This is a genomic window from Hydrogenophaga intermedia (assembly GCF_000723405.1).
GTDB lineage: Bacteria > Pseudomonadota > Gammaproteobacteria > Burkholderiales > Burkholderiaceae_C > Hydrogenophaga > Hydrogenophaga intermedia.
In genome coordinates this window covers 1-109,507 of record NZ_CCAE010000010.1, presented here as the reverse complement: position 1 = coordinate 109,507, position 109,507 = coordinate 1, and the positions used below count along the sequence as shown (strand labels likewise).

Annotated in this window: 118 protein-coding genes, 3 tRNA genes, 1 pseudogene and 1 riboswitch (1 of these 123 cut by a window edge); of the genes and pseudogenes, 68 read left to right on the top strand and 54 right to left on the bottom strand. The window is 68.5% G+C overall.

Annotated elements, in window-relative coordinates; genetic code table 11:
• The 8 genes from BN948_RS27480 to BN948_RS08920 all read right to left on the bottom strand — a co-directional run.
• Nucleotides 1-392, bottom strand: the beginning of a protein-coding gene (locus BN948_RS27480) for a RecT family recombinase (protein WP_272945542.1). Its footprint begins 745 nt before the window's first position; 392 of the gene's 1,137 nt are visible here — the first part of the coding sequence; its start codon is at nucleotides 390-392; its stop codon lies off the left edge, out of view.
• Complete coding sequence (locus BN948_RS08945) at nucleotides 389-619, bottom strand: hypothetical protein (RefSeq protein ID WP_035621267.1); 231 nt, start codon at nucleotides 617-619, stop codon at nucleotides 389-391. The genes BN948_RS27480 and BN948_RS08945 overlap by 4 nt, the downstream gene beginning before the upstream one ends.
• On the bottom strand, nucleotides 616-1,869 hold the full coding sequence (locus BN948_RS08940; protein ID WP_035621265.1) for a hypothetical protein: 1,254 nt from the start codon (nucleotides 1,867-1,869) through the stop codon (nucleotides 616-618). Before BN948_RS08940 ends, BN948_RS08945 begins: the two co-directional genes overlap by 4 nt.
• A gap of 51 nt (nucleotides 1,870-1,920) precedes the next feature.
• A complete protein-coding gene (locus tag BN948_RS08935) occupies nucleotides 1,921-2,118 on the bottom strand; it encodes a hypothetical protein (protein WP_035621263.1) in 198 nt (65 codons plus the stop codon).
• A complete protein-coding gene (locus BN948_RS08930; RefSeq protein ID WP_035621261.1) occupies nucleotides 2,115-2,408 on the bottom strand; it encodes a hypothetical protein in 294 nt (97 codons plus the stop codon). Before BN948_RS08930 ends, BN948_RS08935 begins: the two co-directional genes overlap by 4 nt.
• A complete protein-coding gene (locus tag BN948_RS26585) occupies nucleotides 2,405-2,545 on the bottom strand; it encodes a hypothetical protein (RefSeq protein WP_156037832.1) in 141 nt (46 codons plus the stop codon). The genes BN948_RS08930 and BN948_RS26585 overlap by 4 nt, the downstream gene beginning before the upstream one ends.
• An 86-nt stretch (nucleotides 2,546-2,631) precedes the next feature.
• Nucleotides 2,632-2,925 (bottom strand): hypothetical protein, encoded by a 294-nt coding sequence (locus BN948_RS08925; RefSeq protein ID WP_035621259.1) that lies wholly within the window; start codon nucleotides 2,923-2,925, stop codon nucleotides 2,632-2,634.
• On the bottom strand, nucleotides 2,922-3,458 hold the full coding sequence (locus BN948_RS08920) for a hypothetical protein (protein ID WP_035621257.1): 537 nt from the start codon (nucleotides 3,456-3,458) through the stop codon (nucleotides 2,922-2,924). The genes BN948_RS08925 and BN948_RS08920 overlap by 4 nt, the downstream gene beginning before the upstream one ends.
• Nucleotides 3,459-3,483: 25 nt before the next feature.
• Between BN948_RS08920 and BN948_RS08915 the strand changes: the two genes are divergently transcribed.
• The gene (locus BN948_RS08915) at nucleotides 3,484-3,723 is read left to right on the top strand and encodes a hypothetical protein (RefSeq protein ID WP_035621254.1); all 240 of its coding nucleotides are present in this window, start codon (nucleotides 3,484-3,486) and stop codon (nucleotides 3,721-3,723) included.
• On the opposite strand, the gene BN948_RS08910 is transcribed toward BN948_RS08915, so the two are convergent.
• Nucleotides 3,707-4,264 (bottom strand): ASCH domain-containing protein, encoded by a 558-nt coding sequence (locus BN948_RS08910; protein WP_035621252.1) that lies wholly within the window; start codon nucleotides 4,262-4,264, stop codon nucleotides 3,707-3,709. The genes BN948_RS08915 and BN948_RS08910 overlap by 17 nt on opposite strands.
• A 114-nt stretch (nucleotides 4,265-4,378) precedes the next feature.
• Between BN948_RS08910 and BN948_RS27475 the strand changes: the two genes are divergently transcribed.
• Nucleotides 4,379-4,513: a hypothetical protein gene (locus BN948_RS27475; RefSeq protein WP_272945539.1), complete on the top strand. Its 135-nt coding sequence runs from the start codon at nucleotides 4,379-4,381 to the stop codon at nucleotides 4,511-4,513.
• Between the two features lie 4 nt (nucleotides 4,514-4,517).
• On the opposite strand, the gene BN948_RS08900 is transcribed toward BN948_RS27475, so the two are convergent.
• The 11 genes from BN948_RS08900 to BN948_RS08855 all read right to left on the bottom strand — a co-directional run bounded on the left by BN948_RS08900 (nucleotide 4,518) and on the right by BN948_RS08855 (nucleotide 13,114).
• Nucleotides 4,518-5,561: a phage Gp37/Gp68 family protein gene (locus tag BN948_RS08900; protein ID WP_035621247.1), complete on the bottom strand. Its 1,044-nt coding sequence runs from the start codon at nucleotides 5,559-5,561 to the stop codon at nucleotides 4,518-4,520.
• Nucleotides 5,558-5,806: a hypothetical protein gene (locus BN948_RS08895; RefSeq protein WP_035621245.1), complete on the bottom strand. Its 249-nt coding sequence runs from the start codon at nucleotides 5,804-5,806 to the stop codon at nucleotides 5,558-5,560. Before BN948_RS08895 ends, BN948_RS08900 begins: the two co-directional genes overlap by 4 nt.
• A complete protein-coding gene (locus BN948_RS08890) occupies nucleotides 5,803-6,834 on the bottom strand; it encodes a hypothetical protein (protein ID WP_035621243.1) in 1,032 nt (343 codons plus the stop codon). Before BN948_RS08890 ends, BN948_RS08895 begins: the two co-directional genes overlap by 4 nt.
• Complete coding sequence (locus tag BN948_RS08885) at nucleotides 6,831-7,652, bottom strand: DNA adenine methylase (protein ID WP_035621241.1); 822 nt, start codon at nucleotides 7,650-7,652, stop codon at nucleotides 6,831-6,833. Before BN948_RS08885 ends, BN948_RS08890 begins: the two co-directional genes overlap by 4 nt.
• Nucleotides 7,649-9,670 (bottom strand): DNA cytosine methyltransferase, encoded by a 2,022-nt coding sequence (locus BN948_RS08880; protein ID WP_035621239.1) that lies wholly within the window; start codon nucleotides 9,668-9,670, stop codon nucleotides 7,649-7,651. The genes BN948_RS08885 and BN948_RS08880 overlap by 4 nt, the downstream gene beginning before the upstream one ends.
• An 88-nt stretch (nucleotides 9,671-9,758) precedes the next feature.
• A complete protein-coding gene (locus BN948_RS26580; RefSeq protein ID WP_156037831.1) occupies nucleotides 9,759-9,935 on the bottom strand; it encodes a hypothetical protein in 177 nt (58 codons plus the stop codon).
• On the bottom strand, nucleotides 9,932-10,522 hold the full coding sequence (locus BN948_RS08875) for an HD domain-containing protein (RefSeq protein WP_156037830.1): 591 nt from the start codon (nucleotides 10,520-10,522) through the stop codon (nucleotides 9,932-9,934). The genes BN948_RS26580 and BN948_RS08875 overlap by 4 nt, the downstream gene beginning before the upstream one ends.
• Nucleotides 10,523-10,597: 75 nt before the next feature.
• Nucleotides 10,598-11,536 carry a hypothetical protein gene (locus BN948_RS25595; RefSeq protein WP_051756038.1) on the bottom strand — a complete coding sequence of 313 codons (939 nt, stop codon included), beginning with the start codon at nucleotides 11,534-11,536 and terminating at the stop codon, nucleotides 10,598-10,600.
• Nucleotides 11,536-12,123 (bottom strand): LPD29 domain-containing protein, encoded by a 588-nt coding sequence (locus BN948_RS08865; RefSeq protein WP_035621237.1) that lies wholly within the window; start codon nucleotides 12,121-12,123, stop codon nucleotides 11,536-11,538. Before BN948_RS08865 ends, BN948_RS25595 begins: the two co-directional genes overlap by 1 nt.
• A 120-nt stretch (nucleotides 12,124-12,243) precedes the next feature.
• Nucleotides 12,244-12,570: a hypothetical protein gene (locus BN948_RS08860; RefSeq protein WP_081921912.1), complete on the bottom strand. Its 327-nt coding sequence runs from the start codon at nucleotides 12,568-12,570 to the stop codon at nucleotides 12,244-12,246.
• Nucleotides 12,521-13,114 carry a helix-turn-helix domain-containing protein gene (locus BN948_RS08855; RefSeq protein ID WP_162182743.1) on the bottom strand — a complete coding sequence of 198 codons (594 nt, stop codon included), beginning with the start codon at nucleotides 13,112-13,114 and terminating at the stop codon, nucleotides 12,521-12,523. The genes BN948_RS08860 and BN948_RS08855 overlap by 50 nt, the downstream gene beginning before the upstream one ends.
• Between BN948_RS08855 and BN948_RS08850 the strand changes: the two genes are divergently transcribed.
• Nucleotides 13,113-13,385, top strand: coding sequence for a helix-turn-helix domain-containing protein (locus tag BN948_RS08850; protein WP_162182742.1), 273 nt, complete (start codon nucleotides 13,113-13,115; stop codon nucleotides 13,383-13,385). The two genes, BN948_RS08855 and BN948_RS08850, sit on opposite strands and share 2 nt — an antisense overlap.
• Here the strand turns inward: BN948_RS08850 and BN948_RS08845 are convergent.
• Nucleotides 13,329-13,568, bottom strand: a complete 240-nt coding sequence (locus BN948_RS08845) for a hypothetical protein (RefSeq protein ID WP_035621230.1) — start codon at nucleotides 13,566-13,568, stop codon at nucleotides 13,329-13,331. The genes BN948_RS08850 and BN948_RS08845 overlap by 57 nt on opposite strands.
• Nucleotides 13,569-13,583: 15 nt before the next feature.
• On the opposite strand from BN948_RS08845, the gene BN948_RS08840 reads away from it, so the two are divergent.
• From BN948_RS08840 to BN948_RS08600, 47 genes are all read left to right on the top strand, one after another.
• A complete protein-coding gene (locus tag BN948_RS08840; protein WP_035621228.1) occupies nucleotides 13,584-13,847 on the top strand; it encodes a hypothetical protein in 264 nt (87 codons plus the stop codon).
• The gene (locus BN948_RS08835) at nucleotides 13,844-14,188 is read left to right on the top strand and encodes a hypothetical protein (protein WP_035621226.1); all 345 of its coding nucleotides are present in this window, start codon (nucleotides 13,844-13,846) and stop codon (nucleotides 14,186-14,188) included. Before BN948_RS08840 ends, BN948_RS08835 begins: the two co-directional genes overlap by 4 nt.
• Nucleotides 14,188-14,535, top strand: coding sequence for a hypothetical protein (locus tag BN948_RS08830; protein ID WP_035621224.1), 348 nt, complete (start codon nucleotides 14,188-14,190; stop codon nucleotides 14,533-14,535). Before BN948_RS08835 ends, BN948_RS08830 begins: the two co-directional genes overlap by 1 nt.
• The gene (locus BN948_RS25590) at nucleotides 14,535-15,533 is read left to right on the top strand and encodes a hypothetical protein (protein WP_051756035.1); all 999 of its coding nucleotides are present in this window, start codon (nucleotides 14,535-14,537) and stop codon (nucleotides 15,531-15,533) included. The genes BN948_RS08830 and BN948_RS25590 overlap by 1 nt, the downstream gene beginning before the upstream one ends.
• A 346-nt stretch (nucleotides 15,534-15,879) precedes the next feature.
• Nucleotides 15,880-16,329, top strand: coding sequence for a DUF1064 domain-containing protein (locus tag BN948_RS08815; RefSeq protein ID WP_238327228.1), 450 nt, complete (start codon nucleotides 15,880-15,882; stop codon nucleotides 16,327-16,329).
• Nucleotides 16,326-16,766 carry a hypothetical protein gene (locus BN948_RS08810; RefSeq protein ID WP_035621220.1) on the top strand — a complete coding sequence of 147 codons (441 nt, stop codon included), beginning with the start codon at nucleotides 16,326-16,328 and terminating at the stop codon, nucleotides 16,764-16,766. The genes BN948_RS08815 and BN948_RS08810 overlap by 4 nt, the downstream gene beginning before the upstream one ends.
• Nucleotides 16,763-17,716, top strand: coding sequence for a phosphoadenosine phosphosulfate reductase domain-containing protein (locus tag BN948_RS08805; RefSeq protein WP_051756032.1), 954 nt, complete (start codon nucleotides 16,763-16,765; stop codon nucleotides 17,714-17,716). Before BN948_RS08810 ends, BN948_RS08805 begins: the two co-directional genes overlap by 4 nt.
• Before the next feature lie 15 nt (nucleotides 17,717-17,731).
• Nucleotides 17,732-18,295, top strand: coding sequence for a terminase small subunit (locus BN948_RS08800; protein ID WP_035621218.1), 564 nt, complete (start codon nucleotides 17,732-17,734; stop codon nucleotides 18,293-18,295).
• A 3-nt stretch (nucleotides 18,296-18,298) separates the two neighbouring features.
• Entirely contained in the window at nucleotides 18,299-18,511 is a 213-nt protein-coding gene (locus tag BN948_RS08795; protein ID WP_035621216.1) for a hypothetical protein, read from the top strand.
• On the top strand, nucleotides 18,508-18,972 hold the full coding sequence (locus BN948_RS08790) for a hypothetical protein (RefSeq protein WP_035621214.1): 465 nt from the start codon (nucleotides 18,508-18,510) through the stop codon (nucleotides 18,970-18,972). The genes BN948_RS08795 and BN948_RS08790 overlap by 4 nt, the downstream gene beginning before the upstream one ends.
• Entirely contained in the window at nucleotides 18,972-19,181 is a 210-nt protein-coding gene (locus BN948_RS08785; protein ID WP_035621213.1) for a hypothetical protein, read from the top strand. Before BN948_RS08790 ends, BN948_RS08785 begins: the two co-directional genes overlap by 1 nt.
• Nucleotides 19,178-20,764: a hypothetical protein gene (locus BN948_RS08780; protein WP_051756030.1), complete on the top strand. Its 1,587-nt coding sequence runs from the start codon at nucleotides 19,178-19,180 to the stop codon at nucleotides 20,762-20,764. Before BN948_RS08785 ends, BN948_RS08780 begins: the two co-directional genes overlap by 4 nt.
• Before the next feature lie 41 nt (nucleotides 20,765-20,805).
• A tRNA-Asn gene (locus BN948_RS08775) sits at nucleotides 20,806-20,881 on the top strand.
• A gap of 17 nt (nucleotides 20,882-20,898) precedes the next feature.
• Nucleotides 20,899-21,129 carry a hypothetical protein gene (locus BN948_RS08770; protein WP_035621211.1) on the top strand — a complete coding sequence of 77 codons (231 nt, stop codon included), beginning with the start codon at nucleotides 20,899-20,901 and terminating at the stop codon, nucleotides 21,127-21,129.
• Between the two features lie 125 nt (nucleotides 21,130-21,254).
• Nucleotides 21,255-21,331: transfer RNA gene (locus BN948_RS08765), tRNA-Met, on the top strand.
• A 142-nt stretch (nucleotides 21,332-21,473) separates the two neighbouring features.
• The gene (locus BN948_RS08760) at nucleotides 21,474-22,229 is read left to right on the top strand and encodes an SOS response-associated peptidase family protein (RefSeq protein ID WP_035621209.1); all 756 of its coding nucleotides are present in this window, start codon (nucleotides 21,474-21,476) and stop codon (nucleotides 22,227-22,229) included.
• A 33-nt stretch (nucleotides 22,230-22,262) separates the two neighbouring features.
• Nucleotides 22,263-22,661 (top strand): hypothetical protein, encoded by a 399-nt coding sequence (locus tag BN948_RS08755; protein WP_156037829.1) that lies wholly within the window; start codon nucleotides 22,263-22,265, stop codon nucleotides 22,659-22,661.
• A 48-nt stretch (nucleotides 22,662-22,709) separates the two neighbouring features.
• A complete protein-coding gene (locus BN948_RS08750) occupies nucleotides 22,710-23,141 on the top strand; it encodes a hypothetical protein (RefSeq protein ID WP_035621205.1) in 432 nt (143 codons plus the stop codon).
• On the top strand, nucleotides 23,134-25,611 hold the full coding sequence (locus BN948_RS08745) for a portal protein (RefSeq protein ID WP_156037828.1): 2,478 nt from the start codon (nucleotides 23,134-23,136) through the stop codon (nucleotides 25,609-25,611). Before BN948_RS08750 ends, BN948_RS08745 begins: the two co-directional genes overlap by 8 nt.
• The gene (locus tag BN948_RS08740; protein WP_238327227.1) at nucleotides 25,608-25,961 is read left to right on the top strand and encodes a hypothetical protein; all 354 of its coding nucleotides are present in this window, start codon (nucleotides 25,608-25,610) and stop codon (nucleotides 25,959-25,961) included. The genes BN948_RS08745 and BN948_RS08740 overlap by 4 nt, the downstream gene beginning before the upstream one ends.
• Complete coding sequence (locus BN948_RS08735) at nucleotides 25,958-26,611, top strand: glycoside hydrolase family 19 protein (protein WP_035621203.1); 654 nt, start codon at nucleotides 25,958-25,960, stop codon at nucleotides 26,609-26,611. The genes BN948_RS08740 and BN948_RS08735 overlap by 4 nt, the downstream gene beginning before the upstream one ends.
• 10 nt (nucleotides 26,612-26,621) lie before the next feature.
• Entirely contained in the window at nucleotides 26,622-27,176 is a 555-nt protein-coding gene (locus BN948_RS25585; RefSeq protein WP_051756027.1) for a hypothetical protein, read from the top strand.
• Between the two features lie 142 nt (nucleotides 27,177-27,318).
• A complete protein-coding gene (locus BN948_RS08725; protein WP_035621201.1) occupies nucleotides 27,319-27,585 on the top strand; it encodes a spike base protein, RCAP_Rcc01079 family in 267 nt (88 codons plus the stop codon).
• A gap of 33 nt (nucleotides 27,586-27,618) precedes the next feature.
• The gene (locus BN948_RS08720; protein WP_035621199.1) at nucleotides 27,619-28,008 is read left to right on the top strand and encodes a hypothetical protein; all 390 of its coding nucleotides are present in this window, start codon (nucleotides 27,619-27,621) and stop codon (nucleotides 28,006-28,008) included.
• Nucleotides 28,009-28,017: 9 nt separating this feature from the next.
• Entirely contained in the window at nucleotides 28,018-30,027 is a 2,010-nt protein-coding gene (locus BN948_RS08715) for a hypothetical protein (protein ID WP_035621197.1), read from the top strand.
• Nucleotides 30,028-30,036: 9 nt separating this feature from the next.
• A complete protein-coding gene (locus BN948_RS26575; protein ID WP_035621195.1) occupies nucleotides 30,037-32,259 on the top strand; it encodes a hypothetical protein in 2,223 nt (740 codons plus the stop codon).
• A 60-nt stretch (nucleotides 32,260-32,319) separates the two neighbouring features.
• Complete coding sequence (locus BN948_RS08705; protein ID WP_035621193.1) at nucleotides 32,320-32,511, top strand: hypothetical protein; 192 nt, start codon at nucleotides 32,320-32,322, stop codon at nucleotides 32,509-32,511.
• Between the two features lie 34 nt (nucleotides 32,512-32,545).
• Nucleotides 32,546-33,601, top strand: coding sequence for a hypothetical protein (locus BN948_RS08700; protein WP_035621192.1), 1,056 nt, complete (start codon nucleotides 32,546-32,548; stop codon nucleotides 33,599-33,601).
• A 5-nt stretch (nucleotides 33,602-33,606) separates the two neighbouring features.
• Nucleotides 33,607-33,801: a hypothetical protein gene (locus tag BN948_RS08695; RefSeq protein WP_156037827.1), complete on the top strand. Its 195-nt coding sequence runs from the start codon at nucleotides 33,607-33,609 to the stop codon at nucleotides 33,799-33,801.
• A 73-nt stretch (nucleotides 33,802-33,874) separates the two neighbouring features.
• The gene (locus BN948_RS08690; RefSeq protein ID WP_035621188.1) at nucleotides 33,875-34,990 is read left to right on the top strand and encodes a N4-gp56 family major capsid protein; all 1,116 of its coding nucleotides are present in this window, start codon (nucleotides 33,875-33,877) and stop codon (nucleotides 34,988-34,990) included.
• Between the two features lie 38 nt (nucleotides 34,991-35,028).
• Nucleotides 35,029-35,493 carry a hypothetical protein gene (locus BN948_RS08685; protein ID WP_035621186.1) on the top strand — a complete coding sequence of 155 codons (465 nt, stop codon included), beginning with the start codon at nucleotides 35,029-35,031 and terminating at the stop codon, nucleotides 35,491-35,493.
• Nucleotides 35,494-35,570: 77 nt separating this feature from the next.
• Nucleotides 35,571-36,353 carry a hypothetical protein gene (locus BN948_RS08680; protein WP_035621184.1) on the top strand — a complete coding sequence of 261 codons (783 nt, stop codon included), beginning with the start codon at nucleotides 35,571-35,573 and terminating at the stop codon, nucleotides 36,351-36,353.
• An 8-nt stretch (nucleotides 36,354-36,361) separates the two neighbouring features.
• Complete coding sequence (locus BN948_RS08675; RefSeq protein ID WP_156037826.1) at nucleotides 36,362-37,000, top strand: phage adaptor protein; 639 nt, start codon at nucleotides 36,362-36,364, stop codon at nucleotides 36,998-37,000.
• 1 nt (nucleotide 37,001) lies between these two features.
• Nucleotides 37,002-37,598 (top strand): phage adaptor protein, encoded by a 597-nt coding sequence (locus BN948_RS08670; protein WP_035621181.1) that lies wholly within the window; start codon nucleotides 37,002-37,004, stop codon nucleotides 37,596-37,598.
• Complete coding sequence (locus BN948_RS25580) at nucleotides 37,598-38,674, top strand: hypothetical protein (protein WP_051756025.1); 1,077 nt, start codon at nucleotides 37,598-37,600, stop codon at nucleotides 38,672-38,674. The genes BN948_RS08670 and BN948_RS25580 overlap by 1 nt, the downstream gene beginning before the upstream one ends.
• A complete protein-coding gene (locus BN948_RS27470) occupies nucleotides 38,674-39,561 on the top strand; it encodes a hypothetical protein (RefSeq protein WP_051756021.1) in 888 nt (295 codons plus the stop codon). The genes BN948_RS25580 and BN948_RS27470 overlap by 1 nt, the downstream gene beginning before the upstream one ends.
• Complete coding sequence (locus tag BN948_RS08655; RefSeq protein WP_035621180.1) at nucleotides 39,558-39,854, top strand: hotdog family protein; 297 nt, start codon at nucleotides 39,558-39,560, stop codon at nucleotides 39,852-39,854. Before BN948_RS27470 ends, BN948_RS08655 begins: the two co-directional genes overlap by 4 nt.
• Entirely contained in the window at nucleotides 39,851-40,342 is a 492-nt protein-coding gene (locus tag BN948_RS08650; RefSeq protein WP_035621179.1) for a hypothetical protein, read from the top strand. Before BN948_RS08655 ends, BN948_RS08650 begins: the two co-directional genes overlap by 4 nt.
• 2 nt (nucleotides 40,343-40,344) lie before the next feature.
• Complete coding sequence (locus tag BN948_RS08645) at nucleotides 40,345-41,088, top strand: fatty acid desaturase (protein ID WP_035621177.1); 744 nt, start codon at nucleotides 40,345-40,347, stop codon at nucleotides 41,086-41,088.
• Nucleotides 41,089-41,160: 72 nt separating this feature from the next.
• Nucleotides 41,161-41,397, top strand: a complete 237-nt coding sequence (locus tag BN948_RS08640; protein WP_035621175.1) for a hypothetical protein — start codon at nucleotides 41,161-41,163, stop codon at nucleotides 41,395-41,397.
• A 35-nt stretch (nucleotides 41,398-41,432) separates the two neighbouring features.
• Nucleotides 41,433-43,394, top strand: a complete 1,962-nt coding sequence (locus BN948_RS08635; RefSeq protein WP_035621173.1) for a hypothetical protein — start codon at nucleotides 41,433-41,435, stop codon at nucleotides 43,392-43,394.
• A 236-nt stretch (nucleotides 43,395-43,630) separates the two neighbouring features.
• Nucleotides 43,631-44,077 carry a GNAT family N-acetyltransferase gene (locus BN948_RS08625; RefSeq protein WP_051756018.1) on the top strand — a complete coding sequence of 149 codons (447 nt, stop codon included), beginning with the start codon at nucleotides 43,631-43,633 and terminating at the stop codon, nucleotides 44,075-44,077.
• Nucleotides 44,061-45,413, top strand: coding sequence for a tail fiber domain-containing protein (locus tag BN948_RS25570; RefSeq protein ID WP_051756015.1), 1,353 nt, complete (start codon nucleotides 44,061-44,063; stop codon nucleotides 45,411-45,413). The genes BN948_RS08625 and BN948_RS25570 overlap by 17 nt, the downstream gene beginning before the upstream one ends.
• The gene (locus BN948_RS08615; RefSeq protein WP_051755980.1) at nucleotides 45,413-46,171 is read left to right on the top strand and encodes a phosphoadenosine phosphosulfate reductase domain-containing protein; all 759 of its coding nucleotides are present in this window, start codon (nucleotides 45,413-45,415) and stop codon (nucleotides 46,169-46,171) included. Before BN948_RS25570 ends, BN948_RS08615 begins: the two co-directional genes overlap by 1 nt.
• Nucleotide 46,172: 1 nt before the next feature.
• On the top strand, nucleotides 46,173-47,714 hold the full coding sequence (locus BN948_RS08610; RefSeq protein ID WP_035621169.1) for a hypothetical protein: 1,542 nt from the start codon (nucleotides 46,173-46,175) through the stop codon (nucleotides 47,712-47,714).
• Nucleotides 47,715-47,766: 52 nt separating this feature from the next.
• Nucleotides 47,767-55,596, top strand: a complete 7,830-nt coding sequence (locus BN948_RS08605; RefSeq protein WP_035621168.1) for a hypothetical protein — start codon at nucleotides 47,767-47,769, stop codon at nucleotides 55,594-55,596.
• Between the two features lie 90 nt (nucleotides 55,597-55,686).
• Entirely contained in the window at nucleotides 55,687-55,986 is a 300-nt protein-coding gene (locus BN948_RS08600; protein WP_035621166.1) for a hypothetical protein, read from the top strand.
• Between the two features lie 99 nt (nucleotides 55,987-56,085).
• On the opposite strand, the gene BN948_RS08595 is transcribed toward BN948_RS08600, so the two are convergent.
• From BN948_RS08595 to BN948_RS08555, 9 genes are all read right to left on the bottom strand, one after another.
• A tRNA-Asn gene (locus BN948_RS08595) sits at nucleotides 56,086-56,161 on the bottom strand.
• A 55-nt stretch (nucleotides 56,162-56,216) separates the two neighbouring features.
• Entirely contained in the window at nucleotides 56,217-58,394 is a 2,178-nt protein-coding gene (locus BN948_RS08590; protein ID WP_009516321.1) for a TonB-dependent siderophore receptor, read from the bottom strand.
• A 72-nt stretch (nucleotides 58,395-58,466) separates the two neighbouring features.
• Nucleotides 58,467-58,569: riboswitch (TPP riboswitch) on the bottom strand.
• Between the two features lie 24 nt (nucleotides 58,570-58,593).
• Nucleotides 58,594-59,646: an NAD(P)/FAD-dependent oxidoreductase gene (locus tag BN948_RS08585; RefSeq protein ID WP_009519169.1), complete on the bottom strand. Its 1,053-nt coding sequence runs from the start codon at nucleotides 59,644-59,646 to the stop codon at nucleotides 58,594-58,596.
• 4 nt (nucleotides 59,647-59,650) lie between these two features.
• On the bottom strand, nucleotides 59,651-59,980 hold the full coding sequence (gene fdxA, locus BN948_RS08580; RefSeq protein ID WP_009519168.1) for a ferredoxin FdxA: 330 nt from the start codon (nucleotides 59,978-59,980) through the stop codon (nucleotides 59,651-59,653).
• Nucleotides 59,981-60,082: 102 nt separating this feature from the next.
• Nucleotides 60,083-61,375 (bottom strand): sulfate adenylyltransferase subunit 1, encoded by a 1,293-nt coding sequence (locus BN948_RS08575; protein WP_009519167.1) that lies wholly within the window; start codon nucleotides 61,373-61,375, stop codon nucleotides 60,083-60,085.
• Nucleotides 61,375-62,334, bottom strand: coding sequence for a sulfate adenylyltransferase subunit CysD (gene cysD, locus BN948_RS08570; RefSeq protein WP_009519166.1), 960 nt, complete (start codon nucleotides 62,332-62,334; stop codon nucleotides 61,375-61,377). The genes BN948_RS08575 and cysD overlap by 1 nt, the downstream gene beginning before the upstream one ends.
• On the bottom strand, nucleotides 62,331-63,068 hold the full coding sequence (locus BN948_RS08565; RefSeq protein ID WP_009519165.1) for a phosphoadenylyl-sulfate reductase: 738 nt from the start codon (nucleotides 63,066-63,068) through the stop codon (nucleotides 62,331-62,333). Before BN948_RS08565 ends, cysD begins: the two co-directional genes overlap by 4 nt.
• Nucleotides 63,069-63,078: 10 nt before the next feature.
• Nucleotides 63,079-63,462 carry a DUF934 domain-containing protein gene (locus BN948_RS08560; protein WP_009519164.1) on the bottom strand — a complete coding sequence of 128 codons (384 nt, stop codon included), beginning with the start codon at nucleotides 63,460-63,462 and terminating at the stop codon, nucleotides 63,079-63,081.
• 14 nt (nucleotides 63,463-63,476) lie between these two features.
• Nucleotides 63,477-65,273 (bottom strand): nitrite/sulfite reductase, encoded by a 1,797-nt coding sequence (locus BN948_RS08555; RefSeq protein ID WP_009519163.1) that lies wholly within the window; start codon nucleotides 65,271-65,273, stop codon nucleotides 63,477-63,479.
• A 232-nt stretch (nucleotides 65,274-65,505) separates the two neighbouring features.
• Here BN948_RS08555 and BN948_RS25565 point away from each other — a divergent pair, with 232 nt between their 5' ends.
• Nucleotides 65,506-66,252, top strand: coding sequence for a hypothetical protein (locus tag BN948_RS25565; protein WP_050980686.1), 747 nt, complete (start codon nucleotides 65,506-65,508; stop codon nucleotides 66,250-66,252).
• Between the two features lies 1 nt (nucleotide 66,253).
• Here the strand turns inward: BN948_RS25565 and BN948_RS08545 are convergent, their stop codons facing one another.
• The gene (locus BN948_RS08545; RefSeq protein ID WP_009519161.1) at nucleotides 66,254-67,369 is read right to left on the bottom strand and encodes an FAD-dependent oxidoreductase; all 1,116 of its coding nucleotides are present in this window, start codon (nucleotides 67,367-67,369) and stop codon (nucleotides 66,254-66,256) included.
• 55 nt (nucleotides 67,370-67,424) lie between these two features.
• Nucleotides 67,425-67,700, bottom strand: coding sequence for an oxidative damage protection protein (locus BN948_RS08540; RefSeq protein WP_009519160.1), 276 nt, complete (start codon nucleotides 67,698-67,700; stop codon nucleotides 67,425-67,427).
• A gap of 240 nt (nucleotides 67,701-67,940) precedes the next feature.
• On the opposite strand from BN948_RS08540, the gene BN948_RS08535 reads away from it, so the two are divergent.
• Together BN948_RS08535 and BN948_RS08530 are read left to right on the top strand one after the other, a co-directional pair.
• On the top strand, nucleotides 67,941-68,711 hold the full coding sequence (locus tag BN948_RS08535) for a ferredoxin--NADP reductase (RefSeq protein WP_009519159.1): 771 nt from the start codon (nucleotides 67,941-67,943) through the stop codon (nucleotides 68,709-68,711).
• Nucleotides 68,712-68,718: 7 nt separating this feature from the next.
• Complete coding sequence (locus BN948_RS08530; protein WP_009519158.1) at nucleotides 68,719-69,231, top strand: disulfide bond formation protein B; 513 nt, start codon at nucleotides 68,719-68,721, stop codon at nucleotides 69,229-69,231.
• On the opposite strand, the gene argA is transcribed toward BN948_RS08530, so the two are convergent.
• Nucleotides 69,232-70,572 carry an amino-acid N-acetyltransferase gene (argA, locus tag BN948_RS08525; protein WP_009519157.1) on the bottom strand — a complete coding sequence of 447 codons (1,341 nt, stop codon included), beginning with the start codon at nucleotides 70,570-70,572 and terminating at the stop codon, nucleotides 69,232-69,234. It abuts the gene before it with no gap.
• A gap of 76 nt (nucleotides 70,573-70,648) precedes the next feature.
• On the opposite strand from argA, the gene hrpA reads away from it, so the two are divergent.
• Together hrpA and BN948_RS08515 are read left to right on the top strand one after the other, a co-directional pair.
• Nucleotides 70,649-74,536, top strand: a complete 3,888-nt coding sequence (hrpA, locus tag BN948_RS08520; protein WP_009519156.1) for an ATP-dependent RNA helicase HrpA — start codon at nucleotides 70,649-70,651, stop codon at nucleotides 74,534-74,536.
• A 66-nt stretch (nucleotides 74,537-74,602) separates the two neighbouring features.
• Nucleotides 74,603-75,325, top strand: a complete 723-nt coding sequence (locus tag BN948_RS08515) for a twin-arginine translocation signal domain-containing protein (RefSeq protein ID WP_009519155.1) — start codon at nucleotides 74,603-74,605, stop codon at nucleotides 75,323-75,325.
• On the opposite strand, the gene BN948_RS08510 is transcribed toward BN948_RS08515, so the two are convergent.
• From BN948_RS08510 to lptF, 5 genes are all read right to left on the bottom strand, one after another.
• Complete coding sequence (locus BN948_RS08510; protein ID WP_009519154.1) at nucleotides 75,322-76,500, bottom strand: pyridoxal phosphate-dependent aminotransferase; 1,179 nt, start codon at nucleotides 76,498-76,500, stop codon at nucleotides 75,322-75,324. The two genes, BN948_RS08515 and BN948_RS08510, sit on opposite strands and share 4 nt — an antisense overlap.
• A 114-nt stretch (nucleotides 76,501-76,614) precedes the next feature.
• On the bottom strand, nucleotides 76,615-77,559 hold the full coding sequence (locus BN948_RS08505; RefSeq protein ID WP_009519153.1) for a CysB family HTH-type transcriptional regulator: 945 nt from the start codon (nucleotides 77,557-77,559) through the stop codon (nucleotides 76,615-76,617).
• Entirely contained in the window at nucleotides 77,556-77,921 is a 366-nt protein-coding gene (locus tag BN948_RS08500; RefSeq protein WP_009519152.1) for a sirohydrochlorin chelatase, read from the bottom strand. Before BN948_RS08500 ends, BN948_RS08505 begins: the two co-directional genes overlap by 4 nt.
• A gap of 2 nt (nucleotides 77,922-77,923) precedes the next feature.
• Nucleotides 77,924-79,042: an LPS export ABC transporter permease LptG gene (lptG, locus tag BN948_RS08495; protein ID WP_009519151.1), complete on the bottom strand. Its 1,119-nt coding sequence runs from the start codon at nucleotides 79,040-79,042 to the stop codon at nucleotides 77,924-77,926.
• A complete protein-coding gene (lptF, locus tag BN948_RS08490) occupies nucleotides 79,039-80,145 on the bottom strand; it encodes an LPS export ABC transporter permease LptF (RefSeq protein ID WP_009519150.1) in 1,107 nt (368 codons plus the stop codon). Before lptF ends, lptG begins: the two co-directional genes overlap by 4 nt.
• 27 nt (nucleotides 80,146-80,172) lie before the next feature.
• Between lptF and BN948_RS08485 the strand changes: the two genes are divergently transcribed.
• The 3 genes from BN948_RS08485 (at nucleotide 80,173) to BN948_RS08475 (ending at nucleotide 83,487) form a co-directional block, all read left to right on the top strand.
• Nucleotides 80,173-81,672: a leucyl aminopeptidase gene (locus BN948_RS08485; protein WP_009519149.1), complete on the top strand. Its 1,500-nt coding sequence runs from the start codon at nucleotides 80,173-80,175 to the stop codon at nucleotides 81,670-81,672.
• Between the two features lie 17 nt (nucleotides 81,673-81,689).
• Entirely contained in the window at nucleotides 81,690-82,124 is a 435-nt protein-coding gene (locus tag BN948_RS08480; RefSeq protein ID WP_009519148.1) for a DNA polymerase III subunit chi, read from the top strand.
• A gap of 178 nt (nucleotides 82,125-82,302) precedes the next feature.
• Nucleotides 82,303-83,487: a branched-chain amino acid ABC transporter substrate-binding protein gene (locus tag BN948_RS08475; protein ID WP_411914402.1), complete on the top strand. Its 1,185-nt coding sequence runs from the start codon at nucleotides 82,303-82,305 to the stop codon at nucleotides 83,485-83,487.
• A 72-nt stretch (nucleotides 83,488-83,559) separates the two neighbouring features.
• On the opposite strand, the gene BN948_RS08470 is transcribed toward BN948_RS08475, so the two are convergent.
• From BN948_RS08470 to BN948_RS08450, 5 genes are all read right to left on the bottom strand, one after another.
• Nucleotides 83,560-84,123 carry a glutathione peroxidase gene (locus BN948_RS08470; protein WP_009519146.1) on the bottom strand — a complete coding sequence of 188 codons (564 nt, stop codon included), beginning with the start codon at nucleotides 84,121-84,123 and terminating at the stop codon, nucleotides 83,560-83,562.
• A gap of 44 nt (nucleotides 84,124-84,167) precedes the next feature.
• On the bottom strand, nucleotides 84,168-85,082 hold the full coding sequence (locus BN948_RS08465) for an AEC family transporter (RefSeq protein ID WP_035621294.1): 915 nt from the start codon (nucleotides 85,080-85,082) through the stop codon (nucleotides 84,168-84,170).
• A 28-nt stretch (nucleotides 85,083-85,110) separates the two neighbouring features.
• Nucleotides 85,111-85,521 carry a DUF1850 domain-containing protein gene (locus BN948_RS08460; protein WP_009519144.1) on the bottom strand — a complete coding sequence of 137 codons (411 nt, stop codon included), beginning with the start codon at nucleotides 85,519-85,521 and terminating at the stop codon, nucleotides 85,111-85,113.
• A gap of 10 nt (nucleotides 85,522-85,531) precedes the next feature.
• Nucleotides 85,532-87,586, bottom strand: coding sequence for a TRAP transporter permease (locus tag BN948_RS08455; protein ID WP_009519143.1), 2,055 nt, complete (start codon nucleotides 87,584-87,586; stop codon nucleotides 85,532-85,534).
• Nucleotides 87,587-87,660: 74 nt separating this feature from the next.
• Entirely contained in the window at nucleotides 87,661-88,620 is a 960-nt protein-coding gene (locus tag BN948_RS08450; protein WP_009519142.1) for a TAXI family TRAP transporter solute-binding subunit, read from the bottom strand.
• Nucleotides 88,621-88,841: 221 nt separating this feature from the next.
• Between BN948_RS08450 and BN948_RS08445 the strand changes: the two genes are divergently transcribed.
• Both BN948_RS08445 and xerD read left to right on the top strand, forming a co-directional pair.
• Nucleotides 88,842-89,819, top strand: a complete 978-nt coding sequence (locus BN948_RS08445; protein WP_009519141.1) for a tripartite tricarboxylate transporter substrate binding protein BugE — start codon at nucleotides 88,842-88,844, stop codon at nucleotides 89,817-89,819.
• Nucleotides 89,819-90,736 carry a site-specific tyrosine recombinase XerD gene (gene xerD / locus BN948_RS08440; protein ID WP_009519140.1) on the top strand — a complete coding sequence of 306 codons (918 nt, stop codon included), beginning with the start codon at nucleotides 89,819-89,821 and terminating at the stop codon, nucleotides 90,734-90,736. The genes BN948_RS08445 and xerD overlap by 1 nt, the downstream gene beginning before the upstream one ends.
• Nucleotides 90,737-90,742: 6 nt before the next feature.
• Here xerD and BN948_RS08435 read toward each other — a convergent pair whose 3' ends face one another.
• The 5 genes from BN948_RS08435 to BN948_RS08415 form a co-directional block, all read right to left on the bottom strand.
• Entirely contained in the window at nucleotides 90,743-91,318 is a 576-nt protein-coding gene (locus BN948_RS08435) for a hypothetical protein (RefSeq protein WP_009519139.1), read from the bottom strand.
• Nucleotides 91,319-91,389: 71 nt separating this feature from the next.
• Nucleotides 91,390-92,556 carry a sensor histidine kinase gene (locus tag BN948_RS08430; RefSeq protein ID WP_009519138.1) on the bottom strand — a complete coding sequence of 389 codons (1,167 nt, stop codon included), beginning with the start codon at nucleotides 92,554-92,556 and terminating at the stop codon, nucleotides 91,390-91,392.
• Nucleotides 92,553-93,581 (bottom strand): sensor histidine kinase, encoded by a 1,029-nt coding sequence (locus tag BN948_RS08425; RefSeq protein ID WP_069902923.1) that lies wholly within the window; start codon nucleotides 93,579-93,581, stop codon nucleotides 92,553-92,555. Before BN948_RS08425 ends, BN948_RS08430 begins: the two co-directional genes overlap by 4 nt.
• 124 nt (nucleotides 93,582-93,705) lie before the next feature.
• Nucleotides 93,706-95,100 (bottom strand): ATP-dependent RNA helicase DbpA, encoded by a 1,395-nt coding sequence (gene dbpA, locus BN948_RS08420; RefSeq protein WP_009519136.1) that lies wholly within the window; start codon nucleotides 95,098-95,100, stop codon nucleotides 93,706-93,708.
• Nucleotides 95,101-95,154: 54 nt separating this feature from the next.
• Entirely contained in the window at nucleotides 95,155-96,027 is an 873-nt protein-coding gene (locus BN948_RS08415) for a ferritin-like domain-containing protein (protein ID WP_009519135.1), read from the bottom strand.
• Between the two features lie 49 nt (nucleotides 96,028-96,076).
• Here BN948_RS08415 and BN948_RS08410 point away from each other — a divergent pair, with 49 nt between their 5' ends.
• Together BN948_RS08410 and hslO are read left to right on the top strand one after the other, a co-directional pair.
• Entirely contained in the window at nucleotides 96,077-96,601 is a 525-nt protein-coding gene (locus tag BN948_RS08410) for a gamma carbonic anhydrase family protein (protein WP_009519134.1), read from the top strand.
• 34 nt (nucleotides 96,602-96,635) lie between these two features.
• Nucleotides 96,636-97,613 (top strand): Hsp33 family molecular chaperone HslO, encoded by a 978-nt coding sequence (hslO, locus tag BN948_RS08405; protein WP_009519133.1) that lies wholly within the window; start codon nucleotides 96,636-96,638, stop codon nucleotides 97,611-97,613.
• Nucleotides 97,614-97,616: 3 nt separating this feature from the next.
• Here hslO and BN948_RS08400 read toward each other — a convergent pair whose 3' ends face one another.
• The 5 genes from BN948_RS08400 to BN948_RS08380 are packed head-to-tail and all read right to left on the bottom strand — an operon-like array spanning nucleotide 97,617 to nucleotide 102,449.
• A complete protein-coding gene (locus BN948_RS08400) occupies nucleotides 97,617-98,261 on the bottom strand; it encodes an AAA family ATPase (protein ID WP_009519132.1) in 645 nt (214 codons plus the stop codon).
• 34 nt (nucleotides 98,262-98,295) lie between these two features.
• A complete protein-coding gene (locus BN948_RS08395; protein WP_009519131.1) occupies nucleotides 98,296-98,571 on the bottom strand; it encodes a septum formation initiator family protein in 276 nt (91 codons plus the stop codon).
• 7 nt (nucleotides 98,572-98,578) lie between these two features.
• Nucleotides 98,579-99,862: a phosphopyruvate hydratase gene (gene eno / locus BN948_RS08390; protein WP_009519130.1), complete on the bottom strand. Its 1,284-nt coding sequence runs from the start codon at nucleotides 99,860-99,862 to the stop codon at nucleotides 98,579-98,581.
• 47 nt (nucleotides 99,863-99,909) lie between these two features.
• Nucleotides 99,910-100,767, bottom strand: a complete 858-nt coding sequence (kdsA, locus tag BN948_RS08385) for a 3-deoxy-8-phosphooctulonate synthase (protein WP_009519129.1) — start codon at nucleotides 100,765-100,767, stop codon at nucleotides 99,910-99,912.
• An 11-nt stretch (nucleotides 100,768-100,778) separates the two neighbouring features.
• Nucleotides 100,779-102,449, bottom strand: coding sequence for a CTP synthase (locus BN948_RS08380; protein WP_009519128.1), 1,671 nt, complete (start codon nucleotides 102,447-102,449; stop codon nucleotides 100,779-100,781).
• A gap of 114 nt (nucleotides 102,450-102,563) precedes the next feature.
• On the opposite strand from BN948_RS08380, the gene coaBC reads away from it, so the two are divergent.
• Nucleotides 102,564-103,781 (top strand): bifunctional phosphopantothenoylcysteine decarboxylase/phosphopantothenate--cysteine ligase CoaBC, encoded by a 1,218-nt coding sequence (gene coaBC / locus BN948_RS08375; protein WP_009519127.1) that lies wholly within the window; start codon nucleotides 102,564-102,566, stop codon nucleotides 103,779-103,781.
• Nucleotides 103,782-103,838: 57 nt separating this feature from the next.
• On the opposite strand, the gene BN948_RS27245 is transcribed toward coaBC, so the two are convergent.
• Entirely contained in the window at nucleotides 103,839-105,098 is a 1,260-nt protein-coding gene (locus tag BN948_RS27245; RefSeq protein WP_009519126.1) for an NIPSNAP family protein, read from the bottom strand.
• 76 nt (nucleotides 105,099-105,174) lie between these two features.
• On the opposite strand from BN948_RS27245, the gene BN948_RS08360 reads away from it, so the two are divergent.
• The 5 genes and pseudogenes from BN948_RS08360 to BN948_RS08340 form a co-directional block, all read left to right on the top strand.
• A complete protein-coding gene (locus BN948_RS08360; RefSeq protein WP_009519125.1) occupies nucleotides 105,175-106,155 on the top strand; it encodes a helix-turn-helix transcriptional regulator in 981 nt (326 codons plus the stop codon).
• A 92-nt stretch (nucleotides 106,156-106,247) separates the two neighbouring features.
• Nucleotides 106,248-107,033 (top strand): enoyl-CoA hydratase/isomerase family protein, encoded by a 786-nt coding sequence (locus BN948_RS08355; RefSeq protein ID WP_009519124.1) that lies wholly within the window; start codon nucleotides 106,248-106,250, stop codon nucleotides 107,031-107,033.
• On the top strand, nucleotides 107,030-108,193 hold the full coding sequence (locus BN948_RS08350) for a CaiB/BaiF CoA transferase family protein (protein WP_009519123.1): 1,164 nt from the start codon (nucleotides 107,030-107,032) through the stop codon (nucleotides 108,191-108,193). The genes BN948_RS08355 and BN948_RS08350 overlap by 4 nt, the downstream gene beginning before the upstream one ends.
• 46 nt (nucleotides 108,194-108,239) lie before the next feature.
• Nucleotides 108,240-109,208 carry a Bug family tripartite tricarboxylate transporter substrate binding protein gene (locus tag BN948_RS08345; RefSeq protein ID WP_009519122.1) on the top strand — a complete coding sequence of 323 codons (969 nt, stop codon included), beginning with the start codon at nucleotides 108,240-108,242 and terminating at the stop codon, nucleotides 109,206-109,208.
• A gap of 31 nt (nucleotides 109,209-109,239) precedes the next feature.
• Nucleotides 109,240-109,507, top strand: a pseudogene (locus BN948_RS08340) (fumarylacetoacetate hydrolase family protein); the annotation flags it as partial.

Below are 109,507 nucleotides of genomic sequence, written 5' to 3'. Positions count from 1 at the left end.
AAGCGGCCGATCACCTTCGTCCAGTCGCCGAACCACTCGAAGTTGAAGCGGTCGCGCACGAGCGGGCTGTTGTTGATGACTGCGGCCACCAACTGCGCTTCGTAGCCCAGCGTGCCGTTGACCAGATGGGTCTTCTGCGCCACGGCGTAGGGGTTCATGTTCCACTGCACGGCCTGCATGACGACGGCCATGCAGTCGCCCACGTTGCCCTGCAGATGCTTGGGAATCGTGCTGCGCCCGCTGGCCATCACCTCGGCCACGCGCAGCATCTTGTCCATGCTGGCGTTGTCCAACACCAAGGCGCTGCTGCTGATGACCGTGCTGGGCACGGGTGGTGGCGAAAAATGCTCGGCGGTCGCCAGGGCGCCGGCTTCGGTCTGGGTGTGGTTCACGTGCGAGCCTTTCGTTCGGTGAGGTACTGGTCGTGGGTGATCTGCTCGCACTTGGCCAGGCGCGGGTCGCCCTTCGCCTGGTGCGAGTTCATGTTCTCGGCGTCTCGCGCGCGGGCGGCGAAGAACTTGTCGGCGTCCCAGACGAGGTGCGCCTGGACGTAGCTGCCGCCAGCGACGCCGGTGTGGCGCGCGTACACCTCGCGGGTGGTGAGTTCGGGCTGGCTCAAGCGGCCTCCCCGTCGTCGAGGTTGAAGATGTCGTCGGCGCGGATCACCAGCCAGTCGATGGCGGTAGAGCGCGGCACGCCGTAGGCCTCCGCGATGACCTTCACGATGGACTCGGCCGGGGGCGCGTCGGTGGCGGGCTGGTTGCGCTCGGGCAGCGGCGCCGACATGGCGGCGTCGAAGCCAGCGGACACCTCGGCGTCAACCACGTCGTCCTGCGCCGCTGGTGGCTGCGGCGCCGGGGCGGGAGGCGTTTCGGTTGCGAAGGGATCGGGCACGGACTCGCGGGGCGCGCTCCGACGTCCACTGCCGTAGAAGTGGCCGCGAGTCACCTCGCTCTTCGCCTCCACCGTGGGGGTGCTGATGTCCGGGCCCGAGGCGAGATCCACGCCAATTACCTCGGGCTCGCTCAGGTCCACCATGCTTTCCACGGCGGCCGGCTCGGCAGGCGCAGGCGCGTAGTGCTGCTGTGCCTGCTCCAGAAACGCCTTACGCTCGCGCTCGAAGGCCTCGCGCTCGGCCTGCAGCTTCGCGGCAGCGGCCTCCTGCTGGCGCCGCTCCTCGGCCAGGCGCTCGCGCTCCAGGCGCTGGCGTTCGGCCTCGGCCTCCGCGTCGGCTTTCTCCTTGAGCGTGGCCTGCATGTGCTGCAGGGTGATGCGGTAGGCCACGCCCGCGTCGTCGGCGAATTCCTCGAACCGCGCCTTGACGTCGTAGCCGTCCCACAGCGCCGTCAGCTTGTCGATGAGGCTCTGCACCATGGTGCTGGTGCGGCTCTGCTTCGCCAGGTTGCGGAACTCGTTGACTTCGCCGATTCGCGCGGCAATGGCGGCCTTGCGCAGGCCCTCCAGGCGCGCCGCTTCTGCCTTGCGCTCCTGCTCGGCCTTGTCCCAGGCATCGCGCAGCGTCTTGAGGCGCTTTTCCTCGGGCTCAACGATGGCCACCAGGCGCTTCTCTTCGGCCAGCACTGCGGCGTTGAACAGCTTGGCGTCGGCCCGGACCTCGTCAGCTCGGCCGCCGACGCCCGTGCGCAGGCGCATCAACTCCATGGCCGCGCCGTGGCACTGGTCGCGCCCGGCCTTGTCCTTGATCTCGGTGATGCCCTTGTGCTTCTCCACGGCCCCGCGCAGCGCGGCCTCGGTCTTCTCGGTGTTGAGCGCGAGGGCGGCGCGCTTGGGCGGGGGCAGAGTGACCAGGTCCGACCCGGTCGCCTCACTACCCGGCGCCACTTCTGGCTCGATCAGTTCAACCTGCATTGCGTTTCCTTTGAAATATCCGGATGCGGATAGCGTTGGGCGTGCCAGTGCCTACCGGCGCTGAGCGCTCCACAGCCCGGTGTTGCTGGTGATGCCCGCGAGTTCCTGGCGCTCCTGGGCGAGCGAGCGCCGCTCGCGGGCGCTGATGTAGTCGAGGGAGTTGCGCTCGCGCGCGATGGCGATGTCGGCCGCGATGCACGCGGCCTGGTCGTCGAGGGGGGAGGGCGTTGGCGGGGTGACGGTGCTCATGCCTGTCGTCCCAAGCCCACGAGGCGAAAGCGCAGGCCTTCCAGTTCACCACGCAGTGTGAGCAGCCGGGAATCGATGTAGCTCAGCGCTTCGCGCTGGACGCCGGCGAGGCGCGGATTGACACCATCCTTGCGCACCACGTGCATGTGTTGGCCGATGTAAAGGCTGATGCCCTCCGGTCGGGTCCAATCGTGCCGGGCCTTCTCCATGTTGCGGATGGCATCGGCCTTCTCTTGGATCGCCTTGGCGAGGTTGGACACCTGTTCGGCGTAGGTGACAACTTCGCTCATGCCGGCACCGCCTCAACGCGGTAGCGAATGGCGCCGTGCTGCAGGTCGAGCTTGTCGCGGCGGGCCCGCGCGCGACTCGCGCTCTTGTAGGGCTTGCCCACGGGCCGCTCGGTGCGGGTGTCGATGACGCGGTACATGCTGACTCCTTGGATGGGTTGCTGACGACGAATGAATAATATCCGTATCCGGATAAATGTCAACCGTAAACGGATGCACCGATGCGTCAATCGAACAGGCCGCGCGGTTGCTCCGCCGCGCGCTGCGGCGGGTGGTTCTCGTGGATCCAGCGCTGCACCTTGTCGGCGACCTCCAGGTACTGGCGTGAGGGCCGCATGTCCTTCTCCTGGCCGGGCCGGTAGGCGCGCCAGATGTCGTCGCGCAGTTCCTTGGGCAGCTTGAACCAGTGGGCCCTGCAGCCCCACATGGCCGGCGGTACCTGCTTCTCGCAGCCGGGCCAGTGGCAGTGGTGGTCGCGGTCCTGGCGCTGGGATTTGACGTAGGCGGCCTTGGTGTTCATCGCTGCTTCTCCAGCTTCGCCAGCTCGCGCTCGAAGGCTGCGGCCATGTAGTGCGTCACGTGCTCAACCACGCGGCCGCGCGCGGCCCGCTCGAACAGCAGGCGCGAATCGATGGCGTAGCGCAGGTCCATGCGTCCTTCGCCGACGTGCAGCTCGAAGTGGATCTGGCGGGCCCAGTGGTCAGACGTCACCACCGCTTCGAGCACGTCGGCGGTGTGGATGCGCAGGGAGGCCAGTTCCTGATCGGGATCGGAAGGCCCCAGTGGCACGTCCAGCTCCTCGGCGAGCTGCAGGCTGCGCAGTGTGTAGTTGTGCATGCGCCGAGCGATGGGATCCAGCAGGATGGACTCGCGGCCCAGGGCATCGCGCACACCCGAGACAACGGCCTCCAACGCGGCGATCGCGCGTTCCTTCGACCTGATGGTCTGGCGCGCGCTGTCGGCCAGGCGCTTCGCCTGCAGGGCCTCGCTCTGCGCGGTGGCCAGCGCTTCGCGGGCGCGGCGCTTCTGGTTTCGTCCGTAGCGTTGGCTCATACTGGTGCTTTCAACGGAGGCAAAAATGGAGCTGATTCGCGAGTTCGACAGGGCACGCATCACCGGGTTTGGGGTGCAAACGGCTGATGGTCATTGGCAACCCGCCAGCGTGGTGACCATCAACCTGAACGGCGAGACGCAGGAACACCGAATGCCAGTCGTCGGGCCGACGTTCGATGACGAAACCCGTGCTGCTGAGGAGGGCCTGGAGGCGGGCATTCGCTACTTCGAGACGGGGAAGTGGGGCATCACGCCAGGCGCTTGAACGACACCACCCATACCCAGGGGTTGGCGTCCCACGAGCCCGGGCCGTTGATCTGCTCCCACAGCAGTTCGTAGGCCCCGCAATGGGTGGCGATGGCGCCAGGCCTGTTGTGCGTGGCTACGGGCTCGACACCCTCGGCGACTGCGTCCGCCTCGCTGATGTCCTGCAGGCGCTCCACGCGCACGTCGGTGACCTCCAGCAGGATGCGGCTGGCCCAGCGGGGCATGAACATGCCGGGGCGGTACCGACCGAAGCCCGGCTGGTCCAGGCCATCGGCCTCGTACCAGATGCGATGTGCCGGTGTGAGGTCGCGCGGTGGGAGTGCGTCGGCCTCGGCCACGGTGCGCCAGGCCTCGCGAACCCACAGCCGGTCGCCGGGCTGGCCGTAGGGGCAGCAGCGCAGGAGCGACGCCCATTCGGGTTCCGACATGCCGGCGCGCACCTCCAGCTTGCAGATGCGCCGAGTCTGGTTCTTCGGGTCGATGTCGCGCAGCACGGCGCGCACCATCGCCGGCTGGAAAGGGAGTTGGCGTTCCTTCACTGCGACTTCTCCATCGGCATCGTGCGCTTATGCGCGTGTCGTGACGCGAACATGGGCGTGCCGCGGAAATTCCACACGAAGAACTTCGACGGCGGAAAGGACAGCATCCCGCTCATGAAGACACGACGCCCCAACAAATTCGAGGCACACCAACCGCGCGAGCACTGGCTCTCCAGGTTCGAGCGGCTGGGCAAGGCGATCAAGCCCTGGGCAGAGATCCTGCGGATCATCTGGTTGATGTGGCCCTGACACTTCATGTCGGCACCTCGTCCCAGGTGCGGCCGTCGAGCTGGCGGCCGGCGGCCTTCTTGCCCGGACGCAGCATCCCCCGATAGCGCACGCCCGGCTCCGAGTCGTCCATCGAGCTCACGACGTGGCCGGCGTGCGAGATGAAGGCCGCGCATTTCGCTGCTTCGCTGTGGTAGTCCGGGTCTCCTTCTTGGCAGAGCAGAGTGGCGCCCACGCCATCGTCCTGCTCGCAGAACTCGCCCCACTGCTTGAACAGGAAGGGCACGCCGGCGGCCTGACACTGGTCGCGCAGGCCGCGGGCCCAGTCGGGGTGCATGGGGCGCGCCTCGGGGCCGCTCTCGCCGCCGACGATCACCCAGTCCAACATGCGACCGCCCGTGCCGTTGCACTTAGGGCAGGTCACTCCGCCCGCGTTGTGTGGCGCGGGGATGCTGCCGTGGTCGCAGTCGCACAAGCCCAGGTCTACCGCGCTCAGCAGCGGCTCCATGCTGACAAAGTGCACGCGCGCCGGCACGCGCTTGAGCTTGGCGATGTCTCGGTCGGCCTCCTCCTGGTTGCAGATCGTGGCGCCCAGCCAGACGTTGGGCCACGGCCAGGGCCCGCGCACAACGGTCGTCTTCCCCGCTGCCTGGGCGCGATCGATGGCGTCCATCGTCAAGTCGATCATGCGATGGGCGTTCCCTATGCGCTTCGTCAGCAGCAGCCAATCGAGGTTCGGGGTTGCGGCTATCAGGGTGAAGAGGTCCGCGCGCCAAGCGTCCGGCACCTCGTTGTCGAACACGTCGGCCAGGCTGGCGCAGAACACGCGCTGGCGTCGGCCGTGCATGGCCATGAACGTGTCGGCGTGGACGTTCCAGCGCAGCGGCAGCGCCCAGTTGGCGGGCGTGGTGCGGCGCCGCGGCTGGCCAGCGCCCCAGGCCACGCCCAGCGTGCGCGAAGGCGTCGAGCGCTCGGCGTAGCAGTGGTCGCACGCGGGTGACACCTTCGTGCAGCCGATCCACGGGTTGAACGTGTGATCGGTCCACTCGATCTTGCTGTTGGCGCTCACTCGGTGCCCCGCTTGTTGAAGTAGGGGCAGTCGGGCTCGGCGCACCCGTTCTTGAAGACCGTGAGGTCGGCGCCGCAGATGTCGCAGCGGCCGTGCATCGGGTCGCGGCGGCGGTGGTAGAGGTCGACCAGATACGAGATCAGCACTGCCGCCAGCAGAGCGCCCAGCAGGCTGATGACGACGACGAGGAAGGCGGTTTCCCACCAGGGGCGGGCCAGGAACCAGGTGATGATGGTGGTGATCATCCGTTGCCTCCGATGTGTTGTTGGCGAGCGACCAGCGCGTCGTGTGCAGGACCGAGCAGCGCATCCGGGTCGCCGCCGAAGAAGCGAATGACCTGGCGCCAGGTTTCGTCCAGCGTGCGGCGGTGGTCGTTGAGAAACGGTCGTTGCGACACCTCGTCGTTCCAGCGGGACACCGCCCAGGCCAGGCCGTTGGAGTTGTAGGTGTCGAAGCCGTCGGCCTGCACGGGCGGCTGGGTGGCGCGTGCGGCGCGGCTCTCCCGCCAGCCCCACCACATCGCCGAGACGGCCGGATCGACGTAGTCGTCCTTGTCGTCGCGCGCGCACAGCTCGGCCTTGGTCGGGCAGTCCACGCTGATGAAGTCCAGCGCGCCGGTGCCCGGCGGCGGGTTGGGGTTGCGCGTGATGCTCGCGATGAACCGCCGCTTGAAGACGCGCTGCTCGAACTCTTCGCGGTCGAGGTCGGTCGGTGGCTGGGTGGCGCCGGGCCCGCACTCAGCGCAGTACGGCCCGGGCAAGTCCGTTGCCTCGTTCGGAACATCGCGGGTCGCGGGCCCACCGCAGGCCTGGCACGCGGGCTGGTTGGCCAGCAACGCAGCGAACGCCTTGCGCAGGCACATCGCCAGGAACTCGAACTCGCCGGGCTCCACGGGCTCGAAGTCCAGCACGAAGGACTGCGTGCCGATGGAGAACGACATCTTCGCTCCAACCTTGCCGAAGGTCAGGCCGGGCGGCGGCACCAGCAGCTCGCGGAAGTCGTTGGCGACGTTGCGCCAGGCCTCGAACAGCTTGATGAATTCATCATCGGTGAGCAGGCCGTTGACTGCATCGGTGATCAGCAGGCGCTCGGTGTCGTTGGGCGTGTAGTTGCCCGCATCCCCGCAAAGCTCGTAGCCCTGCAGGTACTCATCGACGCGCTTCTCCAGCGCGTTGAGCAGGCCCAGGGCGGCCGTGGCCTCCTCGGGCACGGCGGGCGGCTTGTAGGGCAGGGCGTCGCCCTCGCCGGTTTCCAGGGGGGTGTCGTCGTTCATGCAGCTTCCTCGAAGAGCCCGACTCGCGGGCAGTTGGGTGACAGCCAAAGGCTTTCCACGCGATCTCGCGCGCCGTCGGCGTGGGCTTTCTGGTCGATGCGCTGCCAACCGGCGAAGAGCCGGTCGTACAGGTCGCATCGGTAGCCGCTGAGAACCACGGCGCCCCTGAGCGCGCTCAGCGTGCTGGCCAGCGCCTCGTGGTCTTCGTCGGTGAGCTCGTGCCTGTAGGCCGGTGAGCGGTCGCGCAGCGACCTGGTGCTGTGGACATAGGGCGGGTCCACGTAGTGCAGCGCGTGCTCACTGTCGTGTGCACGAATCACATCGAGGGCATCCCGGTTCTCGATGACGACGCCGCGCAGCCGCTGCACCGTCTGGCGCAGGCAGTCGGGATAGTTCATCCAGTCGTGCGCAGGCGTCGTGCCGCTGCGGTTGCTGTTGGCGCGGAAGCCTGTGGACTGTCCACTGGCGCCGGCCGAGCCGAAGCCCATGTACGCCCGCACAAGCGTGCGCCTGGCCTGCTCCAGTGGATCGCTGGCTGGCTGATATGCCTGGTCGAACTCGGAGCGCGCGAACGGGGTCAGTTCGAGCGCTTGAGCCAGCTCTTCACCGCGGTCGCGCGCGACGCGAAACAGATTGACGATCTCGCCGTCGAGGTCGTTGTAGATCTCGGCATAGCTGCGGCGCTTGCGCAGCAGCACGCTGCCCCCTCCGCCAAAGGGTTCGACGTACACGCGGTGGGGCGGCAGGTGGCGCAGGATCCAGGGCGCGAGCTTCCACTTGCCTCCGTGGTAGCGCGTCAGAGGGCGGGTGAGCTTCATGCGGCGCTCCTGCCATGGATCAGCGCCTCGTGGGCGAAGTTGGCACGGACCAGTGCCTCGGCCTGGGGCGGCGCCACGCTGTTGCCCACCATGCGAACCTGCGCCGTGGCCGTGAGCGGGATCCGCGGCAGCTTCAGCGGGTTGGTGTCCACCTGCAGGCCGTCGACGAACAGGAGGGACGGGTTCGGGATCTCGTGAATCACGTACCCATCGGGGAAGCCCTGGGCCTTGTACAGCTCGCGCGGCTGCAGCATGCGCAGCGTGATGTCCACGAGCACCCACCACTGGCCTTCATGGAAGACCAGCACCAGATCGGCCGGCTCCTTGAAGTGCTCGGGCAGGTGGGTGAGCAGCAGCTCGGCGCACAGGCGCGCGCGCTCGCGCTGCTCTGGCGACAGGTCGGCCGCCGGCACCTGCAGCACCTCGACCAGGCCCATGCGCCCCTTCGTGGGCAGCGTGTGCATGGGCTCGGCGAGGCCTTGCCACTGGCCGCCGCTGCTGTAGTACTTGACGCAGTACGCGCTGATCAGGCGCTGATTGCTGCCGGTGGCGGTGATGGTGGAGATCGGCGCGTCCACAGGGCGACCGTCGCCGTCGTAGAAGCCGCCGTTGGCCTGCTCCAGACAGGCGGCCACCAGGCCGCTCGTGGCGCCGCTGGCAGTCACGGTGTTGAGCGGCACCTCCAGGCTGCGAACGCCATGGCTGAACCGCTTTCCGCCGGCCGGGCCTTCGCCGTGGCCCATGTCGACCAAGTGAGCGGCCACGAGCCCGTGTTTCTTCCCGCCGGCGACGATGGTGCCGAGGGGCGCCTCGATGTCGGGCACGCGCGGCGCCTGGCCGGGCCGCTCGCCATAGCCGATCGTGACCAGGCTGGCGCCGACCAGGGCGTGGTGTCCACCGGTCGTCACCGTCGACAGCGGCGCATCATCTCGCCCACCGGGATGGCCACTGGTGTTCGTGATGACGACTGGCGCCAGCTTCGGCGCCACAACGGAAAAGTGTCCGCGCTTCACCTGCGCTACCTGCGTGCGCAGCGGCTCGTCCGCGGGGAAGGTGCGCTGATTGCTGGCGTTCGCGTGCTCGGTGAGGAAGGGCGTGAGCACCGGCTGCGCCACGCACGAATCGGCCTTGCTGGTGATGGTCTGCAGCGGCTGGTGGACGCTGCGCTCCGGGCTCTGGCCCATGCGTCCGCCCACGCCGACGATGAAGGGCTTGGGGCTGGCCAGGACGTGGCGCCACAGCCCTTTGGCGACCCGCCGCTGGGTGTTTACGGCGAGATCCTTCTTGCGCCCGAATATGCTTTGCGCGGGCAGGTTGAAGTCGATGATCTCCGCCGCGGTGCGGTAGGGCGCCAGCTTGCCGGCGATCACCTCGCGCGAGGTCGGCGCGCCGTGGCTGGCCTCGGGCCACACGATCGGCAGGCCGTCGCGCCGCGCGACCAGGAACAGGCGCTTGCGGATCGTCGGCGTGCCGTTGTCGCACGCGCGCATTTCGCGCCAGTCCACCACGTAGCCGTGGGCGCGGAGCTGTCGCACGAAGCTCTCGAAGGTCTTGCCGCGCCGCGCGGGGTCGGGCCGGGCCAGGCCGTCGGCGCCAACGATGATCGGGCCCCAGGTCTGGAACTCCTCGACGTTCTCCAGCATCAGCACGCGCGGCTTGCACAGCGCGATCCAGCGCATGCCGACCCAGGCCAGGCCACGGATGTGCTTGGACACCGGCGTGCCGCCCTTGGCCTTGCTGAAATGCTTGCAGTCGGGCGACAGCCACACCAGCGCCACGGGCTGGTTGCGCGTGACCTCGATCGGGTTCACGTCCCACACGCTCTGGCAGAGGTGCAGCGTGCGCGGGTGGTTGATCGCGTGCATCGCCAGCGCCTCGGGGTCGTGGTTGATGGCGATGTCTACGGGGCGACCGAACGCGGCTTCTAGGCCGGTGCTGGTGCCACCACCGCCGGCGAAGTTGTCGATGATCAGTTCGTCGGCGAAGCCGAGGGGGAGGGTGAAGTCGTCTCGCTTCATGCGCCGGCCCCTGGCCAGCCGAGGGCGTAGGAGACGGCCAAGCACACCAGGCACCAGACGATGAGGGCTTTGTCCTGCAGGTCCATGGTTAACCCTTCACCACGCTGGCGATCACGCCGAGGCATGCGCCGATGACCGAGCCCACGGCCAGGCCGGCCCACCAGCCATCGAACCAGGTGCGGGCTTCGGCTTCGGTGACAGTGGGAAGAGGGGAGGGGGCGGGCAATCGCTTGCGCCGCGTGCCGAGCAGAAACACCTGGATCACAGGGCGAACCTCCGGCGCTGGCTCATGGGGATGGCGTGGCCGACGCAGTCGGGGGAGTGGAAGGTCGTGGGCACGATCGCCTCGGCGCCGATGAGCTCGCCGAAGTTGCTGTCGAAGCCGCTGTCGCGCCGGTTCTCCCAATGGAACTGGTCGGCCTCCAGCAGGCGGGCCAGGGCCTCGGCGTAGCGCGACGCCCGGCGCCAGTCCTCAACGCTCGGCGCGGGCAGGCGCGCCATGTTGAGGTTGTCGATGAGGTCGGCGATCTTCACGCGCCGTGCAAGGCAGTTGAATGCGACGCGGGCGTAATAGCCGTCGCGGTTCTCGCCGGCGCGGCGCGTGATCGCGTCCAAGCCCTCCAGCACGTCCTCGGGCAGGAAGCGCTGCAGCTCGCCGCTGTCGCGCAGGCCTTGGCAGTCTTCCCAGGCGTCGTGCACCAGGGCGAGCGCGCGGGCCTTGAGGTCGTCGCGCGGCATGGCCGCCTCGACGCGCAGTAGGTGGAAGATGTAGGGCTCGCCGGCGAGATCCTTCTGCTCAGCGTGGGAGCGCAGGGCGACGACGCGGGCGGCGTTGAGAGTCTTCTGGTCCATCATTGGCCTCTGTGGTGGGTGAAAAATATCCGGATACGGATAGTGGCGGGCGCGTCTGTGCCGATGGCCTGGTCGTTACGCGCTGCCGACCATCGCGGCCGCCAGATCCAGGGCGCGCGCATTGCGATAGGCCTGCCAGGCGCCGACGCTGGGCGCCCAGCGAAAGCCGCTCGACTTCAGCTTGCTGCGAACCTCATCGGCCGGCTTGCCGGGGAAGAACAGCCGCACGCGGTTGGCGGGCGGGTCGTCCTCCAGGCGCACGCCGTCGGCGCCTTGCTTCTCGACCACTGGCATCGCGGCCGCGCGCTCGATCTGCTCCAGCCGCTGCTGCATGCGCCGGATGTTGGCCTGGTTGTTGGTGAGGCGGAACGACGGGTAGCCCTGGCCGTAGCAGCTCTGGAACTTCGGGCTGACCAGCTCGCGAGCCTGGTCCTCGGACAGTCCGAGTTCGATCAGGGCCGCGGTCTGCGCCTCCTTGCCGGCCTTGCCCGCCTTGCGCAGTGCGGCGTTGACCGCCTTCATCTGCTCCTGCACGCGCTGGGCCGCGCTGATTTCTGCGGCGAGGCGGTCGGCCGCGTCGGCGTCGCCGGCCATGATGGGACGCAGGTCGGGGCGCAGATTGCGCATCACCGCGCGCCGCGCCATTTCGCGCCACGAGAACAGATCATCGAGCCGGCGGTTGGTGACGGCGTTGCGCTTCTGCGCCCGCGCCACCGGGAAGTTCGAGGGGCCGGCGATGAACGAGGATATGCACCGGCTGCTCGACTGCAGGTAAGCCACGTAGCGGCTGCGCATACCGGCGCGGTAGCGCGCGAACTCGTCATCGAGTTGGGCCAGGGTGCCGCCGCGCTCAGCGGCCGCCTTGAACATCGCGAGGTCTTCCGCGAGCATCACGGCGTAGTCGTCGCGTGCCCGCTCACCCCGGCGCTCGGGGGTGAAGCTCACGCCGGTGAAGGCGCTCGCCGCGAGGCTCACCGGGATGTCGCTGCTGAAGGCTTTGCTGTCTTGGCTCATCACGCGGCCTCCACCTGCAGGGCGCCGACCTGGCTGTAGCCGTCATTGCCCAGGAAGATCACCTTGCCCGCGGTCTTGGACTTCGCCACCGCTAGCCGGTCGCTCGACTTGCTCAAGGCCCGGGCGATGATGGCTTGAAGGTTCCAGTAGCTGTCCCAGCCGTCCGTGATCAGAGCGACCTGGTACAGCTCGCCGCGCCGGTAGGCTTCGACGCTGGGCTTCGCGATCCCGCGAGCCTCGAAGTTGGCGGCGTAGATCCGGGCCACTTGATCAATGGCCCGCTGCACGGCGGCGTCGCTGTTCTCGCGCTCGCACCACACCGAGTCGGCGCCGAAGCTCACGGCCTCGCCGTCGATCATGTTGTTGAGCGAACCCTTGTAGTCCTGCATGCCGTCGAAGTAGGAGCCATTGAAGACCTGGGCGACAGCTTCGACCTGCGCCCGGTTCGGGCCATCGGTCCAACGCACGTTGATCGAGGCGCCCATGCTGTAGGTGCTGGAGCGCACCGAGAACTTGATGCCGGGGAAGGACTCCTTGAGGGCCTTGCGCACCATCACGGCGGTTTCGGCACAGGAGAGATATTTCATGCTGCTGACCCCTTCGATTGATTGCTGACGACGGGGTCAGTGTATCCGGTTACGGATAATGACGTATCCGCATCCGGATAGTCACCCGACGAACGGCGATCACTTGTGGCGAATGCGCGATCAGCGATTCGCGGGCAGGGCTATCACCTTGGCGCTATGGGGGCCTGGGCCTGGTGCCTTGTAGGCGAAAGCGGCCAGTTGATCACGCACGGCGTCGATCTCGGCCAGCAAGGCCAGCGCGTGCTCGGGCTCGATGCCGATGCCGCGCGAGACGAGGCGGCCGTCTGCGGTGATCGCGATATTGAGCAGGCACACGTGCTGCTCGGCGGCGGTGCCTTGCTCGACGTACCACCGATTGATGGTGGCCACGCGCTCGGCGTTGGGTGTCAGATCGAACTCAACGACTTGCCCCGCTTTTTCGCTTCGGGGCTTTTGCTTTTGTGCCATGGGGCGTTGCCTCCTTACCTGCGTCCGTCGAATTGGGTCGCAGTAAAAGGCTCCGGCGGGAAGCCCGGGACACGGCGGGCTGCAGTTCGCGCGGGACGCTCTGCTGATCCCTCGCGAAATCTAGGATCTGTGTTACACCTTTTGTAACACTCTGGCCTTTGAAAGCCATGTAACCGAGAACTGCCTCACGATCACTGGCACCCAGCGCGTGCCATTGCTGCAACAGGCGCAGCTCTGCCTCGTCGAGAAGGAAGTAGGCGGCGTTTTTCACGCCGCACGCATGGGCGATGGCCTCGACCATGTCCAGCGTCGCCGACTGCTTGCCGTGGAGGATGCGAGCCACGGAGGCCTGGCCGATGTCGGCGGCTTCGGCGACCTTGGTCTGCGTGTCGAGGGCCATGGTTGTGTTCATGATCTCGCGCAGGCGGCGTGCGAACTTTTTGCTGAGGCTTTCCATGGCGGAATGATCCTTGAGGCATCCGTAAACGGATAACCGGATACGGTTGTTAAAATATCCGCATCCGGATAACATGGGCAGCGTCATGAGCACCGAATCCATCCACGACTACCTGCTGCGCCGGTTGAACGACCTCAAGGGGCACCACAACCGCATGGCCGAAGAGACGGGCGTCGGACAGGCGACCGTGAGCCGCATCTTTGCGGGGCAGGCGATGCCGCGCCTGGACACGGCGCAGCTCCTGCTCAACTGGATCGCGGCCCACGACCGCGCTGCGGCGCGGGCCCAGCGCGGGCCTCGCTCAGCACGGCGCGTCGCCCATGCAGGCGGCGCCCGCGTCAACGGAGCCCGCGCGTAACGACTGACAGCCGCGACCTTCCGTGACCAGCCCGAACACGACCACCACCACGATGGCCGCCTGGGCGATCTCGGACCAGGCGCGCCGCGTCATGGCGATTCCCTTGGTGGCAGCGCCGACGCGAAAGAAGCACACCGCGATCCAGAAGAGGAGCGCGGCCTGCCACCAGAACAGTTCCGTCACAGGGAGTCCCCCCGCATGAGCGACACGAGGTTGAGCCGGTCCGGGCGCACGAACCCCGACGGCAAGCTGACGCAGCGCCTGGACATCCCGCTCAGCGAGGAGCTGTACGAGCACGTGATCGCCATGGCCGTCGCCGAAGGGGTGTCGAAGGCGGAATGGGTGCGCGGCGTGCTCGAAGAGGCGCTGTACGGGCGATTGGGCATGGTCCGAAGGATCGCACCTCGCGGGCGCCTTCGTCCATCCGATGAATATCCGGATGCGGATCGAGGCACCTCATGAGCCTGGAGTGGGTAGCCGCCCAACTCGTGATCCCTCCCCCTGAAAAGCCGGGGCTGCGCTTCAACCCCCACCCGCCGGGCGTGATCCGCGAGGGCTCCGCCACCGAGGCGGTGCTGCAGTTCCTGGCCGCCCGCGTGGGCGCCTTCTTCAACAAGGAACAGATCGTCGAGCGCATCCAGCGCAGCGGCAAGGCCGTGGACTGGGCGCTCATCTTCCTGCGCGACCAGGAGCTGATCGAGGCCGTGCCCGACAGCGTGCGCAACCCACGATTCCGGCGCTACCGCGTCACGCCCGCCGGCGTGGCGCTGGCCGCCGAGTACCAACGTCAAGGAGCGACGTGATGGAGCAGATTTCCCTCGACCTGCAGGCCGCCGCCGAGCGCGGCCGCCGCATGGCCCAGTGCGCTGGCGCGCGCGCCGAGCGCAAGGTCGATTCGCTGTGGGTCGACACGGCTCTGACCTTCCTGGCCTCGTTCGCCCGCGACCAGCGCGGCCACGAGTTCACGATGGAGCAGGCCCGCGCCGCGCTGGATGGCAAGGTGGCCACGCCGCCGGACCTGCGCGCCTGGGGCCAGGTGACGCGCCGGGCCATCGCCCGCCACATCCTGGTGCCCGTGGGGCTCGCGCGCGCCGCGAGTTCGCACGGTAGCCTCAAGCCCACCTACAAGGCAGGCGAGGGGGCGCGTTGATGTCGGAGACGTTGCCGCCGCCGCCATACCCTGCCGACACGAAGTCGAAGGGCTGGCGCTTCGAGCTGGACCTGGAGCAGTTGACCCAGTCGGACACCTGGGCGCTGGCCGGCCCGCTCGCCCGGCCCTGGCTGCTGATGCTGTGGACCACCGCCTGGCAGCAGCAGCCTTGTGGCGCGCTCACCGACGACGACGAGATCATCGCGGCGCGCGTGGGCATGCCGCTCGAGCTGTTCCAGGAACACCGCAAGGTGCTCATGCGCGGCTGGGCCAAGGCCTCCGACGGCCGCCTGTACCACCCGATCATCACGCAGCGCGTGCTGGCCATGATGGGCAAGCGCGACGCCGAGAAGATCCGCAAGGCGAACTACCGGGCACGGCAGGCCGCGTCGCATCCACCGGCCGAGTCGAGGGAAGAGGGTGGAAGTCCACCGATGTCCCACGGGACAACCGAGGGACGGACGCAGGATTCCGGCGGGAGTGACGCTACCAGAACCAGTACCAGTACCAGAGGTATTGGTATTCCACCTCTTGAGGCTAAAGATCAACAGAACAGCGCGCGGACAGAAGCGCGCGCGTCCGTCACGGAGGTGTCCCACGGGACAGAAGCCGGGCGGGCCTGCTTTGCCATGCGCAAGGCCGGGCTCATGGACGCCAACCCCGCACACCCCACGCTGCTGGCCCTGCTGACGCAGGGCATGAGCACCGACGAGCTGGTCGCGGCTGCGCAGACCGCGGTGGGCAAGGGCAAGGGCTTCGCCTACGCGCTCAGCGTGGCCGAGGGCCGTCGACGCGACGCCGCAACCGTGGGCTCGCTGCCCGCGGTGCAGATCCCTGCTGACCTCGCCAGGACCACCGTGCCCGGGCGCCAGGGCAAGGATCCCACGCTCGCCGCTCTCGACCGCGACGACGCGCTGGCGACGCGGCCGTCCGCCGAGGTGCGCGCGAAGATGGCCGAGCTGCTGGGTAAGCGGCCCGCCGAGCAGGGGGCATCGTGAGTGGCCACGACACCCTGCATCGAGTGCAGCCACGCGCGGGAATCCGCTGGCTGGTTCAGGTTCGACCCGACGTGCTTGTACTGCGGCGCGCGCCTGATCCAGCGCATCCAGAGCCTGCGCACGCAGAGGCCGCAGGACGAGATCCGACAGCGCTGCCGCAAGGTGCTGGACGACTGGGTGGCCTTTGGGCACGAGGAGCAGGCGCTGCGAGCGCTGGCGGCGGATACCCGGTTGCCGCTCGACCCCGCTGGTGGCCGGGCCGAGAAGTCGGAATCCGAGCCCCAGGCCTCGACGAAACCCCGCTCTCGCTCGCCGAAGTCCCCTACGCCTGGCGCGAGGTGATCCGGTGACACGCGCGCTGCGCCTGAGCGTCGAGGAGGCGATGAACCTGCAGGCCCGAATGGCAGGCGCGCGCTCCTACGCCGACATGATGGCCAACCCCAAGACGCGCGAGGCGCGCCGGCAGAAATACGGCAACGAGCGCGTGAGCGACCGCGGCATCGAGTTCGACTCGAAAGCCGAACACCGCCGCTGGGTCTACCTGGCCACGCTGGAGAAGGCCGGCGAGATCCGTGAGCTGCGCCTGCAGGTGCCCTTCGAGCTGATCCCCGCCCAGGTCGCGCCCAGCGGCAAGAAGCACCGCGCCATGGTCTACGTGGCCGATTTCACCTACATCGACGAGAAAGGCCGCCACGTGGTCGAAGACGTGAAGGGGGCGGTCACGCCCGAATTCCGCATCAAGCGCAAGCTCATGCTGCAAGTGCATGGGATCGAGGTGCAGGAGGTGCGTTCGTGAAGCTGCTCGACCGCATCGACGCCGCCGTGCTCGGCTGGCACCAGGACGTTGTCGACTTCCTGCAGCGCCGGCCGGTGGTGCTGGGGCGCTTCTGCCTCACCGCGACGGCGCTGCTGCACTTCGCCTGCTGGTTCCTCAAAACGCCGCCCTTGTGGCTGGTGGCGCTCAGCTTGCTGGGCCTGCTGGTGATGTCGGGATTGGTCGCCACAGAGGGCATGTATGCGGTGTTTGGCCGAATTGCTGCCGCCCGCTATGTGCAACTCGTTGCTGGAATGCTTCACCTCGTGGCGTCGCCATTCGGTGAGCCGGAGCTGGTCCGTGGGCTTGTGGTGCTCGATTGGATGGCATCGACGGCGTATTTCTACTTCATGGCCTGCCGCCCGCCACGCCCACGGCCGCCGCGGCGCGCTGCGTCACTGGCTAGAGGTGCAGCGTGACCATCCTGCACGTGGTATCCGTGAGCGGGGGCAAGGACAGCGCCGCGACCTCCATCCTTGCGCTGGAGACCCAACCGCGCGCGAGCCTGCGGTTCGTCGCCTGCGACACCGGCAACGAGCACGACAACTGGCACGGCTATCTGGCCTACATGGAGTCGACGCTGGGGATCACCATCACCGTGCTGCCCAAGCGCGACTTCTCCGAGCAGATCGCTCGCAAGCGCGAATACGTGGTGAAGCACTGGCCCCGCAAGGGCTGCAGCCAGGCCGACATCGACCGGTCGGTGCGCGCGCTGCAACCGACCGGCAATCCATTCCTCGATCTCTGCATCTGGAAGGGCCGCTTCCCCTCGCGCAAAGCCCAGTTCTGCACCCAGGAGTTGAAGACCATCCCCATGGTCGAGCACCAGATGGGCCTGATCGATAGCGGCCAATGCGATGCGGTGTGGTCATGGCAGGGCGTGCGCATCGACGAAAGCGAGGCGCGCCGCGCGCGGCTGCAGGGCACCGGCGCCTGCGTGAAGGCGTTCGAAGAGCAGGGTGGCGGCATCTACACCTACCGCCCCATCCTGCGCTGGACTGCTGCCGACGCCTTCGAGGCGCACCGCATCGCCGGCCTTGAGCCCAACCCCCTATACCTGCAGGGTATGAGCCGCGTGGGCTGTATGCCTTGCATCAACGCCGGCAAGGACGAGCTGCTGGAGATCAGCAAGCGGTTCCCGCACCACATCGACCGCATCGCGTATTGGGAGATGTGCGTGGGCATGGCCAGCCGGCGGATGCAGGCCAGTTTCTTTCCCGACCCCGACCGCGATGCCCACCTGAACAAGCGCGGCATTCGCAACATGGTCGAGTGGTCGAAGACCAAGCGCGGGGGCCAGCTTGTGGACTGGATCCGCCTCACCGAGGAGCCGAAGGCGTGCGAGAGCGCCTACGGCTTGTGCGAATGAGCGCGGGGGACGGCCATGGCCAAGACTGAGCACGGCCTCACGCCGCAGCAGGAGCTGTTCGCGCTCGCGCTCGCCAAGGGCGTGAGCCAGGCCGAGGCCTATCGCCAAGCCTACCCGCGATCGCAACGCTGGAAGGCCGACGCGGTGCATCAGCAGGCCTCACGAACGGCCGCCGATCCCAAGGTTTCCGCAAGGGTCACCGAGTTGCGCCGGCAGGTGGCAGAAAAAACCGTGCTGGAGAGCGTCGAAATCATCCAAGAGGTCTATCGCTTGGCGGTGTCGGACATCGCCGATTTGATGGATGCAGACGGCAAGTTGCTGCCGCCCAACAAGATCCCGCTCAACACGCGACGCGCGCTGGCCTCGATCAAGGTCGATGAGTTCGGCCGCATCGAATACAAGTTTTGGGACAAGAACAGCGCGTTGGAGCGCGCGGCCAAGATCCTGGGCCTGTTCGAGAAGGACAACCAGCAGAAGGGCGCGAGCCTGGCTGAGCTGTTCAACGCGCTCGACGGCAAGGTCATTGGCCCGGTCCCGGATGCCGAAGCCGGCGGTACCGGCGACACCACCGAGGAGTGACCCATGGACAGTGACCAGAATGGCGCCGACCAGGAGCCGAAGCACCCTGTTCGCGAACTCGTTGACGACGCGATCGAGCAAGAGTTGAGGCTCATCGAGGAGGTTGTCGAGCGGCGAGCGACCATCGAGAAGCAGCTCGCGGCGCATGACGAGCGGCTGCGTCGGCATCGTGAGCGCTACGAGGCTCTGTGCCGCTGGAGGGACGAAGCCAAATGACCACGATCGCATGGGATGGCCACTCTCTGGCCGCTGACCAAGCCTCATGGAGCGGCGGCCTGCGCCGGCGCGTGTGCAAGGTGTACGAGGTCTACTCGCCCGAAGTGGCCGAGGCGCCAGGCCGGCGCATCCTGGTTGGCCTGCAGGGAAACGGCTCTTTCGCGGTGCAGGTGCTGGCATGGCTGCGTGGCGAGCGCCAGCGGCCGAACCCGCTGGACTTCATGCCGGCGGCTGAGCTGGATCGCGCCTGCGCGGTGGTGATCGACGAGAAGCGCCGCGTCTGGCTGCTGGGCAACGACCTCCACTACCAGCCGATGCGCGACAAGGTGTTCTCGCTGGGCGCCGGCCAGGAAATGGCGCTCGGCGCGCTGCAGGCTGGGGCGAGCGCGCGCCGCGCTGTCGAGATCGTCATCAAGTGCAGCGACTACGCAGGCCTGGGCGTGGACGTTGTGAGGTTCTGATGGCCCGGCAGATCAGCGTCATCGGCATCTTGAGCCAGCGCTGTGTCGAACCCCAGCGGCGCATGGTGGGCGGCCGCTTCGGTTGGGCCGTGCACCGGTTCCCGATCAAGGGTGGTATCTCCCTGCAGCACGCCATGAACATCGACCTGATGGAAAGTATGTCTCGCCTGGCCACCCTGACCTGCGGCGTGCCAGGTGCCCACCGATGAGCGACGAGCTGACCCCCGAGCAATGGGAGGCGATGCGCGCCAAGCTCAGCGACCCTATGTGGAGGCTGTCGAACCTCTACAAGATCGTGGTCAAGGGGGATGACGACGACGACGACGAGGGCCTGGTCGTCACCTTCAAGCCCAACAAGGCCCAGCGTCGCCTGCTCGCGCGCCTGCACACCCGCAACGTCATCCTCAAGGCCCGCCAGCTCGGGTTCACCACGCTCATCTGCGTGCTGTGGCTCGACACCGCGCTGTTCTCGAAGCAGCCGATCCGCTGCGGCATCGTGGCGCAGGACAAGGAGGCGGCCGAGTCTATCTTTCGGGGCAAGGTCAAATACGCCTACGAGCACCTGCCCGAGCAGTTGCGCGCGATGTTCCCGCTGTCGAAGTCGACCGCCACCGAGCTGGAGTTCGCGCACAACGGCGCCAGCATCCGGGTGGCCACCTCGATGCGCTCAGGCACCATCCACCGGCTGCACGTGTCGGAAATGGGCAAGATCGCCGCCAAGTACCCCGAGAAGGCGAAGGAGGTGATGACGGGCTCGATCCCCGCGGTGCCGAAGTCGGGCGTGATCGTGATCGAGTCCACCGCCGAGGGCCAGGACGGCTATTTCTTCGACCTGGTGGAGCGCGCCAAGGCCCTGCAGGAGCTGGCGCAGCGCCTGGGCGTGAAGGATTGGCGCCTGCACTTCTTCGCCTGGTGGGAAGACCCCAACTACACGACCGACGACGAGGTGGTGATCACCGAGGCGATGGCCGAGTACTTCCTCCACGTCGAGGGCATCATCGGGCGGCCGCTGACCGAGGGCCAGAAGGCTTGGTACGTCACCACGCTGGCCAACGACTTCGCCGGCGAGCAGCCGCTCATGTGGCAGGAATACCCCTCGTTCCCGGCCGAGGCCTTCCAGGTGTCGACCGAAGGCGCCTACTACGCCACCCAGCTCGCGCTGGCGCGCAAGCAGCGCCGCGTCCTGCCCACGCTGCCGCTCGAAGCGGCCCCGGTCAACACCTTTTGGGACATCGGCCGCGGCGACATGACGACCATCTGGTTCCACCAGAAGATCGGCCCGGAGCATCGGTTCATCCGCTACTACGAGGCGAGCGGCGAAGACCTCATCCACTATGTGCAGTACATGCAGAAGCTGGGCTATGTGTTCGGCAAGCACTACCTGCCGCACGAGGCCGCGCACAAGCGCATGGGTGAGACTCCCGACACCAACCGCTCGCTCAAGGAAATGCTCGAGAACCTGATGCCCGGGCAGTCGTTCGAGATCGTCCCGCGCGTCACGGCCGTGCAGAGCGGCATCCAGGCCACGCGATCGGCCTTCTCCTCGGCGTGGTTCAGCGAGGAGGGCTGTGGCCAGGGCCTCAAGCGCGTGGCCAACTACCGCAAGAAGTGGGACAAGACCCGCGGCCGCTGGAGCGACGAGCACGAGCACGACGACAACAGCCACGGGGCCGACGCGCTCCGCCAGTGGGGCCAGTCGGTCGACGCCGGCGTGACCTTCCCCACGGGCTTCGCTGGCACACGGCCAGGCTCGCGCCGCTCAGGCCGCCGCGGGTCGCCGATGGCCGTGTGACGGTTGAAAATTATCCGGATCCGGATAAGATGGCGCTCCGCTCCGAAGTAGCTCAGTCGGTAGAGCGCCCGCCTGTTAAGCGGGTGGTCGGTGGTTCGAACCCACCTTTCGGAGCCAACGATCAAAGGTGACACATGCAGATCAAATTCCAGTGCATCGGCAAGGCCGAAGCCGGCAACGGCGAAACCCAGGTGTCGCTCAAGCCCGTGATGGGGCAGGGCACCATCCTCATGTCCCCGCAGGCGCCGTTCACCGAGATCCAGCTCCGCACGCACGACCAGGCCGTGGCCGACCAGTTCAAGGCGCGCGGCGAGTACACCCTGACGATCTCCGTGGAGCCGGTCCCGGAGCCCGTCGAAACCTGAAACACCCAAGCCGAGAAGGGCAACGGGTTTGTGGTGACCCCGGGGCTTCGGCCCCGGGCGATCCCTAAGCTCGAAGCCAGCATGTAGTCGAGAGTCAGCATCCCCCGATGGGGGCGCACAGTTTCTGTAGCGTGGAGCAGTTGGTAGCTCGCCGGGCTCATAACCCGGAGGTCGCAGGTTCAAGTCCTGCCCGCTGCAACCAGAATTCAACCCGCCGATGGTGGCACATGGGTTGAGTGCGGACCCCGGGGGCTTCTGCCCTCGGGACTCGCTTTCAGCACCAGCCACAAAGCTCCCCAGCAGCGATGCAATCGCCTCCCCCTCGGGGGGATACCATGGGGAGCATGTGCAACATCTACGGCACCCTCAGTGAGGAGCAGTTAGAGCTGTTCCTCGGCCTCGATGACCAGATGTCGTGGGAGCAGCCCACGTGGGCGCCCGTGCTGGGCCCGCTCGCGCGCGGGCCGTTCGTCATTCGAGGCCTGCGGCCCATGGTCGGCCAGTGGGGCATGATCCCTCCAGGCTCGCGCGACCGCGTGCCGCGCCTGCCGCCCAAGCCCGGGCAGCAGCAGGGCGCCCGCATGGGCACGAACAACGCGCGGCGCGAGCGCATGAAGACCGCGCCCACCTTCCGTCGAGCCTGGGCCGATGGCCACCGCTGCCTGATCCCTGCCGCGTGGTTCCAAGAACCGTACTGGGGCATCACGCACGCCGATCCTCTGACGCGCTGGGAGAAAAGCGTGGCGTGGCGCTTTGCGCGCGCCGATGGCGAGCCCTGGATGCTGGCCGGCCTGTGGGGCACGTGGACCGATCCGGCGAGTGGCGAGATGGTGGCGAACTTCACCATGATCACGCAGAACTGCGATGGTCACCGGCTGCTGGCGCTCATGCACAAGCCCGACGTGGACCCCCGCACCAAGGAGCCGCTGCCGGTCGAGAAGCAGGACAAGCGCACGGTGGTGCCGATCGAACGCAGCGCCTGGCGCACGTGGCTGGAGGGCACGCAGGCCGAGGCCGAGGCGCTGATCACCGTGCCGCCCGCCGAGGCGTTCGCCCACGGCCCGGCCGATCCGACGAGCGAGGTCCGCCTGCCACTCTGACGCCCGGGCGATACTGTACATTCATACAGTATCATGAGGGCTTCAATCTATCGCTTGCGCGCCAGCGGCGTGCCGCTCCCACAGCCGCAGACGCCGGTGGTGGGCGACTTTCGCCTCACCAAAGAGAAGCGCGGCGACGAGACGATGAAGGTTGCGCGCCTGCTGGGCGACAGCAAGCTGGAGGCGCTGCCCCCGCTGATGAAGGCCGATGTCACAGTGGTCAGCGAGTACGGCATGGTGGTGCACGGCATCGAGGCACACAGCCGCGGCGGCTTGAAGTCGAGTGTGAGGTGGGGCCCACAGACCTGGTGGGTGTTCATCCTCACCGAGCACGCCATCGAGCGCTTCGAGAGCGAGAACCCGCTGGAGACGATGGCCGACGAATTCCGCTCAACCTCGTCCATTGGCAGAGCGCGCAAACCACCCGGCTGACGTGGCAAGCATGGCACCGTCAGGCCCCAGTTTCTCACTGGGGGCAGCATGCCGGCGCAACTGGACACGAAGAAGGCGCACCTGACGCGCTACCACGGCGACATCGCCGTGATCTTCACCTGGATCAACGACGAACGCGCGATGGTGCTGATCCCGCACCGCCGCGCTGGCGCGCCGTGGTACTGCGTGATGGAGGGTGCCGCCTACACCTGGGACGACTCCAAGAGCGAGAACGTCGCCACGGTCGCCCGCAAGGCCATGAAGGCCTGCGAGGTGCTGGGCATCGAGCCCAACATCACCAACGTGCGCCGCCTGGCCGCGCTGATCATCGACGGCCTGCCGGACCTCATCCGCATGCCCAGCTCGCCGCCGAACGAGGTGTATCGCGGCAGCTTCGGCCGCATGGTGCTGCGCGGCGCCGGCGAGGTGCTGGCGGAAGAAGACATCCGCATGGAGAAGGAGGGTGTGACCTATGGCTAACGCCCTTGAGGTCACGCCGCGCCGCGGCCGCGCGCCTGGCGACGACTACTACCGGCGCATGGGCCTCACGCGCGAGGAGCAGGAGGCCGTCGAGGGCGACCGCGCGCCGGCTCACCCCTTCGACGGGCCAGACGCGCGCGCCACGCTGCGCAAGCTGCTGGAGTGGTTCTACTACGAGCGCGACAAGCAGGCCCACAACCGCCTCGAAATGGCGATGGATGCCGACTTCTACGACAGCATCCAGTGGGATCCAGAAGACGCCCAGGCCCTGCGCGACCGCGGGCAGATGCCCCTCGTCTACAACGAAGTCGCGCCCATGTGCGACTGGCTCATCGGCACCGAGATCCGAACGCGCGTGGACTGGAGCGTGCTGCCGCGCACCGAGGACGACGTGCAGCTCGCCGACGTGAAGACGAAGACCCTCAAGTACGTCTCCGATGTCAACCGCGTGCCGTCCAACCGCTCGCGCAGCTTCTCCGATGCCATCAAGGCCGGCCTCGGCTGGATCGACGACGGCGTGCGCGATGACCCCACGCAGGACCGTATCTACAACCGCTATGAGGACTGGCGCAATGTCCTGTACGACTCTCTGAGCTACGAGCTGGACCTGTCCGACGCCCGCTACGTGTTCCGCTGGCGCTGGGTCGATGAGGACATCGCGCTGGCCATGTACCCCGATCGCGCCGACGCCATCCGCGCCGCGGTCGAGAACCACCAGACGCAGACGATGTCCGACTGGGAGGAAGACACCTGGTACACGTCCGAGGAGCTGCTTTCGGGTTCCAAGACCGGCACGCTGCGCGCCTCAGGCCAGGGGATGATGATCGACGCCAAGCGCCGGCGCGTGAAGATCTACGAGGCCCAGTACCGCATGCCGGCCGACTCGAAGATCGTGGCCGACGGCCCCCTGCAGGGCGTGTTCTTCGACCCCCGCGACAAGGCACTGTCGATGCACCTGGCCGTCAACAACTACCAGGTCATCGACAAGGTGGTGATGCGCGTGCACATGGCGCTGTTCACCGAGTCCCACATGCTGCGCATGGGCGTGTCGCCCTATCGGCACAACCGCTTCACGCTCACGCCTGTCTGGTGCTACCGGCGCGGCCGAGATCGCCTGCCCTACGGCGTCATCCGCCGCGTGCGCGACATTCAGCAGGATCTGAACAAGCGCGCGAGCAAGGCGCTGTTCCAGATCAACACGCAGCAGATCATCGCGGAGGACGGCGCCACGGACGACTGGGATGAACTGCGCGAGGAGGCCGGTCGACCCGATGGCCTCATCATCGGCAAGTCCGGTAAGAAGTTGGAGATCCGGCCGGGCGTGGACGTGGCTGCAGCGCAGGTGCAGATGATGACCCTGCAGGGCCAGGCCATCCAGAAGAGCGGAGGTGTGGCGCAGGAGAACATGGGTCGGCCCACCAATGCCGTGTCCGGCCGGGCCATCGAAGCGCGTCAGATGCAGGGCAGCGTGGTCACCACCGAGCCCTTCGAGAACCTGCGCCTTGCCACCCAGGTATCGGGTGAGAAGCAGCTCAGCAATGCCGAGCAGTTCTACACCGAGCAGAAGATCATGCGCCTCACCGGCGCCAAGGGCGCGATCGAGTGGGTGAAGATCAACCAGCCCGAGGTGCAGCCCGACGGCTCGGTGCGCTGGCTCAACGACATCACGGCCAGCAAGGCCGACTTCATCGTGAGCGAGGCGGACTACGCCGGCACCCTGCGCCAGGTGATGTTCGAGAACCTGCAGCAGATCGCCCAGCGCCTGCCGCCCGAGATCGCGCTGCGTCTGCTGATCATTGCCTACGAGTTCTCCGACCTGCCCAACAAGGACGAGATCGCCGGCGAAATCCGCCGCATGACGGGTGAGCGCGACCCCAACAAGCCGATGACGCCCGAGGAGACGGCGCAGGCCGAGCAGCAGATGCGCGCCCAGGCCGAAGCGCTGGAGGTGCAGCGCCAGATGGCTCTGGCCTCCCTGGAAGAGACGCAGGGCAAGGCCCGCAAGCTCATGGCAGAGGCGAACAAGATCGAGGCCGAAGCGCAGGCCGTCGCGGCAGGCGAGGGCGGTGACATCACGCCCGCGGTGCAGCAGGCCGTGGCGCAGCTCCGCCAGGAAGCCGACCAGGTGATCGAGAAGCTGTCGGCCGACCTGCAAAAGGCCCGCTCGGACCTGGCCAACCGCACGTTGCAGATCCGTGCCGACTCCGATTCCAAGCTGGAAGCCGCGCGCATCGACGCCGACGCCAAGATCCGCATCGCCGAGATCCAGGCCGACGCCAACAAGGTGCTGGAGCGCTTCGCCAAGACCGTCGACGACCTGCGCTCGGGCGTCGAGGCGCGCCTGGCCAAGGCCGAGCAGCAGGCCCGCGACCGCGAGATCGACCTGCGCGAGGAGGTGGTCGAGGCGCGCGAGGGTGAGCGCGACGCGAAGAAGAAGGCCAAGGCCAAGACGGAAGGCAAAGCTGAATGAGCCCGGACGAAATGGCACTCGCAGAAGAATCCCGCCGCACCGGAACACCCGTCGAGGTCCGCCTCACGGAAAGCACGCTCGCCTACATCGACGAGCGCGTGGCTCTGGCCGTCGAGAAGGGCATCGGCAAGGCGATGAACCACGAGAACGCCAAGGCCTTCTGGATGGCGGGACTGGACGTGCTGCGCACCGAGGCGCAGGACCACGCCGGGCGCATCGTCATCGGCGGCATCCGGGGCCTGATCAGCAAGGCCTTCACGTTCCTGGTGCTGGGCGGCATCGTGTATGCCGTTGGCGGGTGGTCCGCACTGGGCCGGCTCTGGTCGTTCCTCTTCCACAGCGCGACATGAAGCTCGTGGCCGACCTCATCGACCTGGGCGTGACGCCGACGCAGGCGCGCGCCTTCGCCGAGCCGCTGCACGCGGCCATGGCGCTGCATCACATCCTCACGCCACAGCGGCGTGCGGCCTTCCTGGCCCATGCCGTGATCGAGACGGCGCGGCTGTCGAGCCTGGAAGAGAACCTGCGCTACAGCGACCCCGAGCGCATCGCGCGGATCTTCCGCACCGGCTTCGACCTCGATGGCGACCGCGTGGTGGACCCGGAAGAGATCGAGTTCGCCAAGGGCTTCGTGCGCCAGCCCGAGAAGCTGGCCAACCGCGCCTATGCCAACCGCAACGGCAATGGCGACGAGGCATCGGGCGATGGCTGGCGGTACCGCGGGCGGGGCATCTTCCAGCTCACCGGGCGCGCGAACTACCGCGACGCCTCGGTGGGCGTGGGCCTGGGCGCCGTGTACCTGCACAAGCCCGAGCTGGTGGCCCAGCCGACCGATGCCTGCGTCACCGCGGCGTGGTACTGGGTCACTCGCGGCTGCAATCAGATGATCGACGCGGGCGACTTCGCCGCCACCACGCGCGCCATCAACGGCAAGGCGATGCTGCACCACGCTGAGCGCCTGGCCCTGTTCGAGGAAGGCCTGCAGGTGCTGGCCGCATAAGGAGTCAACGATGGTCAATGTCCCCATTCAGATCGCCCTGGCGCTCGCGCCAGTGGTCCCCGAGATCCTGCGCTGGATCACCGGCGACGACAAAAGCAAGGCCGCCGAGGTGGCCGAGCAGGTCGTAGGCGTGGCCGAGCGCGTCACCGGCAAGTTCGGCATGGAGGCGGCCGAGGCAGTGCGCGCCGACCCCAAGCTGATGATCCAGTTCCGCACCCGCGTGCTCGAGATCGACGCCGAGCTGGACATGGCCTACCTCGCCGATCGCCAGGACGCGCGCAAGCGCGATGTCGCGCTCGCCCAGGCAGGCCACGACAACCGCCGCAAGGACGTGATGATCGTTGGCGCCGTCGTCGGTCTGCTGGCCTGCCTGTGGGTGCTCGTGTTCTTCCGCAACCAGATCCCGGGCGAGGTGGTGGGCATTCTGTCCACGATCTCGGGCCTGTTCGGCGCTTGCCTGCGCGACGCCTTCCAGTTCGAGTTCGGCAGCTCGCGCGGCAGCGCGTCGAAGTCGCAAGACCTGCAGGTGGTGATCGACCGGCTCACGCCGCCCCGCACCCCGTAACGGTTGTCTCCACGGTGGTGGACCCTGCACTTCGCAGTGCGCCACCTTCGCCCCGGCCGGCGCAAGCCCGTCGGGGCTTTTTTCGTGGCAAGCATGGCACCTTTGGCTGGTCCCACACCCGCACCGTCTCAGGAGGCCCGCCATGTCCATCAATCGCCCGCGCGGCGGCTTCGTCAACGCCGATGCCACGGCGCCGGCGTTGCGCTACGAGCCCGTCATCAAGGCCGACCAGAGCCTGCCGGGCGGCCCGTGTCGCGGGCTGCTGGTGGGCGGTGCTGGCACCGCGAACCTCATGGACGCCTCGGGCGAGATCCGCGCCAACGTGCCGCTGCAACAGGGCTTCAACCCGCTGCAGGCGCAGCAGGTCCGCACCGGCGGCACCGCCACCGACATTTGGGCGCTGTACTGAGCGCCGCCACCACCACACCAGCAGGAGCCCACTATGCCGCGCCAACGCCACCCCGATGCACTGGACAACGGCCTCGCATACATCCGCGCCAATGCGAACCTGATGGCCCTCGTCAGCTCGTTCACCTTTGGCGACAGCTTCGCTACCCTGATGGGCCGCGTCCTGGCGGCCGCCTCGATCTCGTCGGCCGACATGACGCTGGGTAGCAGCGGCAACAACCGCACGCTGTCGGTGGCCGCCAAGACCGATAGCGCGGCCGACGCAAGCGGCGGCGGCGCCAACAACCACACGGTGCTGTTCGACACCGTGAACTCCAAGGTGCTGGAGGTGACGGAGGAGTCGGCCAAGCAAGCGATCATCGCCGGCAACCAGGTCAACATGGCCGGCTTCGTCATCACCGCCACCCAGCCCGTGGCCCCCTGAGGAGGTGGCATGCCCACTCCTCGGGCCGATTCCTACTCGGGCACGCCCGGCGCGCCGCTGTACGCGGGCATCGAGCCGCCTTCGTCCGGCGGGCCGCTGCGCCAGATCACGGACATCACCTTCCGTTCGACCTCGGGCTCCCCGCAGTCGAACGTACCGGTGACCTTCGGCCAGCCCTTCAAACTCACCGAGTTCGACCCCTCCACCGAGTCGCTGTATGGCCTGGTGGACGGCAGTGTGGTCCCGCTGCAGTTCGACGCAGTCGCCTCCCACAAGAGCAGCACGAACGCGCGCCTGGCTGTCATCAGCGCGCAGATCCCCGCCCTGGCCGCCAACGGCACCAAGGCCATGCAGATTTGGGCGGGCGACAAGTTCACGCAGCCCAGTGGCAGCTTCAACACCGACGGCTGGGATCCTGTCGTCGTCGCCACCATCGGTGGTGTCGCCTGGACCGCGGCGCCGCGCGCTCAGCTCCTTGCGCAGATCGCGGCGAACACCGGCATTCGCCTCAATGGCCCGGTCGCCAAAGAGTTCCGCGTCTCGGTGCCATTCAAGAACCCGTCGAATGCCGACCACGCGCACCTGCGCCTGCACGTCGACGTGTGCTTCTACGCGAACGGCTCGATCTACACTGACTTCATCTTTGAGAACGGGTGGCTCCTGCAGGCCAGCCCCGCAGACCTCACCTACTCGGTGAGCTGCACCCAGGGCGCCGGCGGCTCCGCCATCTTCACGCAGGCCAGCTTCACGCACCGCCACCACGCGCGCTGGCACAAGGAGGTCTGGAGCGGCGCGGGCGAGCAGGTGCGCCCGCTGCACAACAAGGCCTATTTCCTCGACTCGAAGGCGACGTGGAACTACAACCGTGAGCGCTCCGTGGCGTCCGGTGCCCTGACCACGATCCAGAACAACCTGAGCATGGGCGGCACCGGCCCGATGGCCACGGGAGGCCTCACCACCGACATGCCGGGCACGGGTGGCCGCGACGAGATCGCGCCCATCCCGAAGTGGTGCGCCATGTGGCTGCTGTCGCAGGACGAGCGCGCATGGCAGGCGATGCTGCGCAACGCCGATGCCAGCGCCACCGCGCCGGTGCACTTCCGCGATCAGACCTCGGGCCTGCCGGTGGACGTGGTGTCGCGACCCAACATCGCGGTTCGCTTCGGCACCTCCAGCCCCTCGGTGCCCTCTGGAAGCGCGAACCCCACCTGGACGCCCGACATCGCCCACCAGGGTTCGTACTGCTACATCCCCTACCTGGTCACCGGCCGCAATTTTTACCTGGAGGAAATGACCTTCTGGACGGCCTGGAACATCGCGGCGGTTGATCCATCGGGCCGTGGCACCTCGCAGGGCCACATGGGCTCGGAGCAGCTTCGCGGTGCGGCCTGGGGCTTCCGCTCCATCCTCGAATGCGCCTTCGCGCTGCCCGACAACCACGCGCAGAAGACCTACTTCCGCACGATCGCCAACAACAACATCGCCTTCTTCAACACCAACTTCACGGTGGACGGCGACAACACCTACATCTTCAAGCTCGGCGGCTTGAAGGGGATCTACAACGACAACGAGATCCCGGGCTACGAGAACGATTTCTTCATGTACGTGGCCTCCTGGGCCATCGAGAACGGCGAAACCGGCCTGCAGGCCACCTTCAACAACATCGCTCGCTACGGCGTCGGCCGCTTCACCGCGGCGGTGCAGGCCCTGGGCTTCTGCACCTCGAAGGGCGCGCACTACTGGAACGTCTCCCGCTCGGGCGGCAACCCCATCACCGATTGGGCGACCTACGGCACCGCCAACGGATCCGGGCCCACCTGCGGCACGGTGGCCAACGGCGACGGCGCCTATCCCGACTGGGCCGAGGGCTACGCGGCGGTGTCGCGCGGCATGTTGGGCGCCGCGACGAACGCCGGTCACGCCGATGGCGCTGCTGCCTATGCGCGCTGGCTGACGTTCACGCCCAACCTGGCGCCTGACTTCGCCAACAGCCCGCAGTACGACATCGTGCCGAGGTAAGGACGCGCCATGGCAAAGCCCATCATCGTCGACGCCTTCGCCATCGACCTCGGCAACACGATCGATCCGGAGGTTGTGCTCCCGGAGGATGTGCCTGCTGGCGCGAACGTGGTCGCGATCTTCCTCGGTGGAACGAACGACAGCGACCTCAACGTGGTTGCGATCTCGTCGGACTTTTCCGGCTCGTTCGTGCAGCAGGAGTTGGCCTCCAGCTATGAGGGCTACGGCATCTGTGCGGCGACCGCTGCGCTCTCGGCCTTCGGCCCAGGGCGCACGCTCTCCGTCGACTGGAACGTGGCGCCGCCCTACGGCCCCTATTGCGTGGCGGTGTTCCTGAAGGTAGACGACCCCGCTGACTTCGCAGCGGCGGCAGGCCTTGGCCGCCTGGCCGGCACCAACGTCTCGGCGAACCCGAGCAACGCCAATGACCTGGTGCTCGCTGCACACATCGTCTATGGCGACACGGCGCCCGCGCTTCCCGCAGGCGGCACGAACGTCTATGTGAGCCCGGGCCCGATCCGCGACACCTTGATGCGGGTGTCGGTGGTCCCCACGGTGATGCCCACCACCACGGTGACCATGCCAGCAGGCGACTACGCCGCCATGGCTGTGCTGCCGCTCAAGGACAAGGGCGGCGTCAGCGACACTACGCCGCCGACGCTCACCTCGCCGACTGGCACCAAGACGGGCAGCAGCACGGCCACCGGCACGGTGTCCACCAACGAAGCCAATGGCACGGCTTATGCCGTGGTGACCACGTCGGCGACCGCGCCCACGGCGGCCCAGGTGCGCGCTGGCCAGGACCACACCGGCGCCGCGGCGGCGTGGGCCGGAAATCAGGCTGTGGGCTCCACGGGGGTCAAGACCTTCAACGCCACGGGCCTCGCGGGCAGCACCACCTTCCGCTACCACTTTCATCAACGCGACGCCGCGAACAACGATTCCGCCGTGGTCACGTCGGCGGCCTTCACCACTGACGCGCCAGCCGACACGACGCCGCCCACGCTGAGCAGCCCCACGGGCGCGGCCACGGGTACGACCACGGCCAGCGGCTCAGTCTCGACGAACGAAGCCAACGGCACGCTGTATCGCGTCACGACCACCAACGCAACCGAATCGGCGGCCACGGTGAAGGCGGGCGCCTCGCAGGCCGTGACAACCACGGGCGTGCAGAACATGGGCGCCACGGGCCTCACGCCTGGCACGACGTACCGACACCACTACCTGCACCGCGACGCAGCCGGCAATGACTCGGCTGTGGTGTCGAGCGCGCCTTTCGCCACCACCTCATCGGATACGACCGCGCCCATCCTGAGCGCTGGCTCCGCCGTGGTGGAGTCGAACGCGCTGATCGTTGTGGGCGCCACCACGGACGAGGGCAACGGCACCATGTACCTGGTGCTCACCAGCTCGTCGACGCCGCCCAGCGCCACGCAGGTGCGCAACGGCCAGGACCACACGGGTGCCGCGGCGGCCCTCGCGGCGAACCAGGCGATCGGCTCGGCCGGCGCCAAGTCGTTCAACGCCACTGGCCTCGCTTCGCTCACGGGCTACTACCCCTACCTCGTGCACCGCGATGCCGCAGGCAACGATTCGTCGGTACTGGCCATCGGCCTGCGCACGACCTTCCGCGACGGCGCGACTGGCCAGTACATCCTGGACAACACCGGGCCCGTGGGCGGCGCGCCGGCCGGCATCCTCTTCAACGACGTTGACGCCGGCGACGAGGACAAGTGGTTCAGTTTTCGCATCGTCACGCCGCCGGTCAACGACGAAGACTTCGACATCGACCCGCAGGGCCGCTTCACCTACACGGGCCCCAGCGCCGACTTCTTCGAGTACCAGCTCGAGGTCGATGGCGTGGACGTGGGAAGCCCCGTGCGGGTCGACCTGTACGACGAGGGGCACGTCGCCACGCCCGCGAATTCGGTGTCTGGCAGCACCTCGACCGCGTCCTCGGCGACGCAGGTGCAGAAGGCCGAGCCCGCGGGCTCGGTGTCGGGCTCGACCAGCTCGGCTCCGTCTGCCACGCAGGTGCAGCAGGCCACGCCAGCCGGGTCTGTCTCTGGCTCCACTTCCACGGCGTCGTCGGCGACGCAGGTCCACCAGGTAACGCCCGCGAATTCGGTGTCTGGCAGCACCTCGACCAGCAACACGGCCACGCACCCTCCCGAGCCCAGCGAAGGCGGCCACCGCACCGGCGTGTCCATCGCCCTGCGGATCTCGCTCTGAGCGCGTGGCAAGCATGGCAGGCTCCCGCGCGATCGTCACCACCGCCACCGGAGAACCACCATGGCCAAGTCGAAGAAGTCCCACTGCTGCATCGGCCCCGATGAGGAGTGGCGCGCCGAGTCGGACGCTCGCACGTTGATCGAGGCCGAGAAGATCAAGGCCGACGCGAAGCGCCTGGAGAAGGCCCGGGCCTGGGCCGCCAAGCAGGTGCAGGACGCGGCGGCGGTGGCGGCGACCAAGCCCACCACCTGATTCCGTTTCCCCTCACCACCACCAAGGAGCGCGCATGAGTGCAGCCGACAACACCGCTTTCGACAAGGATCTGCTCGGAACCCTCACGGATGAAGAGCGGGCCGCGATGGCCGAAAGCGAGCACACCCCCGAGGAACTGGCCGCCCTGGCCGAGATCGCTGGCGACACGCCCGCGGCTGTCAAGCCCGGGCAGGAGGTCGACGACGATGGCGACGATGACGACGACGAGCCCGCTGCAGCGACGCCGGCCGCCGCCCCAGCAGCCGCGCCCGCCGATGCTGCGCAAGCGCCCGCCGCCGCCCCGGCCGAGCCCACTGCAGCCCCTGCTGCCGCACCCGCAGCGCCGGCGGAAGTGGAGGACGACGATGCCGCGCCGCGCCAGCGCTACAAGGCCGAGCTGCCCGCCGACTACGACGCGCAGATGCAGTCGATCAAGGAGCAGGACGCCGACGCCCGCGCCAAGTTCAAGGCCGGCGAGATCGACATCGACGAGCGCGATCGCCTGATCGACGAGGCGCGCGAGAAGCGCGAGGAGCTGCTGGTGCAGCGCGCGCGCGTCGAAACCCTCAACACGGCGAACGAGCAGGACGCGCAGGCGCAGTGGCAGGGTGCCATCAGCACCTTCATGAAGGACACCAAGGCGCTGCCGGCCGAACAGGGCGGCCTCGACTACAGCAAGGATCCGGCGAAGCTCAAGGACTTCGACATCTTCGTTCGGCACCTGGCCAACGACGACGCCAACGCGACGCGCTCCTCGCGCTGGTTCCTGGCCGAAGCGCACAAGCGCGTGCTGGCCCTGCACGGCCTCTCCGCGCGCGCGCCGGCACCGAGCCCTGCGCCCGCCGCCACTCCCGCTGCTGCGCCGGTCGACCCCAAAGCCACGGTGAAGGCCGCCGCCGCTCAGCGCAGCGCCGCCGATGCAGCGAAGGCCGCTGCCGAGGCCTCGCTGGCCCAGGTGCCGGGCGGCGAAGGGCAGGGCGACCTCGGCGGCGACGAGTTCGCCGACATCATGAGCCTGGAGGGCCAGGACTACGAAGACGCCATCGCTCGCATGACGCCCGCGCAGCGCGAGAAGTTCAAGCAGGGATGACCGACATGGCGAAGCAGCCCGGCCTCGTGATCGACATCCGCGCAGGTGAAGAACTCGCGGTGTCCGGGCCTGCTCGCATCACCCTCATTCACAAGAGCGGGCAGTTCGCACGGCTGCGTGTGATCGCCGCGCGCGACGTGAAGATCGAGCGCAAGGCCGAGGACAACGGCCGCAACGTCGTACCAAGCATGGCAACGTGATGCCCTAGCTGCAAAGCTGATCGTGGGCGCAGGAGTGCTCCAAAAAAGTGTCAACTTTTAAGGAGTTCTCTCAATGGCACGCACCATCATCGGCGTGAACGACGCCAAGGCCGTCAAGAAGTGGGCCGGCCTGCTCGCCTACGACACGAGCCACAAGTCCTACTTCAACCAGCGGTTCATGGCGCGCGGTGCCGAGGCCGAGGTGCCCATCCAGATCCTCACCGACCTGGAGTCCGACGCCGGCGAGACGATCAGCTACGACCTGCTGGCCGAACTCAAGATGGCCCCCGTCGAGGGCGAGGACATCCTCGAAGGCAAGGAAGAAGGCCAGCGCTTCTACACGGACCAGATCTACATCGATCAGGCCCGTTGCGGTGTGAACACCGGCGGTCGCATGACCCGCAAGCGCACGCTGCACGACCTGCGCGAGAAGGCCAAGCGCCAGCAGTCGAGCTGGTGGGCCCGCCTGCAGGATGAGCTGCTGTTCATCTACCTGTCCGGCGCGCGGGGCATCAACCCCAACTTCCTGCTGCCGCTGGCCTACGCCGGCCGCGCCAACAACGCTCTGGTGAGCCCCGATGCGCAGCACACGCTGTACGGCGGCGACGCCACCGCGTTCAACAACATCGACGCCAACGACAAGCTCGACCTGAGCCTGATCGACAAGGCGAAGACCCGCGCGGACAGCCAGGGCGGTGGCGCCACCGACATCCCCGTGCTGCAGCCCGTGAAGATGGACGGCGAAGAGACCTTCGTGTGCGTGATGCACACCTTCCAGGAAGACGACCTGCGCCGCAACACCAACACGGGCCAGTGGCTGGACATCCAAAAGGCCGCCGCCGGTGCCGAAGGCCGCAAGAACCCGATCTTCAAGGGCTCCCTGGGCATGTACCGCGGCGTGATCCTGCACAGCCACCGCAACGCCATCCGCTTCAACACGGCGGGCGCTGGCGGCAACGTGGAAGCCGCGCGCGCCCTGTTCATGGGCTCGCAGGCCGCCGTGGTCGCCTTCGGCTCGCCGGGCACCAACATGCGCTTCGACTGGCACGAGGAAACCCGTGACAACGGCGACAAGGTGGTGATCTCCACCTCCTCGATCTTCGGCGTCAAGAAGGTCACCTTCACCACGCCGGTGGGCGCGCAGGACTTCGGCCTGTTCTCGCTCGACACCGCCTGCGCGGCTCGCTGATCGGCCAGGCCACAACCCACTGATCAAGGAGAACCCACATGTTCGCCAACAGCAACGACTACCTCACCGGCCGCAAGCCGGTGATCTTCCCCGCCGGCTCCGACCTGGTGGCGGTGCGCTTCGCTCTGCAACTGCCCCTCGCGGATCTCGCGCTCAACGACTGCGGCGCCATCGGCATCCTGCCCGCCGGTTGCGTGCCGGTGGATGTCCTCGTCGACGCTGACGACCTGGACACCGGCGCGGCCGCGCTGGTCCTGCAGGTCGGCGTGCTCAACGCCGCCGAGGACAACCTGTCCACCGACGCCGACGACGGCGGCGCGCACTGGGGTGCAACCGCTGCCGCCAACGCGGCCTTCCAGCAGCGCCTCGCGCCCAACGGCAAGGCCATGGTCAACGTCAAACCGAAGAACGTCGATCGCAAGATCGGCCTCAAAGTGGCCACCGCGCCCACCGCAGCTCAGGCCGGCGAAGTCGGCGTGACGCTGATCTACCGCGCGGCCTGATCGTTCACGGGCACCCCGTGGCGAAGTGAAGGGGGTGGAGCGATCTGCCCCCTTTTTTCATTGAACGAAGGAGCACCATGAAGCTGCAAACGTCCATCAAACCGCGCCTCGACGGCACGGTCAAAGTTACGGGCCAGGATCGCCAAACGTACACGTTTGCACCTGGTCCCGACGGCGCCCTCGAATGCGACATCGAGGACGCCGCCACCCTCAAGCTGCTGCTGCGCACCGACAACTTCTGGCCCACCACGCCGGAGGACAACGAGATCGCGATGGCGCTGCTCAACCCTCCGGGCGCTGGCGACCTGGACGCCGATGACGGGCGCGACCCCGCCGACAAGACCGACCAGGACTTGGACCTCGACGACGACGACGACGGCGATCCGAACGCGCCGCCTGTGGAGGGCACGGACAACCCGCCGAAGGGCAATGGCCTCGCGCCGGAAACGGATCCCGAGAAGCGCACCGACAAGGGCAGCGTGGCCAACCCGCTGACGGACGCCGATGCCGCCGCCGACCTGGCCGGCACGCCGCGCCCCACGGCTGACGCTGCGACGCTGCTGGGCTCCGACAAGTTCGAGGCCGTGATCGCCATCGGCGAGAAGCAGTACCAGCTCGTCGACGTGGTCGCGCTGGCGCACGCCGCCAGCGGCCTGCCCGTGGACGCCTGGAACGCCCTTGGCGAGCAGGAGCGCGACGACCTCATCGCCGACCAGATCGACGCCATGGAGGAGGCCGATGGCGCCACCGGTGGCCAGCCGGATGAGGCCAACACGCCCCCGAAGACCGCGCCGGACAAGGCCGCACGCCACAACGCGGCCGTGCAGAAGGCCAAGAAGCGCGAAGCCGCGGCGAAGTGAGGTGAGGCATGCGGGCCTGGTCGTACTGGTTCCCTGACCTCGCGCCGCACCTGCCGGGATGCCCGAACATCCTCATGGTGCACGAGCTGCGGCGCGCGGCCCAGGTGTTCTTCGAGCGCTCGCGCGCATGGCGGGTGGACCTTGGTCCTCTGCCCGTGGGCGCGAGCGCTGAAACCATCGCGCTGCTGCCCGCCGATGCCTCAATGGACCTCGTCGAACTCGAGGCCGCTTGGTATGACGGCAAGCTGATGGACCCCGTGACGCCGGAAGAGCTCGACCGGGCCTACTCGGACCAGTGGCGCACGCACACCGGCACGTCGACCAAGTACATGGAGATGGAGCCGGGCGTGCTCACGCTCTACCCCAAGCCCATGGCGGCCGCTGCCGAGGGCGTGCGTGCGCGCCTGATCGTCAAGCCCAGCGACATCTCGCAGGGCCTGCCCGACGAGATCGCCAAGCGCTACCACGAGGCCATGCACATCGGCGCCAAGGCGCGGCTCATGGTCTACGCCAAGAAGCCCTGGACCGATGCGCAGATGGGCGTGGCCTACGGGGGCATGTTCTCGGCCCTGACCGATTCCGCCCACACCCGGGCGGCCAAAGCCAACGTGCGCGCGCGCATCCGCAACAGCGTGAAGTGGTGCTGACATGACCCCCCAGTCGATCATCCTGCTCGCGCGCTACGTCCTGAACGACCGCGGCACCAGCGCTGCCTCGCTACGACAGTCGAACGATGAGTTGGTCGGCTATGTGAACCAGGGCCTGCGCGAAATCGCCGCTGCCCGCGCCGACCTGTTCTCGTCCGTGGTGTCGCACCCCTGCGCCGACGGCAAGGTGGACCAGGCGCTCACCTTCGCCACGGCGCAGCGCGTCCTCGACGTGCTGTGCATCACCGATGGCGCGGCGATCACGCCCATGGACCGCTTCACGATGGACCAGTTCCGGCCCACCTGGCGCACGGACCCGGCTGGCCCAGCCGAGCACTGGGCTCCGCTGGAGGCTGACCCCCTCCGATTCTTCATCTACCCGCCGGCGCCGTCTGGCCAGCACGTCGACGTGCGCTACGCGCGCCTGCCGGCTCAGTACGCCCTGGAGGACGCGATCACGGAGCTGCCCGAGAGCTTCGAGCCGGTGCTGGCCGACTACGTCATCTACCGCAGCGAGAGCAAGGACGACGAGCACGTGCTGACCGAGCGCGCCGCTGCGCACTACACCGCCTTCAAGGCCAAGCTCGGGAGCGCCTGATGCAACTCTTCAAGAACAACGCCTTCTCGACGCTGGCCGCGGCGATCGACAACGTCGAGGGAACCCTCACGGTGGCCAGCGGCCAAGGGGACAAGTTCCCCGAGGTGGTGGCACCCCACTTCGTGATGGTCACCCTGCAGGACGCCTCGAACAACATCGAGATCGTGAAAGTCACGTCGCGCCTGGGCGGCGCCGACACGATGGCCGTCGAGAGGGCGCAGGAGGGCACCACGGCGCGCGCCTGGAACCTGGGCGACATCGTCGAGCTGCGCGTGACCGCGTTCGGGCTGCAGCCCCTGCAGGTCTTCGCTGGCGCTGCCACGGCACAGGCCATGCGCGACGCGATGGCCGTGCCCTCGCGCACCGGCGGCGATGCTTCCGGCACCTGGGGCATTTCAATCTCGGGTGTCGCGGCGACCGCCACCGCGCTGGCCACCCCGCGCAACATCAACGGCACGCCGTTCAACGGCGCGGCGAACATCACCACGTCCTACTGGGGCACCGCGCGATCTCTCACCGTTGGCGCCCAAACCCGGTCGGTCGATGGCTCGGCCAACGTGTCGTTCTCGCACAGCGAGATCGACGTGCCGCGACGCGATGGCACCGGCGCCACCGGCAACTGGGGCATCAACATCCTGGGCAATGCGAGCACGGCTACGCTCGCAGCCGGCGCGCTGAGCTTGACCTCGACCGCCACGATTCACAGCAACGCCACAGCCGTCACCCAGGCCGCGAAGAACGCCACGACCCAGGTGGCCACCACCGCATTCGTCGACCGCCTGCGCAGCCTCTTGCCTGGCATCACCAGTGGCCCTCTCGCTGAAACCGAGCGTGGCTCGGCGTGCCACGCGAACGGCAACATCACGGTTCCGGCCAACGTGTTCAGTGCCGATGACGTCGTCACGATCTACAACAACACTGCTGGCGCCATCAGCATCATCCAGGGAGCAGGGTTGACTCTGCGTCTGGTAGCAACCGCAACGACCGGCACGCGCGGCCTGCTGGCGCGGGGCATGGCGACGATCTTCTTCGTCTCCGCCACCGAGGCTGTGGTGTCGGGGGCCGGGGTCACCTGATGGCCGGCATCCACAACGCGCTGCTCGCCACGAAGGCCACCGAGCCCAAGATCTTCCTCGGGTCGGACACGGCGAACTTCAACCTGCGCACCGCGGCCATGGCCGCTGGCTGGGATGGCCTGCAGCCGCTGCGCGCCGAGGTGGAGATCCTGACCGGCGTGGTGGTCTATGCCACCTCGACTGGCATCTACGCCTTCGACACCGGCACCACGGCCTACCCAGCCGGCTCCACGCTCAAGCTCAAGATCAACTCAGGCGCCTACGTGGTGGGCATGGGTGGCGCGGGCGGTACCGGACGCAACAACGGCGGCGCGGGTGGTGGCGGCTGTGGTGGTGGAAGCGCGCTGCGCATCATCAACATCCCGGCCGAGATCCAGAACCTTGGCGTGATCGCTGGCGGCGGCGGCGGCGGTGGTGGCGGTGGTTATGGCGCCGGCCTTGCGGTCGGAGGCGGGAAGGACGCGCCCAACTACACGCACCACTCGCCTGGCGGTGGTGGTGGCGGCGGTCGGCCCGGTCGCACGAACGCTGGCGGCGGATCAGGCGCTGGTCAAGCAACGATCGTCATCGGCAACCCACCAGGTTCCGGGTCTGGATCCTTCGCGGGCAGCGGCGGCACAGCCACGTTCAGTGGGGGGCCTGGCGGCGGCGGTGGAGGCGCTGCCGCAACGAACGGCATGGGCACGACCTGCTATGGCGGCTCAGGTGGCAACGGCGGCGACTGGGGCGCCGGAGGCGGCACCGGTGGCACGGGCTTCTGGAGCAGTGCGCCGCCGTCGAACACCAGCGTAGGCGGTTACAGCGGCGGCGGCGGCGGCGCGGCCGTCGTCGGCAACTCGAACATCACCTGGACCGCGACAGGCACGCGGATCGGAGCAATCGCATGAACTGGCAAGCAACCATCATCAAGCACAACGACGACGGCCTCACCATGGACGTGCGCTACGCGCGCGAGGGCTACGAGCCGATCGTCGTCGGCGTCATGCTGCCCCCGGTGGGCGCTGACCTGCAGCAGCACGTCGCGCAGTACGCGCCGCTGTCCACCTGGCACTGGATCGATCAGACGATGGTGGATCGGTTCGCTCCGGCGGTGGGCACCGTGATCGCGGCGCCGCCGGTTGCTTCCTCTGCGCCTGCCCCTGCGCCGGTGCCCACCATTGAGCTGGAGCCCGTGCAGTGAGCGACTTCCGCTTCGAGCGCTACGAGGCCTTCGGCTGGATCGTGCACCGCAAGATCCTGGCGGTCGGCGAGCGCTTCGAGGTGCACGCCAACGGCGACATCGATGTGGCCAACGCGCCAGACGTGGCTGTGTGGACGCGCGGCCGGGTGCTGGTGGAGGAGCAGGGCACCGGTCGTCGCTTGCCCGATCGCCAGCCGGGCGACTCGATCCTGCGGCGCGGGCGCACGCAGGCCGGCCGCTTCGTGTGCACTGCCGCCGAGCCCAGCGAGTTCTGGTGCATCAACCGCGTGGCCAACCGCCGGCGCCAGCCGAAGCTGGCAGTACTCGACGCCGAACCGGGCCGCGAGCTGCGTCTGGTGCGCAACGCGCTGCTGTGCGAGGGCCGCGTGCGCGTGGGCGATGTCGAGCTGGCCGCGCCTCAGGCACTGGCCAAGGGCGCCCGCGTGGTGGTGCTCGAGCGCGCCATCGGCTTCCTGTTCATGGAGTGAGCATGCTGCGTCAACGCCTGTGGATGATCCCGATCGGGCAGTGGGTGGGCTACCTCGGCGCCGCGCTGGCGCTGTGGGCGCTGTGGGAGGGCTTGAGCCCGTGGTGGCTGCTCGCCTGGGCCTCGGGCCACGTCTTGGGCGGCCTGGCGATCTCGGTGGCGCTGCACCGCTATTTCACGCATGGCGCCTTCCAGACCACGCCCTTCTGGCACACCGCCATGGCGCTGGCCTCCTGCATCGTGCTGCAGGGCTCGCCGCTGGCCTGGGCGGCCGCGCACCAGACCCACCATGCCCATTCCGACGGTCAGGGCGACCCGCACGACACCCGGCTCTGGTACCTGCTGTGGAAGACCTACCGCGCCGTGCCCATGGTGCGCTGGCGCCTGCAGGCGCTCCTCGACGACCGGGTGCTGAAGGCCGTGCACCGCAATGCGCTGGTGGTGGCGCTGGCCTGGGTGCTGCTGCTGCTGGCGCTGGGCCTGGCCACCGGGACGTTCCTGGCGCCGCTGGTGTTCGGCTACTTGGCGCCTATGGGGACCGTGCAGCTCGTCGGCGCCGTGCACCAGGTGGCGAGCCATCGCGGCGGCGGCGCGCGCGATATGCCGTGGCTGGAGTGGCTGCTGCCGGCCGCCGGCGAGTGGCGCCATGCCCACCACCACGACCACCCCCGCGACGCGCAGCTCGGGCGGCGCTGGTGGCACCTGGATTACGGGTGGTGGTTCATTCGCGCGATTCGTACCAAGTGAGGCACAACCCCTGTCGGGCGCCGGCGGCGGCCCGACCTTCAGCCGCCACTTCTGGAAATCCGGAGAGCATCCATGATCATCACCGCCACCTCCCAACCCCTGCGCGTCGACTACCGCGTGCAAGGCAAAACCTACAGCGAAAACATGGAGGGCGATGCCTCCAAAGACACGGCCGAAGGCACCGTCTACCCGTTCGATTCCAAGGAGGTGGCGCCCGGCGAGGCCTACCCCGTCCCCGGCAACGCGGATGTGTTGCGCATCGTGCGCCTGGGCGGCGCCGCCCAGCCGAACGCGCAAGACGCCGCCTGATCGGGCGCGGCATGCGAAGCGGGGGAGGGTAGGCCATGGGTGGCATCGCCATCGCCCCGTTTCTCGGCATGCTGCCGCGTACTGCGCCGCGCCTTCTCGGTGACGGCGCAGCAGTCGACGCCACCAACGTCATCCTGACCTCGGGCGAGATCCGCCCGCTGCGTCAACCCCTCCTCGTCAACACGCCCTCCACCAGCGGCCCCTGGCAGTCGGTCTATCGGGCCGAGAACGTCGAAGGCGGCCAGAAGTGGCTCGCCTGGGCGAAAGAGGTGGATGTCGCCCGCGGGCCGCTGCCCGCCGGCATTCCCCCGCGCTACTACTGGACCGGCGACGGCGAGCCGCGCTATGCGTCCTACGAGGACTTGCCCGACGCGCCCTTCGCGGTCGGGGTGCCTCGTCCCAAGGGCGCGCCCACTCTCACCACCGACGGCGCTGGCACTGGCGCCACGGTCAATCGGGTCTACGTCTACACCTTCTATTCGGCGCTCAACGAAGAGAGCGCTGACTCGCCCGCCACCGCCGTGGTGCAAGGCAAGGTGGACGACACGTGGACGATCTCCGACATGGACGCCTTCCCGGCCAACGCCGGCACGGGCACCGCGGTGCACGCTGCGGGGGTCACCACCTTCACCAACACCGGCAACCACTGGCTGCGCGCCGGCGACGAGATCGAGATCGGCGGCGACAAGGTGCTGGTCACCGAGACGCCCACGAACGCCACGTTCCGCGTGCTCGGCGACTATGCGGCCGACACCGCCTGGGCCCGCGTGGCGCCGTGGAACACAGTGGGCATGAAGCGCCGGCTCTACCGGCAGGCCGGCTCGACGGCCAGTTTCCAGCTCGTCGACGACGATGTCGGAACGAGCTTCAACGACAACCTGAGCGACAGCGAGATCCTGGGCGACGAATTGATCTCGCAAGCCTGGGATCCTCCGCCGCCCGGCCTGCGCGGCCTGCGCGCGCTGCCCAACGGCTGCTTGGTGGGCTTCGTGGGCACCCAGCTCTGCTATTCCGAACCCCTGCAGCCCCACGCTTGGCCGGTGAGCTACCGGCGTGTGGCCAACTTCGAGATCGTGGGCGTCGAGCCCTTCGGCTCTAACGTGGTGGTGGGCACCCGGTCGGTGCCATACATGGCCGTGGGCGTGGAGCCGGCGACCGTGCAATTCGATGCGGTGCAGCAGCGCATGCCCTGCCTGGCCAAGCGCGGCATGGTGTCGGTGGGCGATGGCGTGCTGTACCCGACGAGCTACGGCATGGCCTACGTTGGCATGAAGGGCGCATTCATCTGGTCAGATGCCTTTTTCACCCGCGCCGAGTGGCCGCCGCTGCTGCCAGCGACCATGGTGGCCGTCGAGGCGCAGGGCCGCGTGTACGTGCGTTTCGGTCAGGTCGATGGTGCTCGCGGCGTGCTGGTCTTCGATGTGGCCGAGGGCCCCGTGGGCCTGACTTTGCTCAGCGACTTTCCCGACGAGATCTACTCGGATGCCGTGAACGGCCAGATGTACCTGGTGGACAGCGAGGGCATCAAGCTGTTCGACGCGGGCGATGGCGCGCGTCCTAACTACTCGTGGCGTTCCAAGGATCTGCACCTGTCCAAGCCGCTCAACTTCGGCGTGGCCAAGGTGGACCTCGTGTCCGAAATGACCGAGGGAGACTATGAGGCGGAGCAGGCCGCGTTCGAGGAAGCGGTCGCGGCCAACGAACTCCTCGTCGCCAACTACGCCGGGCTGGGCGCGCTCAACGGGCGGCGCATCAATGCCGGGATCCTGAACGGCTCGAACATCAGGAACATCGACCAGCCGGTGCTCGCTGGCGTCACCTTCACGCTGCTGCAGAACGGCAAGGTCGTTCACTCGCGCGTGCTGGTGGCGGACCAGCGTGCTTTCAAGCTCCCCAGTGGCTTCAAGGCCGACTCGTTCCAGGTGCAGCTCACCGGGTCCGTGCGCGTGAAGTCGGTGAAGCTGGCCGAGACGATGGATGACCTGAAAAGGCTGTGAGCACCAAGCCCGCCATTCCGCCGGTACCGGTCGACCCCTCGCGGTCGAAGTTCGACAGTGCCTTGAAGGAGTCTCTGGAGACGATCATGGGCAGGCGCGACACCCGCCTGAAGCTGCTGCCGCCCGACGCCGACCTGCCGGCCGTCATCGCCAAGGTGAACGAGATCCTGCGGCTGCTCCAGTAGCCGGCGCGCGGCCCGCAGGCCCAGCGTGGCAAGCATGGCAGGCTCGCCGCCATGGGCAAATCCATCGTCGTCGGTCAGAAAGAGCGCGTGGGCGCGTGGGTGGCCGAGCGCGTGGACCTGCAGGCACCTTGGGTCAATTTCGAGGCCATGGGCCTTGAGCTCAACGGGGAGTTGATCGCTGGCGTGGTGTTCGACAGCTACGTGAAGGATGCGCGCTGCTGCATGCACGTGGCTGGCCTGCGCGGCACCTGGCTCAACCGCCCGTTCCTGCGGGCAGCGTTCGACTACGCCTTCGGGAAGATGGGTTGCAAGGTGGTGATCGGGCTCGTCAACGCGGACAACGACGCCGCACTGCGGTTCGACCGCCACCTGGGTTTTGAAGAGGTCGCGCGGATCAAGGATGGCGCGGGCGACTGTGATCTGTTGGTGCTGGCCATGCGGCGTGAGCAATGCCGCTGGCTGACCCTGAGGGAACAGCGCGATGAAGCACTTGCTTGATATCCCGGACCTGCCGCTGCTGGCCTTCCGCCGGCGCGGCGATGGTCTGGCGCCGATGACGCTGGAGGGCGGCAAGGGGGACTCTCCACCGCCGCCCGACTACACGCCGGTCGCCCAAGCCTCCGAGGCCGCAGCGCGCATCGGCGCCGAGCTGGGCGAAAAGCAGCTCGCCGAGGGCCAGCGCCAGTACGACAACAACATGAAGGTGGCGCAGCCGGTTGTCGATGCGCAACTGGAGATCATGCGCCAGGGCATCCAGCAGGGCGCGGACTACTTCGAGCACTCGAAGAAGTTTCGCCCGGTCGAGGAGAGCCTGATCGACGAGGCGCTGGCCGGCACCGAGCAGGCCAACGCCGCCGAGCGCGACGCCATCACCGCCCAGCAGAAGGCCGACGCGCAGATGCTGCGCGATCGGGCCACGGCCTACAACGACGACGTGGCGGGCGACATTGCGCTGGCCACCGGTGGCAACCAGGCCATCTACGACAAGTACAAGGCCGACATCGAGGGCGATGTGGGTCGCGCGGTTGCGGACACGCGCGTGGGTCAGACCCAGGCCCTCAACACCGCCATGCGCCAGGCTGCGCGCTACGGCGTGATGGTGCCCTCGGACGTGACGGCGTTGTCGAACCAGAACGCGGCCGCGCTGGCCGCCGCCGCGAACAACACGCGCACGGATGGCACCAACTCCATGCGCAACGTGATCGCCGGCGGCGTGGGCCTCAAGACGGGGGCGTTCTCCACGGGCCAGGCCGCGCTCACCGACGCCGCGAACGCGACGACTGCCGCCTCCATGGCCGGGCGCAACATGCGGATCCAGGACCAGAGCCTGGACACCGCCAAGAAGCTGGACGTGGCCGGCTTGGCGCGCGGCCTGCCCGGTGCGTCCGCTGGCGCCTACTCGGTGGCCACCGGCGCCGGCAACAGCGCGGTGGGCAACCAGATGGCCCCGGGCCAGGCGCTGCAGGGCGCGATGGCACAGGGCGCCAACACGCAGATGCAGGGGCAGAACGCGCTGGTGCAGGGCAAGCTCGGGGTGCTGGGCGCGCAGAACAGCTACGCCAATGCCGTGGCGAACAGTGGCGGCGACGGTGGGCTGGGCCAGGTCGCGGGCGCGGCGCTGGGTGCGTGGGCCTCCACCGGCTTCGCGTGGTCCGACCGCCGCCTCAAGCGCGACATCCACCGCATCGGCACGACGCCGGGCGGCGCTGGCGTCTACCGCTTCCGCTACCGCTGGAGCGACGACGTGATCATCGGCGTGATGGCCGATGAGGTGCCCCACGCCGCCGTCGACATGGGCGGCTTCATGATGGTCGATTACCGCCGGGTGCACTGATGTTCGACCACGTGTTCGAGCGCCACGAGCGCGTCGCCTTCCAGTTCTCCGGCGGCAAGGACTCCACCGCGGCGCTGTTGCTGCTGCGGCCCTGGTGGAGCCAGATGACCGTGTACTGGCTGGATTCGGGGGACGCCTTTCCCGAAACCGAGCGCGTGGTGCGCGACGTGGTGGCGCTGGGCATCGAGCGCTTCGTGCGCGTGCCCGGCAAGGTGCACCAGATGATCCACGTGTACGGGCCGCCATCGGACCTCGTGCCCTTCGGTGCCAGCCAGGCGGCGCACCACTTCAAGGTGGCCCTCTCGGAGCCCATTCAGGACCGCGCCATGTGCTGCGCACGCAGCAAGTTCGTGCCGATGCACCAGCGCATGCTCGACGATGGCGTCACGCTGATCGTGCGCGGCCAGAAGGCGGTGGATCAGTTCAAAGGGCCGCACCGCAGCGGCGAGGTGGTCGACGGCATCGAGCTGCTGTTCCCGATCGAGAACTGGACCGACGGCATGGTGTCGCGCTACCTCGCGGCCGAGTGGCCGCAGGCCCTGGCCATGTACCAGCACCTCGACAAGTCGGGGGACTGCATGCGCTGCTCGGCCTGGCTGGGGGACGCTCGCGTGCGCTACCTGCGCGAGCACCACCCCGAGGCCTTCGTCGATCTCGCTGAGCGGCTGCGGGCCATCGCTGCGGCCGTCGACCAACCGATGCAACGGCTGCGCCAGGCCGTGAGCGAATGCGGGCAGGAGCCCGCGCAAGGAGACTGACATGGCACGACGCGGCCGCTACAGCGGTTTGGTGGACGCCCTCAAGGGTTTCTCGTTCGGCTACGACACCGGGCAGCGCTTCCAGAAAGACCGCGAGATCCGCGAAATCTCCGAGGCCAAGCCCGAGGAGTCCGTCGGCTTCACGCAAGAGCAGGGCGACGAGTTGCGCGCGGCCGCCGAGAGCGGCCAGTACGACATTGCCTACGACGAATCGAAGAAGGGCTACACCGTCACCCCGAAGGCCGACCCGTCGCAGACCGGTGTCATCGCGCAGCAGGGTGTCACCGACTTCCTGGGCAAGCGCACCGCTGGCAGCATGGACGGTGCCGGGCAGAACAAGGCCCGGATGCTGGCCATGGCCGGCGTGCTCAAGAAGCACGGCGACCTGCGCGGCGGCATCGAAGTCGAGAACCAGGTCACGAACCAGGAGCGCGATGACCAGCGCTTCGCGCGCGAGCAGAAGCAGTGGGAACGCGAGGACAAGCAGGCTGCGCTCGACGACGAGCTGCGCGGCATCGAGGCCTCGGTGGGCGAGTGGACGCAGAAGCGCCTGACCAACCCGGACGGCACCGCGCGCGAAATGACGCCCGACGACCACCTCGAGCTGGGCCAGTACCACGCTGGGCAGCTCATGAAGGCCGGCCGCGTGAAGGAAGCCACGGCCATGGCCAAGCAGAACCAGGAAATGGCCCTGGGCAAGATCCAGCGCGAGACGGCCGAGCGCAATGCCGAGCTGGACAAGGTGCAGGCCGCCATCGTCTCGGGCGACCTGGAGGCCGCGGGCCGCTTCTACGACAAGTACGTGCCCGATGGCGCGCGGGTGAGCGGCGTGACGGTCGACCCCAAGACGGGCGTGATCTCGATCGAGCGCACCGACGATGACGGCAACCCGCTGCCCAAGGCCTCGTTCAAGAACCGCGACGAGCTGATGGCCGGCCTGAACATCGTGCGCGACCCGCAGGCCCTGTTCAACTTCTCGCAGAACGAGTTTCGCAACAACCTGCTGCTGCGCCAGGACAATCGCGCCGCGGCCGCCGAAGGCCGCGCTGCGGCGTCCGCGCAGCGTGAGGTGGACGACCGGACCGCCAAGCAGAAGGCGGCCGTGGCGCTGCACCAGCAGCGCAACCCGAAGGCCACGCCCGCGGACCTGGAGGCGGTGCGCACCGGGGTGATCGACGCGGTACCTAAGACCGACACGAACGCGCCGGCGGAGGTGAAGCTCGCGCAGGCTTACGTTACCGCAGGCATGGCGAAGGACATGGCCGAGGGCTTGAAGCTGGCGGCCACGACCAAGGGCGACAGTCCCGAGAAGGTGCGCCAGGAGATCTACACCAAGGCGCTCACGGCGAACTTCGGCGACGCGACGCGCGCGCAGGAAGCGACCGAGCAGGCCATGACCTACCTGTTCCCCGAGAAGAAGGACGACAAGCCCTCGGGCGGCGCAGGCGCGGCGCCGAAGAAGGGCGACGAGCGCGTGGTGCAGGCCGGGCCCAACAAGGGCAAGAAGGCCGTGTTCGACGGCTCCGGCTGGGTGCTCAAGTAGCCGGCGTGGCAAGCATGGCAAGGTCTTGCGGGTTGAAACGCAGGGCCGCGCGATGTCCACCAAGTACCTCACCGACGACGAAGTTTTCGGCACCGGCGGCCAGCCAAACTACCTGGATCCCGCCGAGGTCTTCGGCGAAGAGCCGCCCGAGCCCACGAAGAAGGAACGCACCTTCGGCGAGAAAGCCGCCGACATGGCGCGCACCGTCGGCGCCGCCGGCGTCTCGGCCCTGGGCGCCATCCCCACCGCTGCGGGCCGCGCGATCGAGGAGGGCGGGCAAAAGCTGTTCGGCCTCACGATGGATGAGGCCCGGCGCATGGCCGAGGCCGATGGCACGCCGGACCGGGCCCTTGAGTACTACGAGAAGGCCAACCGCCTGAACCCGGTGGCGGCCGCTGGCCGCGTCATCGAGGCAGGCGGGCGCAAGGTCATGGACGTGGCGCAGGGCCTGCGCGACGCGCGCTCGGACGAGGCCAAGCAGGCGATCCAGGACTCCACGCCGACCGGCGACATCACGAGTCCCAGCACCTGGCAGGGCCCGAAGGATCCGAGCGTCGAGGGCGTGCTGGGCGTCGGCGCCGAAGGCGTGGGCTCCGTGGTGCCTTCGGTGGCCACCGCGATCGCCACGCGCGGGCGCAGCGCGGAGACGCAGATGCGCGCCGGCGGCGCCTCGGTCGCCGCGCAGGTGGGCGGCGCCGCCATGGACGAGGCCGGCGACTACTTGGGTTCGTTCGACGACCAGGCGCTGGCCCAGGCCTCGCCCGTCTTCCGCAACCTCGTCGAGAAGGGCTACAAGCCCGAGCAGGCGCGCACGCTGGTGCTGCGCGACGCCGAAAACCGGGCCGCCGCGTTTGCCGCACCTGCAGGCCTGGCCGGCGGCAAAGCCACCGCCGCGCTGCTGGGCAAGTGGGGCGAGCGCGTCGCCGCCGGCGCCATCACCCCGGTGCGCGCCGCCGTGCTGGCCGCGCTGGGCGCCACTGAGGAGGGCCTGCAGGAGGTCGCCGAGGGCGTGGCCACCCGGGCCGGCATCAACGACGCGGCGGGCACGGATCGCTCGATCACCGAGGGCACGCTCGAGGAATTCACCATGGGCGCCATGGGCGGCGGGCCTGTGGCCGGCGGGCGCGCCGTGCTCGACGGAGCCGCGCGACGCCTGGCCAGCCCCCCAGGGGCGCCGCCCGCCCCTGACAATCCGGATGCGGATGAAGGAGATCCGGATACGGTTTCACGTGAAACCCAGCCCCGCCCGCAGCCGCCCCTGGCGCCCGGCGGTGAGGCGGTGGGTACCGCAGACACGGACGAGGCCGCGCGCGCGCTGCGCACGCCGGTGAGCACCGGCCCGCTGGAGCGCGCCGACGAGATCGACCAGGAGCTGGCGCGCATCCGCTCGCGCGAGGCCGAGCTGGCGCCGGACAACGGCTACGGCCCGGCCTTTGATGGTGAGCGGGCCGAGCTGGCCCAGCAGGCGCAGGCGCTGGCCGCTGAGCGCGAGCAGGTCGCCCAGTTCTGGCCCAAGCTGGAGGCGGGCGCGCCGGCGTCGTTCTCCACCGAGGCGGGTGTGCGCCTGGATGGCCAGTACGCCCTCGTCGAGGCCGACGACCTGGTGACCTCCCACAACGAGAACTTGCGGCCCGACCCGCGCTTTCCGGGCGAGCTGCAGCCGCGCGACCGCACGCGCCAGGCCTCGGAGCTGCAGGTGTCGGGCATCGTGCAGCGCCTGGACCCGGCGCGCCTGGGCGTCTCGGCCGACGCCGCCACCGGTGCGCCCATCATCGGCAAGGACGGCCTCGTGGAGTCGGGCAATGCCCGGACGATCGCCCTCAAGCGCGTCTACCAGGCCAACGGCCAGAAGGCCGAGGACTACAAGGCCTTCCTGCGCGAGAACGCTGGCCAGTTCGGCTTGGCGCCAGAGGCGATCGACGGCATGCGCCGGCCCGTGCTGGTGCGCGTGCGCTCCACCCCGGTGAACCGCGCTGAGTTCGCGCGCCAGGCCAACCAGGCCACGATCCAGCGCATGGCGCCGTCCGAGCAGGCGCTGGCCGACGCGAAGCGCCTGACCTCCCTCGAAGGGCTGGAGCCCGACGACAACGGCGACTTCGACACGAGCTACGACTTCATCCGCCAGTTCATGGCCACGCTGCCGGTGACCGAGCAGAGCGGCATGCTGGAGAGCGACGGCCGGCTGTCCACCGAGGGCTACCGGCGCATGCAAAACGCGGTGCTGGCCCGCGCCTACGGCGACTCGCCCACCTTGCGGCGCATGACCGAGGCCCGCGAGGACAACCTGCGCAACATCAGCAAGGCGCTGCTGCGCGTGGCGCCGCGCGTCGCCGAGGCGCGCGAGCGCATCGACGCCGGCACGCTCAACGACGCCGACCTCACCGGCGACCTGCTGGCGGCCGTGGAGGGCCTGGGCGCGCTGCGCGAGCGCGGCTGGTCGGTTGACGACGAGCTGGGCCAGGCCGATCTGACCGGGCCCAAGTACTCGCCAGAGTCGGCCGCGCTGCTGCGCTTCCTGGCGGACAACCTGCGCGCGCCGCGGCGCATCGCCGAGTTTGTGCAGCGCTACTACGAGGCCCTGGAGCAGGCGGGCGACCCCAGCCAGGGCACCATGTTCGATGACGGCGCGCCGGCGCCCACGCGCGCCGAGCTGCTGCAGCGCGCACAAGGAGAACCAGATGGCAACGATCCTGCCGCCCCCGGACAAGGAGGCGATCGCCAAGGTGCGGGCGCTGCTCGTGAAGGCGGAGAGCAACGAGCGGCTGCGCCGGGCGATCAAGGCGGCGATCAAGGCGCTGGGCCTGCCCGAGCCGATGCCGGTGGAGGACAGCAGGGCGCTCAGGAAGGCGAAGCCGAATGGGTGATGTACCCACCCGAGTCGGGCACGCTGGGCATTCCCCGCGCGCAGATGCCGCAGGTGAAGAAGCGCGACCGCGCGGCCCTGGTGCAGTTCCTGGAAGCGCGCGGCATCAGCTACGAGATCCAGGACGACACCGACCCCAACACGCTCAAGCCCACGCAGGCTGAGTACCAGCCGAGCAAGGCGCACTCGTTCGCGCAGAGCGGTGACAAGGAGCGCTCGGTGCTCGTGTCGCGCGAGGGCCACGTGCTCGATGGTCACCACCAGTGGATGGGCGCGCAGGAGGCTGGCGACACCATCCGCGTGATCCGCTTCGACGCGCCGATCGAGGAGCTGCTGGAGGCGACGTTCGAGTTCCCCAGCGTGCAGCGCAGCGAAGGCGCACCTGGCGTGGCCGAGGTAGCCTTGATCGACGGCCGACCGTATGACCCCGAGCGCGACAACTTCCAGCCGCCACCGCTCGCCGAGGTGCTGCCCGCCGATGTGCTGCAGCGCGCCGACGCCTACGTGGAGCGCTTCTACAAGGCCGCGAAGCCATACCCGATGACGCCCGATGAGCGCGCGGTGGGCGAGCGGCTGCTCGCGCCGCGGCTGGAGTTGGCCCGGGTCGCAAAGGTCGAGTTCGACCAGAAGGTGATCGACCTGGCGGAGCGCGTTGGCGCCCTCGGCCAGATCCTCGGGAACATCAAGTCGACCGCGCGCGCGGTCGAGAAGATGCACCAGGAAGCGAAAGCCCAGGGCCGGCCAATGCGCGCTGAGGACGTGAAAGACCTGCTTCGCGCCACTCTTGTCGTTGATCAGTATCCGGATGCCGACGCGGTCGTCGATGCGGTCGAGCGCGAGTTCGTTGTGTTGCGGACCAAGGATCGGCGCGATGAACAGGCTCGCTCGGCTCAGGATGGCTACGCCGATGTGCTGATGCAAATCGAGTTGCCCAGCGGCATCACTGCAGAAATTCAGATCAACGTGCCGTCGATGCTGGCCGCCAAGGGCGGCCAGGGGCACAAGCTCTACGAGGCCGCGCGCGTGTTGCCCGAGGGCGACCCCAACAAGTCAAACATCGCGGGAGCGATGCGGGATCTCTACGCTGCGGCCTTCGATGCCGCCGCTTTGCGTGCGAAGAACTCTCGCGACTTGGCGGCGGTGGAAACGAAGCCGGACTCAGACATGTTGAAGCCTGAGCGCGGGCCTTCCGGCTCCATGCCTGGCAGTGCGATGAGCGAGTCGCCGTCGTCCGACGCCTTGAACCAGGTGCCGTCGGGGAAGCGCACGAACTCGTCGCCTGAGAAGTCGCCGACGAATCGGCAGTCTGCAGGGAAGGATTCAGGGAACTTCATTGATGAACCTCGCGATGACATTTTAAGCGATCCATCCGGAAACGGATACACCGCTGAGGTGGAGCAACCACAGGGTACCCGTTTGTCGCGCGGCGCGGGCGCCGGCGGCGTGGATGCTGGCGGTGGCATGGACTTCGACCAGCTCAAGGCGCTGGCCGAGCGCATCAAGGCTGGCATGCCCAACATGCCCAACGTGCGCGTGCTGCCCGACCCCAGCAAGGCGCCCAAGGCGCTGCGCGAGTACATCGTCCGTCAAGACGCCTGGGACGATGTCGAAGGCGCGATGCACGACGGCGAGCTGTACCTGTTCGCCTCTGGCCTGAGCGACCCGCTGCGCGCCGAGCACGTGCTGGCCGAACACGAGGCCGCGCACTACGGCCTGCGGGGCATCCTGGGCGACAAGCTGCGGGTGGCCATGAATGTGATCTATGCGGAGAACGGCACCGTGCGCCGCGCGGCCAACAAGCTGCGCGCCACCTCTCGCCTCACCGTGGCCGAGGCCGTCGAGGAGGTCATCGTGGACATGCCCACGCGCGAGTTGGCGCGGCTGCAGGGCTGGCGCCGCCTGGTGGGCCTGGTGCGCGACACGCTGGCTGCGCGCGGCTTCGAGCGCATGGCCGATCGCCTCACCGGCTGGCTGCACGGCACGCTGAGCGATCAGCAGCGCGCCGACCTGATGGTGGCGGAGCTGGTGCGCGGCGCGCGCGAGTTCGTGGCCGGCAAGCGCCCGGGCGAGCGCACGATCGCCGCCGCCACGCGGCTGTCGTCGACGCTGGCCGAAGACATCGAGCGCCAGGAGAAGTGGCTCACCACCGAGGCCCGAGCCCGCGGTTACAAGGATGTCGACGACCTGGTGGACCAGAACTACCCGCTCTTCGAGCGCCTGGCCGAACTCTGGCGCGAGCGCAACCCGGCCGACACGCTGCTGTCGCGCCGCAAGGGCCTCGCTGAGCGCGTTGAGGACATCCTGGGCAAGCCGGCCGCCACGATGAAGCCGCTGGACGCCATGGCGCGCGCCGCCACGCGCTACAGCGGCCTGGAACGCCTGACCAGCGCCGTCTATGACCGCGCGGCCTACCTCCTGGACCGCTACACCCCCGAGCAGGTCAAGGCGGGCGTCGTCGCCGACTACGGCGTGCCGCAGACCGTGATCGACCAGCGCGTGATGCTGCAGGGCCGCCAGCGCGTGCAACTGCGCAAGGCCGGCAAACTCGTGGACAAGCTCGCCACGCTCACGCGCGAGGAGTCGCGTGTCGCCTACGAGTGGATGAACATGGATGGCTCCGATCCCAAGGCCTACCTGTCCAAGATGGACGGCCTGCCCGAGGAGTCGGTCGAGGTGCTGCTGGAGGTGCAGAAGCTGGTCGACGACCTGTCGAAAGAGGCGGTGCGCCTGGGCCAGTTGACGCCCGAGGCCTTCGAGCGCAACCGCTTTGCCTACCTGCGGCGCAGCTACGCCAAGCACGTGGTGGAAATGACCGCTGGCGAGAAGGCGAAGCGCGCGCGCGTGATCTCCATCCTGGGCGAGCAGTACCGCGGGCGCGGGCTCACCGAGGCGGCCGACATGGACAAGCTCAAGGCGGCGGCGCCCGAGTGGTGGGGCCGCAAGCTCAAGGCCGGCAAGGCCGACACCGCGCTCAAGGGCGAGAAGTTCATCCGCCTGGAGCGGCGCGAGACGAAGGGCGCCGGCGTGGGCCTGCTGCCGGGCATCGAGCGCGACACCAGCGCGGGCAAGCTGCGCGAGGTCGCCTACTGGCCGGCCGACGAGAAGCTGCCGCCGCAGCTCAAGGACTGGCAGCAGGCCGGCACCTTCGAGGTGCGCGACGTGAAGGGCCCCAAGGCCATCCTCTGGCGCGACTTCACGAAGGACGAGCGCGAGCGCATGGGCGAGGTGGATGAAGCCCGCTTCGCGATCGCCAAAACCTTGCACGCCATGATCCACGACGTGGAGGTGGGGCGGTACCTGGAGTGGATGTCCACCAACCAGGCGAAGAAGGAGGGCGAAGAGATCCCGGGCGCGGTGGTGGAGGCCTCCGAGCGCATGCGCGACACCTTCAAGCCCGGCGAGTGGGTGCGCGTGCCCGACACGAAGATCGCCGGCACCAGCGTGCTCAAGTACGGCAAGCTGGCTGGGCGCTACCTACCGGGCCCGGTGTGGAACGACATCCGCCAGGTGGTGGGTGGCCAGTTCAAGCCCTTCGGCGAGACGTACAGCAAGATCCTGTCGCTGTGGAAGACCTCGAAGACGGCGCTCTCGCCGGCGGTGCACATGAACAACGTGATGAGCAACTTCATCATGGCGGATTGGCACGGGGTCACCGCGGGGCACGTGGCCAAGTCGCTGCGCATCCTGATGGGCGCCAGCCAGCGCAAGGGCCAGGGCTTGCTGGGCAAGGCCGGCAACCTGGCCGCGCGCGGCGGCATCGCTGACCACGAGGCGGCGCGCGAGATCCTGGCGCGCTACGAGGACTCGGGCGGCGACATCGGCTCCTGGGTGACGAACGAGATTGCCCGCGACCAGCTCGAGCCCCTGCTGCAATCGCTGGAGAAGGAGCTGCAGCAGACGGCGGGCGCCTCGCACCAGGCGCAGACCGGCGTGTTCGCGGCCCTGCAGCACATGCTCATGCTGCGCTTCCCCAGCGCCTGGGAGGCCTTCAAGCCCACGGTGCCGGGCAAGGTGCTGGCCACCGAGGCGAACAATCTGATCGAGCTCTACCAGCACGAGGACGATGTCTTCCGCTTGGCGGCCTGGCTGCGGGCCAAAGAGGAGGGCGCCAGCGACATCGAGGCCGGCCGCGCCGCCCGCAAGTCCTTCCTCGACTACAGCATCAACGCGCCGTGGATCCAGGCCATGCGCCAGTCGGCTTGGCCGTTCATCAGCTTCACCTACCGCGCCGTGCCCATGCTGGCCGAGATCGCCGGCAAGAAGCCGCACAAGCTGCTGAAACTGATGATGGTGCTGGGCGGCCTGAACGCGCTGGGCTCCATGCTCGCCGGCGGCGACGATGATGACGACGAGCGCGCGCGCAAGCTGCTGCCCGAGGAGAAGGCCGGCAAGATTTGGGGCATCGTGCCCAAGCTCATCCGCATGCCGTGGAACGACGAGCATGGCTCGCCGGTGTACCTGGACATCCGCCGCTTCATTCCGGTGGGCGACGTGTTCGACGTGGGCGCCGGCCAGGCCGCCATCCCGGTGCTGCCCGGCCTGATGCCCGGCGGGCCGCTGGTGCTGGCCGGCGAGGTGATGCTCAACAAGTCGGCCTTCACGGGCAAGTCGATCTCGCAGGATACCGACACCGCGGCCCAGCAGGCCGCGAAGGTGGCCGACCACCTTTACAAGGCCTTCGCGCCGAACATCGTGGTGCTGCCCAACACCTACGCCTGGGAGGGCGTCGAGGGCTCGCTCACGGGGCGCACCGATGCCTTCGGCCGGGAAATGTCCACCACCCAGGCCCTGCTCAGTTCGGTGGGCGTGAAGCTGGGCAGCTACCCGGCCGACGTGCTGCGCCGCAACCTGGTGGCCAAGACCAAGGCCCAGGAAGCGGAGATCGACAAGAACATCACGCAGCTCAAGCGCCAACTCCAGACGAACCGCGTGAGCCGCGAGGAGTTCGACGAGGCGGTGCAGGTCGAGCGCGAGAAGAAGGCCAAGCTGCTGCGCGAAATGGCCGAGAAGCTGCGCTGATTCACGCTGCCGAGGGAAAACCCGGGCCGTGGGCGCCGGGGTGGGCCGTGTAGGCTGTCGCCCCGTTGCAACTACGTCACAGGGGGATCCATGCGAATCGTCGCCACCGCCGTGCTGCTGGGCGCGCTCAGCGCCTGCGCCATGCCCACCACCCAGGATGTCGAAGCCCGCTGGAAGGGCCAGCGCATCGAGCAGGCCGTCGCGGTGCTGGGCCCGCCGCAGGCCACCACGCCGCTGCCCGGCGGGGTCACGGTCTACACGTGGGAAAAGACCTATGGCTCGGCCAATGCCATCAAGCGCTCCACGTGCCGCACGGGATTGCACGCCAATCAGGAGGGGGTGATCGTGGCGGCGTCGCAGCTTTCGGAGTCGCTGCTCTGCGGCAAGTAGCCGGACAAATTGCGGAAATGACCCCTGATAGCGGAAATCGGGGGCAAAAGAAAAGGCCCTGCGCTCGCGCGTAGGGCCTTGATTCATATAGGAATCTATTGGCTCCCCGACCTGGACTCGAACCAGGGACCTGCGGATTAACAGTCCGTCGCTCTACCGACTGAGCTATCAGGGAACAGCCTCAAATTATAGCGTCGTTTTGAGGCGGTTCTGGCCGCATGCGAAGAAACTCAGAAATCGGTCTCCAGCGCCACGCGCAGTGTGCGCGACGCCCCAGGGAACAGGTAGATGTGTTCGTATTGGAACGGCGACTCCTGGAAGTAGCGGCGATCGAACAGGTTGTGGACGCCGATGGTCCAGCTGGCGGCGCGGCCCTGCAGGCGCGTGTCGTAGCGCAGCGTGGCGTCCACGCGCGTCCACGAGGGCAGCGTGAGCGAGTTGTCGGGCACGATGGCGCGGCGGCCTTCGTGCGAGACGTGGGCGCCGAGGCGCAGGCCGGGCACCGACTCGATGGCGCGCACGATATTGGCGCGCAGCACCCAGCGAGGCACGTTGGTCACGCGCCGGCCATTGAGGGCCGGGTTCAACGTGGAGCCCTGGCGCTTGGCGTCGAGCCACGTCACGCTGGCGTCGTAGCGCCAGAGGCCTGCGGTGCGGCCGCCGCCCAGTTCCAGGCCGCGGTGGCGCGCCTCGCCGTCGATGACGCGGGTGCAGGAGCCCGGCGTGCCGTCGTCGCAACCTGCGGGGTCGTTGAGGCGGTCGCCGGAGACGGGGCGCGCGATGTCGAAGACCGTGATCTGCCAGCGAGATCGGCCATCGTCGGACTTCAGGCCGACCTCCCATTGCTCGCTCTTGAGCGTGGGCAGGGCCTGGTTGGCGTTGCTGTAGCGCGCGCGGCCGGCGGCCACTTCCGACTCCACGCCTTCGCCCCAGCTCGCGTAGGCGGTGCGTGCCGCGTCGATCTTGTAGGCCAGCGCGAGCCAGGGCGTGGTGAAGTTCTGCGTGTGGTCGGTGGCGCGGCTGCCGTCGGTTCGAACGCTCTGGCGGTCCAGCCGCGTGTGGCGCAGGCCGATCCAGGTCTGCAGCGCGGGCGTCCACTGGATCACGTCGGTGGCGAAGAGCTCGGTGCTGCGCTCGGTGCGGTTGACGAAGGGATCGGTGAAGTCTGGCAGCGGCGCGAAGGCGGGCAGTGTGAACAGATTGCCCGTGCCCACAGGGGCGTTGTTGTCGGCCTGCGGCTGTCCACGCAGCGTGAAGCGGTTGAACAGCACGCCGGTACTGAGCTTGTGACCCACGGAGCCGGTGTCGAACTGGCCGTTCAGGCGCCATTGCACGGCGGTGCTGCGGCGCTCTTCGCCGAGGCTGCGGAAGTCGTAGAGGTCGAAGCCGCCGTCAGGGCAATAGCGGTCGGCGTAGTAGGTGCTGCTGCCGGCGTCCCAGCAGCCGTAGGGGTAGGCGAGGAAGTCGTTGGTGTCCAGCGACTGCCAACCGGCCTGTGCCTGCCAGTTCCAGCGCTCGTTGATGGCCTGGGTGAAGCGCAGGCTGCCGCTGAAGTTGCGGAAGTCGGTGGGCTGGCTCCAGGGCTGGGTGTTGATGTTGAGGCTCGCGTCGGCCGGGGGCAGGCTGTCGCCCAGCAGGCTCAAGCCTGGCACGGTGGCCTGACGGCGGCGCGAGAGTTCGAACTCGGCCTCGAGCAGGCTGTCGCGCGAGAGGCGCGCGTCCATGGCCAGGGCGAGCAGACCACGCCAACCCTCGGTGCCGGGCGCTTCGGTGTTCAGGCGCTCGCCCAGCACGTTGAGTCGGTAGCCCAGGTCGCCATCGGCCAGGCGATTGCTCAGGTCCAGGTGGGCGAGGGCGTTGCCTTCGCTGTTGACCTCGGTGCGCGCGCGGCGCAGCGGCGTGGCTGTGGGGCGCTTCACCACGGCATTGAACAGACCGCCGGGCGCGCTGGTGCCCGCCTGGATGCCGCTGGTGCCTTTGAGCAGTTCCACGCGCTCCAGGTGGTCGATCGGCAGGCTGGTCTCGGCGCTGATGGGCAGGCCCTCGCGGCGGTAGTTGTAGCTGTGATCGAGCACGAAGCCGCGCACGCTGGCGTAGTCGTAGTAGCCAACGGCGTTGTAGGCGTCGCTTACCGACGAGTCGAGCCGGTAAAGGTCGCGAAGGCCGCGCGCGCCGGTTTCGGCGATGGTGTCGCTGCCGATGAGGATGGCGCTGAGCGGGGCGCTGGACAGGGGCTGGTCGACGAAGCCGGAGACCTCGCCCGAGGCCGTGGCGGCGCCACTGCGCACGGTCACTGCCGGCAGGGTGGCGGGGTCGGACTGCGCCTGAGCCGTTGCCGCGGCGAACAGGGCCGTGAGCGAGGCCGCCAAGGCCAGCGGACGGAGCAGGAAACGAAGCGGTGGTGCCATGTGCGGTGTCCCAAGGACGGTTCATGGCAGGGGGCCGAGCCGCTGCGTCCTGGGCCGCGCGTGGTGGCGGTGGTCGCTGTGCTCATGCTTCCCTGCGCGAGGATTACCTCAATCAGGTTCGAAGGGACTCTCTCAGTCGCGACCGGAGCCGGTCGCAACACCCCTAGCGGATGCGTTCGGAACGCGGGCGGATTGTAGGTCAGCGCGGCGCCACGCCAAGCAACTGATGCAGGCGCGGGCTGGTGGTGGTGTATTGCAGCGGCACGCGCTGGTCGGGGCGCAGGCGCGCGGCGGCGGCGAAGGCGGCCAGCGTGGCCTCATGGAAGCCGCAGAGGATGAGCTTCTTCTTGCCGGGGTAGGTGTTGATGTCGCCGACCGCGTACAGGCCGGCCTCGCTGGCTTCGAAGCCGTCGGTGTTCACCACCAGTTGCTTGCGGTCCATGGCCAGACCCCAGTCGGCAATGGGCCCCAGGCGCGGCGACAGGCCCAGGGCCACCACGAGTTGGTCCAGCGCAAGCGCCTGAGTCTCGCCCTGCGGGTCAAGCACCTGCAGGGCTTGCAGCCGGTTACCAGCGCTGACAAGGCCCACGGGCTGACCCACCACCAGCCGCGCGCGGCCGCGGGCGATGGTGTCCTGCACGCGTGCCAGGGCGGCGCCGTCGTCGGACTGCAGCACCTCACGTCGATGCAGCAGGCTCAGGCGATCGGGCGGGGCGGGGCTGTCCAGCAGGCGCAGCGCCCAGTCGATCGCGAGTTCGTCGCCCCCGTGCACCACCACGTGCTGGCCGCTCCAGTCTCTGTCCGTGGCAAAGCGATGGTGTACCTGTTCGCCTTCGAAGGCCTCGATGCCGTCGAGCTTGAGTCGTTTGGGCTGGAAGGCCCCCACGCCCGCGGCGATGAACACCAGGCGCGCGAGAAACCGCTGGCCGGCGGTGGTCTGCACGGCCCAGCGGCCATCCTCTTCGCGCGCAAGCGCGCTCACCGACTGGCCAAGGTGCAGCGTGGGCGCGAAGGGCTTGACCTGCAGCAGCAGGCGATCGACCAGTTCCCGGCCGCTGCACACGGGCAGGCCGGGGATGTCGTAGATGGGTTTGTCGGGGTAAAGCTCGGCGGGCTGGCCGCCGGCGTGCGGCAGGGCGTCGACCACGTGCGCCCGGACGTCTTGCAGGCCGAGCTGGAACACCTGCCACAGCCCCACGGGGCCAGCGCCGATGACCAGCGCGTCGGTCTCGATCGGCGCGGCGACGCTCATTCGCTCAGCGGATCAGCTCGTCGAGCTTGCCGGTCTTGTCTTTCCACTCTTCGGCATCGGGCAGCGCGGCCTTGCGTTTGGTGATGCTCTTCCACGTGGGCAGCTTGGCCAGCTCGGCGTTGATCTCCGTCATGTGGAGTTGGTCCTTGGGCAGGTCTTCCTCGGCGTAGATCGCGCTCACCGGGCATTCGGGGATGCAGACGGCGCAGTCGATGCACTCGTCCGGGTCGATGGTGAGGAAGTTGGGGCCTTCGCGGAAGCAGTCCACGGGACATACATCGACGCAGTCGGTGTATTTGCAGCGGATGCAGGCTTCGGTGACGACGTGGGTCATGGTGGCGGGATCGGACAGACGGAAAGCAGCGATTTTACGGCGCCGCGCACGTCCGACCGGGCTTGCCCTTGGTGGCTTCCCGGTCGGCGCTTGTGGGGTTATTCAGCGCACGAGCACGGCGCCAGCCGTACGGTGGCTGGCGGTGTCCACCAGCACCAGCGCACCCAGCGAGCGCGACTCGGCAAAGGAGCGGGTGGCCAGGGGCTCCTGCAGGGCGAGTTCGACGTGGCCGATGGCGTTGGGCGGCAGTTCGCCGGCGTCGTGCTCGGCCAGGGTGTGGATGTCGAGCTGATGCACGATGCGCTTGACCTTCGCCTTGACCCAGCGGTGGCCGTGCAAGGCCCAGTACACGCGGCCGGGCACCAGGGTCTCGTCGTCGAGCCAGGCCACCGTGGCGCTGATCTCCCGGCTCGCCTCGAGCGAGGCGCCGGCCGCGTCCACGGCCAGCAGCCAGTCGCCCCGCGACACATCGAGTTCGCGGTCGAGCACGATGCCCGCGCTGTGGCCGGCGGACACCTCGCCCGCCTGGCGCACGTGGTTCAGCACCTGCGCCACCACAGCGGTCTGGCCGTTGGGCGCCACGCGCACGGTCTGGCCCGGGCGCACCTGCCCGGCAGCCACACGACCCCAGAACACGCGCCGGCCCTGAGATGTGTCGGACGAGGAGGAGAACTTTTCCACCCACTGCACCGGAAACGCCAGCGGCAATCCGGTTTCAGGCCCGGTTACCGGCAGGTGCTCAAGAATTTCCAACAGCGTGGGGCCGTGGTAGCCGCACCAGCCGTCCTGCTCGGCCGCGTCGACCACGTTCCAGCCCTTGAGCGCCGAGACCGGCACCACGGCGGTGACGGCGATGCCGGCCTGTTGCGCGAAGGCCTTCAGCGCCGATCCGATGTGGGCGAAGGCGGTGGCGCCGTCGTCCACGGCGTCGAGCTTGTTGACCGCGAACACCACCGAGGGCACACGCAGCAGCTTGACCAGCAGGCTGTGGCGGCGCGTTTGCGGCAGCAGGCTCAGCGCGGGGTTGCGCCAGTCGAGCTTGGTGGCGTCCACCAGCACCACGGCGGCGTCGGCGCTGCTGGCGGCGGTGACCATGTTGCGGGTGTACTGCTCGTGGCCCGGGGCGTCGCCGATGATGAACTTGCGCGCTTCGGTGCTGAAGTAGCGGTAGGCCACGTCGATGGTGATGCCCTGCTCGCGCTCGGCCGACAGGCCATCGGTGAGCAGGGCGAGGTCGGTCTGGCCCTGGCGCTGCACGCCGGCCAGGTGGTCTTGCAGCACGGCCTTGCTGTCGACCAGCAGGCGGCCGATGAGGGTGCTCTTGCCGTCGTCGACGCTGCCGCAGGTGATGAGGCGCAGCGCGGCGTGGGTGTCTTGCGTGGTGGCGGTGCTCATCAGAAGTACCCGTCCTTCTTTCGTTTTTCCATCGAGGCTTCGCTGGTCTTGTCGTCCATGCGCGTGGCGCCGCGCTCGCTGACCTCGGCGGCCAGTGTCTCGATCACGATCTGCTGCGGCGTGGCCGCCGTGCTTTCCACCGGGCAGGTGCAGGTGATATCGCCCACGGTGCGAAAGCGCACGTCGCGCACCTGCACCTGTTCACCGTCGCGCGGCGGAGTGAGTCCGGTCACGGGCACCAGCAGGCCGCGGCGGTCCACCACCTCGCGTTGGTGCGTGTAGTAGATGGAGGGCAGGTCGATGTTCTCGCGCGCGATGTACTGCCAGACGTCGAGCTCCGTCCAGTTGCTGATGGGGAACACCCGGAAGTGCTCACCCTGTTGCAGCCGGGTGTTGAACAGGGTCCAGAGTTCGGGGCGCTGGGCCTTGGGTTGCCACTGACCGAAGCCGTCGCGGTGCGAAAAGATGCGCTCCTTGGCGCGCGCCTTCTCTTCGTCGCGCCGTGCGCCGCCAATGAGCGCGTCGAAGCGGAATTCCTCGATCGCCTCCAGCAGCGTGACCGACTGGTGCACGTTGCGGCTCTCGCCCGGGTGCGCCAGACGCACGGTGCCGCGCGCCATGGAGTCTTCCACGCTGCGCACGATCAACTCGGCGCCGAGTTCCTTTGCGCGCTGGTCGCGGAAGTCGGTCACCTCGGGAAAGTTGTGGCCGGTGTCGATCATCAGCAGCGGGTAGGGGATGCGGCCCGCGCCGAAGGCCTTCTCGGCGCACTTGAGCATCACCAGCGAGTCCTTGCCGCCTGAGAACAGCAAAGCGGGGCGCTCGAAGGCGCCAGCCACCTCGCGCAGGACGAAGATGGTTTCCTCTTCCAGCGCATCGAGGTGGGCGTTGCTGAGCTGGTGGCCGTTGTCGTGCGCCAGCGCGGCTTCGATCACGGCGGGTTCGGGGCGGGCGTTCATGCGGGGGTCCGATCGAGAGACGAGACGGCGGGCTGCACGTGCAGTCCGCATTCCTTGGCGCTTTCCTGCTCCCACCACCAGCGGCCGGAGCGGAAGTCCTCGCCCACGCTGATGGCGCGGGTGCAGGGCTCGCAGCCGATGCTGGGGAAGAAGCGGTCGTGCAGTTCGTTGTAGTCGAGGCCGTGCAGCGCGATGAAATGCCACACGTCGCCCCAGGTCCAGTCCACCAGCGGGCTGATCTTCACGCGCGCGGGTTCCTGCACCACCTCGGCCACGTCGGCGCGCGCGTTCGATTGCTCGCGCCGCAGGCCGGTGATCCAGCCGTCGTGGTCGGCCAGGGCGCGCGCCAGCGGCTCCATCTTGCGGATGTCGCAGCAGCCCTTGCGCAGTTCGAGGCTGCGGTACATGGCGTCATCGCCGTTGTGGCGCACGAAATGGACCACCGATTCGTGCTTCGGACGGAACACGCGCACGCTGGTGGAATAGCGCTGCTCGATCTTCGGGATCATCGCGAGCGTTTCGGCGTGCAGCTTGCCGGTTTCCAGTACGAAGACCGAGGCCTCGATGCCGGCCAGGTGGATCAGGTGCGTGACCACCATGTCCTCGGCGCCCAGGCTGGAGGCCTGGGTGAGGCGCGGGTGCGCGGCGGCCTGCTCGCGCAGTAGGGCGGTGGCGCGCTCGACCTTGGCGTCGAAGTCGGGCGAGGGGCGGTCGTAGAGGTCGATGGCGCTCATGGTCATGGCCTCAGGCGTTGGCAAAGCGCGGGCGCGTGTGCACCGCGTCGCCCTGGTAGAAGCCGCTGTAGTGCGCCAGCAGGCGCTCGGCGTGCGCGAGGTCCTGGTCGTCCTTCAACACGGCCTGCGTGAAGCCGCTGCGCTGCATCTGCAGCACCTGGTCGATCAGGACGTCGCCGGTGGCGCGGATCTCGCCCGTGTAGCCCAGGCGGCGGCGCAGCAGGAAGGCTTGGCTGAAGGCGCGGCCGTCGCTGAACTTGGGGAATCGCAGCTCGACCACGCGCACGCCGGCCAGATCGGCCTCGCGCGGGTCGTCGGTGTTGGCGATCACAAGGCGTTCGGCCTCGGCTTCGGGGGCGCTGAACGTGTCGGCGCGGAACAGTTGGATGCTCATCGTCGGCTCCTCGGTCAGGCGGTGGCGGCGTCGCTGGCGGTGTGCGGCCGGGCGGTCGTGCTGCGCACGGCGTTGGCGGCGAGCTTGAACGGGTCGATACCGACACGGCGCAGTGTGCGGACGAAGGGCTCGCCCGATTCGCGCTGCTCGCGGTAGGTGGCGAGCAGGGCCTCGATGACCTCGGGCACCTCGTTGGCGGCGAAGGACGGGCCGATCACCTTGCCCGGTGTGGCCTCGCCCGACAGGCGTTTTCCGTCGGAGCCGCCCAGCGTGACCTGGTACCACTCCTGGCCGTCCTTGTCGACGCCGAGGATGCCGATGTGCCCGCTGTGGTGGTGGCCGCAGCTGTTGATGCAGCCGCTCATGTGCAGGTCGATCTCGCCGAGGTCGTGCAGCTCGTCGAGGTCGGTGTAGCGCGACAGCACGGCCTGTGCGATGGGCAGCGAGCGCGCGTTGGCGAGGTCGCAGAAGTCGCCGCCGGGGCAGGCGATCATGTCGGTGAGCAGGCCGATGTTGGGCCGGGCCAGGCCCAGGCGGCGCGCCTCGCGCCACAGCTCGGGCAACTGGTCGCAGCGCACCCAGGGCAGCAGCAGGTTCTGCGTGTGCGTGACGCGCGCCTCGCCGCCAGAGAAGCGGTCGGCCAGATCGGCCGCGCGCTCCAGTTGTTCGGCCGTGGCGTCGCCGGGCGCCTGGCCAACGCGCTTGAAGGACAGCGTGACGGCGCGCAGGTCGGGGTTCTTGTGCGGGGCCACGTTGCGCGTGAGCCAGCGGCTGAACTCCAGGTCGTCCTCGGCCGCCGCCTTGAGGATGTGCGCGATCTTGGCGTCAGCGCTTTTGCGGTCGCAGGCGAGTTCGGGCGGCGCGAAGAAGGCGCTCACGCGGTCCAGTTCAGCCTGGGTGATGGTGTGCGGCGCGCCGTCGATCTCGATGATGTCGCGGTACTCGGCCTCGACCTGGTCGGTGAAGGCCTGGCCTTCGGCTTTCACGATGATCTTGATGCGCGCCTTGTACATGTTGTCGCGCCGGCCGAAGCGGTTGTAGGCGCGCACCACCGCTTCCAGGTAGTTGAGCATCTGGTCCCAGGGGAGGAACTCGCGCAGCACCGCGCCGATGAGGGGCGTGCGGCCCATGCCGCCGCCCACGCGCACCTGGAAGCCGAGTTCGCCGTCGACGTTTCGCAGCAGGCGCAGGCCGACGTCGTGCCAGGGGGTGGCGGCGCGGTCTTCGCGGGCGCCGGTGACGGCCACCTTGAACTTGCGCGGCAGGAAGGCGAACTCGTGGTGCAGGGTGCTCCACTGGCGCAGGATCTCGGCGAAGGGCCGCGGGTCGGCCACCTCGTCCACCGCGATGCCGGCGAGTGAGTCGGTGGTGGTGTTGCGGATGCAGTTGCCGCTGGTCTGGATGCCGTGCAGGCCCACGCTGGCCAGCAACTCCATCACGTCGGCCGAGCGGGCCAGCGGGATCCAGTTGAACTGCACATTGGTGCGGGTGGTGAAGTGCGCGGTGCGGTCGGGCAGGCTGGGCACGTCGGACAGTGCCGCATTGGCCTTGGAGATGTCGTTGTCTTCCTTGTGGTCGAACTCGCGCGCCACCTTGGCCAGAACGCGCAACTGGGCGCTGTTGATCTCGCCATAGGGCACGGCCACGCGCAGCATGGGCGCGAAGCGCTGGATGTACCAGCCGTTCTGCAGGCGCAGGGGCTTGAAGGCGTCGTCGGAGAGGGTGCCGGCTTGCCAGCGCTCCAGCTGGTCGCGGTACTGGGCGGCGCGCTGTTGCACGAATTGGCGGTCGAAGGCGTCGTGGCGGTACATGGAGTGGGCCGAGGGACCGCTTCGAGGCGGTCGGCAAGGTCGTGGGGATGACCGGCACTGTAAAAAGCCTTCCTTATTCGACGAACTACATTTTTTTCATGCCGCTATATCGATCCGAAATAAGGAAATGTGTGCAGGCTATGGACGGCGCGATTACCACAGGTAGACCGAAGTAACATCCCCCAATATGAGGGGCATTGACGTCCGCGTTCAAGTCATCGGGTTTTCCGACGTGGAACGCCATGCCCTGAACACCGTTTTCCGGCTCTCGCGTGAGCGCGAGGTGTCCTACGGCCCCTGGCGATCGGCCTCGGGCATGCTGGAAGAGGTGCCCCCCGTGCTGCTGGTGGACGGGGACTGCGCCGAGGCCGTGCTGGTGCAGGCGCGCGAGCCCCGCGCCGGGCAACGCCTGATCTGGGTGGGAGAGCACGCCCCCGAACATGCCTGGCGGGTGGTGGCGCGGCCTATCGCCTGGGCCGGTCTGCTGCACGACCTGGACGCCTCCTTCGCCGCCACCCAGAGCGATTCCGGCTTCCTGGACCTGGATGTGTCGCGGCCAGCGCCTCTGGACATGGATCTGGGTGAATTTCCTTCGGCGGAGGTGCGCCGGGCGCTGGTCGTGGGCATCGCCGAGCACGAATCGGGCTACCTGCGCGAGCGGCTCACGCACGCGGCGGTGTCTTTCATCGACGAAGCCCCCAGCACCGAACGCGCAGCCGAGTGCATGGCCCAGCACCACTACCTTTGCGGGGTGTTCAACCTCGACGACCACCACATTGACGCGTGGGGCCTGATGCAGCTCTTTCGCGAGCGCTACCCCCAGGCCATGACCCTGGCCACCACCGAGCACGCGGGGCCGTTCGCGGGCTGGTGGCACCGGCGGCGCGTGCGGGTGCACACCAAGCGGCTCGGCATTTCGGGCCTGCTGGCGCGGCCTCTGCAGCCGCCCGCCATTTCGCGTTACCTCGAAATGCTCTGATTCAGGGCCCGCGGCGCGCGCGCCGCCAGGCAAAGCGCGCCGGGTCGACCGCGGCGCGCAGGTCGGCGTCCAGCGGCGGTGTTTCCCCGTCCATCTCGGCGGCCAGCCACTGGCCGCAGGCCGCCGCCAGCGACAAGCCCCGCGAGCCCAGCGCGCTCAGCAGCCACAGGCCCGGCAATCGCGGAAGCGCCGCCGCCGTGCGCTGGCGCGTGGTCCAGGACAGCGGGTCGGGCGCGGCGCCCACCAGCGGGAGGCGGTCCATGGAGGCGCAGCGCACGCCCGCCCAGCCCAGCAGGCGGCCGTCGGCCAACAAGCTCTCCAGCCGGTCGGCGGCGGCGGGCACCAGGGTGCGCAGCCGGGCCGCATTGTCGCGGTGCGCCGCGTCGGTCGGTGTGGTGTCGGTCTGGCCGCGCGCGTAGGTCGACCCCATGGCCCAGATCACGGTCGGCCAGTGCGGCGCGAGCCCGCTGTCGCGGTATTCGGGCACGAACACGCCGTCGTCGCGCTGCGGGCGCTCAGCCAGGGGCGCGCAGTCCAACGCACCCAGGCTCATCTGGCCCATCACCGGTCCCAGCGGCCAGGGGGCGCCGGCTTCAGGCGCCAGGGTGCGGGTGCCCAGCGCAGCGGCCACCACGGCGTGCGGCGCGGTGGCGATGGGCTCGCCCCGGGCGTCCAATGCCTGCCACTGGCCCTGGTGTCGTGACAGGGACGCCACGGGCGCGTTCCAACGGGTGTCCAAACGCGCGCCCGCTTCGGTCAGCCAGGCCTGCACCAGCGCACCTGGGCGCACCAGTGCGGCGGCCTGCCGGCCCTGGGCGTGCGCGCCTCGGTTGTCCACGTCCACCGGCTGCCAGCCCGCGCCCTCGGGCACCAGCCGCTCCAGCTCGGCCCGGGTGACGGGTACCCCCAGCGCCGTGAGGCGCGACATCGGCGTGGGCTGGCGCGTGAGGTGCGGGCTCAGCACGCCCACCGGCAAGGCCGAGGCCGCGCGGGCCGGGCCTTCGGCGGCGTCCAGCAGTGTGACCTGCCAGCCGCGCCGGCACAGCGCGGCCGTGACCGCCGCGCCCGCGAGACCGGCGCCGATCACCAGCGCGTGGTGGGGCTCGTCGGGCGGCATACAGAAAGCACGAGGCCCGCGCGTGGCGGGCCTGCGGGTGCTGGAGATCGGGGCATCAGGACGCGCTGGGCGGCACGTAGCCCGCGGCCTGGTCGGCGCCTTCACCGAAGAAGTGCTTCTCCATCTGGCGCGCCAGGTACTGGCGGGCGCGCGCATCGGCCATGTTCAGGCGGTTCTCGTTGAGCAGCATGGTCTGCTGCTTGAGCCAGGCGGCCCAGGCCTCCTTGCTTACGTTTTCGTAGATCTTCTTGCCCAGCTCGCCCGGGTAGGGCGGGAAATCCAGGCCTTCGGCTTCCTTGCCGAGCTTGATGCATTGAACCATTCGTGCCATCGGTGAATCCTTGTCGTGGGCCCCTCGTTATGCGAGGGAGTTATATCGGATGGAATAAACGATTCGTTCGCTTTCACGCGGCGCTGCGGCAAGATGCGCGCCGCGGACACGGGCCATCGCGAGGCCCGCACTGTAGCAATCTTTGATCGGCCTCAATGTCGTCAGGGTCGGCCCAAACCGCCGCTACCGCGCCACTTTCTACAATAACAGCCCGTCTTTCTCCCGGGATCATCTTTCATCATGAGTGCATTCAACGAAGAGCGCGTGCTGAGCGTTCACCACTGGACGGACCGCCTCTTCAGCTTCACCACCACGCGCGACACCTCGCTGCGCTTCTCCAACGGCCACTTCACCATGATTGGCCTGCGGGTGGACGGCAAGCCGCTGCTGCGCGCCTACAGCATCGTCAGCCCCAACTGGGCCGAGCACCTGGAATTCCTCAGCATCAAGGTGCAGGACGGCCCGCTCACCTCGCGCCTGCAGCACATCCAGCCGGGCGACTCCATCGTCGTCGGCCGCAAGCCCACCGGCACCCTGCTCATCGACTACCTGCTGCCCGCCAAGCGCCTGTACCTGCTGGGCACCGGCACCGGCCTTGCGCCGTTCATGAGCATCATCCGTGATCCCGAGACCTACGAGCGCTACGAGCAGGTAGTGCTCATCCACGGCGTGCGCCAGGTCAAGGAGCTGGCCTACCGCGAACTCATCACCGAGCAGCTCAAGCAGGACGAATTCCTGGGCGACATGGTCAAGCAGAAGCTGCTGTATTACCCCACGGTCACGCGCGAGCCCTTCATGCACCAGGGGCGCATCCCGCAGTTGCTGGCCGACGGCATCGTCGCCAAGGACCTGGGCATTCCGCCACTCAACCCCGCCGAGGACCGCGTGATGATCTGCGGCAGCCCCGAAATGCTGCGCGATCTGAAGGCCCTGTGCGAAAAGCTGGGCTTCAAGGAAGGCAACACCACCACGCCCGGTGACTTCGTCATCGAACGCGCCTTCGTGAGCTGAGCGCGGCATGGACGCCCTGCTTGCGCTGCCCGGCCAGCGCCCCCGACTGGTGCTCGCCCTCGTCGCCGCCGTCAGCGTGGCCATGCTGGCCTTCGGCATGTACCTGCAGCACGTGCAAGGGCTGGAGCCTTGCCCCATGTGCATCGTGCAGCGATACGCGCTGATCCTGGTGGCGGTGCTGGCGGGGCTGGCGGCCTGCCTGCGCGCACCCCTGGTGCGCGCGGTGGGCGTGTCGGCCATGGGCCTGTTCGCACTCTTCGGCGCCTTCACTGCCGCTCGCCAGAGCTGGCTGCAGTGGAACCCGCCCGAGATCATGTCCTGCGGGCGAGACTTCTTCGGAATGATCGAGGCCTTTCCGCTGGGCCGCGCCATTCCCATGATCTTTCGCGGCAGCGGCGACTGCTCCAAGATCGACTGGACCTTCCTGGGCCTGACGATCGCGAACTGGTCCTTCCTGTGGTTCGCGGCCTTCGCGCTGCTGGCCGCGTGGCTGTTGCTGGCGCGCCGCCGCGCCGCCTGATCAGCTCAGTTTTTTCACCAGCACCTGGCTGCGCCGGTCCCAGTTGTACTTGCGCTTGCGGGCCTCGGGCAGCCAGTCGGCGCTGACCTGCGCGAAGCCGCGCTTGATGAACCAGTGCATGGTGCGCGTGGTGAGCACGAAGATGCTCTGCAGTCCCTGGGCGCGGGCGCGCGCCTCGATGCGCTTGAGCAGGCGCTCGCCATCGCCCTGGCTTTGTGATTGCGCCGACACCGTGAGCGCGGCCATCTCGCCCGTGCGCTCCTCGGGGTAGGGGTAGAGCGCGGCGCAGCCGAAGATGACGCCGTCGTGCTCGATGATGGTGTAGAGCCCGGCGTCGCGCTCGATCTCGTTGCGGTCGCGCTTGACCAAGGTGCCGTCTTTTTCGTACGGCTCGATCAGCGCCACGATGCCCGCGACGTCGTCGATCGAGGCCTCGCGCACGCTCTCGAGCTTTTCGTCCACCACCATGGTGCCGATGCCGTCGTGCGTGTAGATCTCCAGCAGCAGCGAGCCGTCCACCGCGAAGGGCACCATGTGGCTGCGTTCCACGCCGCCTTCGCAGGCGCGGATGCAGTGCTGCAGGTAGAAGGCGGTGTCGGTCGGGCGCTCGGGCTTGGGTAGGCTGGCCAGCAGGCGCTTGGCGTCGGCCAGGGGCAGCTCGGTGTCGATCTCGCTGTCGGGATCGTTGGCGTCCACGCGAATGCCGGGGATCTCGGTCAGGAAGACCAGCTTGTCGGCCTGCAGGGCCACGGCGATGGAGGTGGCCACGTCTTCCATGGTGAGGTTGAAGGCCTCTCCGGTGGGCGAGAAGCCGAAGGGCGAGAGCAGCACCATGGCACCCATGTCCAGCGAGCGCTGGATGCCATCGGTGTCCACCTTGCGCACCAGGCCCGAGTGCAGGAAGTCCACGCCGTCGATCAGGCCCACCGGCCGCGCGGTAATGAAGTTGCCCGAGATCATGCGCACCGTGGCGCCGGCCATGGGGGTGTTGGGCAGGCCCTGGCTGAAGGCGGCCTCGATCTCGTAGCGCAACTGGCCGGCGGCCTCCTGCGCGCAGTCCAGCGCCACCTCGTCGGTGATGCGCACGCCGTGCGAGTACTTCGCCTCATGGCCCTTCAGGCGCAGTTGCTCGTTCACCTGCGGCCGAAAGCCGTGCACCAGCACGATCTTCACGCCCATGCTCTGGATGAGGGCCAGGTCCTGCGCGATGTTCTGCAGCTTGCCCGCGGCGATGGCCTCACCGGCGATGCCCACCACCAAAGTATTGCCTCGGTGCTTGTGGATGTACGGAGCGACCGAACGGAACCACGGGACGAAGGTGAAGTTGAAGACGTTGGACATCAGGGCTGGGTGGGCTGCAAGGGGCGTGGGGGCACGGGATAATCTCGGGTTCGCCGATTTTCACCGAAGTCCTGCCTTGCCCACGCCCGCCCTGCACCTGGAGTTCCCCGACGCGCTGCCCGTGTCGGCGCGCCGACACGAGATCGAGGCGGCGATCCGCGAGCACCAGGTGGTCATCGTCTGCGGCGAGACCGGCTCGGGCAAGACCACGCAACTGCCCAAGATCGCGCTGGCCATGGGGCGCGGCAAGCTGAACGCGCAGCCGGGCGAGCGCGGCCGCCTGATCGGCCACACGCAGCCGCGTCGCATCGCCGCGAGTTCGGTGGCCAAGCGCATCGCCGAGGAGCTCAAGACGCCGCTGGGCGACGTGGTGGGCTACAAGGTGCGCTTCCAGGACAGGCTCTCGCGCGAAGCCTCGGTCAAGCTGATGACCGACGGCATCCTGCTTGCCGAGACGCAGACCGACCCGGACCTGAGCGCCTACGACACGATCATCATCGACGAGGCGCACGAGCGCAGCCTCAACATCGACTTTCTGCTCGGCTACCTGCGCCAGTTGCTGCCGCGCCGACCCGACCTCAAGCTCATCGTCACCTCGGCCACCATCGACGCCGACCGCTTCGCCGAGTACTTCTCGTCGTCGAAGGGGCCGGCGCCGGTGCTCATGGTGTCGGGGCGCACGTATCCCGTCGAGGTGCGTTGGCGGCCGTTCGAGGAAAGCCGCGAGTACGACCTGAACGACGCCATCGCCGATGGCGTTGACGAGCTGTGGCGGGGCGGCCAGGGCGGCGATGTGCTCGTCTTCCTGCCGGGTGAGCGCGAGATCCGCGAGGCCGCCGACCACCTGCGCAAGCACCTGGCCCACCAGCCGCTGCACCGCAACGCCGAGGTGCTGCCCCTGTTCGCGCGCCTCTCCCAGGCCGAACAGGACCGCATCTTCCAGCCGCACGGGCAGCGCCGCATTGTGCTGGCCACCAACGTGGCCGAAACCTCGCTCACCGTGCCCGGCATCCGCTACGTCATCGACGCCGGCACTGCGCGCGTCAAGCGTTACAGCTTCCGCCAGAAGGTGGAACAGTTGCAGATCGAGCCCATCAGCCAGGCGGCGGCCAACCAGCGCGCGGGCCGCTGCGGGCGCGTGGCTGATGGCATCTGCATCCGCCTGTACGACGAGGCTGATTTCAACGGCCGCGCGCGCTTCACCGACCCGGAGATCCTGCGCAGCTCGCTCGCGGGCGTGATCCTGCGCATGAAGGCGCTGCGCCTGGGCGCGGTGGAGGACTTCGCCTTCGTCGACGCACCGCAGCGTCGCGCGATCGCCGACGGCTACCAATTGCTCGCCGAACTCGGCGCGGTGGATGACGACAACGAGCTCACGGCCATCGGCCAGTCGCTGTCGCGCCTGCCGCTGGACCCGCGCGTGGGCCGCATGATCCTGGCCGCGCGCGACCAGAATGCGCTCGACGAGGTGCTGGTCATCGCCTCGGCCCTGAGTGTGCAGGACGTGCGAGACCGCCCCATCGACAAGCAGGCGCAGGCCGATCAGGCGCACGCCAAGTTCGATGACGAAAAGAGCGAGTTCACGGGCACGCTCAAGCTCTGGAAGTGGCTGGACGACAGTCGAGGCGGCCATGGCCAGGACCACAAGCTCAGCCACCGCCAGTACGAAAACCTGCTGCGCGAGAACTTCATCAACGTGCGCCGCGTGCGCGAATGGCGCGACACGCATAGCCAGTTGCACACCGTGGTGGGCGAGCAGGGCTGGAAGCTCAACGCCACGCCCGCCAGTTACGAGCAACTGCACTGCGCCATGCTCGGCGGCCTGCTCGGCAACATCGGCTGCAAGAGCGAAACGGAAGATTGGTACCTCGGCGCACGCGGCATCAAGTTCCACCGCCACCCGGGCGCGCACCTGAGCAAGAAGCCCGGGCGCTGGGTCGTCTGCGCCGAACTGGTGGAGACCACGCGCCTGTTCGGGCGCGGCATCGCGGCCATCGAGCCCGCTTGGCTGGAGCGCGTGGGCGCGCACCTGCTCAAGAAGCAACTGCTCGATCCGCACTGGGAGAAGAAGGCCGCGCGCGTCTCGGCACTGGAGCGCGCCACGCTCTACGGTTTGGTCATTTATCACAACCGTCGCGCCGACTACGGTCGCATCGACCCGGAGGGTGCGCGCGCCATCTTCATCCGCGAAGCCTTGGTGCAGGGCGAGTGGGACACGAAGCTGCCTTTCCTCGCCGCCAACCGCAAGCTCGTGCGTCAGGTGACGGAGCTGGAGCACAAGTCGCGCCGGCAGGACGTGCTGGTGGACGACGAGGTGATCTATGCCTGGTATGACGAACAGATCCCGCCCGACCTGAGCAGCGGCGCCGCTTTCGAGCGCTGGTACGCCCAGGCCGCGCGCGAGAACCCCAAGCTGCTGTTCCTCACGCGCGAGGACCTGATGCGCCACGAGGCCGCCGGCATCACGGCCCAGGCCTTTCCGCGCACCGTGCGCCTGGGTGGCGTGGACTGCGCCGCCAGCTACCTGCACGAGCCCGGCGATGCGCGCGACGGTCTCTCGGTCACGGTGCCGATCTACGCGCTGAACCAGGTGAGCGAGGAGCGCTGCGACTGGCTGGTGCCCGGCATGTTGAAGGACAAGGTGCTGGCGCTGCTCAAGACGCTGCACCAGCGCCCGCGCTCGCGGCTGGTGCCGCTGCCGGCCACGGCCGAGCGTTTCACCGAGGCGCTGTGCGTGCCTGAAACCTTCGCGCAGGGAAACTTTGTCGATGCGGTGCTCAAGCTGGTGCGCGCGGCCACGCAGCTCGACATCGTGCGCAACGACCTCAAGCCCGATCAACTGCCGCCGCACCACTTCATGCACCTGCGCGTGGTGGACGAGCACGGGCGGCAACTGGGGCAGGGGCGCAACCTGGGCGCGCTCAAGGCCGAGCTGGGCTCGCAGGCGCGCGGCGCGTTCCAGGCGCTGGCGGCGCTCAAGACCACCAGTGCCCCGGCGCCCACGCCATCCGTACCCGTGTCACCGGCGAGCCCGAGCGGCCCGGCCGTGCGGGTACCGAAAGCCGCGCCGCCCCCCGCCGCACCGGCGGTGGACGCGAGCCAGCGCCACACCCGCTGGGACTTCGGCGAGTTGCCCGAGTTGCTGGAGATCCGCCGCGGCGGCCAGACGCTGATCGGCTTTCCCGCGCTGGTGGACGACGGCGATGCCGTACGCCTCGAGGTCTTCGACGAGCCCGACCTGGCCCAGGCTCGCCACCGCGAGGGCCTGCGCCGGCTGGTGGCGCTGCAGATCAAGGACGCGCTGAAGTACCTCGAGAAGAACATCGCCGGCCTGCAGGCCATGGGCGCGGCTTTCATGGCCGTGGACAAGGAACGCGGCGGCGGCACGCTGGAAGAGTTGCGCACGCAGATCATCGAGCTCGCGCTCGACCGCGCCTTCCTGCAGGAGCCCTTGCCGGCCGACGCCAAGGCCTTCGATCAGCGCGTGGCCGACGGGCGCGGGCGTCTGAACCTCATCGCGGCCGAGATCGCGCGCGCGGCCGGCGCCATCCTCACCGAGTTCGCCGCCGCGCAGCGCAAGCTCAAGGACGCCAAGCCGCCCGCGGACGTGGCGGCCGACGTGGCGCAGCAGTTGCAGCGACTGGTGACGAGGCGCTTCCTGGTGGAGACGCCGCACGCGCAGTTGCAGCACCTGCCGCGCTACCTCAAGGCGGTGCAACTGCGGCTGGACAAGCTGCGCGCCGACCCCGCGCGCGACGCCGCGAAGCTGGCCGAACTCAAGCCCCAGGACCAGCGCTACTGGCGCCTGGTGGCCGAACGCAAAGGCGTGCAAGACGCGCGTCTGCAGGAACTGCGCTGGCTGCTGGAGGAACTGCGCGTGAGCTTCTTCGCGCAGGAACTGCGCACGCCGCAGCCGGTGAGCCTGAAGCGGCTGGACAAGAGCTGGGCACAACTCAACGCCTGACAAGCCTTGACAGGTGTGGCGCGTCTGCGCTCCACTGGGCCGGTTCACGCGAGGAGACACCCGCCCATGGACCGACGCGATTTCGTTCAGGCCTGCGCCGTCGGCGCGACCGCCACTTCGCTGGCCAGTGCGCTCGGCACGTCCGCCTGGGCGGCCAACGCCCAGCCCAAGGCGTACGCGCGCACGCTGCTGGTGGACGAGCAGGGCCAGCCCTTCAAGGCTGGCCAGTTGCGGCCCCAGGTCAACTACGTCTTCCATTACCCGTTCGAGGCCACGCCGGTGTTCCTGCTCGACCTGGGCAAGGCTGCGCTGCCCGCGACGCTGAATACCAAAGACAAGCAAGCCTACGAATGGCCCGGCGGGGTGGGCGTGAAGCGCAGCGTGGTCGCCTTCTCGGCCATCTGCGCGCACCAGCTCGTCTACCCTACGAAGGACCTGAGCTTCATCAGCTTCCGCAAAGGCCCCGCGGTGAACCCGCAGACGCCCAGCCAGGGCAGCGACCTGATCCACTGCTGCGCCGACCACAGCCAGTACGACCCGGCGCGCGGCGCCCAGGTGCTGCGCGGCCCGGCCGAACAACCGCTGTGCGCGGTGCTGCTGGAGCACGATGCGAAGAGCGACCAGCTCACGGCCACGGGCACGCTGGGCGGTGAGCTGTTCGACGCCTTCTTCAAGAAGTACGAGATGAAGCTGAGCCTGGAGATGGGCTCGGGCGTGAAACAGGCGGTGGCAGGGCGCAGCACGGTGCGGGAGCTGGAGCGCTTCTGCCGCAACCCCGTCCGTTGCTAGAGCTTCGACAGGCGCTTGAGCGCCTCCAACAGCGTCTCATCCTTCTTCGCAAAGCAGAAGCGGACCACTTTCTGGTCGAAGCCATCCCCATAGAACGCGGAGAGCGGAATCGCCGCCACGCCGATCTCACTCGTGAGCCAGCGGCAGAAATCGGCCTCGGGCAGGTCCCGCTCGGCCACTCCCAGGGACGAGATGTCCACGCACTGGAAGTACGTGCCTTCACCCGGCAGCAGCTTGAAGCGCGTGCCCGCCAGCCCCTCGCGGAACAGGTCGCGCTTGCGCTGGTAGAAGGCCGGCAGGTCGCGGTAGGGTGCCGGGTCGGCCATGTAGGCGGCCAGGGCATGCTGCATGGGCGTGTTCACGGTGAACACGTTGAACTGATGCACCTTACGGAACTCGGCCATCAGCGGCGCGGGCGCCAGCACGGTGCCCACCTTCCAGCCGGTCACGTGGTACGTCTTGCCGAAGCTGCTGACGATGAAGGCGCGCGCCGCCAGCCCGGGGTAGCGCGCCGCGCTGTGGTGCGGCAGGCCGTCGAACACCATGTGCTCGTAGACCTCGTCGCTGATGAGCACGATGTCGGTCGGCGCGAGCAGCTCGTCCAGGCGGCGCATCTCGGCGTCCGTCCAGCACATGCCGCTGGGGTTGTGCGGCGTGTTGATGAGCAGGGCGCGGGTTCGCGGCGTGATGGCCTTGGCGATGGCGTCGAAGTCGGGCCGGAACGTGCCCGGCACCAGCGGCACGCGCACCACGCGCCCGCCGGCCAGCTCGATATTGGGCACGTAGCTGTCGTAGCAGGGTTCCAGCACGATGACCTCGTCGCCCGGGTGCACCACAGCGAGGATGGCCGTGAGGATGGCTTGAGTGGCGCCGGCCGTGACGGTGATCTCGGTGTCCGGGTGGTAGCGGCGGCCATACAGCGCCTGCACCTTGTCGGCCATGGCCTGGCGCAGCGCGGGCACGCCGGTCATGGGCGGGTACTGGTTGTGGCCGGCACGCATGGCGCTGTCCACCGCGTCCAGCAGGGCCGGATCGCAACCGAAATCGGGAAAGCCCTGGCCGAGGTTGACCGCACTGTGCTCGGCCGCCAGCGTGGACATCACGGTGAAGATGGTGGTGCCCACCTGCGGCAGGCGGGAGAGGAGAGCTGGCGTGCGAGGTGCGTTCGAGGTCATGTGTGCGTGGCGCCTGCGTTGGCTGATCGAGAAACACCGCGGAACCGGCTTTGCCGGGCCGCTGGTGTTGCCCCCTTGAGGGGGTGACGGCCGCCAGGCCGGCGCGGGGGTGGGTCAAATTTCGTATTCGTCGGGTTCGCCGGCCATCGCGCGCTGGATCAGCTCGCGTGACAGGCGCTCGGACAGCAGTTCGGCGAAGCGCAGCACGAACTGGCGCAGGTAGGTGCCGCGCTTGAAGGCCACGCGCGCCAGGTTGTGGCCGAACAGCGCACCGGCCGGGCGCGAGACGAGGTCGGGCGTCTGGTTCTCGCCCTTGACCGCCATCTCGGCCACGATGCCCACGCCCATGCCCAGCTTGACGTAGGTCTTGATCACGTCCGAGTCGATGGCCTCGAGCACGACGTTGGGCTGCAGGTGGCGCAGCGCGAAAGCCTGGTCGATGCGGGTGCGGCCGGTGAAGCTGGGGTGGTAGGTGATGAGCGGGACCTGAGCCAGGTCTTCCAGGCCGATGCGCTCACGCGCGAGCAGGGGATGGTCGAAGGGGAACACCAGCACGTGCTGCCATTCGTAGGCCGGCAGGGTCACCAGCTCGGGGTAGTTCACCAGCGATTCGGTGGCCATGCCGATCTCGGCCACCTCTTCGATGAGCATGCGCGCCACCTGGTCGGGCGAGCCCTGGTGCAGGCTGATGCCCACCTTGGGGTAGGCCTGGCGCAGCGCGGCCACCGGACCGGGCAGCACGTAGCGCGCCTGCGTGTGCGTGGTGGCGATGGACAGCGTGCCGCTGTCCTGCGCCGAGTACTGCTCGCCGATGCGCTTGAGGTTGTTCACCTCGCGCAGGATGATGTCGATGCTCTTGAGCACCTGCTGGCCGGGCTCGGTGACGCGCTTGATGCGCTTGCCGTGGCGCGCGAAGATCTCGATGCCGAGTTCGTCCTCCAGCTCGATGATGGCCTTGGACACGCCGGGCTGCGAGGTGTGCAGGGCCTTGGCGGCTTCGGTGAGGTTGAGGTTGCGGCGCACCGCCTCCTGCACGAACTTGAACTGGTGCAGGTTCATGCACCCTCCTTCAGGGCCTGGGTGGCCAGCAGATCGATCAGTTGCGGGTCTTCGCCCGCGGTGGGCATGAGTTCGACGCTCAAACCCATGTGCTCCTGGCGCAGCGCGTCCACCAGCCGCGGCAGGTCCTCCCGCGCGTGCTTGCCCATGCCGAAGAACAGCGGCAGCACGCGGATGCGCGTGGCGCCCGCGCGCACCAGTTCGCGTGCGGCGGTGGGCAGGTCGGGTTCGGTCAGTTCCAGGTAGGCGGTGCAGGCCAGCGTGCCCGGCGCGCGCTCGGCCACGCGTCGCGCCACGGCGTCCACGGGCGCGCGCCACTGCGGGTCGCGCGATCCATGGGCGAAGACGATGACGCCCAGCATGGTCAGCGCTTGAGCACCAGCCACCCGAAGGCGCCGAGCGAGAAGACCGAGTAGATGAGCGCCGGCGAGGCCGCCGCCAGCCAGGGCTGCCACTGGTTGAGGTTGCCGATGTAGCCGAACACGTTGTTGAGCAGGAAGAAGCTGATGCCGATCATCACCCCGCCGAACACGTAGCCCGTGATGCTGCCCGATCGGAAGTGCAGGTAGGCAAAGGGCAGGGCCAGCACCACCATCACCAGGCAGGACAGCGGGTAGAACACCTTGCGCCAGAACTCGATTTCGTGGCGCTGCGCGGTCTGGCCGTTGGCCTCCAGGTGGCGGATGTAGGCGAACAGGTCGGCCGTGCGCATGCGCTCGGGCTTGAGCAGGGCCACCGACACCATCTCCGTGTTCAGGCTGGTGGGCCAGCGAAAGCTCTCCAACTGGCTGCGCTGCACCTTGGCCGACTGCCGGCCCGCGGCGTCGAACTCGCGCCGCTCCACCCGGCGCAGCGTCCAGCTCTCGTCGTTTTCGATGCGACCGCTCTGAGCGTGCAGCGTGGACACGAGGAAGCCCTGGTTGTTGAACTCGAAGATGCGCACATTGCCCAGGTCGCCCTGCGGTGACATCGAGCCCACGTTGACCGAGAAGTTGCTGTAGGGCTGCTTCTCTTTCAGCCAGGCACCGGTCTGGCCCAGGCTGATGGCGCCCTGGAAGCGCGACTTGTGCAACTGCGCGCCCCGGTCGGCCAGGGGCGCGAGGTAGTCACCGATGGCGAAGGTGAGCAGCACGAACACCGTGCCCAGCCCGAGCAGCGTGCGCAGCGCACGCCAGGGTCCCAGCCCGCTGGTGCGCAGGATGGTGTATTCCGAGCCTTGCGCCAGGCGCGCCAGCACGAACACGGAGCCGATCAGCACCGCAATGGGCAGCAGCTCGTAGATGCGGCTGGGCATGAGCAGGCCGACGTAGAGCAGGGCGTCGGGCAGTCCGTAGACGCGCTCGGGGTCGATCAGCGAGGCCTTGCCGATGTCGGGCAGTTCGTCGACGAAGTCGAAGAAGAAGAACAGCGACAGGAAGGCCAGCAGCACGAAGAAGACGGCCGAGAACACCTCGCCGTAGATGAGGCGGCGGATGGTCTTCATGCCGAGGCCCCGCGTCGGCGCCAGCCGGTGAGCAGCTCGCGCAGGCTCAGGCCCTGGTGCCGCTTGTAGAACCACACCAGGGTGAGCGCGAACACGCCGCCATGCAGGCCCAGCATGAACGGGATCAATTCGATCACGCCGCGCGCCACCCAGTTCTGCCCGATGTTGAGCAGGTTGTAATAGAACACGAAGGCGAACAGCGTGAAGAACAGGTTGCCGCTGCGGCCCGCGCGCGGGTTGCCCACGGTGGTGGCCAGGGCGATGAGCACGAAGTTGAAGGCGGTGATGGCCAGGCCCACACGCCAGCCCAGTTCGGCCAGGTTGGCCCGGTCGGGGTTCATGATGAGCTCCCAGCTCGGGCGGGCCTTGAGTTCCACCTCCGCGCCCAGGCCGCCTCCGGCCTGGCCGATCTGCGTGCCGTATTCGGCGAAATCGCTCACGCGCAGGCCGTTATCGGGTTGCGATTCGAGCCGTTGTCCGTTGTTGAGCATCAGGAACTGGCGCTCCCCCTCCCATTCGATGCGGCCCGAGCGGGCGGAGGTGATGGTCTCGCTGCCGTCGGGCTCCGCACTGGAGATGAAAATGTTGCGGCCCTCGGTGCCGTCGGCCGTGTCCTTGTCGATGAAGAACACACGACGCCCGCTGGAGCTTTCCTGGAACTGGCCCGGCTCCACCCGTTCCAGGTCGCCCCGGCGCTCGAAGCGGTCGCGCAGGTCGTTCACCTGCTGGTTGGCCCAGGGCCAGACGAAGAACACCATGAGCATGATCACCAGCAGCACAGGCCAGGCGAAGCGCATCAAGGGCCCCAGAAAGCCCCCGAGCGAGCGCCCGCTGGTGAACCAGATGATCATTTCGCTGTCGCGGTACATGCGCGAGAGCGTGAACACGATGGAGATGAAGAGCGCGAGCGTGAGCACCGTGGGCATGCGCCCGATGACGGTGTAGCCCAGCACGAGCATGATCTCCTGCGGATCGACGCTGCCCTTGGAGGCCGCGCCCAGCGTGCGGATGAGCAGCATGGTGAGCACGATGGTGAACAGAATCACCAGCGTGGCCCCGAAACTGCGGGCCAGCTCCTTGCGGATGGACGAATGGAATAACATCGATTGGCTACAGGACGACCCCGGATTATGAACTTCGACCTCAAGACTCTGAGCCCGGCACAGGCCGCCGAATTCCCCGCCGACGCGCTGCTGGTGTTGGTGCCCGAGACCTTGCCCAAGGGAAGCTCGCCGCTGCACACGCTGGCGGCCCAGGCCCTCAAGGGCGATGACCTCGAGCCCGGCGTGGGCAAATGCCTGCCGTGCTACCGGCCCGAAGGCATCAAGGCGGCGCGCGTGGTGCTGGTGCGCGCCGGTGCGGCCGACGCGGTGTCGGTGCGCAAGGCGGTGGGCATGGGCATGGCCCAGCTCAAGGCGCCGGGCATCGCGCGCCTGGGGGTGGTGTTCTCACTGGTGGCCGCTGACGCCGAGGGCCTGCGCGCCGCCCTGCAGATCTGCGCCGATGCGTCCTACGTCTACACCACCACCAAGCCCAGCGCCAAGCCGCGTGCGCTCACCAAAGTGACCTTCGGCGTGAGCGACGCCAGTGTCCTGCGTGCGGCCTTCGACACCGGCAAGGCCGTGGTGGCCGGCGTGGAGTTCGCCAAGGAATGGGCCAACCGTCCCGCCAACCACGCCACGCCCAGCCGCCTGGCCGACGCCGCGCGCCAACTGGGCCGCCTGCCCGGCATCAAGACCGAGGTGCTCGGTCCGCGCCAGATCGAGGCCTTGGGCATGGGCGCCTTTCTGGCGGTGGCGCAGGGCTCGGCCGAACCGCTGCGCTTCATCGTCATGCGCTACCAGGGCGCCGGCAAGGCCGACGCACCCGTGGTGCTGGTGGGCAAGGGCATTACCTTCGACACCGGCGGCATCAGCCTCAAGCCGGCGGCCGAGATGGACGAGATGAAGTTCGACATGGGCGGCGCGGCCAGCGTCCTGGGTACCTTCGCTGCCCTGGCCGAAGCCAGACCCGCCATCAACGTGGTCGGCCTCATCCCCACCTGCGAGAACATGCCCGACGGCAAGGCCGTCAAACCCGGCGACGTGGTGCGCAGCATGAGCGGCCAGACCATCGAGATTCTCAACACCGATGCCGAGGGCCGCCTGATCCTGTGCGACGCGCTCACCTACGCGGCGCGCTTCAAGCCGCGCGCGGTGATCGACATCGCCACGCTCACCGGCGCTTGCGTGATTGCGCTGGGCGCCGTGCGCAGCGGCCTGTTCAGCCCGCGCGACGAGTTGGCTCAGGCCTTGTCCCAGGCCGGCGAGCAAGCGGGCGACCCGTGCTGGCGCCTGCCGCTGGACGACGAATACGCGGAAGGGCTCAAGTCCAACTTCGCCGACGTGGCCAACGTGGCCGGGCGCGCGGGCGGTGCCGTCACCGCGGCCAAGTTCCTTCAGCGCTTCGCCACCGAACTGCCCTGGGCCCACCTCGACATCGCCGGCACCGCCTGGCGTGGCGGCGCCAACAAGGGCGCCACCGGCCGCCCCGTGCCGCTGTTGCTGCAATACCTGCTGAACGAGGCCCAGGCGCCCGCCGGCAAGGCCCGGGCCAAGGGCAAGGGCAGCAGCGCGGCGGCGGGCCGCTGAGCCGGGCCGCGCCCGCCATGGCCGAGGTGGCCTTCCACTTCAACGCGCCCGACAAGGCCGCCTACGTCTGCCGCCTGCTGCGCAAGGCCTATCTCAAGGGCGCGCGGGTGGCCGTGCTGGCGCCGCACGAACAACTCGACACACTGGACCGCGGGCTCTGGCTGCTCGCGCAGGGCGAGTTCGTGCCGCACTGTGTTGGGGCAGATGCCGAGGCCACGCGCCGCCATTCGCCCATCCACCTGCTCGACCGTCTCGACGAGCGCGCGCCCACGCAGGTGCTGGTCAATCTCACCGACAGCGTGCCGGCCGACTACGGGCGATTCGAGCGGGTCATCGAAGTGGTGGGTCTGGACGACGAGGACCGTGCGCAGGCGCGCCAGCGCTGGCGCCGCTACCAGGCCGACGGTGTCGAACCGCAGCGCCACGACCTCAAGTCCACAGGCGGCGAGTAAGCGTCTTCGGTGCACGCGCGGCTTCAGGAAAACCCTCGAACCGCTCGCCCAACCGTGTTTTAGGCTTCGGTCCCGGCCAAAAGCCTGTTCTTTTTGGAGTATCTTTATGCGGTGGAGTAAAAAAAGTTCCCTCCGCAAATCAATCCATCCTTACCGAGGAAATCCCATGCAAGTGAACATGAAACTGGCAGTGCTTGCCGCAGCCGTCGCGCTCGCGGCCTGTGGCAAGAAGGAAGAGGCTGCTCCCCCGGCCGCTGCACCGGCCGCAGCGCCCGCACCGGCCGCACCGGCGGAGGTCGTGGTCAAGATCGGTCACGTTGGCCCCACCAGTGGCGCCATCGCTCACCTGGGTAAGGACAACGAGAACGGCGCCCGCATGGCGATCGAGGAGCTCAACGCAGCCGGCCTCACCATCGGTGGCGGCAAGGCCAAGTTCGAACTGCTGGCCGAAGACGACGCCGCCGACCCGAAACAGGGCACGGCCGCCGCGCAGAAGCTGGTCGACGCCAAGGTCAACGGCGTCATCGGCCACCTGAACTCGGGCACCACCATCCCCGCCTCGCAGCTCTACAACGACGCTGGCATTCCCCAGATCTCGCCCTCGGCGACCAACCCCAAGTACACCCGCCAGGGCTTCGCGGGCGCGTTCCGCGTGGTGGCCGACGACGTGCACCTGGGCGGCACGCTCGGCAAGTACGCCATCGAAACCCTCAAGGCCAAGAACGTGGCCGTCATCGACGACCGCACGGCCTATGGCCAGGGCGTGGCCGACGAGTTCGAGAAGGGCGTGAAGGCCGCTGGCGGCACCGTCGTGGGCCGCGAGTTCACCAACGACAAGGCAACCGACTTCAACGCCATCCTGACCACCCTGAAGGCCAAGAAGCCCGACGTGGTGTTCTTCGGCGGCATGGACGCCGTGGCCGGCCCCATGCTCAAGCAGATGAAGCAGCTTGGCATTCAGGCCAAGTTCATGGGTGGCGACGGCATCTGCACCAGCGAACTGCCCAAGCTGGCCGGCGACGGCATGAGCGACGAGCAGGTCTACTGCGCCGAGGCCGGTGGTGTCGAAGGCGAACAGAAGGCTGGCATGGACAAGTTCCGTGAGGACTTCAAGGCCAAGTTCAACGCCGACGTCCAGGTGTATGCCCCGTACGTGTACGACGCCGTGAAGGTCATGGCCAACGCCATGGTCACCGCCGGCTCGGCCGATCCCAAGGTCTACCTGCCCGCCCTCAAGGCGTCCAGCTACAACGGCGTGACCGGCAAGATCGAGTTCGACGAGAAGGGCGACATCAAGAACGGCGCCCTGACGCTGATGACCTACAAGGGTGGTGCACGCACCACCATCGCCGTGATCCGCTGATCTCCTCAGCCTTCGGCAGCAAAAAGCCACCGCTCGCGGTGGCTTTTTCTTTGGGTGTCTGGCCCGGAGCGCTCAGGCTTTCGCGGTGAGCGCAGCCTCCACCGCTTTCGTCAGCGTGCGTCCCATGGGCTCGGTGGCGCTGGGGTACTGCTCGATCACGCGGCCGTCGCGGCCGATCAGGTACTTGTGGAAGTTCCAACGCGGCGCCACGCCCGTGGCCTGGCGCAATTGCAGGTACAGCGGGTTGGCCTTGGCGCCGGTGACCACGGTCTTGTCGAACATCGGGAAGCGCACGCCATAGGTGTTGAAGCACAGCTCGGCGATCTGCTTGGCATCGCCGGTTTCCTGCTCGAAGTCGTTGGAGGGGAAGCCCAGGATCACCAGACCCTGGTCACGGTACTTGGCGAAGAGTGCTTCCAGGCCTTCGTACTGCTTGGTGAAGCCGCAGTAGCTGGCGGTGTTGACTACCAGCAGCACCTTGCCCGCGTACTGGCACAGGTTCTGGGGTGCGCCGTCCTGCAGGCGCGGGAACTGGTGGTTCAGCAGGGCGGGGCAGGTGGCGGCCCGGGCGAAGGGTGCACCCAGCAGGGCGAGGGGGGCGGCAAGGCAGAGATCGCGGCGATTCATGCGCGGCATTGTCTGCCCGCACTTCCAGACCCGCAACCGGGCGCCGAAAATCCCTAGCGAAGGCCGCCCAGCACACCCAGAGCGAACGGCAGGCTCAACATGCCCAACAGCGTCGACAGCGTGACCAGCCCTGCCACGTATGGCCCGTTGTAGCCCATGCGCGCCGCCAGCACGTAGCAACTGGACGCCGTGGGTACGGCCGAAAAGGTCAGGAGCACGGCCGTCTGCACCGGGTCGAGACGGAACAGCAGCGCCAGGCCGAAGGCCATCAGCGGCACCGCCAGGTGCTTGATGGCCAGCACCGCCACGGCCAGGGTCTTGGCCGATGCCATGCTGCCGAACTGCATTCCCGCGCCCGCCGCCATGAGGCCCAGAGCCAGCGAGGCCTGGCCGATGCGGTTCACCGTGGGCGTGAGCCAGTCGGGCAGGGTGAAGCCCAGCAGGTTGGCCACCAGGCCGGAGGCGGTGGCGATGATCAGCGGGTTGCGCAGCAGCTCGCGCCCGAAGCCCTTGTTGGCGTGGCGTGCCATGGGCCACACCGCGCCCACGTTGAAGATGGGCACGCAGCAGCCGATGATCACCGCCACCATCAGCAGCGCCTGTGGGCCGGCCACGCGGTCGGCCAGCGCCAGCAGGATGAAGGAGTTGAAACGGAACCCCACCTGCGCACTGGCCGCGTGCAGGCGCACGTCGATGTGGCGGCCCAGCCAGGGCCAGTGCGGCAGCGAGTAGGTGAGGGCGATGGCGCACAGGGCCAGCGAAACGGCCGCACCCACCAGGCTGGAGGCCGCGCCCAGGTCCAGCGGGTTCTTCACGATGCTCTGGAACAGCAGCACCGGGAACAGGAAGTAGTAGACGAGGCTCTCGACCTGCTCCCACACCGGGCGGTTGAGCTTGGTGAAGCGGCACACCAAGTAGCCGCACAGGATGAGCGAGAAGTCGGGAAAGAGCAGTTGGGCGAAGTTCACCACCCGATCGTAAGGGCGGGGCGTGGCCTCAGCGCGACGGCGTTCGCTCGCAGGCCCTCATCTCGGTGACACCGCCGTCCGATCGCAACCAATGCCCCATGGGGTGGCACGCGCCGTCCGCGCACAGTTCGAAATCGGCCGTGAACTCGGAGCGCATGAGTGGCAGCCGCTGCGGCGAACGCTCGGTGGGCGTGTAGTGGAACCAGCCGTCGCGAAGCACGGCGTCGGGCGGCGGCTCCATGCCCGCGGCCGAGCCCTTGATGCGCGCGGCGGTGGCGATCAGGCGCGCGGGCGGCCCGATCACCTGGTAGTCCTCTTCCCAGCGCACTTTTTCGATGCTGTGCGTCCAGGCCAGGGTGAAGTGGCGGCCCGGCACGAAGGCCGCGTGCTGCGGCGCGGCGGCCAGGGCCAGGCACAGTCCCAGCAGGCCCGCCGTCATGCCGCGCGCCTCAGCGCGCGCCGGCCTGGCCCATGCTGGGCCGGCGCGTGCGCCACCAGTGCCAGGCCAGGAAGAGCGCGATCGCCGCCAGACCGATCTCGTCGGTGAGCGGCAGTGCCACCACCAGGAAGCAGGCGGCCACCACCACCCAGGCGCGCTCCCACCAGGCCAGTGGCGCGGCGAGGAAGCCGATGGCGCCCGCGCCCCACATGGCGATGGCCAGCACGGCCTTGAACACGACCCAGGCCACGGCGCCCCAGTCCTCGCTTTGCAGCATGAGCGCGGGCGAATACACGGCCATGAAGGGCATGATGAAACCGGCGATGGCCACGCGGATGGCCTGCACACTGATCTTCAGGCCCGTCTCGCGCGCGATGGGCGCGGCCGCGAAGCAGGCCAGGGCCACCGGTGGTGTGAGGTCCGCCATGATGCCGAAGTAGAAGACGAACATGTGCGAGACGATCAGCGGCACGCCGAGTTCGAGCAGCACCGGCGCCGCGAGCGAGCTGGTGATGATGTAGTTGGGGATGGTGGGAATGCCCATGCCCAGCACCAGGCAGGTGAGCATGGTCAGCAGCAGCGCCAGGAACAGGTTGTCCTGGCCGATGGCGATCACGCGCCCGCCGATCTCCGCGGCCACGCCGGTGAGGTTGATGACGCCGATGATGACGCCCACCAGCGCGCAGGCGATGGCCACCGGCAGCGCGTGGCGCGCGCCGTCCACCAGACTCTGCACGGCCAGTTGGCGCGCATCGCCACCCCGGCGCAGCACGAAGGTGAGGGTGATCAACACCAGCGCCACCACGTAGAAGGTGCCCACGCCGAACTGGAAGAAGCCCGCCGTGGCCAGGCCCAGCAGCACCCAGGCCAGCACCCGCAGCGGGGTGCCCTTCACGCCGCTGATGACGGCGGCGCCGAAGATCAGGATGACGGTGAGCCCCAGGCCCACGGTGCCCGAGAACAGCGGTGTGTAGCCCGAGAACAGCAGCGCGACCAGGCCGGCCAGTGGCAGCAGCAGGTACCAACGCTCTTTCACCGCCGTCCAGGGGTTGGGGCATTCCTCTTTGGGCAGGCCCAGCAGGCCCTTGCTGCCGGCCTCCAGGTGCACCATCCAGAACGCGGTGCCGAAGTACAGGATGGCCGGGATCAGCGCGGCCTTGACGATGTCCACATAGGGCACGTTGATCGTCTCGGCCATGATGAAGGCCACCGCGCCCATCACCGGCGGCATGATCTGCCCGCCCATGCTCGAGGTGGCCTCCACGCCGCCCGCGAAGGCCGGCGAGTAGCCGAAGCGCTTCATCAGCGGGATGGTGAACTGGCCCGTGGTGACCACATTGGCCACGCCGGAGCCGTTGATGGTGCCCATGAGCCCAGAGGAAATGACCGACACCTTGGCCGGCCCGCCGCGCGTGTGGCCCACGGTGCCCATGGCGAAGTCGTTGAACAGGCGGATCATGCCGGCCTGTTCGAGGAAGGCGCCGAACAGGATGAAGAGGAAGATGTAGGTGGACGACACGTAGGTGGGCGTGCCGTAGATGCCCTCGGTGCCGAAGCCCAGGGTGCTGACGATCTGGTCCAGCCCGTAGCCGCGGTGGGCCAGCGGCCCCGGCAGGTACTGGCCGAACAGGGCGTAGGCCAGGAACATCGCGCAGATCAGCGGCAGGCCCCAGCCCATCACGCGGCGCGCCGCTTCGAACACCAGCGCGACGGTGACGACGCCGATCACCCAGTCCGCCGGGATCAGCTCACCCGCGCGCGCGGTGAGGTCGGACTCGAAGACCCAGTGGTAGAAGGCGAACACGAAGCCCGTGAGGCCCAGCACCCAGCCCAGCGCACGTCCCGCGGTGCCGAGCGCACCCTCGCGCTCACCGAAGGGCGGGTACAGCGCGAAGATCATCAGCAGCACGAAGCCCACATGGATGGCACGGATCACCTGGCTGGACAGCGGGTGGAAGGAGGCCATCCAGATCTGGTACGCCGAGAAGGCAATGGCCACCCAGAAGATGGCGCCGCGCAGGGGCGCGTGGGCGGGGGCGTCGTGAGAAGGGGTCGGATCGGTCATGAATTCCTCGACTCGGTGGCCGGGCAAGAAAGCAGAACGGCCCCGTGCGGGGCCGTGTCCTCAACGAAAGGGGCTTACTTGATGAGGCCCGCTTCCTTGTAGTAGCGCTCGGCACCAGGGTGCAGCGGCACGGGCATGCCCTTGATGGCGTTGGCCGGGTTGATGGCCTTGGCGGCGTTGTGCGCGGCGTGCAGCTTGTCCAGGTTGGCATAGAGCTGCTTGGCCATCTGGTAGGCCAGTTCGTCGGACACGCCCGAGTGCGTCACCAGGAAGTTGGGGATCGCGGCCGTGGGCACGTCGGCGGTCTGGCCGCCATAGGTGTTGGCCGGGATGGTGGCGGGCTGGTAGGCCGCGTCGCCCACCTTGGCCACCACGTCGGCGGGGATCGGCACCACCACGATCTTCACGGCCGTGGCCAGGTCGCGGATGGAGGCCACGCCCAGGCCGGCGGACTGCAGGGTGGCGTCGAGCTGGCGGTTCTTGATCAGCTCCACCGACTCGCCGAAGGGCAGGTACTCGACCTTGCCCATGTCCTCGTACTTCAGGCCCGCTGCCTTGAAGATGGCGCGCGCGTTGAGTTCGGTGCCCGAGCGCGCGGCGCCCACCGAGATGCGCTTGCCCTTGAGGTCGGCCAGGGTCTTGATGCCCGAGTCGGCGCTGGCCACGATCTGCACGTAGTTGTTGTACGTGGCCGAGAGGCCGCGCAGCTTGTCGAGTTTCTTGGTGAAGCCGGCTTCGGCGTTGCCGTTCCAGGCGTCGGACACGGCGTCGGCCAGCGAGAAGGCGAGTTCGCCGCGGCCGGCCTGCAGCAGGTTGAGGTTTTCGGCAGAGGCCTTGGTGACCTGGGCGGTGGCGCGCGCGTTGGGGATGGCCTGGCCATAGACCTGCGCCAGCGCCACACCCAGCGGGTAGTACACGCCGGCCTGGCCGCCGGTGAGCACGTTGACGAACTGCTGCTGCGCGAGGGCGGCGCCACTGGTGGCGAGCGCGGCGGCCAGGCTGATGCCCAGGCCGATCTGGCGGATCAGACGCATGCGATGTCTCCTGATGTTGTTGAATGGAAGAACGGGGACCATACCCCAGCAGGCGCCGTTTGGGACTCGCGGGAAACGCGTACCTGGGGGCTGCGGGTTTTCCCGGGTCGTGGCACCACCGATCGGGGCCATGGGCTGCGTGGCCCACAATGGCGCCGCCGCGGGCACGTCGCTTGCGTCCCCTACGCTGTCTTTTCACCCTCCCCAATGGAGTGCATCGCATGACCCAACGTCGCAACTTCAACCTGGCCGGTCTGGCCGCGGGCCTGATCCTCGCCGCCGGACCCGCGCTGTCGCAGGGCTTCCCGAGCAAACCCGTCACGCTGCAGGTGCCCTTCGCGCCCGGCGGCACCACCGACATCATCGGCCGCGTCATGTCCGAACCCCTGGGCAAGGCCCTGGGCCAGAACGTGATCGTGCTCAACCGCGCCGGCGGCGGTGGCGTGGTGGGCGCGCAGGAACTCGCGCGCGCCACGCCCGATGGCCACTACATCGGCGTGGCCACGGTCTCCACCACGGCGGCCAACCCGGCGATCAACCCCAAGATCCCGTACGACACGATCAACGACTTCACGCCGATCATGAACATCGCGGCCACGCCCAACGTGATCGCGGTGCACCCCAGCTTCCCGGCCAAGGACCTCAAGGCCTTCATCGCCGAGGTGAAGAAGAACCCGGGCAAGTACAGCTACGCCAGCTCCGGCACCGGCGGCATCGGCCACCTGCAGACCGAGCTGTTCAAGAGCCTGACCGGCACCTTCATCACGCACATCCCCTACCGCGGCGCGGGCCCGGCGCTCAACGACACCATCGGTGGCCAGGTGCCCATCATCTTCGACAACCTGCCCTCGGCGCTGCCGCACATCCTGGCCGGGCGTCTGGTGGCGCTGGCGGTGGCCGCGCCGGCGCGCGTGGCGGCCCTGCCCAATGTGCCCACCTTCAAGGAAGCGGGCCTGGAGCCGGTGAACCGCATGGCGTACTACGGCCTGATCGGCCCCAAGGGCCTGCCGGCCGACGTGGTGAGCAAGATCCACGCTGCCGCCAGCGAGGCGCTGAAAGACCCGGCGGTGCGCAAGCGCATCGAGGACACGGGCTCGATCGTGGTGGGCAATTCGCCGAGCGAATTCGCCGCGCAGATCAAGACCGAATTCGGCGTCTACAAGGAAGTGGTCGCCAAGCAGAAGCTCAAGCTCGACTGATGGCCGAGGCGAAGAAGGCCGACGAGCACCCCACGCTGTCGGCCTTCATCGACAGCCTCTGGCTCGAAGAGGGGCTGTCGAAAAACACGCTCGATGCCTACCGTCGCGACCTGGCCTTGTTCGACGCCTGGTTGCGTGCCCACGGCAAGGCCTTGCCCGAGGCGCTCGAGGCCGACATCCACGGGTACTTCGCCGAACGCCACGCGCAGACGCGCGCCACCACGGCCAACCGGCGCCTCACGGTGTTTCGCCGCTACTTCCGCTGGGCGCTGCGCGAGCGCTTCATCACCGCCGACCCGACGCTGAGGCTGTCCCCGGCGCGCCAGCCGCTGCGTGTGCCCAAGACGCTGAGCGAGGCGCAGGTGGAGGCGCTGTTGAACGCGCCCGACGAAGACACGCCGCTGGGCCTGCGCGACCGCACCATGCTGGAGCTGATGTACGCCAGCGGCCTGCGCGTGAGCGAATTGGTCACGCTCAAGACCTGGCACCTGGGGTTGGTGGAGCAGGTGCTGCGCATCACCGGCAAGGGCAACAAAGAGCGCCTGGTGCCCTTCGGCCAGGTGGCGGGCGACTGGCTGCAACGTTACCTCGCCGAGGGCCGTCCCACCATCCTGGGCGGCCTGTCTAGCGAGGATCTGTTCGTCACCTCGCGTGGCGCGCGCGCCGGTTCGGCCATGACGCGCGTGATGTTCTGGCAGTTGGTGAAGCGCTACGCGCGCGAGGCCGGCATCACGGCGCCACTGTCGCCCCACACACTGCGCCATGCGTTCGCCACGCACCTGCTCAACCACGGCGCCGACCTGCGCGCGGTGCAGATGCTGCTGGGCCACGCGGACATTTCCACGACGACGATCTACACGCACGTGGCGCGCGAGCGCTTGAAGACCGTGGTGGCGCAGCACCACCCGCGCGGGTGAGCTTGTCTACAGCGGCTTGAGCACCAGGCCGATCACCAGGCCCGTCGGCGTCACCGTGATCGGCCCTGGCTGCATGCCCATGGCGTCGATCGCCTTCAGGTCCTCGGGCTGCAACCGGTGCAGCACCACCTCCTGCAGCGACTGCTCGGCCAGCGCGGGGGCGTAGGCGTTGAGCATCTCCACCACGTCGGGCCGCAGCGAGGGGAAACGCAGGCGGCTCAGGCGCAACTGGTGCGCGCGCAGGGTGCGGTCGCTGGCCTCATAGCGCAGCGCGAAGTCGACGTCGAAGTTGCCCTGGTGCGCGCGATTCAACGCCGGGCCGGCGGCGTCCACGGCCATCTCGGCCCGCAGGCGGTTCTGCTCGGGCAACAAGAGCAGACGGGGCGTGCGCAAGTCCAGGTTGAGCACGCCGGGCACGGGGTAGCGCAGGGGGAAGCGCTGGGCCATGGCTTGCTGCAATTGCCCGATGGACACGCGGTGGCCCGGCGGTTGATCGGCGTCTGTCTCAGCCGCTCGGGCCACGGCCACGCCGCCGAGCGTGGTGGATGCAAAGGGGAGGATGAGGAGGGTTCTGCGCCGCATGGAAGGCGTTCGATGCGCGGCGCGGCTTGGGGTTCTGCCGCAAACGTCTCCAATTGTGCGAAGGCGCGGGGTCAGTCGCCCAGGGTGAAGAACATGGTCGCGCCGCGACCCACCTCGCCTTCGGCCCAGATCTCGCCCCCATGGCGCTGCACGATGCGCTGGGCAATGCTCAGCCCCAGGCCCGAGCCGCCGTAGTGCTGCTCGTCGTGCAGGCGGAAGAAGGCGCCGAAGAGCTTGTCGGCGTGAACCATTTCAAAGCCGCAACCGTTGTCGCGCACGTAGTACACCGCGCGTCCATTGCGGTTCTGTCGGCCCACTTCGATGTGGCCCTGGCGGCGTTCGCGCGTGAACTTCCACGCGTTGCGCATCAGGTTGTCGATGACGCTGCGGATCAGGGCCTGGTCGGCCTGAGCGTGCAGGTCGTCGGCGATGTCGATGCGCATGTCGCGCTCGGGTTCGGCCTCCCGCAGCGCGCGTTCCACCTCGTGCGCCAGCGCACCCAGGTCCACGTCGGCCCGCAACAGCGGCGCGCGCGAGAGCTTGGACAGGCTCAGCAAGGCGTCGATCAGCTCGCCCATGCGGCGCGCCGCATGGGCCATGCGCTGCAGCATCTGGCGCCCTTCGTCGCCAAGTGCATCGCCATGGGTTTCGATCAGGATCTGGCTCAGCCCCGATATGGCGCGGATGGGCGAGCGCAGGTCGTGCGCAGCGGTGTGGCTGAAGGCCTCCAGCTCGCGCACGTGCTGGCGCAACTCGGCGGTGCGCTCGACCACGCGTTCTTCCAACTGCTCGTTCACGCGCTGCACCGCTTCCAGCGACTGCTGCAGCCTGGCCTGGCTGTCGCTCAGCGCTGCCTGCACCTCGTGGCGCTCCAGCGCCATCTGCACCGTGGCGTGCAGCTCGCGCTCGGAAAACGGCTTGATGAGGTACCCATACGGCCGCGTGCGCCGCGCGCGCTCCAGGGTGGTGTCTTCGGAGTAGGCGGTGAGGTAGATGATGGGCAGGTCGAAGTCGCGGTTGAGCGCCGAGGCTAGTTCGATGCCGTCCATCTCGCCCTTGATGTGGATGTCCATGAGCACCAGGTCGGGCCGCTCGCGCGACACCAGGGCCAGGCCTTCCCTGCCGGATTCGGCCAGGCCCGTGATGTGGTAGCCCATGTGCTGCAGCCGCTGCTGCAGGTTGAAGGCGACGATGCCTTCGTCTTCGACGATCAGGATTTTCGAGGCGCTTGCGGTCATGAATCCCCCTCCAGTTCAAAGCGCAGCGTGAACCGGGTGGGGTTTTCGCGCTGAATCTCCATGGCGCCGTTGAGCTGGCGCGTGAGCAGTTGCACGAGCTGCAGGCCCAGTGTGGCGGTCTGCTCCAGGTCGAGCGATTCGGGAATGCCGTGCCCGTCGTTGCTCACGGACAGCTCGATCGTGCGTTCGCCGTGCTGTTGCACCGCGACAATGATCTGGCCGCCGCGCCCTTGCGTGAACCCGTGCTTGAGCGCGTTGCTCACGAGCTCGTTGATGATCAGGCCGCAGGGAATGGCCTCGTTGATCGGCAGCTTGACCTCGTGCGCATCGACCGCGATGGACACCAGGCCCGCCACCGAGCGGTACGACTCGGTGAGGCTGGGCAACAGCTCGTCGAGAAAGCGCTGAAAGTCCACCCGCGCGAAGTTGCGCGACTGGTACAGCGTCTGGTGGATCAGCGACATCGAACGGATGCGGTTCTGGCTGTCGCGCAGCACCTCCACCACCTCGTGGTCGTTGAGCTTGAGGGCCTGCAGGTCCAGCAGGCTGTGGATCACCTGCAGGTTGTTCTTGACGCGGTGGTGCACCTCGCGCAGCAGCAGGTCCTTCTGGGTAAGGGCGTCCTGAATGCGCTTTTCGGCCTGTTTGCGCTCCGACAGATCCAGGATCACCGAGAGGATCATCGGCCCCTCGCCCGTCTCCACGGGGTTGATGCCGATCTCCACCGGGAACTCGCTGCCGTCCTTGCGCAGGCCGCTGAGGTCGCGTCCCAGGCCCATGGGGCGGGCGGTGGTCTCGGCCAGGAAGCCCTGGCGGTAGTGCGGGTGGGCGGCGCGGTAGCGCTGAGGGATGAGGGTTTCGACGGGCTGGCCGATGAGCTCGCTGGCCTCGTAGCCGAAGGTGGTTTGTGCCAGTTGGTTGAGCCGCGTGATCTCGCCTCGCGGATTGACGACGATCATGGCAACCGGCATGCGGTGAAACGCCTGGCCCAGGTAGTCGTCCAGCTCGATGCGGCTGCTTGTCATGACATTGCATTCCTCCTTGTCAGGCATGCTATGTCACGAAACGTATCCACTCAATAGGCGTGTGGCCTGGGCACCGCAAGTTGAGGCTGCTGCGGCGCAGCAATGCAATGGGCGGCCACCGGCGTCAGTCCTCCAGCACGCGCACCTTCACGCCCTTGCCCTTGATGCGGCCCGCGTTGAGCCGGCTGGCCGCCTGCTGCGCGATGCTGCGCTCCACCGCCACGTAGGTGGACCACTCGTTCACGTTGATCTTGCCCACCTGCTCGCGCGCGTAGCCCAGGTCGGCCGTGAGCGCGCCCAGCACGTCGCCGGGGCGGATCTTTTCCTTGCGCCCACCCTGGATGTGCAAGGTCACCATGGGCGGCACCAGCGGGCCCTGGCCTGTAGGCACCAGCTCGCTCACCGGGTGCCAGGCCGACTCGCGGCCCTGCAACTGCTCGATCTTGCCCACGCTGCCCATCTCGTCCAGGCTGGCCAGGTTCAGCGCCAGGCCGCTCTCGCCCGCGCGCCCGGTGCGGCCGATGCGGTGGATGTGCACCTCGGGGTCGGGCGTCACGTCCACGTTGATCACGGCCGCCAGGCTGGCGATGTCGAGCCCGCGCGCGGCCACGTCGGTGGCCACCAGCACCGAGCAGCTTCGGTTGGCGAAGCGCACCAGCACCTGGTCGCGCTCACGCTGCTCCAGCTCGCCGAACAGCGCCAGCGCGCTGATGCCCTGGGCGCGCAGCACGGCCACCAGGTCGCGGCACTGGGCCTTGGTGTTGCAGAAGGCCAGCGCGCTCTCCGGGCGAAAGTGCGCCAGCAGGCGGCCCACCGTGTCCAGCCGCTCCGTTTCGCTCACCTCGTACCAGCGCTGCTCGATGCGCTCGCCGCTGTGCTGGGCCTGCACCGCCACCGTGACGGGCTCGCGCAGGAAGCGCGCGGCCAGCTGGGCGATGCCCTCGGGGTAGGTGGCGGAGAACAGCAGGGTCTGGCGGGCGGTGGGGCAGCGCTTGGCGACGGCGGCGATGTCGTCGAAGAAGCCCATGTCGAGCATGCGGTCGGCCTCGTCCAGCACCAGGGTGTTCAGCGCGTCCAGCGGCAGGCTGCCGCGTTCCAGGTGGTCCAGCACGCGGCCCGGCGTGCCCACCACGATGTGCGCGCCGTGTTCCAGCGAAGCGAGCTGCCCGCGCAGCGGCACGCCGCCGCACAGCGTGACGAGTTTGATGTTGTCGGCCGCGCGCGCGAGGCGGCGGATCTCGGTGCTCACCTGGTCGGCCAGCTCGCGCGTGGGGCACAGCACCAGCGCCTGCACGGCGAAGCGGCGCGGGTTCAGGTTGGCCAGCAGCGCCAGGGCGAAGGCGGCGGTCTTGCCGCTGCCGGTCTGGGCCTGGGCGATGAGGTCCTTGCCCAGCAGGGCCGGCGTCAGCGCGGCGGCCTGGATCGGCGTCATGGCCGTGTAGCCCAACTGCTCCAGGTTGGCCAGCGTGGCGGGGGAGAGGGGGAGGGTGCTGAAGGCGGTCGGGGAGGCGGAAGTCATCCCCGATTGTCGAGGTTTGTCCTGGTTTGTCCCGGTCGGGCCCGCTTCAGGGGTTCAGGGGTCGAGCAGGGCGTCCAGTTCGGGCTGGCTGAAGCCGGCGGCCCGCCGCGCCTCGTCGTTGAACGGCGGCCGCAGGCGCGGCGCCGCGTGCTCGCGCGCCAGGCGGCGGTAGTGGGACAAGGGCTCGATGCCCTGCTGCGCGCACAACCAGCCGTACCACCGGTTGCCCACCGCCACATGCCCGATCTCGTCGCGCAGGATGATGTCCAGGATCTCGACCGCGCGCTGCGCCTCGTGCTTCACCTCGCGCGCCGTCACCTGGCGCAGGCGCGCCTGGATCAGCGGCGTGGCGTCCAGGCCGCGGGCCTCCAGGGTGCGCGGCACCAGGGCCATGCGGGCCAGGGGGTCGTGCTGCGTCTTCACGCACATCTCCCACAGGCCGTTGTGGGCGGGGAAGTCGCCGTAGCCGTGGCCCAGTTCGCGCAGCAGATCGCGCAGCAGGCCGAAGTGCGTGGCCTCTTCGTGCGCCACCTGCAGCCACTGGCGGTAGTAGTCCAGCGGCAGGCCGGGGAAGCGCCACAGCGCGTCCAGGGCGAGGTCGATGGCGTTGAACTCGATGTGGGCGATGGCGTGCAGCAGGGCGGCCAGGCCGTCGCGCGTAAAGGGCGAGCGTTGGGCCACGGCCTGCGGCGGCACCAGTTCGGGGCGCGGCGGGCGGCCGGGCAGGGGCATCGCGGGGTCGGGTTCGATGGCGGTCTTTGTCGACCAGGCCGCCTCGTCGTCAGGCCCCAGGGCGCGCCAGCGTTCCCACAGCGCGTGCGCGGCCGCCACCTTGGCCGAAGGCTCGGCCGTGCACAGCGCGGCCAGGGCCTGTTCGCGCAGGCTGGGGGGCTTGTCGCGCGTGGGGAGCGATGGGGTGGGGGGCATCCCTACAATTCTAGGTTTCGACACCCACAGCACCCGAGGAGACCGCCGCATGGCACTGTATGAACTCGATGGCGTGGCGCCGACGATGGCCGAGTCGGCCTGGGTCGCCGACAACGCGCAAGTGATGGGCAACGTGCACCTGCACGAGGACAGCAGCGTGTGGTTCGGCGCCGTGCTGCGCGGCGACACCGAGACCATCACGGTCGGCAAGGGCAGCAACGTGCAGGACGGCACCGTGATGCACGCCGACTACGGCTTCCCGCTGGTGGTGGGCGAGCGCGTCACCATCGGCCACCAGGTCATGCTGCACGGCTGCACCATCGGCGACGAGTCGCTCATCGGCATCGGCGCCACCGTGCTCAACGGCGCGAAGATCGGCAAGAACTGCCTGGTGGGGGCGCGCGCCCTGGTCACCGAGGGCAAGGAGTTTCCCGACGGCTCCATGATCATCGGCAGCCCCGCCAAGGTGGTGCGCCAGCTCACGCCCGAGCAGATCGAGGGCCTGCGCCGCAGCGCGGCGCACTACGTCGAGAACGCCGAGCGCTACCGCAAGGGCTTGAATCGCGTCGGCTGAGCACCATCTGCCGAACTTTCGTCGAAGGAAATCCGTGTCCGAGCTCCACAAATTCGTGTTCGAAGGCCTGCCGGTGCGCGGCATGCTGGTGCGCATCACCGACGCCTGGCAGGAGATCCTGCAGCGCCGCGCGCAGGCCGGCGGCTACCCCGCGGCCGTGACCGAACTGCTCGGCGAGATGACGGCTGCGGCCACGTTGATGCAGGCCAACATCAAGTTCGATGGCGCCCTGGTGATGCAGATCCACGGCGACGGCCCGGTGAAGCTGGCCGTGGCCGAGGTGCAGCCCGACCTGCGATTGCGCGCCACCGCCAGCGTCACCGGCGAGGTGGCCGAGGACGCACCGCTGTCGCACATGGTCAACGTCACCAACCAGGGCCGCTGCGCCATCACGCTCGACCCGAAGGACCGTCAGCCTGGCCAGCAGCCCTACCAGGGCGTGGTTTCGCTGTTCGGCGACCGGCGCGAGAAGCTGGAGAAGCTCAGCGAGGTGATCGAACACTACATGCTGCAGAGCGAGCAACTCGACACCAAGCTGGTGCTGGCCGCGAACGACAAGATGGCCGCCGGCCTGCTGATCCAGCGCCTGCCGCTGCAGGGCGAGGGCAACCTCGCGGCCCAGTCGCAGCAGCGCGACGAGGACCAGATCGGCCGCAGCGAGGACTACAACCGCATCGCCATCCTGGCGAGCAGCCTCAAGCGCGAGGAGCTGCTCGAACTCGACGCCGACACCATCCTGCACCGGCTGTTCTGGGAGGAGAACCTGCGCCGCTTCGACCCGCTGCTGGCCGGCGCGGGGCCGCGCTTTGCCTGCACCTGCTCGCGTGAGCGTGTGGGCGGCATGCTGCGCTCGCTGGGTCGCGACGAGATCGAGTCCATCCTGGAAGAGCAGGGCCGGATCGAGGTCAACTGCGAGTTCTGTGGCGCGGCCTACGAGTTCGACCCGGTCGACGCAGCGCAGATCTTCCTGCAGCCACTGGCCCAGCCGCCCGGCACCGACCGGCCGCAGTGAACCTCAAGCGCCGCGGCGCGCGAGCAGAGCGCTGAACAGGCGGTGCTCGCAGTCCGGGTCGCTGCAGGCCTCGCACTGCCAGCGGCCCGAGCCTTCGCGCAGCAGCGGGTCGTCGGGCAGCAGCTCGCGGCCCAGCGCGGCGCCCACGGCGCGCAGGGCGGCGCGCAGGCGCTGCGTGCCCTGACCATAGACGGTCTGAAAGCCGATGCCCGCGCCCTGCAGTTCGCGGCGCAGAACGGTGTCGGTGGCCTCGCGCACGGCGGGGCTGTCGCGGAAGAAGCCGTCGGACACCCAGGGCAGGTCCAGGCCCATCAGCAGCGTCAGGCCCATGCGGCGCTGGGCGGCCAGGGCCTCGGGCCAGAGGCTGCGGTCGCTGAAATACAGCTCGCTGTAGGCCGCGACCATCAGCGCCGTGGTGTCGGCGATCACCACCCCGGCGTGCGTCGCCTCGATCAGGCGCGACTGTTCGGTCGCGATGGCGGCCTGCTCATGGGCCTGCGGGGCCCGGCCGGCCGCTTCACACCATTCGCGCAGGTGCTCGGGCACCAGCGCGCTGTGAATGCCCTGCGCCAGCAAGGCGGCGTGCAGCTGCCGCGCCAGCGTGGACTTGCCGCTGGACTCGCCGCCGAGCAGCGACACCGTGAGCATGGGAGAGGGGGAAAGGGCGCCGACCCGCGAAGGGTCAGCGCGCGATCTGCACGAAGATCTCGTTGGGCTTGACCATGCCGAGGTCCTGGCGCGCCAGTTCCTCGACCATCTCCAGCCCCTCCTGCAGGTCGCGCAGCTCGCTGGCGACCTGCGCGTTGCGCTGTTTGGCCAGCTCATTCGCCTCTTGTTGCGCGGCCAGGTCGCGGCGCAATTGCGCCACCTGCGGCACGCTGCCCCGGCCGAACCAGAGCTGCGCGTGCAGCACCAGCAGCAGCGCGACCAGCAGGCCGGGGATGAGGCGGTTCGCCATCGGTGGATCAGCGGAGGTTGTAGAACGCGGCGCGGCCAGGGTACACGGCCACCTCGCCCAGATCTTCCTCGATGCGCAGGAGCTGGTTGTACTTGGCCATGCGGTCCGAGCGCGAGAGCGAGCCGGTCTTGATCTGGCCGGCGTTGGTGCCCACGGCGATGTCGGCGATGGTGTTGTCTTCCGTTTCGCCGCTGCGGTGGCTGATGACGGCGGTGTAGCCCGCGCGCTTGGCCATCTCGATGGCGGCGAAGGTCTCGGTCAGCGTGCCGATCTGGTTGATCTTGATCAGGATCGAGTTGGCGATGTCCTTCTCGATGCCTTCTTTCAGGATCTTGGTGTTGGTGACGAAGAGGTCGTCGCCCACCAGTTGCACCTGCTTGCCCAGGCGCTCGGTCAGGTGTTTCCAGCCGTCCCAGTCGCCCTCGGCCATGCCGTCCTCGATGCTGACGATGGGGTACTTGTCGCACCAGGTGGCCAGCATGTTGGTCCACTCCTCGGCGCTGAGCTGCAGGCCTTCGCCTTCAAGCTCGTACTTGCCGTGCTTGTAGAACTCGCTGGCGGCGCAGTCCAGGCCCAGGGCGATCTGGTCGCCGGCGGTGTAGCCGGCGGCGGCGATGGCTTCCATCAGCAGTTGCAGCGCGGCCTCGTGGTTCTCCACGTTCGGTGCGAAGCCGCCTTCGTCGCCCACGGCCACGCTCATGCCCTTGTCGTGCAGGATCTTCTTGAGCGCGTGGAACACCTCGGCGCCCCAGCGCAGGGCCTCGCGGAAGCTCGGCGCGCCCACGGGGATGATCATCAGCTCCTGCAGGTCGAGGTTGTTGTTTGCGTGCGCGCCGCCGTTGATGACGTTCATCATCGGCACGGGCATCTGCACCGCGCTCATGCCGCCGAAGTAGCGGTACAGCGGCAGGCCGGCTTCCTCGGCGGCGGCACGGGCCACGGCCATGGACACGGCCAGCATGGCGTTGGCGCCCAGGCGGCCCTTGTTCTCGGTGCCGTCCAGGTCGATCAGGGTCTTGTCCAGAAAGGCCTGCTCGGACGCATCGAGGCCCAGCACGGCCTCGCTGATCTCGGTGTTGATGTGCTCCACCGCCTTGAGCACGCCCTTGCCCAGGTAGCGGCTCTTGTCACCGTCGCGCAGCTCGATGGCCTCGCGCGAGCCGGTGGACGCGCCCGAGGGCACGGCCGCGCGGCCCATGACGCCGCTTTCCAGCAGCACGTCGCATTCGACGGTGGGGTTGCCGCGGCTGTCCAGCACTTCGCGGCCGACGATGTCAACGATGGCACTCATGAATCAAGGGTCCTCTGGTCAAAGTCAAAAGAAAAGGGTGCGCGGGTTCATGCGTTGAACCGGTCCTCGAGGTAACCGTTCTTCTTGGTCACCGCATCGAGCGCCAGCAGGGTTTCCAGCAGGGCGGGCATGTGCTTCAGCGGCACGGCGTTGGGGCCGTCGCTCAGGGCCTTGGCCGGGTCGGGGTGGGTTTCCATGAACAGGCCGGACACGCCGACGGCCACCGCCGCGCGCGCCAGCACGGGCACGAACTCACGCTGGCCGCCGGAGCTGGTGCCCTGGCCGCCGGGCAACTGCACGCTGTGGGTGGCGTCGAACACCACCGGCGCGCCGGTCTCGCGCATGATGGCCAGCGAGCGCATGTCGGAGACGAGGTTGTTGTAGCCGAAGCTTGCGCCGCGTTCGCAGGCCAGGAAGCTGTCCTCGGGCAGGCCGGCGTCGCGGGCCGCGTCGCGCGCCTTGTCGATGACATTCTTCATGTCGTGCGGCGCAAGGAACTGGCCCTTCTTGATGTTCACCGGCCGCCCGCTCTGCGCCACGGCGCGGATGAAATCGGTCTGGCGGCACAGGAAGGCCGGAGTCTGCAGCACGTCGCACACAGCGGCCGCGGGGGCGATGTCGTCCTCGCTGTGCACGTCGGTGATGACGGGCACGCCCAACTGGGCCTTCACCTTGGCCAGCACCGCCAGGCCGGCTTCGCGTCCGGGGCCGCGAAAGCTCTTGCCGCTGCTGCGGTTGGCCTTGTCGAAACTGCTCTTGAAGATGAAGGGGATGCCCAGCGAGCCGGTGATTTCCTTCAGCCGCCCGGCCACGTCCATCTGCAACTGCTCGGACTCGATGACGCAGGGACCGGCGATGAGGAAGAAGGGCTTGTCCAGTCCGACGTCGAATCCGCAGAGCTTCATGGGGTGTGTCCTCAGGCCACGGCCTTGGCGGGCTGGCGCTGCGCCTGGTGCGTGAGCGCCGCCTTGATGTAGGCGTTGAACAGCGGGTGGCCGGCCCAGGGCGTGGACTTGAATTCGGGGTGGAACTGCACGCCCACGAACCAGGGGTGCACGGACTGCGGCAGCTCCACGATCTCGGTGAGCTGCTCCCGCTGGGTGAGGGCGGAGATGACCAGCCCGGCCGCGCGCAACTGGTCGAGGTAGTGCACGTTGGCCTCGTAGCGGTGGCGGTGGCGCTCGGTCACCACGTCGCCGTAGATGCTGTGCGCCAGCGTGCCCTTGGCGACGTCGGAGCTTTGTGCCCCAAGGCGCATGGTGCCACCCAGGTCGGAGTTCACGTCGCGCTGCTGGATGCTGCCGTCCGCGTCTTTCCACTCGGTGATGAGGGCAATGACCGGGTGCGGCGTGGCGGGCTCGAACTCGGTGCTGTTGGCGTCCTTCAGGCCGGCCACGTGGCGCGCGTATTCGATGGTGGCGACCTGCATGCCCAGACAGATGCCCAGGTAGGGCACCTTCTGCTCGCGGGCGAAACGCGCCGCGCAGATCTTGCCTTCGATGCCGCGCTTGCCGAAGCCGCCGGGCACCAGAATGGCGTCGAAGCGGCCCAGCACCTGGGCCACGTTGGCCGGCGTGATGGTCTCGGAGTCGACGTAGTCGATGGCGACCTTGGCCTGGTTCTTCAGGCCGGCGTGGCGCAGGGCCTCGTTGAGCGACTTGTAGCTGTCGGACAGGTCGACGTACTTGCCGACCATGGCGATCTGCACCGTGGCCTGCGGGTTCTCGACCGCGTGCACGAGGTCGTCCCAGCGCTTGAGGTTGGCCGGCGGCGTGTTCAGGCGCAGCTTGTCGCAGATGAGGCCGTCCAGGCCCTGCTCGTGCAGCATGCGCGGCACCTTGTAGATGGTGTCCACGTCCCACATGCTGATCACGCCCCACTCGGGCACGTTGCTGAACAGGCTGATCTTGGCGCGTTCTTCGTCGGGGATGCGGCGGTCGGCGCGGCAGAGCAGGGCGTCGGCCTGGATGCCGATGGCGCGCAGTTCCTTGGCGGTGTGCTGCGTGGGCTTGGTCTTGAGTTCGCCGGCGGCGGCGATCCAGGGCAGGTAGCTCAGGTGCAGGAAGGCCGAGCTGTTGGGGCCCAGGCGCAGGCTCATCTGGCGCACGGCCTCCAGGAAGGGCAGGGACTCGATGTCGCCCACGGTGCCGCCGATCTCGACGATGGCCACGTCCACCGCCTCGGGTGTGCCTTCGAGCGAGCCCTTGCGGATGAATTCCTGGATTTCGTTGGTGACGTGCGGGATCACCTGCACCGTCTTGCCGAGGTAGTCGCCGCGGCGTTCCTTCTCCAGCACCGACTGGTAGATCTTGCCCGTGGTGAAGTTGTTGGACTTCCTCATGCGCGTTTCGATGAAACGCTCGTAGTGGCCCAGGTCCAGGTCGGTTTCGGCGCCGTCGTCGGTGACGAAGACCTCGCCGTGCTGGAAGGGCGACATGGTGCCCGGGTCCACGTTGATGTACGGGTCGAGCTTGATGAGGGTGACTTTGAGGCCGCGCGATTCGAGCAGCGCGGCGAGAGACGCAGAAGCAATGCCCTTGCCCAGGGAGGACACCACACCGCCGGTGACGAACACGTATTTGGTCATGACTCGGGCGAGCCCGGGGGCTCGCACAGGTGGGAAATTCCGATTATAGGTGGCCCCTCCCGGATGACCCGCCCGCCTGGGTGTTCATGTGTAGCACTGCTACATTGCGCCTCCATGAGCGATCTCGCGGGAAAACACATCGTGCTGGGCCTCAGCGGCGGCGTGGCCTGTTACAAGGCGGCCGAGTTCTGCCGCGGCCTGGTGAAGGCCGGCGCCACCGTGCAGGTGGTGATGACAGAGGCGGCCGAGCACTTCATCACCCCGGTGACGATGCAGGCGCTGTCGGGTCGCACGGTCTACAGCTCGCAGTGGGACGCCCGCGAGGGCAACAACATGCCCCACATCAACCTCAGCCGCGAGGCCGACGCCATCGTCATCGCCCCGGCCAGCGCGGACTTCATGGCCAGGCTGGTGCACGGCCGCGCCGACGACCTGCTCTCTTTGCTGTGCCTGGCCCGGCCCAGGGAGCGCGTGCCGCTGCTGGTGGCGCCGGCCATGAACCGCGAGATGTACGCGCACCCCGCCACGCAGCGCAACTTGGCCCAGTTGCGCGCCGACGGCACCGTGGTGCTGGGCGTGGGCGCGGGCGAGCAGGCCTGCGGCGAGACGGGTGACGGCCGCATGTTGGAGCCGGACGAGTTGCTCTACGAGGTGGTGCGCCACTTCCAGCCCAAGGTCCTGTCGGGCCGGCACGTGCTCATCACGGCCGGGCCCACCTTCGAGGCCATCGACCCCGTGCGCGGGCTCACCAACCGCTCCAGCGGCAAGATGGGCTTCGCGCTCGCGCGCGCCGCGCACGAGGCCGGCGCGCAGGTCACCTTGGTGGCCGGCCCCGTGGCCCTGCCCACGCCGCGCGGCGTGCAGCGGGTGGACGTGATGTCCGCGCAGGACATGCAGCGCGCTGTGCAGGCCAGCGCCGACGCGGCAGATGTCTTCATCGCCGCCGCCGCCGTGGCCGACTGGCGTCCGGCCAACGCGGCTGGCCAGAAGATCAAGAAGGACGGCAGTGGCGAAGTGCCCGCCCTGGCCTTCGTGGAGAACCCCGACATCCTGGCCGGCGTGGCGCAGGGCGCGCGCGCCAAGGGCGGGGCGCTCTACTGCGTGGGCTTCGCCGCCGAAAGCCACGACCTGCTGGCGCACGCCCAGGCCAAGCGCGCGCGCAAGGGCGTGCCGCTGCTGGTGGGCAACATCGGCCCCGACACCTTCGGCCGCGACGACAACGCGCTGCTGCTGGTGGACGAGGGCGGCACCACCGAGTTGCCGCGCGACGGCAAGCTGGCGCTGGCGCGCCGGCTGGTGGCGGAGATCGCGCGCCGCCTGCCGCGCGGCTGAGCCAGCGCCTCTGAATCCCTGCGGGCGCTGGCCCCGCGCAAGGCGCAGGCGGGCGGCTCAGGCGTGGATCGCCGAGCGCGCGGTGGGCTGCAGCCGCAGGCTGCTGGGTGTTCCCGCGAGCCAGGCCGAAGGCCCGCTCTGCAGCGCGTGCGACCAGACGCCGCTGCGCTCGAACGCGTCGAGCGCCTGCAGGTCGGGGAACCGTGCGAAGCCCACGAGCACCTGTTCGCCCTCGCGCACCGGCAGGCGCGGAAAGTTGTTCGGCGCGCTCTCGGTCACGTACCAACCCAGCACCTCGGCACCACCGCTCTGCCAGCACGGCGTGAGGGCCTCACGGCAGTGGCGCAGCACCTCGGCGCTGGCCGGTTCGCGCAGGGGCAGCACCACGGCGCTGAGCACGCCCGCGGGCGCCGGGCCCCCCGCGTCACGGGCTCGATGGCGCGCCCGCATCGACACGCCCGCGCCCGGCCAGGCGGGCCGCAGCAGCAGCACGTCATCGGAATCGATCATGGTGGCATTGGCGGCGTCGCGGTGCTCGTGCCACACCGGCCCGCCATAAAACGCCGCCAGCCCACCGGCCCGGCTGGCCATGTCGGTGAAGCCGCGCAGCCAGACGAAGCGGTCGGGCGCGTCCAGGTCGCGGAACTGGCCCATCACGGCCATGCCCAGCGCCTCCTGCGGTTCGACGAATTCGCGGTCGAAGAGCTCGATCAGCGTGTCGCGCTGGCCCAGGCGCAGGGTGTACTGGCGCAGTTCGAGCACCTGGCAATCGATGTCGAGGGCGGTCACCCCGTCGGCGCTGCGTGGCGCCACGCGCTCGAATTCCATCACCCAGTTGACCTCCCAACTGATCCCGCCGTCTTCCGAAAAGGCCTGCTGCCAGCGCGCGCGGTCGGGGCCCTGGCGCTGCCAATGGAAGCGCACGCGGATCGCGCGGCCTTCAAACATGTCTTCGCCATCGAAGACGCCCTCGTCTCCGTGGAATCGGCCGACGACCGGCGCATCGAGGCACCCCGTCGCCGGGTCGATGCCACCCCCTTCGTTGGTGACCCAGTGGATGCTCCAGAGGTTGGTGACGGGGTTGAACACACGAAGCGACATGCCCACCCAACCTGGCCGCCAGCCCGGCGCCACCAGGGTGTCGAAATTGATCACCCCGCCCGGCAGGTGCTGGTTGTGCGTGGTGGCGTCGAAGGTCTCCCAGTCGTCGCTGCCCTGCAAGCGGTGTTTCAGGCGCCGCTGGCGGGTGGTCCAGTGGCCGACCAGGAAGTCGAAATCGTGCGCGGCGGTGGTCGGGGTGGTGGCCGGTGTGTTCATGGTGGGTGCCTCGTGGTGATGGGGTGCGCGATCCTCTCAGCACCAATACGACAAGGCATGTCATGATTGAAAACCGATGAAAGCCAGCCGCCTCTTGTCCATCCTCATGCTGTTGCAGGCAAACGGCCGAATGACAGCCGGCGCGCTGGCCCGCGCGCTCGAGGTGTCCGAACGCACCGTCTTGCGCGACATCGACCAGCTCTCCGCGGCCGGTGTGCCGCTGTGGGGCGAGCGCGGTCACCAGGGCGGCTTCCAGTTGCAGCCCGGGTGGACGACGCGCCTCACCGGCATGACAGGCGACGAGGCCAACGCCCTGCTGCTCGCCGGGCTGCCGGGGCCGGCGACGGCCTTGGGGCTGGGCGAGGCAGCTGCCTCGGCGCGGCTGAAGCTGGTGGCCAGCGTGCCGACGCCCTGGCGCGACAGCGCCGCCGTCGTGGCGGACCGGCTGCACATCGATCCGCTCGACTGGTACCGCGAACCGGACAACCCCGCCTTTCTGCGCGAGGCGGCGCAGGCCGTGTGGCGCGGCCGGCGCCTGCGGGTGGCGTACGCGAGCTGGCGCGGCACGTCCGAGCGCGAACTGGAGCCGCTGGGCCTGGTGCTCAAGGCGGGCGCCTGGTACCTGGCGGCGCGCGAGGCCGGCCAGACCGAGGTGCGCACCTGGCGCCTGGCCAGCGTGCGCGGGCTGACGGTGCTGGGCACGGGTTTTCGTCGCCCGCGCGGCTTTGACCTCGCGCGCCATTGGCAGGCGTCGCTCGCACAGTTCGAAGCGGCCCGGCGTCCGCTGCGCGCGTGTGTGCTCGCCTCCCCACGGGCGCTGGTCTGGCTGGCCAACGCCCGCCACCCTGGTGTGCCCATGGAAGCACCGCCCCATGTCCGCGTGCCACCGGGTTGGCGCTGCCTGGCCGTGCCGCTCGAGTCGGTGGAGCATGGCGCGCGGCAGATCCTGGGCTATGGCGCCGAGGTCGAGGCGATCGAGCCCGCCGCGCTGCGCGCGGAAGTCGGGCGCCTGGCAAAGGCCGTGGGGAAGCGCCACGCCACTCTTTCTCATCCATGAAAACTCTCTCACGTATGTGAGAGCTTGACCCGGAAGCATTGCGCCGCCGCACCCGCGCTCGACATACTCGTTCTCAACCGAGACACACGGGTATGTTCAAGAGTTTGATCGTCGAGAAGAACGGGCCGGTATGGCGCGTCGTCCTCAACCGTCCCGAGGTGCGCAATGCGCACGACCTCGAGATGTTCAAGGAGTTGGTCCAGGCCTTCTCGGAGGTGGAGGACGACCCCGATTGCCGATGCGCCATCCTCACGGGCGCGGGTGACATGTTCAGTGCGGGACAGGACTTGCGCTTCACCCGCTCGGCCGACGCCCAGGCCATCGACGCCTATGGCCGCTGGAACACTCAGGCCCGCCAGCGCATCCAGCGCAACTTCAAGCCGGTGATCGCGGCGGTCAACGGGCCGGCCATCGGCGGCGGCTGCTACCTGGCCACCGCGTGCGACCTGGTGGTCGCGGTCGACACGGCCTTCTTCCAGATGCCCGAGATCCGCGCCGGCAACCACGCGGGCGGCGCTTTCCTGTTCACCATCGGGCGCGCGCGTTCGCTCGAACTGACGCTGTTGGGCGGGCGGATCAGCGCGCAGCGGGCCGAAGCGTGGGGCCTGATCAACCGGGTGGTGAGCGCGCAGGACTTCGAGGCCGCCGTGGACGACTACGCGCAGGCCCTGGCCAAGCTGCCGCCGCTGGCGCTTCGCTACACCAAGTCCGCCTGCAACCTCTTGCTGGATTCGGCCGGTTTTTCTGGGCACATGGAGGCCGGCGGCCCGATGCAGCGCTACCTGGGCCTCACGCCCGACGGCCGCGAGGCCAAGCGCGCGTTCGTCGAGAAGCGCGATCCGGTGTTCACGGGCGCGTACCCGAAGGTGGCCGAATGACCATGCAGGCACTGGAGGGCGTTCGCGTCCTGGACTTCACCCACGTGCTCGCGGGGCCGATCGCCACCTACCACCTCGCCTTGCAGGGCGCGGAGGTCATCAAGCTGGAGTCGGCGACCGGCGACACCATGCGCCACTACGGCGGGCAGACGCACGTGGACGGCGTCAGCCCGTCGTTCGCTTCGGTGAACTCGGGCAAGCGGTCCATCGTGCTCGACCTGAAGGACCCGAAGGACAGCGAGACCGTGCGCCAACTGGTGGCGCAATGCGACGTCGTGGTCGAGAACTTCCGGCCGGGCGTGATGGACCGCTTGGGCTTCGGCTACGAGGCCTGCCAGGCCCTGCGGCCCGATCTCGTGTACTGCTCGATCTCCGGCTTCGGGCAGACCGGCAGCCTGCGCGGCAACCCGGCCATCGACCAGATCATCCAGAGCATGTCGGGGCTGATGACCTTGTCGGGTGAGCCGGAGAGCCCGTCGATGCGCGTGGGCTTTCCCATCGTCGACACCTTCACCGGCGTGCTGGCCGCGCACGCGATCACCACGGCGCTGCTTCGCCGCGAGCGCACGGGGCAGGGCGAGTACCTCGATGTCGCCATGCTCGACGCGGCGATGAACATGATGATTTCGGTGGCGGGGCCCTGCCTGGCCGGCGGCGTGCGCCCGCGCAAGCAGGGCAACCTGGGCTACAGCAACTCCCCCACGGCCGACACCTTCGAGACCGGCGATGGCGAGATCACGCTGGGCGTGGTGCGCCAGGAACAGTTCGAGCAACTGGCCGCCGCCCTGGGCAGGGAAGACCTGTTGAGCGATCCGCGCTTCGCCGATCGCGGGGGGCGCCAGCGCCACGCGGCGGCCCTGCGCGAGGAAGTGACCGCGGCGCTGAGCCGGCACGGTGCGCTGGCGTGGGAGGCGATCTTCGCGGCGCAGGGCGTGGCGGCCAGCGCCGTTCGCGACCTGCCGACCGCGCTCGCGCACCCGCACCTCGATGGCCGGGCCCTGAAGCTCGACAGCGAGCTGCCCGATGGCACGCCGATCCAGGTTCTGGGCCCGGGCTACATCGCCCGGTACAGCGGCGTGCGGCCGCCCGGGCGGCCACCGCGGCTGGGCGAACACCAGGCCGAGGTTCTTGCACAGATGGGCGAGCGAGCCGCCCGCTGATTCGCGGCCGACAGGCCACTCACCGACCGACCACAAGGAGACAGACATGCACCGAAGAAACCTGATCGGGGGCGCAGCGGCCCTGGCGCTGCTGGGCAGCATGGGCGCCCACGCCCAAACCGGCGACTGGCCGTCGCGGCCCATCCGGCTGGTGTCGCCGTTCGCGGCGGGCAGCACCAGCGACACCTCGGCGCGTTTCATCGCCCAGCACCTGTCGACGGCGCTGGGCCAGCCCGTGACGGTGGAGAACTTCCCCGGCGCCGATGGGCGCCTGGGCATGATGCAGGCCAAGAATGCACCGGCCGACGGCTACACCATGGTGCTGGGCAGCTGGACCAACCTGGCGGTCAACGCGGTCCTGATCAAGGACATGCCCTACGACCCGGTCAAGGACTTCAAACCGGTCGCGGGCATCGGCCGCAGCATGCTGGGCGTGGCGGTATCGGGCCAGTCCCCCATCACCACCTGGCAGGAACTGGTGGCCGCGGCCAAGAAGAAGCCCGGCGAGCTCAACTACGGCAACTTCGCCACCGGCTACCGGCTGGCCACCGAATGGTTCTCCCACCTGGCCGGCATCCGCTTCACCTACGTGCCCTACCGCGCCACCGGGCAGATGAACACCGACCTCGCCGGCCGGCAGATCGACGTGGCCATGGACGGCGTGACCTCCATGTCGGCGATGGCCAAGTCGGGGCAACTGCGCCTGCTGGCCGTCACGGGCGAGCAGCGGCACCCCGAGTTCCCGAACGTGCCGACGCTCAAGGAGTTCTACCCGGACTACACGGTCTACGGCTGGTCGTCCCTCATGGTGCGCACCGAGGTGCCGGATGCGATCGCGGAGCGCGTCGCGGCCGAGGTGCAGAAGATCATGTCGTCCCCCGAAGGCAAGGACTTCGCGCGCCGTGCGGGCTCGGACCTGCTGCTGCGCAACACGGACCGGATGCGCGAGTTCCAGGTCCAGCAGATCAACACCTTCAAACGCGTGGCCGAGGCGGCCGGCATGAAGCCCGAATGACGGCCACCCGCCTGGCCAAGGAAGCACATTCATGAAACTGGGAAGTTGTTTGCGTGGTGGCCGGCCGGTCCCCGTGCTGTTCACCGACGACGGCGTGCACGACCTGCAGGTGGCATTGGCCGACGCGGCGTTCCTCGAACGCGAGGGCCTGGCGCCGCAGCGGCTGAGCCTGCTGGACCTGATCGCCGCCGGCGATGCGGCCCTGGCCGCCTTGCGGACCCTCGCGGCCGATCCCTCGCGGCTGGCGCGCGCGCGCCTGGCCGCTGGCGAGGGCCGTGTGATCGCCCCCATCCCCCGCC

Coding starts and splice junctions, on each gene's coding strand:
- BN948_RS08940 (WP_035621265.1), bottom strand. CDS start 1,869: ATGCAGGTTGAACTGATCGAGCCAGAAGTGGCGCCGGGTAGTGAGGCG.
- BN948_RS08935 (WP_035621263.1), bottom strand. CDS start 2,118: ATGAGCACCGTCACCCCGCCAACGCCCTCCCCCCTCGACGACCAGGCC.
- BN948_RS08930 (WP_035621261.1), bottom strand. CDS start 2,408: ATGAGCGAAGTTGTCACCTACGCCGAACAGGTGTCCAACCTCGCCAAG.
- BN948_RS26585 (WP_156037832.1), bottom strand. CDS start 2,545: ATGTACCGCGTCATCGACACCCGCACCGAGCGGCCCGTGGGCAAGCCC.
- BN948_RS08925 (WP_035621259.1), bottom strand. CDS start 2,925: ATGAACACCAAGGCCGCCTACGTCAAATCCCAGCGCCAGGACCGCGAC.
- BN948_RS08920 (WP_035621257.1), bottom strand. CDS start 3,458: ATGAGCCAACGCTACGGACGAAACCAGAAGCGCCGCGCCCGCGAAGCG.
- BN948_RS08915 (WP_035621254.1), top strand. CDS start 3,484: ATGGAGCTGATTCGCGAGTTCGACAGGGCACGCATCACCGGGTTTGGG.
- BN948_RS27475 (WP_272945539.1), top strand. CDS start 4,379: ATGAAGACACGACGCCCCAACAAATTCGAGGCACACCAACCGCGCGAG.
- BN948_RS08895 (WP_035621245.1), bottom strand. CDS start 5,806: ATGATCACCACCATCATCACCTGGTTCCTGGCCCGCCCCTGGTGGGAA.
- BN948_RS08890 (WP_035621243.1), bottom strand. CDS start 6,834: ATGAACGACGACACCCCCCTGGAAACCGGCGAGGGCGACGCCCTGCCC.
- BN948_RS08885 (WP_035621241.1), bottom strand. CDS start 7,652: ATGAAGCTCACCCGCCCTCTGACGCGCTACCACGGAGGCAAGTGGAAG.
- BN948_RS08880 (WP_035621239.1), bottom strand. CDS start 9,670: ATGAAGCGAGACGACTTCACCCTCCCCCTCGGCTTCGCCGACGAACTG.
- BN948_RS08875 (WP_156037830.1), bottom strand. CDS start 10,522: ATGGACCAGAAGACTCTCAACGCCGCCCGCGTCGTCGCCCTGCGCTCC.
- BN948_RS25595 (WP_051756038.1), bottom strand. CDS start 11,536: ATGAGCCAAGACAGCAAAGCCTTCAGCAGCGACATCCCGGTGAGCCTC.
- BN948_RS08865 (WP_035621237.1), bottom strand. CDS start 12,123: ATGAAATATCTCTCCTGTGCCGAAACCGCCGTGATGGTGCGCAAGGCC.
- BN948_RS08860 (WP_081921912.1), bottom strand. CDS start 12,570: ATGGCACAAAAGCAAAAGCCCCGAAGCGAAAAAGCGGGGCAAGTCGTT.
- BN948_RS08850 (WP_162182742.1), top strand. CDS start 13,113: ATGAGCACCGAATCCATCCACGACTACCTGCTGCGCCGGTTGAACGAC.
- BN948_RS08855 (WP_162182743.1), bottom strand. CDS start 13,114: ATGACGCTGCCCATGTTATCCGGATGCGGATATTTTAACAACCGTATC.
- BN948_RS08840 (WP_035621228.1), top strand. CDS start 13,584: ATGAGCGACACGAGGTTGAGCCGGTCCGGGCGCACGAACCCCGACGGC.
- BN948_RS08835 (WP_035621226.1), top strand. CDS start 13,844: ATGAGCCTGGAGTGGGTAGCCGCCCAACTCGTGATCCCTCCCCCTGAA.
- BN948_RS08830 (WP_035621224.1), top strand. CDS start 14,188: ATGGAGCAGATTTCCCTCGACCTGCAGGCCGCCGCCGAGCGCGGCCGC.
- BN948_RS25590 (WP_051756035.1), top strand. CDS start 14,535: ATGTCGGAGACGTTGCCGCCGCCGCCATACCCTGCCGACACGAAGTCG.
- BN948_RS08800 (WP_035621218.1), top strand. CDS start 17,732: ATGGCCAAGACTGAGCACGGCCTCACGCCGCAGCAGGAGCTGTTCGCG.
- BN948_RS08795 (WP_035621216.1), top strand. CDS start 18,299: ATGGACAGTGACCAGAATGGCGCCGACCAGGAGCCGAAGCACCCTGTT.
- BN948_RS08790 (WP_035621214.1), top strand. CDS start 18,508: ATGACCACGATCGCATGGGATGGCCACTCTCTGGCCGCTGACCAAGCC.
- BN948_RS08785 (WP_035621213.1), top strand. CDS start 18,972: ATGGCCCGGCAGATCAGCGTCATCGGCATCTTGAGCCAGCGCTGTGTC.
- BN948_RS08780 (WP_051756030.1), top strand. CDS start 19,178: ATGAGCGACGAGCTGACCCCCGAGCAATGGGAGGCGATGCGCGCCAAG.
- BN948_RS08770 (WP_035621211.1), top strand. CDS start 20,899: ATGCAGATCAAATTCCAGTGCATCGGCAAGGCCGAAGCCGGCAACGGC.
- BN948_RS08760 (WP_035621209.1), top strand. CDS start 21,474: ATGTGCAACATCTACGGCACCCTCAGTGAGGAGCAGTTAGAGCTGTTC.
- BN948_RS08755 (WP_156037829.1), top strand. CDS start 22,263: ATGAGGGCTTCAATCTATCGCTTGCGCGCCAGCGGCGTGCCGCTCCCA.
- BN948_RS08750 (WP_035621205.1), top strand. CDS start 22,710: ATGCCGGCGCAACTGGACACGAAGAAGGCGCACCTGACGCGCTACCAC.
- BN948_RS08745 (WP_156037828.1), top strand. CDS start 23,134: ATGGCTAACGCCCTTGAGGTCACGCCGCGCCGCGGCCGCGCGCCTGGC.
- BN948_RS08740 (WP_238327227.1), top strand. CDS start 25,608: ATGAGCCCGGACGAAATGGCACTCGCAGAAGAATCCCGCCGCACCGGA.
- BN948_RS08735 (WP_035621203.1), top strand. CDS start 25,958: ATGAAGCTCGTGGCCGACCTCATCGACCTGGGCGTGACGCCGACGCAG.
- BN948_RS25585 (WP_051756027.1), top strand. CDS start 26,622: ATGGTCAATGTCCCCATTCAGATCGCCCTGGCGCTCGCGCCAGTGGTC.
- BN948_RS08725 (WP_035621201.1), top strand. CDS start 27,319: ATGTCCATCAATCGCCCGCGCGGCGGCTTCGTCAACGCCGATGCCACG.
- BN948_RS08720 (WP_035621199.1), top strand. CDS start 27,619: ATGCCGCGCCAACGCCACCCCGATGCACTGGACAACGGCCTCGCATAC.
- BN948_RS08715 (WP_035621197.1), top strand. CDS start 28,018: ATGCCCACTCCTCGGGCCGATTCCTACTCGGGCACGCCCGGCGCGCCG.
- BN948_RS26575 (WP_035621195.1), top strand. CDS start 30,037: ATGGCAAAGCCCATCATCGTCGACGCCTTCGCCATCGACCTCGGCAAC.
- BN948_RS08705 (WP_035621193.1), top strand. CDS start 32,320: ATGGCCAAGTCGAAGAAGTCCCACTGCTGCATCGGCCCCGATGAGGAG.
- BN948_RS08700 (WP_035621192.1), top strand. CDS start 32,546: ATGAGTGCAGCCGACAACACCGCTTTCGACAAGGATCTGCTCGGAACC.
- BN948_RS08695 (WP_156037827.1), top strand. CDS start 33,607: ATGGCGAAGCAGCCCGGCCTCGTGATCGACATCCGCGCAGGTGAAGAA.
- BN948_RS08690 (WP_035621188.1), top strand. CDS start 33,875: ATGGCACGCACCATCATCGGCGTGAACGACGCCAAGGCCGTCAAGAAG.
- BN948_RS08685 (WP_035621186.1), top strand. CDS start 35,029: ATGTTCGCCAACAGCAACGACTACCTCACCGGCCGCAAGCCGGTGATC.
- BN948_RS08680 (WP_035621184.1), top strand. CDS start 35,571: ATGAAGCTGCAAACGTCCATCAAACCGCGCCTCGACGGCACGGTCAAA.
- BN948_RS08675 (WP_156037826.1), top strand. CDS start 36,362: ATGCGGGCCTGGTCGTACTGGTTCCCTGACCTCGCGCCGCACCTGCCG.
- BN948_RS08670 (WP_035621181.1), top strand. CDS start 37,002: ATGACCCCCCAGTCGATCATCCTGCTCGCGCGCTACGTCCTGAACGAC.
- BN948_RS25580 (WP_051756025.1), top strand. CDS start 37,598: ATGCAACTCTTCAAGAACAACGCCTTCTCGACGCTGGCCGCGGCGATC.
- BN948_RS27470 (WP_051756021.1), top strand. CDS start 38,674: ATGGCCGGCATCCACAACGCGCTGCTCGCCACGAAGGCCACCGAGCCC.
- BN948_RS08655 (WP_035621180.1), top strand. CDS start 39,558: ATGAACTGGCAAGCAACCATCATCAAGCACAACGACGACGGCCTCACC.
- BN948_RS08645 (WP_035621177.1), top strand. CDS start 40,345: ATGCTGCGTCAACGCCTGTGGATGATCCCGATCGGGCAGTGGGTGGGC.
- BN948_RS08640 (WP_035621175.1), top strand. CDS start 41,161: ATGATCATCACCGCCACCTCCCAACCCCTGCGCGTCGACTACCGCGTG.
- BN948_RS08635 (WP_035621173.1), top strand. CDS start 41,433: ATGGGTGGCATCGCCATCGCCCCGTTTCTCGGCATGCTGCCGCGTACT.
- BN948_RS08625 (WP_051756018.1), top strand. CDS start 43,631: ATGGGCAAATCCATCGTCGTCGGTCAGAAAGAGCGCGTGGGCGCGTGG.
- BN948_RS25570 (WP_051756015.1), top strand. CDS start 44,061: ATGAAGCACTTGCTTGATATCCCGGACCTGCCGCTGCTGGCCTTCCGC.
- BN948_RS08615 (WP_051755980.1), top strand. CDS start 45,413: ATGTTCGACCACGTGTTCGAGCGCCACGAGCGCGTCGCCTTCCAGTTC.
- BN948_RS08610 (WP_035621169.1), top strand. CDS start 46,173: ATGGCACGACGCGGCCGCTACAGCGGTTTGGTGGACGCCCTCAAGGGT.
- BN948_RS08605 (WP_035621168.1), top strand. CDS start 47,767: ATGTCCACCAAGTACCTCACCGACGACGAAGTTTTCGGCACCGGCGGC.
- BN948_RS08600 (WP_035621166.1), top strand. CDS start 55,687: ATGCGAATCGTCGCCACCGCCGTGCTGCTGGGCGCGCTCAGCGCCTGC.
- BN948_RS08590 (WP_009516321.1), bottom strand. CDS start 58,394: ATGGCACCACCGCTTCGTTTCCTGCTCCGTCCGCTGGCCTTGGCGGCC.
- BN948_RS08585 (WP_009519169.1), bottom strand. CDS start 59,646: ATGAGCGTCGCCGCGCCGATCGAGACCGACGCGCTGGTCATCGGCGCT.
- fdxA (WP_009519168.1), bottom strand. CDS start 59,980: ATGACCCACGTCGTCACCGAAGCCTGCATCCGCTGCAAATACACCGAC.
- BN948_RS08575 (WP_009519167.1), bottom strand. CDS start 61,375: ATGAGCACCGCCACCACGCAAGACACCCACGCCGCGCTGCGCCTCATC.
- cysD (WP_009519166.1), bottom strand. CDS start 62,334: ATGAACGCCCGCCCCGAACCCGCCGTGATCGAAGCCGCGCTGGCGCAC.
- BN948_RS08565 (WP_009519165.1), bottom strand. CDS start 63,068: ATGAGCGCCATCGACCTCTACGACCGCCCCTCGCCCGACTTCGACGCC.
- BN948_RS08560 (WP_009519164.1), bottom strand. CDS start 63,462: ATGAGCATCCAACTGTTCCGCGCCGACACGTTCAGCGCCCCCGAAGCC.
- BN948_RS08555 (WP_009519163.1), bottom strand. CDS start 65,273: ATGTACCGCCACGACGCCTTCGACCGCCAATTCGTGCAACAGCGCGCC.
- BN948_RS08545 (WP_009519161.1), bottom strand. CDS start 67,369: ATGCCGCCCGACGAGCCCCACCACGCGCTGGTGATCGGCGCCGGTCTC.
- BN948_RS08540 (WP_009519160.1), bottom strand. CDS start 67,700: ATGGCACGAATGGTTCAATGCATCAAGCTCGGCAAGGAAGCCGAAGGC.
- BN948_RS08535 (WP_009519159.1), top strand. CDS start 67,941: ATGAGTGCATTCAACGAAGAGCGCGTGCTGAGCGTTCACCACTGGACG.
- BN948_RS08530 (WP_009519158.1), top strand. CDS start 68,719: ATGGACGCCCTGCTTGCGCTGCCCGGCCAGCGCCCCCGACTGGTGCTC.
- argA (WP_009519157.1), bottom strand. CDS start 70,572: ATGTCCAACGTCTTCAACTTCACCTTCGTCCCGTGGTTCCGTTCGGTC.
- BN948_RS08515 (WP_009519155.1), top strand. CDS start 74,603: ATGGACCGACGCGATTTCGTTCAGGCCTGCGCCGTCGGCGCGACCGCC.
- BN948_RS08510 (WP_009519154.1), bottom strand. CDS start 76,500: ATGACCTCGAACGCACCTCGCACGCCAGCTCTCCTCTCCCGCCTGCCG.
- BN948_RS08505 (WP_009519153.1), bottom strand. CDS start 77,559: ATGAACCTGCACCAGTTCAAGTTCGTGCAGGAGGCGGTGCGCCGCAAC.
- BN948_RS08500 (WP_009519152.1), bottom strand. CDS start 77,921: ATGCTGGGCGTCATCGTCTTCGCCCATGGATCGCGCGACCCGCAGTGG.
- lptG (WP_009519151.1), bottom strand. CDS start 79,042: ATGAAGACCATCCGCCGCCTCATCTACGGCGAGGTGTTCTCGGCCGTC.
- lptF (WP_009519150.1), bottom strand. CDS start 80,145: ATGTTATTCCATTCGTCCATCCGCAAGGAGCTGGCCCGCAGTTTCGGG.
- BN948_RS08485 (WP_009519149.1), top strand. CDS start 80,173: ATGAACTTCGACCTCAAGACTCTGAGCCCGGCACAGGCCGCCGAATTC.
- BN948_RS08480 (WP_009519148.1), top strand. CDS start 81,690: ATGGCCGAGGTGGCCTTCCACTTCAACGCGCCCGACAAGGCCGCCTAC.
- BN948_RS08475 (WP_411914402.1), top strand. CDS start 82,303: ATGAAACTGGCAGTGCTTGCCGCAGCCGTCGCGCTCGCGGCCTGTGGC.
- BN948_RS08470 (WP_009519146.1), bottom strand. CDS start 84,123: ATGCCGCGCATGAATCGCCGCGATCTCTGCCTTGCCGCCCCCCTCGCC.
- BN948_RS08460 (WP_009519144.1), bottom strand. CDS start 85,521: ATGACGGCGGGCCTGCTGGGACTGTGCCTGGCCCTGGCCGCCGCGCCG.
- BN948_RS08455 (WP_009519143.1), bottom strand. CDS start 87,586: ATGACCGATCCGACCCCTTCTCACGACGCCCCCGCCCACGCGCCCCTG.
- BN948_RS08450 (WP_009519142.1), bottom strand. CDS start 88,620: ATGCGTCTGATCCGCCAGATCGGCCTGGGCATCAGCCTGGCCGCCGCG.
- BN948_RS08445 (WP_009519141.1), top strand. CDS start 88,842: ATGACCCAACGTCGCAACTTCAACCTGGCCGGTCTGGCCGCGGGCCTG.
- xerD (WP_009519140.1), top strand. CDS start 89,819: ATGGCCGAGGCGAAGAAGGCCGACGAGCACCCCACGCTGTCGGCCTTC.
- BN948_RS08435 (WP_009519139.1), bottom strand. CDS start 91,318: ATGCGGCGCAGAACCCTCCTCATCCTCCCCTTTGCATCCACCACGCTC.
- BN948_RS08430 (WP_009519138.1), bottom strand. CDS start 92,556: ATGACCGCAAGCGCCTCGAAAATCCTGATCGTCGAAGACGAAGGCATC.
- BN948_RS08425 (WP_069902923.1), bottom strand. CDS start 93,581: ATGACAAGCAGCCGCATCGAGCTGGACGACTACCTGGGCCAGGCGTTT.
- dbpA (WP_009519136.1), bottom strand. CDS start 95,100: ATGACTTCCGCCTCCCCGACCGCCTTCAGCACCCTCCCCCTCTCCCCC.
- BN948_RS08415 (WP_009519135.1), bottom strand. CDS start 96,027: ATGCCCCCCACCCCATCGCTCCCCACGCGCGACAAGCCCCCCAGCCTG.
- BN948_RS08410 (WP_009519134.1), top strand. CDS start 96,077: ATGGCACTGTATGAACTCGATGGCGTGGCGCCGACGATGGCCGAGTCG.
- BN948_RS08400 (WP_009519132.1), bottom strand. CDS start 98,261: ATGCTCACGGTGTCGCTGCTCGGCGGCGAGTCCAGCGGCAAGTCCACG.
- BN948_RS08395 (WP_009519131.1), bottom strand. CDS start 98,571: ATGGCGAACCGCCTCATCCCCGGCCTGCTGGTCGCGCTGCTGCTGGTG.
- eno (WP_009519130.1), bottom strand. CDS start 99,862: ATGAGTGCCATCGTTGACATCGTCGGCCGCGAAGTGCTGGACAGCCGC.
- kdsA (WP_009519129.1), bottom strand. CDS start 100,767: ATGAAGCTCTGCGGATTCGACGTCGGACTGGACAAGCCCTTCTTCCTC.
- BN948_RS08380 (WP_009519128.1), bottom strand. CDS start 102,449: ATGACCAAATACGTGTTCGTCACCGGCGGTGTGGTGTCCTCCCTGGGC.
- coaBC (WP_009519127.1), top strand. CDS start 102,564: ATGAGCGATCTCGCGGGAAAACACATCGTGCTGGGCCTCAGCGGCGGC.
- BN948_RS27245 (WP_009519126.1), bottom strand. CDS start 105,098: ATGAACACACCGGCCACCACCCCGACCACCGCCGCGCACGATTTCGAC.
- BN948_RS08360 (WP_009519125.1), top strand. CDS start 105,175: ATGAAAGCCAGCCGCCTCTTGTCCATCCTCATGCTGTTGCAGGCAAAC.
- BN948_RS08355 (WP_009519124.1), top strand. CDS start 106,248: ATGTTCAAGAGTTTGATCGTCGAGAAGAACGGGCCGGTATGGCGCGTC.
- BN948_RS08350 (WP_009519123.1), top strand. CDS start 107,030: ATGACCATGCAGGCACTGGAGGGCGTTCGCGTCCTGGACTTCACCCAC.
- BN948_RS08345 (WP_009519122.1), top strand. CDS start 108,240: ATGCACCGAAGAAACCTGATCGGGGGCGCAGCGGCCCTGGCGCTGCTG.